The sequence below is a fragment of the Bhargavaea cecembensis genome (assembly GCF_000826125.2).
Lineage (GTDB): Bacteria > Bacillota > Bacilli > Bacillales_A > Planococcaceae > Bhargavaea > Bhargavaea cecembensis_B.
On the sequence record NZ_LN651371.1, the window covers coordinates 1 to 114,608 of the forward strand.

Sequence of the window (114,608 nt, forward strand, 5' to 3'; positions counted from 1 at the left end):
CTCGACTTGCATGTATTAGGCACGCCGCCAGCGTTCGTCCTGAGCCAGGATCAAACTCTCCATAAGATCAGCGCGCGATCTGCTTCGCATGCCGTCGTCAGCTTCGCTCGTTCACATCCTCATGTACGTGATGTACACTCCGGTGTTCACTCGCTCGCTTCCTCGGCCTGTTCGCATCTCACACACTGACGAAGAGTATGAGTAAGCTCATACTTTGTTGCTGGCATATCTGCTTGATATGTCCGAATCATGTGTTCCGTTCACCCGACGGGGTCGGGATCCGGGAACGAAATTATCAGCGTTTTGCTGTTCAGTTTTCAAGGTTCATCGCGCCGTTGCGTTTCTCGTTTTGGCGACTTTATTATCTTAACACCCTCAGTCCGGTGTGTCAACACTTTTTTTCAACCGGTTTTAGCCGGCGTCCTGAGGACAAGAACTACTATACCCCATGGCGGGGAAGGAAATCAACCCCTCTTTGCAAAAAAGAGTTTTCTGATTTTCCTTCCATCCACTACAAAGAGTACAATCCCCGCAAGGACGACCAGTCCCCCGGCGATCTGTGTCCCGATGAGCTTCTCTCCGAACACGTAATAAGCGAGTATGGCAGCACCGACCGGTTCAAACAAGATGGCGATCGAGATGACATTCGTGCTCACCCACCGGAGAGCCCAATTGAACAGAGAATGCCCGAACAGGTTCGGCAGCAGGGCAAGCAGCGCAAACCACATCCAGTCCGACGGCGGATAAGGGCCAAAGCTTTCCCCTTTCAGCAACACATAGAAAAACAGGGCGACTGTGCTGATCCCGTAAACGATGAATGTATAGGTCACAAGAGTGATGCGCTGCCTCACATCCTGGCCGAACAGGAGGTAGCCGGTGATGAGCGCGCACGCGATCAGCGCAAGCATATCCCCATAGAACGCCTCCCCGCTGACGCGGAGATCCCCCCAGCTGATCAGGACGCTCCCCGCGATGGCGATCGCTCCGGAAAGAAGCGTCTTGACGGTGAGTCTCTCCTTGAAGAAGAAGTAAGTTCCGGCGAATGCGAACAGCGGCTGGAGTGTTACAAGCACTGTCGAACTTGCGACGGATGTGTAATTCAGCGATTCGAACCATAGAATGAAATGAAAAGCCAGAAAGACACCGGCGACGGCCGAAAAGATCCAATCCCGCTTCCGCAGGATCCGGAGTTCATGGAGATGACGGGAGAAAAACGCGGGAGCCAGTATGAGTACGGAGAAAAGCATCCTATAAAAGGCGATCGCTCCTGCTTCCGCGGTCGTCAGCTTGACAAAGATTGCGGACATCGAAACGGTGATGACCCCGATGATGATGGGGATTGATGGGTGAATCGGCGGCTTTTCCAATTTTGTTGCACTTCCTTACTGATGAGTCTTCATGCTGCCTGGTTTGGGGTATCTGAAAAAAGAGGACACAAAAGATAGCCTACCACGAAAAGGGCCCGGTTGCCCANGCGCCGTTGCGTTTCTCGTTTTGGCGACTTTATTATCTTAACACCCTCAGTCCGGTGTGTCAACACTTTTTTTCAACCGGTTTTAGCCGGCGTCCTGAGGACAAGAACTACTATACCCCATGGCGGGGAAGGAAATCAACCCCTCTTTGCAAAAAAGAGTTTTCTGATTTTCCTTCCATCCACTACAAAGAGTACAATCCCCGCAAGGACGACCAGTCCCCCGGCGATCTGTGTCCCGATGAGCTTCTCTCCGAACACGTAATAAGCGAGTATGGCAGCACCGACCGGTTCAAACAAGATGGCGATCGAGATGACATTCGTGCTCACCCACCGGAGAGCCCAATTGAACAGAGAATGCCCGAACAGGTTCGGCAGCAGGGCAAGCAGCGCAAACCACATCCAGTCCGACGGCGGATAAGGGCCAAAGCTTTCCCCTTTCAGCAACACATAGAAAAACAGGGCGACTGTGCTGATCCCGTAAACGATGAATGTATAGGTCACAAGAGTGATGCGCTGCCTCACATCCTGGCCGAACAGGAGGTAGCCGGTGATGAGCGCGCACGCGATCAGCGCAAGCATATCCCCATAGAACGCCTCCCCGCTGACGCGGAGATCCCCCCAGCTGATCAGGACGCTCCCCGCGATGGCGATCGCTCCGGAAAGAAGCGTCTTGACGGTGAGTCTCTCCTTGAAGAAGAAGTAAGTTCCGGCGAATGCGAACAGCGGCTGGAGTGTTACAAGCACTGTCGAACTTGCGACGGATGTGTAATTCAGCGATTCGAACCATAGAATGAAATGAAAAGCCAGAAAGACACCGGCGACGGCCGAAAAGATCCAATCCCGCTTCCGCAGGATCCGGAGTTCATGGAGATGACGGGAGAAAAACGCGGGAGCCAGTATGAGTACGGAGAAAAGCATCCTATAAAAGGCGATCGCTCCTGCTTCCGCGGTCGTCAGCTTGACAAAGATTGCGGACATCGAAACGGTGATGACCCCGATGATGATGGGGATTGATGGGTGAATCGGCGGCTTTTCCAATTTTGTTGCACTTCCTTACTGATGAGTCTTCATGCTGCCTGGTTTGGGGTATCTGAAAAAAGAGGACACAAAAGATAGCCTACCACGAAAAGGGCCCGGTTGCCCATCACCAAAAGAAGGGGGGATTTCTGTGGAGTTTTGGATGATGTCACCTTCTCTGCTGACCGATACTTTCATGAAGCTGGGCCTGTCGGCACTCCTCAGCCTGGTGATCGGGATTGAGCGGGAACTGAAACGCAAGCCGGTCGGCCTGAAAACAAGCGTCGTCATCGCCACTTTCAGCTGTCTGCTGACAATCATCTCAATCGAGACCGCCTATTCCACCCCCGCGAGAGACGACATCAATATTACGATGGATCCGTTGCGACTGGCAGCGCAGATCGTTTCAGGGATCGGCTTTCTGGGTGCCGGCGTCATCCTCAAGCGCGGCAACGATAACATCACCGGACTGACTACCGCCGCCATGATCTGGGGCGCGGCCGGTATCGGAATTGCCGTCGGGGCCGGATTTTATATCGAGGCCGCCGTCGCCGTCGGCATTGTCATGTTCGCCATCGAGTTCCTGCCGCCGCTGATGAACATCATGGGACCGAAACGGCTCAGGATGCGGGAGCTTTTGCTCATCGTCACCCTCACCGATGAAGGAGATATCAAACGGGTGGTCGATCTTCTGTCCGCGCCCGGATACTCCGTTGAGAAGGTCCGGATGACCACTCTCCACACGGATGGCCGATTCTCCGGACATGAGCTCTCCGCCAGACTGGCGATCCCGCCGAAAATCGACCCGGGGACCGTCTATGCAGAACTCCAAGCACTCGATTACATCAAATCAGTCGAACTCGACATACTCTCATAAACGGAGGTTCATTTATGAAAGAACTTTGGAAGCTGTTGAAAAACGGGAACAAGCCTTCCCTGCTGGCCGCGGTCGTCAATACGATCATTGCCTTTTTGAAGGGGGCAGGCTTTCTGTTCACCGGAAACGTGGCCCTATTCGCTGAAACGATGCACTCCTTCGGGGATGCGGCAAACCAGTACTTCGTCTATGTCGGTTCGGCTTTATCCAAAAAGGCGCCGACCCCCAGATTTCCGAACGGGTTCGGCCGGATCGTCAACCTGGTCTGCCTGTTTGCGGTCGTCATCGTCGGGATCATGGCGTATGAGACGATCATCGAAGGCTGGCACCATATCGTCCATCCGGCCGTCTCCGGCGGTTTCTGGATCACCTTCTCGATTCTTCTCGCGGCGACGTTGCTGGAGTTCACCGTGCTCTACAAAGCCGGAAAAGAGATTCTCCATGATGCAGGCGTCGAGGGAGGTCCCCTCGCCCCCGTGACGAAGGGGTTCAAGAATCTGAAATACGCCAGGCCGGCAACGAAGCTTGTCTTCATGGAAGATACGGTTGCAACGGCCGGCGGTCTGCTTGCACTTGTTGCCGTCGTGCTGGCGAAGTTCTTCGGACTCGGTTGGACGGAAGGAGTGGCCTCCATCCTGATCGGCGGGATGATGTTCTACGTGGTCGGGATCATCTTCCTTGAAAACGCGCGGGGGGCGATCGGCGAGACCGACGAGGAGATGCTCGCCCATATCGCCAACCTGCTTTCGGATGATGAGGATGTCCGCGATCTGCAGAAAGTGGAAGTCATCAAGGAAGGCGAGGTTCTCCATGTGGAGATTATCGTTGAGGTGGATCCGACGCTCTCATTCGCCGAGGTCGACGATATCCGGGACCGTCTCCTGGACGTTGTCTGCAGCCAGAAGAACGTGGCGGACGTCACCATCTCTTTCGACGAGGACGACGGGATCCGGACCTTCACGCGGCCGGGAAAAAGCACCCAGCCCGGAAAGCCGCAAATTTAAAAACAACCGGACAGAAGAAACCGGAGAAGGCATCGGCCCTCCCCGGTTTCTTTTTTATAAGCTGTTTCTCAGGATCGTCTCGATTTCGTCCGTGTTCAGCCGGGCAAAGTTGCCGAGCGGCCCGTGGACCGATGCCTTTTCTGCCATGAGCCGGATGCTCTCATCGCCGATGCCGTAATCTGAAAGTTTCTCCGGCGCACCGATCGAAGTCCAGAAGTCACGCAGCCTTCCGATTCCCTCAAGTGCGGTTTCTTCAGGCGCCTTCCCTTCCGGGTCAACGCCGAAGACGTTCACCGCGAGTTGGGCAAAGCGCTCCGGCTTGGTCCCTTTTTCGACATTGAATTTCATCCATTCCGGGAAAAGAATCGCCAGGCCGCCAGCATGGGGGATATCGTAGATCGCCGAAACCGCATGCTCGATGTCATGGGAACCCCAGTCCCCCTGGTAGCCCATCTCCAGGAACTTGTTTAGCGCAATGGTTCCGGCGTACATGATCGTTTCCCTGAGGTCGACATTGCCGGGATCCTTCATCAGATCCGGTGCCGTCCGCAAGACTGCCCGGAGCACGCCCTCGCACATCTCGTCCTGGACCGGCGTGTTGTCGGCATTGTTGAAATACTGCTCGAAAATATGGGACATCATGTCCACGATGCCATAGACCGTCTGGTTTTCCGGAACGCTGACCGTGTAGGATGGATCGAGGATGGAGAATTTCGGGAAGTTGAGCGGACCGCCCCAGCCATATTTCTCCTGTGTTTCATCGTTCGTGATGACCGATCCGGCGTTCATTTCTGATCCGGTCGCGGCAATCGTGAGGACCGTGCCGAAAGGAAGCGCCTCTTTCGCCGAAGCCTTTCCTGTTACCAGGTCCCAGGGATCGCCGTCATATTTGGCAGCGCTCGCGATCAGCTTTGTGCAGTCGATGACCGAACCCCCGCCGACGGCAAGAAGGACGTCGATTCCTTTTTCCCTGCAGATTTCCGCCCCTTTTGCGGCTGTCGTGACCCGCGGATTCGGCTCGACACCCGGCAGTTCGTGTACTTCCATCCCCGCTTCACCGAGGACCTGCATGACATCGTCATACACACCATTTCGCTTGATGCTGCCGCCGCCGTAGACGAGCAGCACTTTGTTGCCGTACGGCTGCAGTTCTTTTTTGAGCTTGCCGATCTGTCCCTTGCCGAAAATCAGCTTCACCGGGTTCTGGAAAGTAAATGGTTTCATCGGTTCTCCTCCTTCTTCTTCCCATGCATTTTCTCATTTCCGCGGACTCTATGCCAACCGGCACGCCCTGCTGCATAAAACACCCCTCTTCGGTTCATGATGAACGGAGGAGGTGATCCGATGGAAACATTCAGGAAGATTGCACTCGCCGTCGCCATCATCGGCGCATTGAACTGGGGGCTGGAGGCGCTCCTTGGATTTGACATCGTCGCAGACCTCTCAGGAGGCCGGGACAGCGGGTTCGCCAGATTCCTTTACGGGCTGATTGCCCTTGCGGGTGTCGCCAGTCTCGGCTATCTCTTCCCTGGCGGCAGGGGGAAAGGCGCTCGCGGCGGTTCCGACGAACATGAGTGGCAGTACCGTCCGCCGGCGGGATTGATGGAAGACAAAGACAGGACCGCTCCCGATTAACGGGAACGGCCCTGTCTTCTTTTCTGATCCTTACGCCCAACCGCGGAAGCGTGCAGCTTCTGCAGTTCTGCGGATGCCGACCATGTATGCGGCAAGACGCATGTCGATATTGCGGTTCTGCGCAGTCGTATAGACGTTTTCGAACGCCTCCGTCATCTTCTTGTACAGACGGTCATGGACTTCTTCTTCGGTCCAGTAGTAGCCCTGGTTGTTCTGTACCCATTCGAAGTAGGAAACGGTGACGCCGCCGGCACTTGCCAGGACGTCCGGAACGATGAAGATTCCGCGCTCAGTGAGAATCTTCGTCGCTTCTGCCGTCGTGGCACCATTTGCCGCCTCAACAACGATCTTCGCCTTGATGTCATGCGCATTGTCCGCGTTGAGCTGGTTTTCGAGAGCTGCAGGAACGAGGAAGTCGCAGTCGAGCTTGAACATCTCTTCGTTCGTAATCGTCTCGTCGAACAGCGTCGTCACGGTGCCGAAGCTGTCGCGACGGTCGAGCAGATAATCGATATCCAGGCCGTTCGGATCATGAAGCGCGCCGTAGGCATCGGAGATTGCAATGACTTTCGCCCCTGCATCGTGAAGGAACTTCGACAGATAGCTGCCGGCATTCCCGAACCCTTGGATGACGACCCGTGCGCCTTCCACTTCCAGGCCGCGGACTTTTGCCGCTTCCCGGAGGGCGATGATGACGCCTTCCGCAGTTGCACGGTCGCGTCCCTGCGAGCCGCCGAGTGCAATCGGCTTGCCCGTGATGAAGCCCGGGGAGTTGAATTCGTCAATGCGGCTGTATTCGTCCATCATCCATGCCATGATCTGTGCGTTCGTCATGACGTCTGGAGCCGGGATGTCCTTGGCAGGCCCCATGACCTGGCTGAGCGCACGGACATAGCCGCGGCTGAGCCGTTCCAGTTCGTCCATCGACATCTCGCGCGGATCGCAGATGATGCCGCCTTTACCGCCGCCGTACGGCAGGTCTACGATGCCGGCTTTCATCGTCATCCACATTGAAAGGGCACGGACTTCATCGGCCGTTACGCCCGGGTGGAAACGCACGCCGCCTTTTGTCGGTCCGACCGCGTCATTGTGCTGGGCCCGGTATCCGGTGAAGACTTTCACTTTTCCGTCGTCCATCTTGATCGGAATGCGGACTTCGGTCATGCGGATCGGCGCTTTGAGAAGGTCGTACATGCCTTCATCATAGCCCAGTCGGCTCAAAGCCTCGTGGATGACTTCCTGCGTCGAAGTTACTAGGTTCACGTTATCGCTCATAGTCTTGATTCGCCTCTTTAAATCATAATGGGATGCTCGGCATTATTGTAACATATAACGCCGGCAAGATTCACATATCCTTCACAAAATCCTTAAGCCGAGAAGACTTCACGGATTTTGCCGAGCGCCCAGTCGAGATCCTCTTTCGTGATGACGAGCGGAGGGGCAAAGCGGATGACCGTGTCATGCGTTTCCTTGCAGAGCAGGCCGAGTTCTTTCAGCTTTTCGCAATAAGGACGGGCCTCGCCGTGCAGTTCCACGCCGATGAACAATCCGCGGCCGCGGACTTCTTTGATCTCTTTGTTGTCGATTTTCTTCAGTTCGCCTTTGAAGTATTCGCCGAGTTCCTGCGCCCTGTCTGCAAGGTGCTCATCCTCGAGAACTTCGAGCGCTGCGATGGAGACTGCGCATGCCATCGGGTTGCCCCCGAACGTCGAACCGTGGGATCCGGGATTGAATACGCCGAGGATGTCTTCGTCCGCAGCCACGCAGGAGATCGGCAGGACGCCGCCGCCGAGCGCTTTCCCCATAATGTACATATCAGGCTTTACGCCTTCCCAGTCGCACGCGAACATTTTGCCGGTCCGGCCGAGGCCCGCCTGGATTTCATCGGCGATGAAGAGGACGTTTTTCTCGCTGCATACTTCGCGCACCCCTTTGAGGAAGCCCTCAGGAGGAATGATGATGCCGGCTTCGCCTTGGATCGGTTCCAGGATGATGGCCGCTGTGTTTTCATTGATGGCCGCCTTGAGGGCATCGATATCCCCGTAAGGAATGTGGACGATCCCCGGAAGCAGCGGACCGAAGCCGCGCTTGTATTCAGGGTCGGATGTCATGGAGACAGCCGTCATCGTGCGGCCGTGGAAGTTGCCGTTGCAGACGATGACTTCAGCTTTTCCTTCTTCAACGCCTTTGACGTCGTAAGCCCAGCGGCGTGCTGCCTTGAATGCTGTTTCTACGGCTTCTGCGCCTGTATTCATCGGCAGGACCATGTTCTTGCCCGTGAGCTTGCTTACTTTTTCATACCATGGGCCGAGCTGGTCGTTATGGAAAGCACGGCTCGTGAGCGTGGCTCTGTCAGCCTGGTCTTTGAGCGCTTTGATGATATGCGGATGGCGGTGTCCCTGGTTGACTGCCGAGTAAGCCGACAGCATGTCCATGTACTTGTTGCCTTCCGGGTCTTGCACCCATACGCCTTCCGCTTCGGAAATGACGATCGGCAGCGGAACGTAGTTCTTCGCACCGTATTTCTCTGTTTGCTCAATGATCTGTTGTGTGACTGTCATCGTGTTATCCTCCTTTGAAAAAGACGGGCACAATCAGGTGCGCCCGTCTTCTTTTGTGTGTTGCGGCTTTTCGGTTGATCCGGGATCAGAATACTTCCGATACGGATTTTGCTTGCATGTGGAGCTGCAGGTAGTCAGGACCGCCCGCTTTCGAGTCCGTGCCCGACATGTTGAATCCGCCGAACGGCTGGTATCCGACGACTGCAGCCGTGCAGCCGCGGTTGAGGTACAGGTTGCCGACGTGGAAGTCCTCGCGCGCTTTTTCGAGGTGGAAGCGGTTGTTCGAGAGGACTGCGCCTGTCAGGCCGTAATCCGTGTTGTTCGCAATGTCGATCGCTTCGTCGAAGTCCTTGGCTTTTGTGAAGCCGACGACAGGTCCGAAGATCTCTTCCTGCATGACGCGGGCTTTCGGATCGAGGTCTGCGATGATCGTCGGGTTCACGAAGTAGCCTTTCGAGTCGTCGCCGGTGCCGCCGAGGACGAGACGGCCCTCTTCCTTGCCGATTTCAACGTATTCGAGGATTTTGTCGTAAGACGCCTTGTCGATGACAGGTCCCATGAAGTTCGAGTAGTCGACAGGATCGCCGACTGTCAGTTCTTTCGTCAGTTCCGCTACGCGCTCAAGCACTTCGTCGTAGACGTCTTCGACGATGACCGCACGCGAGCATGCAGAGCACTTCTGGCCGCTGAAGCCGAATGCCGACTTGACGATCGACTGGGCTGCGAGTTCAAGATCCGCGTCGCTGTCCACGACGATCGTGTCTTTCCCGCCCATTTCAGCGATGACGCGCTTGAGCCAGATCTGGCCTTCCTGTACTTTCGCCGCACGTTCGAAGATCCGTGTTCCGACTTTGCGGGAGCCCGTGAAGGAGACGAAGCGGGTGCGCGGGTGGTCGACGAGGTAGTCGCCGATTTCGGAGCTGGAGCCCGGTACGAAGTTGATGACGCCGGCAGGCAGGCCTGCTTCTTCCATCAGCTCAACGAACTTGTATGCGACGACGGCTGTTGCCGAAGCCGGCTTGAGGAGCACGGTGTTGCCTGTTACGGCAGCTGCGACCGCTGTTCCCGCCATGATGGCGAATGCGAAGTTCCAAGGGGAGATGACGATCCCCACGCCGAGCGGGATGTAGCCGAATCGGTTCGACTCGCCGGGACGCTGGTTGACCGGAACGCCATCTTTCATGGCGACCATCTGGCGTGCGTAGTACTCGAGGAAGTCGATGCCTTCCGCAACGTCTGCGTCCGCTTCCGGCCAAGGCTTGCCTGCCTCTTTGGAAAGGAGAGCCGAGAATTCGAACTTGCGGCGGCGGACCATGGCCGCTGCGCGGAGGAGGATGTCAGCGCGGACTTCCGGCTTGACCTTTTTCCATGTGCTGAACGTTTCATCCGCAGCCGTCATTGCCTTTTCAGCGAGCTCGCGGGAGCACTTGGATACGTTGCCGATGATTTCCTCGCGGTTGGACGGGTTGAAGGAAACCATCTTGTCGTCCGTCATGATGCGCTCTCCGTTGATGATGAGCGGAACATCCATGCCGAGGTATTCTTTCACGACTTCAAAGCCTTGTTCGTAGGCTTTGCGGTTCTCCTCGATCTTGAAATCCGTGAGTGGTTCGTGCTTGTATGGAATCATGGTGATCCTCCTTTGTTATGTTCATGGGAGCGCTAAATATATTTGCACTCTTTTCTTTTCACACTTATAATAATGCAAAAGATCGTTGCGAATTTCAAGTCTTATTATTTGATTGACGCAAAAAAACAGTCAGAGGTGGACCATGACACCCGGAAAAGAAGCATTATGGCCTTTCTATGAGTTCGCCGTCGAACACGCGGCCGTCGGCATCCATGCCGTCGATCTGAGCGGAAAGACCGTCATTTATAATGAAAAGATGAAGCAAATTGAAGGACTGGAGCTTGCCGAGCTGACAGACCGGACCGTCCTGGACCTTTTCCGGTTCGGGAAAGACGAGAGCACGCTCATGAAAGTGCTGAAGAGCGGAATTCCGGTCCAAAATGCCAAACAGACCTACTGGAACCGGAACGGGCAGGAGATCACGACAGTCAATGATACGTATCCCGTGAATGGCCCGTCCGGCCTGATCGGCGCCGTCGAACTGGCCCGCGATGTGACGGCTCTCGAGAAGTTCGTCCATCAGCCGCTCCGGACCTATGATGAAAAAATTTCGTTCTCCTCCATCACGGCCGAAAGTGCGGCGATGGAAGCGGTGGTGGCCACGGCGAAAAAAGCGGCCGCCGCCAAGCTGCCTGTTCTTCTCACCGGAGAGACCGGCACGGGCAAGGACTTGATTGCGGGCGCCCTGCACAACGGATCTGCGTACGCAGGCAAACCATACTTCACGCTGTTTTGCCCGGCGCTGGACACCCAGGACCTACGGCAGACGATGGAACGGATCCAGGAAGTGCCCGAATGCACGGTCTTCTGCGACCGGATCGATCTGGCAGGAATGAGGATGCAGGAGGAATTGCTCCGGGAACTCGGCCGGCTGGAAGACGGATCCCGGCAATTCATCGCCAGCATCGGCGGAGACGCCATCGACCTGATCGCCGAAGGGGGCTTGCTGAAGGAGCTGTATTACTTTTTCTCCTCCATCACCATTTATATCCCTCCCCTGCGCAAGCGGATGGCGGATCTCTGGCCGTTCATCGACGACTATCTGGACCGGCACCGGCGGAGATTCGGGTCGGCCGTACATGGTCTTTCTCCGGAGGTCCGTCAGACATTTGAATCATACAGATGGCCGGGCAATCTCAAGGAAGTCGAGCTGCTGCTTGATGAAATCACGTCCGTGCTCACGACCGAAACCGAGATCACCTATGACCTCCTGCCCCATCACTTCAAGCTGAAAGTCCAGGAAGGTTTCTCTCCCGCCAAGCGGCCGCAAGACTTCGTCATCCAGGAAGGGAATGATTTCCTGCCGCTCGACCAGTATTTGCGGGAGGCTGAAGAGTATTATCTGTCCAAGGTGATGAATGTATTCGAGGGCAATGTGACGAAGGCGGCGCAGGCGCTCGGGATGAGCCGGCAAAACTTGCAATACCACTTGAAAAAGCTGAAAAACGGCATATGAAAAAGCGGAGCTGATCTGATCAGCCCCGCTTTTTCATCTTGTCTTATTGTCCGGATTGCCGGATCCAGTCCTGCAATTTGTCACGGAGTGTGTTGAAGCCGTCGGCATCGCGCTCGTCGATCCGGTCTTGGAGAGAGCGTCTCGGCCGTTCCTCGCGCCGGGACGCCGGCGGCTGTTCCTGGAGCGCGCGGATCGAGAGGCTGATCTTGCCCGCCTGCTCATCGACGTCGAGCACCTTCACGGTCACTTCCTGCCCGACGGACAGATAGTTATTCACGTCTTTCACGAATCCGTACGTGATTTCTGAAATATGGACGAGTCCCTGTGTGTTTTTGTCGAGCGCGATGAAGGCGCCGTACGGCTGGATGCCGGCGACTTTTCCCGTCACCACGTCTCCTTTTTTATACGTTCCTGCCATGTTACCGCTCCCAATCATTTTGGTTTATCCGATCTGCCTGTTCGGCCATTGCAAATTATACCATAGGCCTCTCCCACCGGCAAAGATGACCGGACGGCGGTCAGTCGGGAGACGTCGGATCGACGGTCCAGACGCCGGACGCGGAATAATCAAGCCAAAGCTTATACACCCCTCCGTCGTGATCATTCATGACCGTGACGGACGCATGGATTCCCGTATCCGAAGTTTCGACTTCCTGCGGCGAGAAGGTGACAGTCACGTCTCCCCCGCCAATTCCTCCGGCGATCAATTGCGCCGCTTTTTCACCGGCCTCCGAAGGGACGCGGCCGCCGGTGAGCTTCTGCATCATGTTTTCATCCTGCTGATGGACGGCCATTCCGTAGAGGACGGCGATCATGACCGGCGATTCGTCCGCCAAGATCGTTTGGTCGTCGGCCGACTGTATTTCTTCGTACAGCATTTCCGCACGCGCCTCGAAAGGATTTTCCGGCAGATAGACGGACTGCGGCTGGAATCCGCCCGTGTCTTCATAATTTCCTTCCCTTACACCGGCCAGCAGGTCGAGGTATCCCGTGTTGCCGAGCCGGTTGTAGGCGGCTGATTTCCGCCAGCCGGACGCCTCCATCTCAGAAACGACTGGGCCGATGAGCCGTGCGGCAGGGGATTCATCCCCAAGAGCGACAAGCGTTCGCCAGGCCTCCCGCCTGGCGGGTTCCACTGTTCCATCCGGCCCGAACACCTGGTTTCCCCCGCTGCCGAAAATAAGCTCGCTGAAAAGGTGGACGGCAAGCGACCTCGTCTCATAGCCGCCCGGGGAAGACTCGTTCTCCAAAGCGGAAAGCCTTTCCAGCTCGCCGAGATCAGCGGCCATTTCCTGGAGCGGGTAATCTGCAGTTCCCAGTTCCGCAGCGGTCATCTTCTCCATCATGCGGACGTAGCCGGCGACCGACGGATGAAGCTGACCGGATTCTTCAAGCAGGGAAGGAAAGCGGATAATGGTCAGGATCTCCTGTCCATCCGCTTTCATCACTCCAAGTTCGTACCCCTCCGACTTCATCATGGCAGCCGTGTTCCGCAAGCGCTCCGGATAATCCGCCGAGCTTGCATAAAACCGTTTTTCATCAAACTCGCCTTCCCGGACGGCTTTCTGGAAATACTCCGGATACTCGTCGATGCGGTCCATGACCGACCCGCCGAGCTCCCACCTTCTCATGTTGAATAACTCATACAGCTCCCAGCTTTTATTGAAATCCTCCGTCAGGCTGTTCCGTTTCAGACGACTAGCCAGCTCCGACGGAAAATCCAGGTAATGGACGATTTCCTGGTAATCTTTCTCCACTTTCCGCCTGTCGGCCGGCTCGCCCTTGAGGAGATCGTGCTCCTCCTTCAGCCGGAGATCCGAAAACCGGCGATTGGCCTCTTCCAGCGTGAACAGGCCGGTGAGCCCCTCTTTCTTCACTCCGGCCTTCACCCGGAAAGCCTCCACTTCCCCGTCATAACGTTCCTTGAGCTGTTCGAGGTAGGCCTCATCCACCGGACCGGTCCGAGACGACAGATAAAACGTGGCGGCGATCAAGAGAAGTGCAACGGCCCCGGCGGCGAAGACCGGCCATGTACGCCTGGAACGGGACCGGGCGGGCTCGGCCACCGGAGGATCTTCCGGTGTTTCCGCAGCTTCCGGAGCGGGAAATGAAATGCGTTCATACGCTTTTTTCAAGAGTGATTCCCTGCTCCGGAGATGATCGATTCCATCACTTTCCGCCAACATTCCGGCGGCCTTTTCCCTTTTTTGAAGTGCCTCTTCCGGGCTGCATCCGAGAATCTCTCCTGCCTCTTCGGCGCCGAACCCGTGGAAGTCCAGCAGGAGCAAAGCGCGGCGCTCGTCTGCCGGAAGCCCGGTGATCGACCAGTGAAGGAATTCATCTTCGGGAAAGCGGAAAACTTCGGATTCGTCCACGGCCGCCCGCTCGCCCGTCCGGATGCAGAAGATTTGATAAAGGACTGCCCGGCCGGCTTCATCTTTTTCCGCTGCTTCCCGCAAGATGCTTTCGGCGGTTTCCCGTACTTTGCCTGCCGGCTCCCCGTCCTGATGGATGAACCGTTCAAGTCCGGTACGATGCGGTTCCAACGCCTGCCGTCTTTCCATCCGTACTTTATGAAGGTCGTTCTCTATCTTTTTTCGTTTCCTGAACATACAAGTTCCCCCATCCTGTCTATGGCTATTATATCAGCGCAAGGAGCCGAACAGACACCCCCGGGGAAAATCGGCCATTAGCCCCTTTCTTTCCGTTTGCCTTCATGTACAATGGGAGAATCAATTTCATTGAAGAGGTGGAGCGATGGAAAAACGAGACCAATGGACGTCCAAGATCGGATTCATCCTGGCCGCGGCCGGGAGCGCCATCGGCCTGGGCGCCATCTGGAAATTCCCATACATGGCCGGGATGAACGGCGGCAGCGTATTCATTTTCATGTTCATCTTGAGCACCGTCCTGATCGGCCTGCCGATCTTGATCGCGGAATTCATCATCGGCCGGAGAGGCCAGGCGGATGCCGTCACTGCTTTTCGCAAGCTCGCTCCCGGGACCGTCTGGCCGCTGGTCGGGAAAATGGGTTCATCCTGTCGATCGTCATCCTGTCTTTCTACAGTGTCGTCGGCGGATGGATCCTTTCGTATCTGTTCCGTTCTGCGGCATTTCTCGCCGGGGGCGGCCGGCCGGATGACTTCGGGGCGCTTTTTGATCAGGTGATCGCCAATCCCCTTGAAGCGGTGGCCGCGCAGGCCGTATTCATGCTGCTGACGATTCTGATTGTCTCGGGCGGGATCAAGGCGGGGATCGAGCGGGCCAGCCGGTGGATGATGCCGCTCCTTTTCTTGTCGTTCATCGTCCTCGCGGCAAGATCCCTCACCCTCCCCGGCGCCATGGAAGGAATCCGGTTCATGTTCGTCCCGGATCTTCAGTACCTAAACGGGCATACCGCACTGCTGGCTCTCGGCCAGGCATTCTTCTCGCTCAGTGTCGGGATCGGCGGGATGATCACCTACGCCTCCTATCTGCCGAAGGAAGAGAACCTCATGAGGTCGGCATGGAGTGTCACCGGACTCAATATCCTCATTTCCATCCTGGCCGGCCTTGTCATCTTTCCCGCCGTGTTCGCGCTCGGCGGCTCGCCGGCGGACGGCCCGGGACTCATCTTCGTCGTCCTGCCCGGAATATTTGCGAACATTCCGTTTGGCGGCTGGTTCATGCTGTTATTCTTTGTCCTCATGCTGTTCGCGACGCTGACTTCATCGATTTCAATGCTGGAGATCACAGTATCGATCGGCATCCGGAACCGGTACGACCGGCGCCGGCGTGCGGCCTGGGTGTATGGCCTGATCATTTTCATCATCGGACTGCCGAGCGCACTTTCCTTTGGTCTCATGGCGGATGTCCGGCTGTTCGGCCTTCCCGCGTTTGACCTGGCCGATACGATCGTCAGCAAATTCGGCATGCCGATCGGCGCCTTTCTCATCTCGCTCTTCGCCGGCCATGTTCTCACAAAAGCCGCGACCGACGAAGAGCTGGGCGGATCATCTTCCTCCGCCTCTGTGTGGAGGGCGGTAACCGGCTGGGTCTGCCCGGTCGCGATTCTCGTCATTTTCATTTCGACGATCGCCGGCTGAATGGCTGTCACAAGGTCATAACGGACCGAACGACCGGGCCGGAACATCACCCGGCCGGGAACTTCATCATTTCCGGAGCAATGAAAAAAACCGCCAACCGGCGGTTTTTTCATGCAGGACAGACGACGCCATACTTGAGCGCGATCAGCTTGTATGCGATGTCCATGCAGGATTCAAGCGGAATCCAAAATTCGTGGGAATGTTCGTAAATGAGCCGGATCCGGTTCGCCAATTCTGAAGGATGACCGGTTTCATGAAGTGCGGCAATGACATCCGCAATCTCCTCATCATAAGCATCCTCCCCTTGTCCGAGCGGGTCCCACTGCTTTAAAAAGTCCGCTGCGAAGCGGTTCATTTCGACTGTATCCACTGTCTCACCTGAATTTTCATTTTTTTATTCGATAGAATGCTGTTATCATAACAATAGTCGCATGAAAAAGAAAGAGAGGGAAATGATTTGGGGAATTTCGCTGAAACGATCGAACGCAAGGGAACCCGGTCGGTGAAATGGGACCGGTTGAAGGAAGTTTATGGAGTCGCGGACGCCACGGACATTCTGCCGATGTGGGTCGCGGATATGGACTTTGCCGCGCCGGAACCGGTGATCCGCGCGATGCAGGAACGCCTGGACCACCCGGTGTTCGGCTACTCCTACATATGTGATGGATGCAAGAAAGCTGTGGCCGACTGGCTGCTGAACCGGCACGATTGGAAAGTGGAATATGAGTGGATGCAATTTGAGCACGGCGTCGTACCGGCAATCGCCTCGGCTGTCGAGACATTCACGGAAAAAGGGGATCACGTTCTGATCACGACCCCCGTCTATCCACCGTTCTTCACAATCCCGGCACTCCAGGACCGGGTGGTCGTCCAGAATCCGCTCCGGGAAAAAGACGGTATTTACTCGGTCGATTTCGAGTCGTTTGAACAGGCGATTGAAGATAATGAAGTAAAGCTGTTCATCCTGTGCAACCCCCATAATCCGGGCGGATTCGCCTGGAGCCGGGAGGATCTGAAGAAAATGGCCGGGATCTGTGCAGAAAAAGGGGTCCTCATTTTCTCCGATGAGATCCATGCAGATCTCATGCTCGGCGGCAACAAGCACATTCCGATGGCCCTCGCAGCGGACGGGACCGGTGCCAAGATCGTCACATCCGTCGCCCCGACGAAGACGTTCAACTTGGCCGGTGTGCAGGCGGCGCTCATGATCACCGAAGACACTGAGCTCAGACAGCAGCTGGAGCATAACGCCATGGCCCACGGGCACTCCAACCTGAACGCCTTCGCTGCAGCCGCGCTCACCGCAGCCTACGAGGAAGGCGGCCCTTGGCTTGAAGAACTGATCAAAGTGATCGAGGAAAACATGGATCTCGTCATCCGTGAAATTCCGGCAGCCGTTCCCGGCGTGAAAATCAACAAGCCGGACTCCACCTACCTCCTCTGGATCGATTACCGGGGCACCGGCCTTTCCGAAGAAGAAGTGATGGACCGGCTCCTGAACAAAGGCAAACTCGCTCTCGAGCCGGGCACGAAATACAGCGAAGCGGGCCGGGGCTTCCTCCGGATGAACGTCGCCGCGCCAAAATCAACCGTCGAGGACGGGATCGCCCGCTTTATCAAAGCATTCACCGACTGACCTGAACGCAAAACAGCCGCCTCATGGACGAGGCGGCTGTTTTGCGTTGCGTTCTGAAAGAACTTGCTTTTCAAGTTCCCGGGCCTTTTCTTCTTCCTGGCGGGATTTCTTGCGAATCCACTGGAAGAATACGTAACCGAGTGCCATGAACAGGAACAGCGTCAGGAATGCCGGAATATAAAGCGACTTATCTTCGGGAAAATAAAGAAACGGCATCAACAGAACCATTTCCATCTTCATTCACTTCCTTGTAGGTCCCTGCCCCGGGAGGCAGGACCGGTCTCACTTTTTTAGGATCTCGATCGATTCAATGACCACGTCATCTGCGGGCTTGTCCTGGGCGCCCACTTTCACATCGGCGATTTTGTCCACGACGTCCATGCCTTCGACCACTTGTCCGAAGACGGTATGACGGTGGTCGAGCCAAGGGGTTCCGCCTTTCTCCTTGTACGCTTCGATGATTTCCGCCGGATAGCCGGCTCCCTCGAGCTGAGCGATCATTTCTGCCGGAGTATTTTTCATCTGCACGATGAAGAACTGGCTGCCGTTTGTTCCAGGACCGGCGTTCGCCATGGAAAGCGCGCCGCGCAGGTTGAACAGCTCATGCGAGAACTCATCTTCGAATGTCGATCCGTAGATGCTTTCCCCGCCCATGCCTGTACCTGTCGGGTCGCCGCCCTGGATCATGAAATCTTTGATGACCCGGTGGAAAATGATGCCGTCATAATAGCCATTCCTGGCGTGGGTCAGGAAGTTCTCGACCGTTTTCGGCGCCTGTTCGCGGAACAGCTTCACCTTGACCGGGCCGTGGTTCGTATGGATGACCGCGAGCGCCTCCTGCTCTGCGGCTTCATTCGTCAATTGAGGGAACATGAAGATCTCTCCTTTTCGTTTCTGCCCGTCCCGATGACGGCCAGCGTCTGTTTATCCCTCCAAGTGTATCACAGCAGACCTTTGAAAACGATGGATAAGCCGTGACACTTTGTTCGGGTTACGAAATGCTCTATAATGGGCATAACAAGTGAAAAAAGGACGTTCGGTACATGACCCTTCAAAAGCGGAACTTCATCATCATCCTTGTTTCGAACTTCCTCGTTTCCGGCACGATTACGATGATCATGCCTTTCCTGTCGCTCTACATCGAGACATTCGGGGACTTTTCGGATGCCTATGTCCAGCGGTGGGCCGGCCTCATTTTCGGGGCCACCTTCGTGAGCGCGTTCATCATGTCGCCGATTTGGGGACGGATCGCGGACAAGTACGGATTCAAGCCGATCCTTCTCATTAACGCACTCGGCATCTCCACGTTCATTTTTCTGATGGGATTTGTGGATAACGTCGTCTCGTTCTTCTTTCTCCGGCTGGCGATGGGCGTAGTGACGGGCTTCATCCCGACTTCGCTTGCCTTCATCAGTTCCCAGACAGCGAAGCATGAAGCCGGCAAGACGCTCGGCACGCTCCAGATGGGCAGCGTGTCCGGCACGCTGTTCGGTCCGGTGTTCGGCGGACTCCTCGCCGATTCATTCGGCTTTTCGTACGCGTTCATCATCTCATCGGTCGCGATTTTCATCGCCGCGTTCATCGTGCTGTTCGGCATCAAAGAGAAAAAACGGGAAAAGAAAGACCTCGATCACGTGTACACCCGGTCGACGATCATCCGGTCCATCCTCAGCCACCGTCTGATGCTCAATGTCATGATCATCACGGCGCTGATCCAGATCGGAAACTTCAGCATCCAGCCGCTGCTGTCCTTGTATGTGGCGGAACTCACCGGCGCAAAAGAAGTCGCTTTCCTGGCCGGCCTGACATTCAGCGCCGCCGGAGTCGGCAACCTCCTGTTCGCCCGGAAGTGGGGCCAGCTCGGAGATGATCTGGGCTACGAAAAAGTGCTCACCGCCCTTCTCATCATGACGTTCATCTTCATCATCCCCCAGGCGCTCGTCACTTCCCTCTGGCAACTCGTCATCCTCCGGCTCCTGTTCGGGATTGCCGTCGGCGGACTGATTCCGATCACCACCGCTATTATCCGGCGGGAAGCCCCTGTCGATATCCAGGGAGAAGTGCTCGGCTACAACACGAGCTTCCGGTTCTTCGGCAATATTCTCGGACCGACATTCGGAGGCATCGTCAGCGGGTTCATCGGCATCTCGTCCGTGTTTTACGTGACCGCCTTCCTGTTCCTGGTCGCCGTCGTGTCGCTTTACTTCACGAGAAAAAAGCCGGTGCAGGACTTCGAGGATGTGCTGCAGGAAGAGGAACTGCTCCACCCGCATAGCTAACAATATCCAGCTAGACAGGCTGCTGACAAAGGGAGGTCCTCCCCGATCAGCAGCTTTTTTTCATTTTAGGGTTGATGCGTATACTCCGATTTCTCACCCCATACTCCGATTTTCCTCGCCATACTCCAAATTTCATGCACATACTCCGATTTCCCCCGCCATGCTCCGAATTTAATGCCCATACTCCGATTTTTCCCGCCATACTCCGATTTTCGTATCCATACTCCGATTTTCCACGCCATGCTCCGAATTTGGTGTCCATACTCCGATTTTCCTCGCCATGCTTCGAATCTCTTCTTCCCGCTGTTGCTTCCAAGAATGATGTCCTAGTCTCCATGGAAACTTAACCAGGCCCGTTCACCGCCATCTGTTCGTCCATGCCGGACGGCGACTCTGCAGCAAAAAGCGCTGCATCGGCCTGCAACGCAAATCAACGATGCTAACCCTACTCTTTTGAATGAAGAGGATTCTTCCCACCTTATATATAGGAAGGAGGCCGGGGCATTTCCTGAACTTTCCGTACGGTGCCAGTCTCTTCAATGCAACCGCTCCCCACTTGCGTTATAATTAGTCCTGTTACTTATCAACGGAACAGGTTTGAAAGGAGGATCCCTCTTGGTATCCGTGCTGCTGTTATTTGCGCCGGTCGCGGCCGCCCTGTTCGTGCCGTTCCTTGCACGACGGGTCAGTTCCGTCCATACCGGCTGGTTCGTGTTGGCGGTGCCGCTGCTGTTGTTTATCTATTATCTGGGCTATCTGCCCGAAGTGAGCGGCGGCAATGTCCATATTGCAGAATTGCCGTGGATTCCGTCATACGGCATTTCATTTGTCTCATACATAGACGGCCTGAGCCTGCTGTTCACGCTGCTCATCACCGGCATCGGCTCGCTTGTCGTCCTCTACTCGGTCTTTTACTTGGACAAGACGAAAGAGCGGCTCGGCAACTTCTACGTGTATCTCCTCATGTTCATGACGGCCATGCTCGGAGTTGTCCAGTCCGATAATGTCATTTCCCTTTATCTGTTTTGGGAACTGACGTCGATTTCTTCTTTCCTCCTCATCGGTTACTGGTACACCCGGGACCGGTCGAGATACGGTGCACTGAAGTCGATGATGATCACCGTGTTCGGCGGACTGATGATGCTCGGCGGCTTCATCCTCCTGTACTTGATGGGCGGGACTTTCTCGATCCGCGAACTGATCGGCATGACACCGGAACTCGTGCAGAGTCCGCTGTTCACTTGGTCGCTCATCCTCGTCCTGCTCGGCGCGTTCACGAAGTCCGCTCAGTTCCCGTTCTACATCTGGCTTCCGGACGCAATGGAAGCGCCTACTCCGGTCAGTGCCTACCTCCACTCCGCCACGATGGTCAAGGCGGGCCTCTATCTCGTCGCGCGCTTCACGCCGATTTTCGCGGCTTCTGATCTGTGGGTATGGCTGGTCACTTCAATCGGGGTTCTCACGCTGTTCTGGGGCTCGTTCTTTGCGGTGAAGCAGACGGACCTGAAAGGGATTCTCGCGTTCTCGACCGTGAGCCAGCTCGGGCTGATCATGTCCCTCCTCGGTGCGGCGGGTGCCGCCTACCACGTCGAGGGAACGGCGGAGACGATGTTCAAGATTGCCGGGTTTGCGGCGATCTTCCATCTGTTCAACCACGCGGCGTTCAAGGGGAGCCTCTTCATGGTCGCCGGCATCGTCGACCACGAGGCGGGCACCCGGGACATCCGGAAGCTCGGCGGGCTCATGGCGCTCATGCCGGTCTCGTTTACGATCGCGCTCATCGGTTCCCTTTCGATGGCGGGCCTTCCGCCGTTCGGAGGGTTCCTCAGCAAGGAACTGTTCCTCACCGGAATGCTCAGTCTTCGCAATTTCGATCTGTTCGCCCCTGCTTCATGGGGAACGGTTCTTCTCGTCGTTGCCTGGATTGCGAGCCTGTTCACATTCATCTACTCCCTGTATTTCGTTTTCGGGACGTTCACAGGCAAGCATAAGCCGGAAGAGCTTCCGAAAAACGCACATGAAGCACCGGCCGGCATGCTCGTCTCGCCCGCCATCCTGGCATTCATCGTTGTTGCGGTCTTCTTCATCCCGAACGTCATCGGCAAATGGATCGTCAAGCCGGCGGTTGCCGCAGTCCAGCCGTTCTTGTTCGACTCTCCTGCGGATGTGGACGTCCATGTGGCGGCCTGGCACGGCGGCCTCACGCCCGAACTGTCGATGACCATCGGAATTGTGGCGGTCGGGCTCATCCTGTTCTGGCTCCTGCCGAAATGGCAGCCATTCTACGGTGTTGTACCCGAGGCTTTGAGCCTCAACAAGCTCTATGATGCCTCCATGGTGCTTGCGGAAGGCGGGGCCAACCGGCTCTCCCGCTCCTACATGGGCGGTCTCATCCGGAACTACCTGATCTACATGTTCACGGGCATCGTCGTCATCGTCCTCGGTTCGCTCGTGGCGAAGGACGCCTTTGCCATCAAGCTGGACGGACTGACTCCGGTCGGGCCGGCTGAAATCGGGCTCATCCTCGTCCTCCTTGCCGCGGCGACGACCACGCTGATCGCCAGAAGGCGGCTGACGGCGATCATCTCCCTCGGTGCGGTCGGCTACACCGTCGCCCTGCTGTTCGTCGTATTCAAGGCGCCGGACCTGGCGCTCACCCAGCTCGTCATCGAGACCGTGTCGGTCGCCCTGTTCCTGCTCGCGTTCTACCATCTGCCGAAAATGAGCCGGCATGATGAAAAGCGGCGGTTCCGGGTCGGAAATGCGATCGTGGCGGGTGCGGTGGGGCTCATGATGGCCCTCCTCGCCATGTCTTCCGTCTCGCAGCGCGCCCTTCCGTCCATCTCGGAATTCTACAAGGAGACGGTTCATTCGGAGGCCGGCGGCGGCAACATCGTCAACGTCATCCTCGTGGACTACCGGGGCTTTGATACGCTGTTTGAAATCGCGGTCCTGTCGATCGCGGCGATCGGCATCATCGGCATGATCCGTCTCCGCCTCACCAGAAAGGGGGATGGCCATGAAAAGCAGTGATGTGATTATCCAGACGACGACAAAAGTCGTGTTCTTCATGATCTTCCTGTTTTCCATCCACATTTTCTTTGCGGGACATTATTCACCCGGAGGCGGATTCGTCGGCGGGCTGCTAACGGCTTCGGCCATCGTCCTGCTTCTGCTCGCATTCGATATCCAGACTGTGCGCAAGGCTTTGCCGTTCAACTTCACGGTCATCATCGCGATCGGCCTCCTGCTTGCACTCGGGACGGCCAGCGCCTCCATCTTCTTTGATGTCCCGTTCTTCACGCACGCCTTTGACGACTTCCGGCTGCCGCTGTTCGGCGAAACTTCGCTTCACTCGGCGATGCTGTTTGACCTCGGCGTCTATCTCGTCGTCGTCGGAGCGACGATGACCATCATCTTATCGATTGGAAGTGATGACTAAATGGAAATCATCATGTCGGTCATCATCGGCTTCCTGTTCATGGCGGCCGTCTATCTGATGCTCTCCCGCAGCCTGCTGCGTGTCATCATCGGTACGGGGCTGCTGAGCCACGGCGCGCACCTGCTCATCCTGACGATGGGCGGATTCGGAGGGGCGGCGCCGCCGGTCCTGACAGACGGCGTCACCGATTTCGTCGACCCGCTCCCCCAGGCGCTCATCCTCACGGCGATCGTCATCAGCTTCGGCGTGACGGCCTTCTTCCTCGTGATGGCGTACCGTGCCTATCAGGAACTGGAGACGGACAATATGACTTTGCTGAAAGGAAATGACGAATATGATTAACCTGCTGTTATTTCCGGTCCTGATCCCGTTCCTCACGGCCATGATCCTGATGTTCTTCCCGAAGAAGGTGAAGGCACAGCGCACGGTGACCCTGGCCGGCCTCGCAGCTTCAGTGGCCGTCTCGGTCTGGCTTCTCTTGACGGTCATGAGGGACGGCATCCAGGCGGTGACGCTCGGCAGCTGGCCGGCGCCGTTCGGGATCACGATGGTCTCCGATCCGCTGTCCGCGGTGCTTGTGCTCACTTCGAACCTCATCACCCTGTTCATCGCCTGGTACAGCATCCGCTCGATCGGCGAGGGACGGGAAAAGCATTTCTACTACCCGGCCATGATGTTCATGCTCACCGGCATCAACGGTGCCTTCACAACAGGCGATATTTTCAACATGTTCGTCTTCTTTGAAGTGCTCCTGATGGCTTCCTATGTACTGATTGTCCTTGGCGGCGAAAAGCGCCAGCTCCGCGAATCGATCAAATACATACTCGTGAACGTCATTTCCTCCGCCTTTTTCGTAACGACCGTGGCGATGCTTTACTCGGTTGTCGGGACGTTGAACATGGCGGATATTTCGGCCAAGACGGCGGACATCGGCCAGAGCGGGATCCTGACGGTCATTGCCGTCATGCTTATCCTCGTGTTCGGCCTGAAAGGCGCCATCTTCCCGCTTTACTTCTGGCTCCCGGGCTCCTACGCGGCGCCGCCAGTGCCGGTGCTCGCGCTGTTCGGCGCCCTGCTGACGAAAGTCGGCGTCTACGCGATCATGAGGACGGTCACGCTCCTCTTTCCGAACGATCCCGGCTTCACCCATGAAATGCTCATGGTGCTCGCCATCCTGACGGTCATCGCCGGGTGCATCGGAGCGCTCGCTTACTTTGACCTGAAGCAGATCGTCATCTACAACATCATCATCGCGGTCGGGGTCATCCTGTTCGGCGTTGCCCAGATGAATACGGCGGGTCTTGAAGGCGCCGTATTCTACCTGATCCACGACATGCTCATCAAGGCGGCGCTCTTCATGCTCATCGGCGTGATCATCGCGGTGACCGGGACCTCCAATCTCAGGGAGATGGGCGGCCTCCTGAAAACTTATCCGGGCCTCGCCTGGACTTGGCTCATTGCCGCGTTCGGGCTTGCCGGCATTCCGCCGCTGAGCGGGTTCTTCGGCAAGTTGCTCATCGTCCAGGGAGCCTTCGAGGCGGATAATCTGTGGGGCGGGGTCATTATCCTCGTGTCCAGCCTGGTCGTCCTCCTGTCGGTCATCCGGATTTTCATCCACGCATTCTGGGGTGAGCCGAGACCGGTCGCCGGCGTGTCTTCCCGGATCTACCGGGGGCTGTTCATCCCGGCTGCCCTGCTCACCGCCATCACGGTCTTCTACGGAGTCGGAACGGAATGGATCCGACCGGTCATGACCGACGCGGCGAATATCCTGCATGAGCCGTCGATCTATATCGACGCCGTGCTGAAGGAGTGACGGACATGGCATTCCAAATTTTGCTGAACTTCATCATCGCCTTTCTCTGGATGTTCATCAGCGGATCGTTCTCCGCCTCTACGTTCATCATCGGATGGCTGATCGGCATGCTGCTCATCTTTATGACCCGGCGCTTCTTTCCGGGCAGCCTGTACATCCGGAGAATCTGGGCGATCATCAAACTGACTCTTCTGTTCTTCAAGGAATTGATGATGGCGAACATCCAAGTGTTCATGCTCGTCATCAAACCGAAACTTGCGATCCGCCCGGCCATCTTCGCCTATCCGACGAAACTGACATCCGACTGGGAAATCACCCTGCTGTCGAGCCTCATCACGCTGACGCCAGGGACGATCGTCATGAACGTGTCCGAGGACAAGAAGACATTGTATGTCCATGCACTTGATATCGATGACGTGGACGAAGCCGTCATCGATATCCGGGACTCATTTGAAAAAGCGATCATGGAGGTGAGCCGGCCATGAAGATTCTGTTTTGGATCGCACTGATCTTCGTCGTGATTTCAATGGCGCTGTTCGTCTACCGGCTGATCAAAGGGCCGACCGCCCCGGACCGGGTCATCGCCCTCGATGCGGTCGGCGTCGCGCTGATCTCGATGATCGGGCTGCTGTCCGTTCTCGTCGAGACGAACTTCTATCTGGAAATCATCTTGCTGCTCGCCATCCTTTCGTTCATCGGCACGGTGGCCTTCTCCAAGTTCATCGAGAAAGGGGAGATTTTCGACCGTGGAGATTCTGATTAACATTCTGATCGCCGTCCCGCTCATCATTGGAGTCGTCTTCACCCTTGTCACCGCCATCGGTCTGCTGCGCTTTCCGGATCCTTACACAAGGGCCCATGCAGCATCCAAGAGCGCAACGGTCGGGGTTCTCGGCATCCTCATCGCTGTCTTTCTCCATTTCTGGCTTGTCGAGGGGCACTTCAATCCGAGGATTCTCCTCGGGATCGCCTTTCTGTTCATCACCGCGCCCGTCGGCGGCCATATGATGGCACGGGCCGCTTACTTTGCAGGCGTCAAGCCGACCCCCCTCACCGTCAAAGACGAACTCGGGGAAGAAATCGAACGGCACCGTTCAGAGAACTAAAAAAACGCTTCTGCGCAAATGCAGAAGCGTTTTTTCTTTCACCAGTAATATGGATAGTAAGGATAGCCGCGGTACGGATAGCTGTACGGATATGGATAATATCCCGGGTAGCCGCCGCGCCCGTATGGGAACAGGGTCGTCCCGAGCAGGCCGCCGACGAATCCTCCAAGGAAAGGTCCCCCGAAGAGGCCTCCGCCGAACCCTCCCCCGTATCCTCCGCCGTATGAATATCGAGGCATTTCCATCCCCCTTTCCACGCTATCCTATGCGGAAGCCCGGAAAGGGGCTGGGCGCTTCAGTCTTCCAGCTGCCCTTCTTCTGCCATGAAATCAACGAGCGTGGCCAGTGTGCGGACCATGACGCCCGTGCCGCCTTTCGGTCCGAGATCATGGGCAGATGAGGCATCGGAAGTCCCGGCGATATCCAGATGGATCCAAGGCGTCTCCCCGGCAAACTCACCGACGAAGCCCCCGCCGAAGATCATGTGGCCATCGCCCCCCGGAGAATTGTTCAGATCCGCGACTTCGCTTTTGCGGATCCGCTTTTTATCCCGGTCCGTGAGCGGCAGCCGCCAGACGAACTCGCCGGTCTCTGATGCCGCCTCCAGGAATGTCTCGAAGAACGCTTCATTGTTCGTCAGTGCGCCCGTCTTGTCATACCCGAGCGCGGTGATGACCCCGCCCGTCAAGGTCGCGACGTCGACAAGATAATCGGCGCCTGATTGTTTGGCGTAGGTGACGGCATCGGCCAGCACGAGGCGGCCCTCCGCGTCGGTGTTCAGGATTTCGATCGTTTTGCCGCTCAGTGATGTGATCACGTCATCCGGCTTGAAGGCGCTGCCCGAAATCATATTGTCGGTCGATGCGATGACCGCCACAACGTTTTTTTCCGGACGAAGATTTCCGATGATGCGCATCGCGCCGAGCACCGCAGCGGCTCCGCCCATATCGCCCTTCATCCCGACAATTCCGGTTTTCGTCTTCAGGGAATAACCGCCGGTATCGAAGGTGATCCCCTTCCCGACAAGACCGACAACATCTTCCCACTTGTCCGTTCCCTGGTATTTCAGGACGATGAGCCGGGGCTCCTCGACAGAACCTTGGTTGACGGCAAGCAGCGCACCCATCCCGAGTTCTTCCATCTCCGCCTTGCCGAGCACTTCGATCTCAAAGCCGTATTGCTCGGCCAGCTCCTTGGCGTAGTCCGCCATCGCGGTGGCCGTCAGCATGTTGCCCGGCGTGTTCACGAGATCCCGCGCTTCGTTCACGGCATCGGCATAGATCCGGCCGCTGCGGAATGCGGTCATGAGCGATTCCCCGTCCGACTCGGACAAAAGAAGAACGTTCCGGATTTCGGCCTGGCGCTCGTTGGATCCTGTTTTATAGCCTTCAAATTCATAGGAACCGAGTCCCATTCCTTCAGCGGCCGCCCACGCGATGTCCGCGTCCCCGAAATCACCGGTCGCAAAAGACTCCGTCCAGACTGCCGCCGATTCGGCCTTCATCTTCCGGAGCTCCTTGCCGACTGCCGAGAAGACGTTCCGGAGATCGTCCGCGTCCAGCTTCTTGTCATTGCCGAGTCCCGCGAACAGGACCCGCTTGAACCCCTTCCCGGAGCCTGCCGGGACACGCGCCATCTCTTTCAGGCCGTTCGGCACATCGCCGCTGCGGATCCAGTCTGCGAGCGCGCCGCCGAACACCTCTTCGATCTGCTTCCAGTTTTGCACGTGCTCGGTATGTTTCGGCACCCCGACGACGAGCACATCGGCTTCAAAGCCGGACAACCTGTTCTCTCTTACTTCCACTTCCATTTCTGATCCCCTCCATCCGATTTCCTTCTCCATTATAACGGATTCCGGAGCAACGGTCAGTCCAAGGCCCGTTATGTTATAATCGGTTCAATCGCCGATGCCTGAAAGGTTGTGCCGCATCATGGAGATCTTCCACAATATCCCCCTCTGGGTCGCGCTGTTCAGCATCTTCTTCGCCCAGTTCGTCAAAATCCCGATTCATTATCTCATGACCCGGAAGCTGGACTGGTCCCTCTTCACTTCGACCGGCGGCATGCCGAGCTCCCATTCCGCCGCTGTCACTTCACTGACGACGGCCATCGGATTCGAGCACGGAACCGGCTCCTCCATTTTCGCCCTGTCCGTCATCTTCTCTGTCATCGTCATGTTCGATGCTTCCGGCATCCGGTTCCAGGCCGGCCAGCAGGCGGTCGTCATCAACCAGATGCGCGAGGACTTCCGCTCCTTCATCCAAACGACGATCGATTGGCAGAAAAAAGACGGCCAGCAGAAGATCGAAGAACTGAAGACCCTCCTCGGCCACAAGCCGAGTGAAGTGTACGCCGGCGCCTTGACCGGCATCCTCATCTCGATTGTCCTCTATACGCTCATCCTCGGATGAAGCCCATGAAAAAAGCGTTCCGCACCTGAGTGCAGAACGCTTTTTTTCAAAACATCCGGTACCCCTGCCGCCGCAGGATGATCATCACGATTCCCGCGAGAATGGCCCCGACCATCCCGCCGGACAGGATGATGACGTCCGCTGCATGGAGTGCCATCAGTCTGTCCCCGAGGCGGCTGAAGGCCTCTCCGGGGCTCGTGAAGTACTTCGTGAAGCCGACGTCATCCACGATCAGGACGACGACGATCGGATAGACGATGGCCATAAGCCAGGTCATCCTCAACAGCATATTGACCAGAAAGCCGATCCCGAAGAACATGACGATGAACAACAGGACCGACAAAGTGACTTCTATAATGGATAATGATCCGTTCAATGCGATAACCTCCGATTTCCCTCCACCAGTTTACCCGAACGGGAAATGTCTTTCAACAGGCCGGTGCCGGTTCACCGGATTGTCGGAAATTCGCCTGAATCATTTCCGGAAATAAAACTTGTAGCTTGTATAGCCGAATATATCCCCCGGCCAGGCGCCCTCCACTTCCGGCAGGCCTTCTTCCACGGCCACACCGGCAATTTCATGGATGAGCAACGATGAGTCCTCGGATTCAGCCAGCTCAAACGGCGTCATCCAGCAGGCTTCCTCAATCTCCCGTTCCTGCGGAATCACGGGCTGCTGGCCGCTGACCGGCCTCAGGAGGAAAATCGCCATGTTGTCGCTCACTTCCCCTTTCAGCACACCCGTGCGGAACCCGACCATCCCGGCCGCCACCGTCCGGATTCCGGTCTCTTCCCCGACTTCCCGGACGGCCGCTTCATCCGCCCGTTCCCCGGGCTCGACAAAACCGGCCGGAAAAGACCATTTCCCTTTTAGTCCGCCGTACTTCTTTTTCACGACAAGCCATTTCCCGTCACCGTCCATGACCAGTCCGGCCGCCCCGAGCCAGACGTTCCCCCGTTCTTTCTTCACCGAGAACTCCCCCTTATTGATCGACTGCGCGGGCCTTGCACATGCTCCGCAATCGGTGAAATAGAAAAACCGGCCGGGTCTGCCCGGCCGGCTGGATCATTTCATCAGAAGAAATCAAACTTCCCTTTTTTGAAGACGAGCGGAAGGCCGCCGATCATGTACAGTGCCCGGTTGTCGATCATCTTCTTCATGAAGCTGGCGGAAGCACCCGTCACTTTCTTGCCTCCAAAGATGTCACCGATCGCATCGTCATCACCGAGCGAGCAGACGGTCCCTTTCAGGTCCGGAACAAACTTGTGCGTCGGCTTTCCTTGCGTCAGGGCGATGATGTTCTCCGCGACCTGAACGCCCTGCTGCATGGCGATCTGAGCAGTCGGCGGGTAAGGACGGCCGGCATCCTCGTTCATCATGAATGCGCAGTCGCCGACGATGAATACATCATCATAGCCGGGCGCACGCATATCTTCGCGGACGGCCACGCGGGCGCGCTTGCTTTCGATCGACGTAGACTCGATCAGGCTGCTGCCGCGGACACCCGCAGCCCAGACGACCGTGCCGGCTTTGATAAATTCGAATTCATCATCGCCTTTTTTAATTTTGACGCCCTCTGGTGTCGCTTCGACGACCGGCGTGCCGATCGAGAACTCAATCCCTTTGGACTCAAGGCGGGAAACTGCATATTTCACCAGTTCCGGATCAAAGCCAGGGAGGACCATCGGAGCCGCCTCCACGCAGATTACCCGGACTTTTTCCTTCGGCACGTCGAACTCCTTGCACAGTTCCGGAACCCGGTTGCCGAGCTCGCCAAGGAACTCGATGCCCGTGAAGCCGGCGCCGCCGACGACGATCGTCAGGCGGCTGTCGTCTTTCTCTTCTTCCAGCGACCAGGTCGCGAACTGATACTCGATGTGTTCACGGATCTGACGTGCGGCATTGACGTTGGCGATGCTGAGCGCATATTGGTCCAGCCCCGTGATGCCGAATGTTTCGCCTTCAAAGCCGAGGCCGATGACGAGGTAGTCGTAGGTGAACTCCCCTGCATCCGTCGAGACTTTCTTGCCGTCGACGTCGATCGCTTCGACAGTCGCCTGCACGAACTTCACTTTGTTTTCGTTGATGACCCGCTTGATATCATAACGGACATCCTCAGGCTTGAGCGTCCCCGCCGAAGCCTCGTGGAGCCAGGTTGATTCATAGTGGTAGTCGTTCTTGTTGATCAGGATCACGTCCATGTCGTCTGTCCCGATCTTTTTTTGGAGGTTGACGACGGTGGACAAGCCTCCATAGCCGGCGCCGAGCACCAAAACAGTAGGTCTCTTCACTTTAATCCAAACCACCTTTGAGGAAATTATATATTCAGGACGGCGTCATGCCGCGATTGTCACGGCACTCGCCGTTTTCGACAAAAACCATCATCCTTAGTTTAGTCCTTTATAAATATGAATTCAAGGGGACACGCCAAATAAAAAAGACCGGAATTCCGGTCTCAGCAATCGCCGGGCGAACCGGCCTTCGTTTTGGTCCTGAATGAGGTGCCACATCCGCAGGAAGCGATTGCGTTCGGATTTGTAATCGTGAATCCGCCGCCCATGAGCGACTGTTTATAGTCGACTTTCGTACCGGTCAAGATTCCGCCGTCTTCCTTCGAAACGAGGATCTGCAGTCCGTGCTGTTCCAGCAGTTCGTCGTCCTCGTGGCGTTCCCTCGTGAAGTTGAGTCCATATGTCAGTCCGCTGCAGCCGCCGCCATTGACGCCCACGCGAAGGTAAGAACCTTCCTCTTCATTGTGGCGCATCATTTCCTTGACTTGGAAAGCTGCCGCTTCTGTCAGTTCGACCGTCTGTGTCATCTTCCTCACTCCTTTCACTCATCATATCAAAGGCGGAGCCGGGCATTCAACCGGCCGGCTCCGAATCGGCTCTATAAAAGGGGATATCCGAAAAGCGGGAAAAGGGGATATCCGAAAAGCGGGCGCCCTTGCAGAAAAAAGCAAAAAGCAAGGACTCCGGCCGGCTGCTCCGCAGAATTCTCCAGACGTCCTTGCTTTTTTGATTCCACCGAGCATTTTAGCACTTCCCGGAAAGCCCCGGACGGTCAGAAGACTTGTTCTACTTCGACGACACCGGGCACTTCTTCAAGGAGTGCACGCTCAATGCCGGCTTTCAATGTAATCGTCGAACTTGGGCATGTTCCGCACGCACCGAGAAGCCGGAGCTTCACAATGCCTTCCTCGACATCGACGAGTTCGCAGTCGCCGCCGTCTCGGAGAAGAAACGGGCGCAGTTTATCCAGGACTTCCTGTACTCCATCCAACATCGCTGTATCTGTCACTTCGATTCGACTCCTTTCACTGCTATCATTATAATAGGTATAGAGCGGAAAATCCATTAAGCAATCCGGAGGGGGATGCAGAATGAACGATCAGAAGGTGAAAATCGAAGTTTATGGCGCAGATGTCATCTGTGCAAGCTGCGTGAATGCACCGTCCTCAAAAGATACGTATGAGTGGCTGGATGCGGCGATTTCACGGAAATATCCGGATCAGCCGTTCACGATCGACTACATCGACATCGAGGGGCCGGTCGAGGACCCGGAACAGGCAGAAATTGCCGAACAGGTAAGGAACGATGAGTTCTTCTATCCGCTTGTCCGGATCGGCAACGAAGTGGTCGGCGAAGGCTACATCCGGCTGAAGCCCGTTTTCCTTGAGCTTGAAAAGCATGGCTTTTCGGCGGCTGCCGAGTGAGATCCTCTTCAGTCTGTGACAAAAGCGGCCCTGCCACACATGGCGGGCCGCTTTCTTATGATGCGGAAAAAGGACAGGACTTATTCACCGCGCGACCGGCCGGTATCAGCCGTTATGCCATTTGTACATCCACAGAATGCCGGACTTCAAAAGACGCGCAATCCGTCCGGTGACGGTCCGGTCTGCCAGGAAGGCGAAGCCCTTCTTCTTGCCGAGCGAGCCGACGAAGCCCTGAAGCTTGATTTCCGGCATTTTCTCGGGCAGCTCTTCCCCGTTCCAGCGCATCTTCAGGACTTTGACGATCTGCTCTCCCTGTTCCTCCGCCAAATAGGCGCTCGGCGCATGCGGCAGTGCGGCGCAGTCCCCGACCACGTAAACGTTTTCGTTTCCGGGAACATGATGATGGGGAGTCAGGACAACCCGGCCGCCCCGATCCGATTCCAGTCCGAGATTGCGGACGGCTTCAACCGGCCGGATTCCGGCGGTCCAGACGACGGCGTCCACTTCAATCGAGTTTTCATGGTTATAGAGCGTGTTCGGCTCCACCTTCGTAATGTTCGAGTTGCTGACGACGTCCACATTGTGCTCGTCGAACCAGCTTTGCACATAATTGCTGAGCCGCTCGGGGAAATCCCTCAAGACGCGCGGCCCCCGGTCGAACAGCTTGATGCGCAGATCCGGCCGGCTTTCCCTCAGCTCGCTCGCCAGTTCAATGCCGCTCAGGCCGGCCCCGACGATTCCGACGGACGCGCCTTCTCCGAGGTTCAGGAGATGACGGTACGTGTCGCGGGACTTTCCGATCGTCTGGATGCTGTGGGTGTGTTCGGCTGCACCCGGGACATTGTGATAGTTATCATCGCACCCGAGACCGATGACGAGATCGTCATAATCGATCTGTTCTCCGTTGTCGAGGAAAACCCGCTTTTCCTCCAGGTTGACGTCGATGATTTCACCTGTCACGACCTTCAGGCGCTCATGCTCCGGAAGGGCGACCCGGACCTCGGCGTCCGGGACCGTTCCCGCGGCAAGCGCATAGAATTCCGTCTTCAGACTGTGGAACGGCGTCCGGTCGACGAGGATGATTTCCCGGTCTTCGGGAAGATTATTCGGCAGCAGGCGCAGCAGGATGCGCATATTCCCGTAGCCTGCGCCGAGCAGGACTAGTTTTTTCATAAAGAAATTCTCCTTTTGGCACATTGCGGACTATTCGTTTCTACTCTCCATCGCCATTATATCTGAATGTGAGAGGTTTCACAATAAGCCGTTCAATTGACGGGAAGGAGAAAAAAGAGTACGATTTCCCGGTGAGAGAGGTGATTTTTGTGAATCCGATTGTCGAGTTCTGCATGAGCAACATGGCTTGCGGTTCACAGAAGACGTTTGAGGAACTGGAGCAGGACCCGAACCTCGATGTTCTGGAATACGGCTGCCTCAGCTTCTGCTCCCAGTGCGCGGAATCGCTCTATGCGGTCGTGAACGGGGAGATCGTCGAAGGCGAAACGCCCGAAGAGCTGAAAGAAAACATTTACCGGTTTATAGAGGAAAATCCGCTATTTTAATAGATGAAAGGGAGCAGCGCCCGAGGGCGTTGCTCCCTTTTTATTTTTGTTCATTTCCCCAGATAAGTGAGGGTGACTTTCAGGTTGGCATTTCTCTCGCGGATGCGGTCCAGCAGATCCCGGTCCAGCGTATCCGGCTTGCCCTGGATGGCGTACGTATAAAGGATCATCGTGCCGAGATCGGTCGTTTCCACTTGGCGGAGCTCATGGCTCAGCGTGAATTCATTGAGAATCCCGTCAAACAGCCCTTCATGGTTCATTGTCTCCGGCACGGTCACTTTCAGGATCTGCATATGCTTGCCTTTTGCATAGCCGGTCCGGTGCAGCAGGTAAAACGCCAGGCTGGCGAAGACCGTCAGCACGATTGCCAAGTCGAACCGGTAGAGTCCCGCCGTCATGCCGACGCAGAGGCCGAAGAAGATATAGGAGATATCCTTGGCGTCCGTCACTTCGCTCCGGAACCGGATGAGCGAGAACACGGCAAACAGTCCGAACGCCACGCCGGCATTGTCACTGACCACATTCATGACGACCGAGACGATGACGCTCATCATGATGATCGTGTGCGCGAATGCCTGGGAGTACCGCTGCCCGGTGAACGTCCGTCTATAGACGACGGTGATGATCAGGCTCAGTACGAACGATATGACCATCGCGACGATGCTCAGTGCCACCGTCCCCCCTGCCTGCAATTCCTGATGAAAAATTGATTCGAACATATCCATTTCAATATCCTCCTATCAGCATCTGTTCATAAGCGTGTTCATGGGGCTGCGGCCGGCGCTCCGCCAGAAGTTCATGAGCCGTGCAGAATTTCGATTCGCTCTTCTGCAGGCATCCGGTCTCCTGCAGGACGCGCGCAAGCCAGAGCGGCACGCTGTTGTCCACTTTCACTTCCAGGATGACGAGGCCCGGATCGACGAAGTGGTGCCCGTACGGCCCCTTTTCGACGCCAAGATCTTCTTCTCTGCACCTCAGATTAAAGTCGAATGTCACCCGGACCGACGGATCATCCGTCTGGTGAAGCGCATGCCGGTCATAGCTTACGACCATTTCGGGGTGCAGGCGATAATGACGCCGGAACCGGTCGATCTCTTTCAGGACCTGGACATTTGTCGTGTCGAAATCTTCCAGCGGGACCGCTCCGCCTTCTCTGAGGTACCGGTAGGCTTCCTTCAGCGGGAGCACCGTCCGTCTCTTATGGGTGATTTTCCGGTTTTTCTGTTTTGTCTCGAAGAAGGCTTTCCCGTCCGGTCCCGGCGTGTCGTACACCCGCAGACGCAGTTTCTGCCGGAACTTGAGCCGGTTCTTCACTTCAAAATAGATGGTGCTCTCGTCGTTGTCGAAGTAAAGCGTCGTGACGGTATAGCGCCCGTCCTTCCCGTTTTTGTCCGGCCTCAGCCTTGATCCCGCCCGGAGGAGCAGCTGACGGTACTGATCCACGGTGATCAGGTACTTCTGCTCCCGCCTTGTGAATATTTCAATGGCCATGCTCCCGTCCTCCTCATCAATCTTTGTAAATACAGCATACCGGGCCCCCATGAGGAACCGGTGAGAGCCAGATGAGAAGTTGATGAGTAAATTATGGTAAGTAAGCCGGGGTGCAGGGAGCGGGTGATGGCGGAGGATGTCCGGGCGGAGTGGAATCGGAGTATGGGCTGATAAATCGGAGTATGGATGCCATTTTCGGAGTATGGACAGGAAAATCGGAGTATGGATGCCAATTTCGGAGTATGGACAGGAAAATCGGAGTATGGGTCCCATTTTCGGAGTATGGACAGGAAAATCAGAGTATGGATGCTAATTTCGGAGTATGGACAGGAAAATCGGAGTATGGACGTCATTTTCGGAGTATGGGCGGGAAGATCGGAGTATGGACGTCATTTTCGGAGTATGGGCGGGAAAATCGGAGTATGGGTGCCATTTTCGGGATGGTGTCCCGTTCTCTGTGTAATTTCATTTCAGAAGAGAAACTCCTGAGACACCTGCGGAAAATACTAATGAGCTTGCTCCCGGGCTCGCTCCGATTGCACTCAGCCCCGTTCCGATTGCACTCGGCGATCCTCCGATTGCACTCGGCGGTCCTCCGATGACACTCGCCTCATTCCGCGCCTGATTATCACCTTCCCGAGCATGACAAAAGCCGCCCCGAAACGGGCGGCTTTCCTTGTCCAAAAAAGTATTACTCATATAATTCCCCGAGCGTCCGAACGCTGACGGTGGGCTGCTCGGGATAACGGACGAGGTCTTCGGTCCGCGTCACGCCGGTGTCCACGTGGATTGTATCAATGCCGAAGCGGAGGCCGGCAGCGATGTCGGTTTCATAATTGTCCCCGACCAGGACCATCTCTTTCTTCTTGACGCCATGGATCTTCGCAATCTCGGACAGCATATGGCCGGCCGGTTTTCCGATGATGGTCGGCTTCACGCCTGTCGTCAGCTCGATGAGCCCGGCGAAAGCTCCGTTCCCGGGTACGAGTCCCCGCTCATTCGGGAACGCCCGGTCTCCGTTCGTCGCAATGAACCGGGCCCCTCCAGAAACGGCCAGGCAGGCGGAGGCAAGCTTGGCGTAGCTGATGTCCCGGTCGATTCCGATTACAACCGTTTCACCGCCTGCCGTTACAATCCGGTGGCCCGCCAGCTCCAATGCCTGACGCAGGCCGTCTTCGCCGATCATGAACACGTCCTGTTTTCCGAATTCGTTCAAGAGATAGCCGGCAGTGGTGATCGAAGAGGTCATGATCTCTTCCGGCCCGGCGGCGATCCCCATCCGGCCGAGCTTTTCCGCCTGCTGGTCCGGAGTCAGGGCGGAGTTGTTCGTCATGTAGAAAACCTGCCGTCCCTCTTTCCGGAGAAGCTCGATCAGACCGACCGCCTCGGGGATCGCCGACTCACCCCGGTAGACTGTCCCATCCAGGTCAAAGCACCAAGCCCTGTAATCTCTCATTCTTTATCTTCTGGAAGAAAAGCGGATACCGGGCCGAGCTCCTCGGCGAGGTACCGCCGGACATCCCCCGGAAATCTTTTCAGGGAAGGCAATGCCTGGGCTATGGTCCGCTCTGTTTCCGCACCGTCCACGTTCATGAATTCACGTACGACCATTTTGCGGAGGCCGACGAGCTTTTTCAGCGGGGCTTCCACGTCTTGGCCGATCACTTTTTCATCAAGGAGAATATCAAGGATATCTTCGTAGCTGCCCGGGTCTCGCATGATGAACCCGTCAATCATCGTATTGCCGATATCGATGACAGACTCGATCAGATTATGGGCAATACGCTCCAGAGCCAGTTCCGTCACCGGATCACCGCTCCAGTTTTGGCGCTGTTCGAATATATTCAGCAGATGTTCCATATGGGACGCCGTTTCTTCCACTTTGTTGCGGTCGATGAAATACATACTACTCCTCCTGTTCGTTCAAGGCGAAAACCCGCAACGGTTCATTCGCCGTCCTGCGGGTCCTCATCTTCCTGTGCCGCATCCGGTTCTGCCGGACGGCGGGTGTTCCCTTTTTGGCGCCCTGTCTTTTTCAGGACAAAGTAGGCGCATCCGAAATTGCAGTGTTCGAACAGATAATCCTGAAGGGTGCTGATTTTCGTGCCGACCGTCGCCTTCGGGTTCCGGTCATCGAAAAATCCGCGAAGCCGGAGCTGGCCGTATCCCCAGTCCCCGACAATATAATCGTACTTCGACAAGATTTCACTGTACCGGTCATTCACGGCCTCCTCCTGGAAGCCGTCCCGGTAATCCTCCAGGATCTCATATTCATTCTGTTCAAGTCGGATCATATCCGGTCACCTTCCTCATGCCTGGGGAGCCGGAGCGAGCTCCTCCCCGCGTCTCTGCCGCTCCTTGGCTGCGGCATTGACCTGTTCGTCCGCATGATAGCTGCTTCGGACGAGAGGGCCTGCCTCGCAGTGTGAGAAACCCTTGGTCATGGCGATCTTCCGCAGCTCGCCGAACTCCTGCGGCGTGTAGTATTTCTGGACTTTCAAGTGTTTTTTCGTCGGCTGCAAGTACTGGCCGATCGTCATGATGTCGACATGGTTGGCACGCAGGTCGTCCATCGTTTCGATGATCTCGTCCCACGTTTCCCCGAGGCCGAGCATGAGCGAGGACTTCGTCGGGATATCCGGCTGCATCTCCTTTGCACGGCGGAGAAACTCAAGCGACCGGTCATACGTGGCGCGTGCCCGGACACGCTTCGTCAGGCTGCGGACCGTCTCGATGTTGTGGTTCAGGATGTCCGGTCGGGCGTCCATGAGGATCTTCAGACTGTCATATTCCCCCGCAAGGTCCGAAGGGAGAACCTCAACCGTCGTGAACGGGCTTTTGCGCCGGATCGCCCGGATCGTCTCTGCCAGCACCCCAGCACCGCCGTCCCGCTGATCGTCCCGTGCCACCATCGTGATGACCGCGTGCTTCAGGTTCATAAGGGCCACCGAATCCGCCACCCGCTCCGGCTCGGCAAGATCCAGCTCGTTCGGAAGGCCCGTCTTCACCGCACAGAAACGGCAGGCCCGCGTGCATACCGCACCGAGAATCATGAACGTCGCCGTCCGGCGTTCTCCCCAGCACTCATGGATATTCGGGCAGCGCGCCTCTTCACAAACAGTATGAAGTCCCTTTTCACGCATCATCTTTTTCAGGTCCATGTAGTTTTCGTTCGTATTCAGCTTGATCTTCAGCCAGTCCGGCTTTCGGAGGTAGTCGTTTCCCGGCTTGCAAGAAGTCATCCCCATCGGCTCCATTCTCTCTGTTTTGTTAACGCTCAGTGTTTTCAATGTACCATAAGGCAACCGGGACGACAACAGCAGGGGCCGCTCGGGAGAAATCCGTCATGCATTTTTCTGAAATGAAAGAAGCGCCCCTCGGCCGGGACGCTCCTGAAGTTTACTTGTTTCGTGATTTGGCCACTGCATTGGCGATGCTCGCCGCAAGGCCGCCCCAGATGATCAAGATGCCGAGGATCATCATGAAGATTGCCGATCCGCTCATGGCAGTTCCCCCTTTTCTCAGTCTCTGTCGTACGGCTGCATGGCCCGGCTGTTCCACTTGAACAGAGAGAACACGATGCCGAGGACGAGCACCCCGATTGCAACCGACCATCCGGCGCCCATGATGAAGGCATCCGAGTATCCTTCATAGTTCCCGGTCGGATTGTCGAACCGCTTGCCGAGGTTTTCCCGGAGCAGGTCGATCATCATGATGCTGAGGACGACCGGCGTGATGACCATCAGCGACAGCTTCCACCAGCCGCCGATGCGGATATCCGACATCGAATCGGCGTGCGTCTTGAACAGATCGAGTTTGCGGAACACCCAGGCCACCGCGATGACTTCCACCAGGCCGAGGGCTGCGACACCGAACTGGTTGATGAAGTAGTCGACCGCATCCAGGAAGTACAGGCCGCCGCGTGTGGCGAACAGCGTAGAGACGAGGAATGCAATCCCTGCCCCGAAGAGAACCGCCTTGTTCCGGGAGATGCCGAACTTATCTGCCAGGCCCGACACATACGTCTCACAGATCGAGATGAGGGATGTGAGACCCGCCAGGACGAGCGACAGGAAGAACAGGACCCCGAACAGGCTGTTCAGCCCCGGGAATTCATTGATGATCTGCGGGAAGACCGCAAATGCGAGCCCGACCCCGGCGGTCGCCACTTCCGATACCGGCACGTTCGCCTGAGCAGCCATGAAGCCGAGTGCGGCGAATACCCCGATCCCCGCAAGCAGCTCGAAGCCGGAGTTGGCAAATCCGGTGATGAACGCGTTGTTCGTGATGTCCGACTTGCGCGGCAGATAACTCGAGTAAGTGATCATGATGGCGAAGGCGATCGAAAGGCTGAAGAAAATATGCCCGTATGCCGCCACCCAGACCGTTCCGTTTGCAAGCTGGCTCAGATCCGGCTTGAAGAAGGCGTCAAGCCCGGAGAGCGCGCCGGGCAGTGTGACCGCCCGGATGACAATGGCCAGAAACACAACGACGAGCGTCGGGATGAAGATGCGGTTCGCCATTTCGATCCCTTTCTTGACGCCGGCGAACAGAATGGCGAAGACGATGACCCACACGAGGATGAGCGGGATGAGGACGCCCGGCACATAGCCGCCCGCCTGCCCCGGCGTATCGCCGAGATGGAGGACCGAGTTGTACAGGAAGCCCTCCGTGTCGCTTCCCCATTTCTGACCGAACGAGTAGATCGTATACTTCATCGCCCATGCAATAATGACTGCGTAGTACGTGGAAATGGCGAAGGCGACGAAAATCCCCCACCAGCCGAGCCACTCCGCTTTTTTCCCTTCCATCCTGAAGAAGGACAGCGGTGCCGAACCTCGATATTTCTGTCCGATCGTAAACTCCATGATCAAAATCGGGATTCCGGCGGTCAAAAGAGCAAATAAGTACGGAATGAAAAATGCACCGCCGCCATTTTCATAGGCAACATACGGAAACCGCCAGATGTTCCCGAGTCCGACGGCAGAACCGACAGCCGCCATGATAAAGCCGGCCCTCGTCCCCCACTGCGAACGCTGTTCCATGGTTTTCCCCCTTTTCCCCCGCCCGTTCATTTACCGGACGGGAATTTTATACTTTTCAGATAACTCTATCTTATTGTAAGTATAACGTCCTCAAAATATGAAGTCAAAGCATTTTTTAATTTTCGACAACTTTCGGAGACATGACAAAAGGCAGGGGCATGGCCCCTGCCGAAAGTCTTAGTTTCCAGTTTGGTGACGGACGGCGGAAGGTGCAGCCGACCGTCCCTTGAATGTCCAGATGACGATCACTGCCGCAAGGAGGATCGACAAAGTGAGGATCCCCGCCCAGACCGAGTCGGTCACGCCGAGGACGATGTAGCCGACGGCAGCAATGGCGGCGCTCGCCAGCGCGTAAGGCAGCTGGGTCGCCACATGGTCAATATGGTTGGAACCGGCGCCCGTCGAGGACATGATCGTCGAGTCCGAGATCGGTGAACAGTGATCCCCGAACACCGAGCCGCCGAGGACGGCTGCCAGTGAGGCTAGCAGCATTTCCGGAGCCGCGTCCAGCATGACCTGTCCGGCGATCGGAAGCAAGATCCCGAACGATCCCCATGAAGTGCCGGTGGCAAATGACATGACGCCCGCCAGGATAAACATGATTGCCGGAAGCAGGACGACCGGCACATTCGCCTTCTGGACGACCTCGGAAAGGAATGCACCCGTCTCGAGCTCGCCGATCAGGTAAGTGAGCGCCCAGGCGAAGACGAGGATGGAGACAGCCGGCATCATCGCCTTGAGGCCGCTGATGAACGCGGAACCGATATAGGAAATCTTTGCGGTCTCATTATGCTTCAGCTGGGTCATGTAAAGCAGGGCGGCGACGAGTACGCCCGCGATGCCTCCGGACAGCAGTGCAACCGGCACATCGGTCAGTTCAAAGATGGTCCAAATGTCCGCATATCCCATTTCCGCTATGCTCGCCCGGTAGCCGGTGAAGAACATTCCGCCGAATGTGACGGCGACGAGCGTGACGATCGGCAGGACGAGATCGATGACGCGGCCGTGGCTGTGCACCGGGAATTCTTCTTTCAGCTCGCCGGGAATCGCTTTTTCCGAGTCGTACAGTTCGCCTGTTTCCATCGCACGGCGCTCGTGCTTGCGCATTTCGCCGAAGTCAAAGTCGCTGAACGCCGCGAAGAACACGAAGACGAGCGTGGCCAGCACATAGAAGTTCATCGGGATCATGAGCAGGAACGCTTCGAGCGGCGTATAGCTGACAACAGCCGCTCCGGCTAGGATCGTGCCGATGACGCCGATCAGGTACGCCCCCCAGCTGGATACCGGCGCGATGGCGCAGATCGGTGCGGAAGTGGAGTCGATGAAGTAGGCGAGCTTTGCGCGGGACACTTTGTGCGTGTCGGTGATCGGCCGCGCAATCTGGCCGACCGCGAGCGCATTGAAGTAATCATCCACAAAAATCAGGATCCCGAGAAACGCCGCGAGCAGCTTGGCGCCCCGGCGGGTCCGGATCCGCTTTGTCGCCCACTCCGCGAATGCACGGCTGCCTCCCGAGAGGCTGACAAAGGCGGTCAAGACACCGAGAAAGAGGACGAACAGCATGATGAAGATATTGTACGTGTTGAGCCCGCCGTCCCAGAAACTGACCGTGAACGCCTTCCAGAGCGTCGCCGCCGAATCGGCCGGTTTGAAGGCGGCGGTGATGAGCGCACCGGCGACGATGCCCGAGCCGAGCGACAGGAGCACCCGTTTCGTGAGGAGCACCATGACGATGGCGATCAGCGGGGGCAGAATTGAAAAGATGGTACCTGACATGTTCCATTCCTCCATTCCGAGGGAGAGGCTCCATTCAAGCAAAAAACGGCCGGCATCCTGCGCGTGTGCGCAAAAGGAAACCGGCCGCCTACTGTTCGTCAGTTGAAATAGATATCATAACAACGTACGATCTGTAGCTCTCCATACGGACATTAGTTCCGTATGACAGTGCCATCCCTGTTCGGAATGGCCCCAGCAGACCTTCATTGACAATCCGGTCCACTTCGGCAATGCTTCCTTTTACGCACGGTCATAGCTGTCAAACTCGCGTGTGTGACTCATAAGCAATTGCGGCCTCTACCCAATCGATATTCTGATTAATTGACTTATAGGATAACAGGATTCCGGCCGGATTGCAAGCGTCTTTTTCACTCTTCCGGAAGCGGGACCGGAACTTCGATCGACGGCGGGTCGACGGCTCCCTTGTTGAAGATGTACGGCACCTGCCCCTGCACGAGTCCGATGGCAACCGGAATCCTCTGCTCGATCCTCGACTGCTTGGAGGCGAACGGAACGATGATCTGGACATTCACCTGGATGATCGCCGTGACTTCGACGAGCGCATTGTTGATGCCGAACTCGCGGATTTCCGTCTTCGGATTGGCGTGGACATCCCCGATCACATGGAACCGGACGGGGATCTTCGGTCCGAGATTGCCGAGCATCGGCATGCCGATCGCCTGGGCAAGCGGGACGAAAAAGACGATGCCGTCCCTGTCTCTCATCGTCTCCACGTCGTATTCGATGCTTTCAAGCTTCGGAAGTGCGCTCAGTTCCCCCGCCTCCGCCTTCTCGAGGTAATCCGAGACGAGCCCGTGCGTTTCCGCGATGAACCGGTTGATGATCTCGGTGTTCAGCTTGGCGGTGACGACTTCCGATTGGTCGGACGGGACATATTCGATGATTTCATTGATATCGATCGCCGTCTTCGTATCAAGCGCTTTCGCGATGACTTCGGAGGCGATTTTATTCGTCTGGACTTCCGCATACCGGGTGAGCGCGGGAGAGAGCCGTTCATTGAAATAGAAAAAGAGAAGGAAGATCAGCAAAACGCCGATCGGAAGCAGGAGCGGCAGCAGCCGCCTCTTTCCCGTCCGGGTCCGGACTTTTCGCCTGCGCGCATACGGAAATCTCAATAAAAATCCCCCTTCCCCATCGTATGGGCAGGAGGATCTGATTATGAACCGGCCGCGCCGAACATCCGGACGGCGTGCTCCGCAAGCACGTCACGGATGAACTCGGGCATAAAGTACTTTTTCGGGAGCAGCTTGAAGGACGGGAAAAAGAACCCGTATGTGAACAGGTCGAGTGTGGCCAGCCGGTAAGTCCGTCCGCGGTCGAGGGGATGTCCGGCGACAAGCAGGCGCCCGTCCTCCGACTTCGTGAGCCGGTGGTGGATCATTGCGCCCATCACCTCACCGCGGAAGCCGAGCCCTTTTAGCCGGATGTCGGGCCATTCCGGATCGAAGCTGAGGTCATACGCCTCTTCGAGTTCCTCCCCGGTCAGCTCGATCACGCACGGATTGATCGGGTGGGGCATGAGCCGGTGAAGGTCCATGCGCGAGACACCGCCGGCGCGGAGGCCGCCGAGGAAGATGCCGGAGTTATACATGGCGCAGTCCGCATCCGTATGTATGCGGAGGGCATCGGAAAAGAACTTGGAGAGCGGAGAGGGGCCGGTCCAGCTTTCCGGCATGGCGGCCGGATTAAAGAAGACCGGATCTGCCATGAGCCGCTCCGCCTCTTTGCGGAGACCCGCATCAAACGACAGGTCATCACCGGGCGCAGGCAGCGTCTCCGAATCATGGACGGTCGCAGATGAATCCACAAGCGTTCCTTTCACCGTGTCGAAGGACAGCGTGATTTCCCCCACATACTGGCCCCACTTCCCCGCCGCCCCGATCAGGGTCTCCCCGATCCGGCGGCCCTCCGCATATACATGGTGGGTGTGGGCACCGAGGATCACGTCGACCGACCCTTCCGCCTCTTCCGCGAGCCTGTCATCTGCCGTCGAGCCCATATGGGACAGGCAGATGACGAGGTCGCAGTGCGCCTTCACGCCCGGTGCGGCCGCAGCCAGCCAGGCGCCCGGCTTCCCGATCCGCCAGCCTAGGCTTTCATAGGAAGAAGTGAAATCGGCCGTCGCCCCGATCAGGCCGATGCGGATGCCGGAGGGCGTCGTCAGGATCGCTTCTTCCGATGCCCAGTCCGGCAGCGACCCGTCTGGCCGGGTCAGGTTGCCGAGCACGACCGGGAACGGGACGCCCCGGTAAAGGCCGTCCAGGTCGTCCGGCGCAAGCGTGATCCCCTCGTTGTTGCCGATCGTGACGGCGTCATAGCCGAGGTCTTCAAGCATCGCCATGTTCCCCTTGCCGAGCGTTGCCTCCGTATACGGATGGGACCGGTCGATATGATCCCCGATATCAAACAGGAAACAAGGCTCGCCGGCAGCCTCATGTTCGGCCAGGCGCTCCTTGAGGAAGCTGCGGATCCGCGGCCACTTCTCAAAATGGCTGTGCAGATCGTTCGTATGGTAAATGTGAATGGTTTCTATCATATTGTCTATCCACCCCAAATCCCTTCATAGATCGACCGGATCCCCATCAGGAGAAGGATGAACCGGAGTGCCAAGACGAGCCGCTCCGAATTCAGCCGCTTGTTGAGCGCGGCCCCGATCTTTGCACCGATGAACGCCGCAGGCACGACCGGCAAGGTATAGAGCCACGGAACGTTCCCGAGCGTGATATGGCTCATCGAATTGACGACCGCCGACAGAAACACCATGAACATGGAAGTCCCGACCGCCATATGCGGCGGAAAAAGAAACAGCAGGATCATCGCCGGCACGATGATCGATCCGCCGCCGATGCCGAACAGTCCCGACGCGAACCCGACGCCGAACGTCAAAATGAGCGCGAACCAGACCGGATAGCCATAAGTATATTCCGCCCCGGCCGGGTCTATGTATGTCCGCTTCCTTCCCCTTTCCACGAACCAGCCGACCGGCTTCAAGTATTTCCTCACGAGCAGCAGTGTGGAGAGGAAGATGAGCAGAATTCCGAAATAAAGATTGAACGAAGGCAGATCCAGGCCTTTGTTCACATAGGCGCCGAGGATCGTCCCCGGCACGCTTCCCGCAAAGAAGATCAGCCCGCTCCGGTAGTCGACGGTCTTTGACTTCATATAGGAGAGCGTCGAGGAAAGGCCCGTGAAAATCATCATGATGACGGACAGGCCGACGACCTTTTGCGGAGTGAGGCCCGGGACGAGCCCGAGCGTGATGCCGAAATAAAGGGAAGCGGGAACGAGGATGATCCCTCCGCCGAGCCCGACGAGTGCCCCGACGATGCCGGCAAGCAGCGCTGCGGCTCCGAGGATCACAAACTCCATCTACCACTCCCCCTTGTCGAACAGATCCAGCTGCCTGCCGCCGGGCCCTCCCGGCTCGATGCCGGCGATCTCCATGAACCGCTTGGCATTCTCGGCGGCATGCCCCCCGGAATTATTGTTGAAGATGACATAGACGTCCCGGCACTGGTCCGCGATCGCCCGGACCCCTTCCGCAATCCCTTCCAGCTCTTTGTCATTGTAGTCATAGAGATAGCGGACTTCCCGCCACTTCTTGCCGTCCCGGCCCTCCGCTTTCCAACCGGCGGTGTTGCGCCCGTGCAGGCGGACGAGCGTCTTGTCGTCCCGTGTCGCGACCGGGACGAACGGAACGCTCCCTTCACCTGCCTGGGGCTCATCGCAGACCGTATGGATGAATCCCTGCTGCCGGAGGAAGTCGAGCGTTCCCTGGCGGTATTTCTCGGAATACCAGGACTGATGGCGGAACTCGACAGCCACGTCAAACCCCTCCAGCTGTGCCTTCAGCCGGCGCAGGATGCCGACATGTTCCTTCGTGCAGTCAAACCACGGCGGATACTGGGCGAGCACCATCGGCAGCTTCCCGGCCTCTTTGAGCGGACCGACGGACAGCTGGTAGAGGCCGAACATCTCTTCTTCGGATTCGTATGGAAGCGGACCCCGGTGATGCCCGGTCATGCCCTGGTAGGCTTTCGTGATGAAGCCGAAGCCGTCCGGCGTTTCACTGATCCATTTCCGGATATTCCGTTCGGGCTGGATTGCATAGAACGTCGAATCCAGTTCCACGATCGGAAAGTGTCCGCTGTAATCCTGCAGCTTCTCCGTCTTTTTAGAAGACGGGCTATAAACGTCCGGATGGTCTCCCCAGCCGGTCAGCCCCACTTTGATCATCGCCGAATCCTCTCCTTCCCCGGTCATTATCATCATCTTATCATATTCCTCGTGTTGTCCCCTCGCCCGTCGGCATCCGGGCAACGGCAGGGGTGAACTCCGGTAAACGGGACAAGACCGGACGGCCGTTCGAATGAAATCCTATCAGACCTCTCTCTGAGGGATTCATTAAAAATCGTCCGGCTGTCGTGCAGGCAGTCCGGACGTCCATCAGTATCCATGCATTTAACCGGATCGATGTTCCGCAGCCTTGGATCATCTGATTTTGCCGATTCCGGCAGACTTCCGGGCAACCGGCATCCCGTTCTCCCGCTGCCCGTCAGAATTCCTGGTAGACGGCGGGGTCCTGATCATCGATCCTGCCGTCTGGACGGCTGAGCCCGTCGATTTTCTTCATATCATCCCCGCTTAACTCAAAGCCGAAAATCGAGAGGTTCTCCCGCTGGCGTTCCGGTGATGACGACCGGGGAATCGTCACGGCGCCGTGCTGATGATGCCACCGCAGGACGATCTGTGCAGGCGTCTTGCCGTACGCGTCTGCCAGGGCCATGATCGTTTCGTCGCCCAGCAAGCCCCGGCCGCGGAAAAGCGGGCTCCAGGCTTCGGTGACGATGCCGCGCTCCTCCTGCCATCGCCTCTGTGAAGACTGGTTGAAGAATGGGTGCATCTCGATCTGATTAATGACAGGCAGCTCGCCGGTCTCCTTGTCCAGCCTCTCCAAGTGCTCCGGCAGGAAGTTGCTGACACCGATGGAACGGACGAGCCCCCGTTTCTTCGCATCGATCAACGCTTTCCACGCTTCCACATATTTTCCCTCTTTCGGGTTCGGCCAGTGGATCAGATACAGATCGAAATAATCGAGCTGTGCCCGAAACAGGGATTCCTCAATCGCTTTGATCGCTTCGTCATAACCATGGTACCGGCCCGGAAGCTTGGAGGTGACGGGCAGTTCGTTGCGGCTCGCCGGGCCTTGCCGGATCGCTTCTCCGAGCGTGCCTTCATTTTCGTAATTATATGCCGAGTCGATGAGCCGGTATCCGTCTTCGATTGCCGACCGGATCGCCAGCACACCCTCGCTCCCTTTCAGAAATACGGTCCCAAAACCGATCACCGGGATTTCGAGCCCGTCTCTGAGTCTGATTTTCGGAATCTCCAACACCATCACTCCTTCTCCTTGTAAGCTACCACCAAATTATGAGGACTACACTCATGCGGCGGAATCCATCATAAAAAACCCGTCACAACGTTAGCTGTGACGGGCAGGGAGGCAGATCAGCCGATTGAGCCTTCCATTTCAAATTTAATCAAACGGTTCATTTCAACTGCGTACTCCATCGGCAGTTCTTTCGTGAACGGCTCGATGAAGCCCATGACGATCATTTCTGTCGCTTCCTGCTCGGAAATCCCGCGGCTCATGAGGTAGAAGAGCTGCTCCTCGGAGACTTTCGACACTTTCGCCTCGTGTTCGAGGGAGATGTTGTCGTTGAGGATTTCGTTGTACGGAATCGTGTCGGACGTCGACTGGTTGTCCATGATCAGCGTATCGCACTCGATGTTCGACCGGGCGCCGGACGCCTTGCGGCCGAAGTGGACAATCCCGCGGTACGAGACTTTCCCGCCGTGTTTCGAGATCGACTTCGAGACGATCGAGGACGATGTGTTCGGTGCGAGGTGCATCATCTTCGCGCCTGCGTCCTGGTGCTGGCCCTTGCCCGCGATGGCGATCGAGAGCGTCATGCCGCGTGCGCCTTCGCCTTTGAGCAGGACGGACGGGTACTTCATCGTCAGCTTGGAGCCGATGTTGCCGTCGATCCATTCCATTGTGGCATTTTCCTCTGCAACCGCACGCTTCGTGACGAGGTTGTAGACGTTGTTCGCCCAGTTCTGGATCGTCGTATAGCGGCAGTAGGCATCTTTCTTGATGATGATTTCAACGACCGCGGAGTGAAGCGAGTTCGTCGTATAGACAGGTGCCGTGCAGCCCTCGACATAGTGGACGCTTGCGCCCTCGTCGACGATGATGAGCGTCCGTTCGAACTGGCCCATGTTCTCGGAGTTGATCCGGAAGTAGGCCTGGAGCGGCGTATCGACCTTTACGCCAGGCGGCACGTAGATGAAGGAACCGCCCGACCAGACGGCGGAGTTCAGGGCAGAGAACTTGTTGTCCGCCGCCGGAATGACCGTCGCCCAGTATTTCCGGAAGAGCTCTTCGTTTTCACGGAGCGCCGAGTCGGTGTCCTTGAAGACGATGCCCATTTCCTCCAGGTCTTCCTTCATGTTGTGGTAGACCACCTCGGACTCATACTGCGCCGAGACGCCCGCCAGGTATTTTTGTTCCGCTTCAGGAATGCCGAGCTTGTCGAACGTGCGCTTGATTTCCTCAGGCACTTCGTCCCACGAGCGTTCTGTTGCTTCGGACGGTTTCACGTAGTAGGTGATTTCATCGAAGTTCAGTTCGCTCAGATCTCCGCCCCAGAGAGGCATCGGTTTCTTGTAGAAGATCTCGAGGGATTTCAGTCGGAAGTCGAGCATCCATTGCGGCTCTTCCTTCATGCGGGAGATCTCTTCGACGATTTCGCGGGTCAAGCCGCGCTTCGAACGGAAAACCGAGACATCTTTGTCGTGGAAGCCGTATTTATAATCGCCGATTTCCGGCATATTCTTTGCCATGCTTCTTCCTCCGTTCTTAGTTTGGATTGGCGTCGTTGCCGACACCTTTCTCCATTGCCTTCCAGGCAAGTGTTGCACATTTGATCCGGGCCGGGAATTGCGTGACGCCCGAAAGCGCCTCAATGTCCCCCATGTCCATGCTGTCGTCAAGTTCCTTGCCGAGCATCATATCCGAAAAGCTCTGGGACATCTTGAGTGCGTCCCCCACTTTTTTCCCCTTGATCGCCTGTGTCATCATTGAAGCGGAAGCCATCGAAATCGAGCAGCCTTCGCCGTCGAACTTCGCATCGGAGACCGTGCCGTCCTCAACTTTCAGGGTGAGGTGGATCCGGTCGCCGCATGTCGGGTTGTTCATATCGACGGTTAGGCTTCCGTCTTCGATTTCCCCTTTGTTCCGGGGGTTTTTGTAGTGGTCCATGATGACCCGCCGGTACAGCTGGTCGAGATTATTAAAAGACATCGCTGAAATACTCCTTTGCAGTGCGGAGTCCGTCCACGAGGCGGTCGACATCTTCTTCCGTGTTGTACAGATAGAAGCTGGCCCGCGCCGTGGCGGTGACGTTCAGCCACTTCATGAGCGGCTGTGCACAGTGGTGGCCGGCCCGGACGGCGATTCCGTTCATGTCCAGGACAGTCGCCACGTCATGCGGATGAACCTCATCCAGATTGAATGTCACGAGGCCTGCGCGTTTTTCGGGATCGGCCGGCCCGTAGATCGTAATGCCGTCGAGTTCGTTCATTCGTTCCATCGCATAGCCGGCGAGCCGGTGCTCATGACGTTCGATCTCGTCGAGGCCGATCTCCTGCAGAAAATCGATCGCCGCGCCGAGGCCGATCGCTCCGGCGATGATCGGTGTACCGCCTTCAAACTTCCACGGAAGCTCTTTCCATGTCGAGTCGTAAAGGCCGACAAAGTCGATCATCTCCCCGCCGAACTCGACCGGCTCCATCTTCTCGAGCAGTTCCTTTTTCCCGTAAAGGACGCCGATGCCGGTCGGACCGCACATCTTGTGCCCGGAGAATGCGAGGAAGTCACAGTCGAGATCCTGCACATCCACCTTCATGTGAGGGGCCGCCTGCGCAGCGTCCACGAGCATGACCGCTCCGTGGGCGTGGGCGATGGCCGCGATTTCCTTCACCGGGTTCATCGTGCCGAGGACGTTCGAGACGTACATGATCGAGACGATTTTCGTCCGGTCCGTCACTGTCTCGCGGACTTTGTCGAGCGACAGGGTCCCGTCTTCCTCCAGGTCGACGTATTTCAGGACGGCGCCGGTTTCCTTCGCCAGCTGCTGCCACGGGATGATGTTCGAATGGTGCTCCATGTACGTGATGACGATTTCATCGCCTTCGGACACATTGGCACGGCCGTAGCTCTGGGCGACCATGTTGATCGAAGTCGTCGTGCCCCGGGTGAAGATCACTTCCTGCACGGACGCCGCGTTGATGAAGTCGGCGACTTTCTGGCGGGCGCCTTCGTATTCGTCGGTCGCCCGGTTGCCGAGCGTGTGGACTCCACGGTGGACGTTTGAGTTGTTGCGTTCGTAATAACGGGTGATCGTTTCAATGACCGAATCCGGCTTCTGTGAAGTGGCGGCGCTGTCGAGATAGACGAGCGGATGTCCGTTCACTTCCTGGTTCAAGATCGGAAAACGGGATTTGATGTCAGATGTGAGCATTAGCGCACTTTCCTTTCGATGACCTCCGACAGCTGTTTCTTGACGCCTTCGATCGCGAGCTGATTCACGACCGGAGCCAGGAATCCGCGGACGATCAGGCGCTCCGCCTCCGTCTTCGGAATGCCGCGGCTCATGAGATAGTAAAGCTGCAGCTCATCGACACGGCCGACCGAAGCTGCGTGGCCTGCGGTGACATCATCTTCGTCGATCAGAAGAATCGGGTTCGCATCGCCGCGCGCCTTTTCGCTCAGCATCAGGACGCGTGATTTCTGTTCGGCATTTGCGCGCGTCGCTCCGTGCTCGATTTTGCCGATGGCATTGAAAATTGTGGATGCTTCGTCTTTCATCACGCCGTGCTGGAGGATATGCCCTTCGGAATCAAGGCCCCAGTGGACGGTCTTCGTCGTGATGTTCTGCTTTTGCTTGCCGCGGCCGACGAGCACCGATTTTGCTTCGGAGCGCGAGCCGTCGCCGACAAGGTGGGTCACGTTTTCATAGATCGTGTCGGAGTCGTTCATCATGCCGAGCGACCATTCGAGCGTCGTATCCCGGCCGGCAATCCCGCGGCGGTTGATGTAGGTTGTAAATCCTTCGGCGAGCACGTCGACTGCGCCGTAATCCACCTTGGCACCGTCTTTGGCGATCACTTCGGAAATGATGTTCGCAAGGCCTTTGGCATGCGGCGTGAGCGACAGATAGTTCTCCACGTATGTGAGGGAACTGTTGTCATCGACCACGACGAGCACGTGGTTGAACAGGGATGCTTCTTCCGAGTCGTGGAGGAACAGCACCTGAACCGGCTCTTTTACTTCAACGCCTTTTGGCACATAGACGAAAACGCCGCCGTTCATGAGTGCCGCATGGAGTGCCGTAAGCTTGTGCTCGTCCACTTTGACCGCTTCCGTCATGTAGTACTTCTCGACGAGTTCGGGATAATCGCGGGCTGCCGAGAAGATGTCAGTCACGATGACGCCCTGTTCTTTTAGTTCATCGGAAACTTTGAGGTATGCCGGCGTGTTGTTGCGTTGGACGTAGATGGTCTGCTGATTTTCGATATCCACGAGCGCACGGGCTTCCTGCGGCAGTTCCGCAAGGCCGGTGAGCGGCTCGTCTTTCACTGCATGAACCGGGAATTCGGTGAAATTCCAGTTCTGGATCTTCGTTTTATCCGGTTTCGGCAACTGGAGAGTTTCAGCCAGCTTGCAGGCTTCCTGCCGCTTATCCGCCAGCCAGCCCGGCTCGCGGTTCGATTCCGAATAGGAACGCACGTCCTCGCCGGTGAATGTCAATTTTGTTTCAACCGTCATTTCGTTCGTCCCCTTCCGTTAAGCTTCTTGTCCGACAGTTTCGTCTTCGATGCCAAGTTCTTCTTTGATCCAGTCATAGCCCTGCGCTTCGAGCTTCTGGGCGAGTTCCGGGCCGCCGGATTTGACGACGCGGCCCTGCATCATGACGTGGACCTTGTCCGGCGTGATGTAGTTGAGGAGGCGCTGATAGTGCGTGATGATCAGGCAGCCGAATCCTTCTCCGCGCATTTCATTGATGCCTTTGGAGACGACTTTGAGTGCGTCGATGTCGAGGCCGGAGTCGATCTCGTCGAGGATGGCGAACTTCGGCTTCAGCATCATAAGCTGGAGGATTTCGTTGCGTTTTTTCTCCCCGCCGGAGAAGCCTTCGTTCAGGTAGCGCTGGGCCATGTCCTGATCCATTTCGAGGAGTTCCATCTTGCCGTCGAGCTCACGGATGAACTTCATGAGGGAGATTTCCTGGCCTTCTTCGCGTTTCGCGTTGATCGCGGAGCGGAGGAAGTCGGCGTTCGTGACCCCGGCGATTTCGCTCGGATACTGCATGCCGAGGAACAGGCCAGCCTGGGCACGCTCGTCCACTTCCATCGCCAATACGTCTTCTCCGTCAAGAGTGACCGTGCCGGCCGTCACTTCATATTTGGGATGCCCCATGATCGCCGAAGCGAGAGTGGATTTACCGGTCCCGTTCGGTCCCATGACAGCATGGATTTCATTTGTATTGATCGTCAAATCGACGCCTTTCAGGATCTCTTTGCCTTCGATTTCGACGTGCAGGCCTTTGATTTCAAGAGTAGACATCCAAATACCTCCAGTATGGTGTAATGAACGGCGGATACCGTCCTTATTTATCATCATTCTAATCTTAACCGAAACGGGTGGGGCTTGCAAATCATTTAGACGATGCGACCCGATTCATCTGATATTCTTGAAAAGCGGATGTTCAGGCGTCTGGCCGCCCCCCTCCGCCCCAATTGATGCCTTTTTTCAATTATGCTCCATCCAGTGAGAATAAACACCGGGAATTTCATCCGGATCATCCGCTTTTATCATGCGGGAAGGCCCGCTCCGTATGCCGAATCCGGCAGCCGTGCGGGCCCTCCCATCCATGACCGATTCATTTGTCCCTTTGCTTCAGCGGCGGTTCCTGATTTTCGGCCGGGTGCCGAATTCAAGGCTGCGGGCGTAGTCCTGCTCCCGCCGCTTCTCCACTTGGAGGCGCAGTCCCGGATTCATCCGATACTCCTCGTATCCAAATCCGTGCGCGCTGCGGAAACTCTGCGCCATCCTGTCCGTGTAATCAAGCCTCATGGGGTCGATAATGAACCAGTCCTTTCACTGATTTCCGGGAAGCCCGGAATTTTATTTACGTTTTGTTTATACCCGCCTGAACCATCTCTAAACATCTGATGCAAATCAAACCGCTTTTGTTCCGGATTCCACCGGGACGGCGGCCTTTCCTGTTGCAAACCGGTCCGTGATGATGGCGAGCGCCCCGTCGCCGGTGACGTTCGTCGCCGTGCCGAAGCTGTCCTGCGCCATGTAGAGGGCGATCATGAGTGCGAGCATCGGCTCGGTGAATCCGAGCATCGACGACAGCAGGCCGATCGCCGCCATGACGGCGCCGCCCGGTACGCCCGGCGCGGCGATCATCGTCACGCCGAGCATGAGGATGAAGCCGATCATGCCGCCGAATGTCACGGACATGCCGTTCATGAGCATCACGCCGATCGCGCAAGATGTGAGCGTGATCGTGCTGCCCGACAAGTGGATGGTCGCGAAAAGCGGAACCGTAAAGTCGACGATCTTTTCCGAGGCGCCGGTTTTGCGCGCCTGGCGGAGTGTGACCGGGATGGTCGCAGCGGACGACTGTGTGCCGAGTGCCGTGAAGTAGGCCGGTGCCATCGTCTTCAGCAGGCGGAACGGATTGCGGTGCGTCAGTGCGCCCGCCGCCGTGTACTGCAGCATGAGCATGAACAGGTGCAGGATGATGATCAGGACGAACACGACCGCGAACACCGACAGCACCCTCGCCACCTGACCGGCATAAGTCATGTTCAGGAATATGCCGAAAATGTGGAATGGCAGAAGCGGGATGATAACCGCACTGATCGTTTTTTCGATCAGGACATTCAGTTCGTCAAACATCGAAAGGAGCGACTTGCTTTCGATGGCCGCCATTCCGATCCCAAACAGGAATGCAAGCAGAAGGGCCGTCATGACACCCATGAGCGGAGTCATTTCCAGTTCAAAAAACGGGCCGACGAGCGATTCCGTCGGGTCTTTGATGCCNGGAAACTCTGCGCCATCCTGTCCGTGTAATCAAGCCTCATGGGGTCGATAATGAACCAGTCCTTTCACTGATTTCCGGGAAGCCCGGAATTTTATTTACGTTTTGTTTATACCCGCCTGAACCATCTCTAAACATCTGATGCAAATCAAACCGCTTTTGTTCCGGATTCCACCGGGACGGCGGCCTTTCCTGTTGCAAACCGGTCCGTGATGATGGCGAGCGCCCCGTCGCCGGTGACGTTCGTCGCCGTGCCGAAGCTGTCCTGCGCCATGTAGAGGGCGATCATGAGTGCGAGCATCGGCTCGGTGAATCCGAGCATCGACGACAGCAGGCCGATCGCCGCCATGACGGCGCCGCCCGGTACGCCCGGCGCGGCGATCATCGTCACGCCGAGCATGAGGATGAAGCCGATCATGCCGCCGAATGTCACGGACATGCCGTTCATGAGCATCACGCCGATCGCGCAAGATGTGAGCGTGATCGTGCTGCCCGACAAGTGGATGGTCGCGAAAAGCGGAACCGTAAAGTCGACGATCTTTTCCGAGGCGCCGGTTTTGCGCGCCTGGCGGAGTGTGACCGGGATGGTCGCAGCGGACGACTGTGTGCCGAGTGCCGTGAAGTAGGCCGGTGCCATCGTCTTCAGCAGGCGGAACGGATTGCGGTGCGTCAGTGCGCCCGCCGCCGTGTACTGCAGCATGAGCATGAACAGGTGCAGGATGATGATCAGGACGAACACGACCGCGAACACCGACAGCACCCTCGCCACCTGACCGGCATAAGTCATGTTCAGGAATATGCCGAAAATGTGGAATGGCAGAAGCGGGATGATAACCGCACTGATCGTTTTTTCGATCAGGACATTCAGTTCGTCAAACATCGAAAGGAGCGACTTGCTTTCGATGGCCGCCATTCCGATCCCAAACAGGAATGCAAGCAGAAGGGCCGTCATGACACCCATGAGCGGAGTCATTTCCAGTTCAAAAAACGGGCCGACGAGCGATTCCGTCGGGTCTTTGATGCCGTCATGGGAAGGCTGCCCGATGAGGCCCGGCAAGATGTTCGAAGCTGCGAAGAAGGCGATGATCCCCGCGATCACCGTCGACATGTACGCAACGGCAGTCGCCAGGCCGAGCGTCTTGCCCGACCCTTTGCCGAGCTTTGCGATCCCCGGTGCGATGAAGGCGATGATGATGAGCGGGACGACGAAGTTGAGGAATCCGCCGAACAGCATGTTGAACGTCGATGCTGTTTCCACGAACCAGTGGACGAATTTCTCCGGCACGATCCGGAACAGCGATCCAAGGCCGACCGCGAGCACAATGGCGATTATGATCCGGCCGAGCAGTCCGATTTTTTTCATGGTGTGTACCCCCTGAGTGGACATTTGTATTTATTTAGAAACAACTATACCACAGCAGTCCCCTGCGCAGAAGCCATTCTTAAAAGATCAGAATACAATAAATTGTAAGCGCGTGCAAGCCTGTTTTCAGGTATCCGAAACGAAAAAGATCCATCCCTCCGCATGGAAGGGATGGATCTTTCGTTTGCGTCCGGATTCGTTCAGGTCAGTCAACCGGGACAACCGAGCCGCCCCATTCATCAAGGATAAAGTCCTTGATCTCTTGTGAATGGAGGACTTCAACGAGCGCCTTGATGTCCTCACGGTCCTTGTCCCCCTTGCGGACGGCGATGATGTTCACATAAGGAGAATCGGATTCCTCAAGCGCAATGGCATCTTCAAGCGGGTTGAGGCCGTTGTCGATTGCGTAGTTTGAGTTGATGAGAAGCGCGTCCCCTTCGTCCTGGTTGTAGAGCGTCGGCAGGAACGAGGCTTCATAGTTCGCATCAAACTGGAGATTCTTCGGATTGTCGGTGATGTCCTTCACTTCGGCCTCCGTCTTGTCGACCTTCTCGTCGAGCTTGATGAGTCCTTCTGTCTCAAGCATCGCGAGAACCCGTCCATGGTCCGCGACCGAGTTGGAGATCAGGATCGTCGCGCCTTCGGGCAGTTCATCGAGTGATTTGTATTTTTTGGAGTAGACGCCGATCGGCTCGATGTGAATCTCTCCGCCGATTTCAAAATCATAGTCGTGGTCTTTCATCTGGGTCTCCAAGTACGGGATGTGCTGGAAGTAGTTTGCATCGATTTCCCCGGAATCCAGGTCTTCGTTCGGCAGCACGTAGTCCTGGTACGTTTCGATCTTCAGGTCGATGCCCTTCTCTTCAAGAAGCGGCTTCGCCTCTTCCAGGATGATGGCGTGCGGCGTGTTCGACGCACCGACGACGAGTTCCTTGTTTTCCTTGTCGCTTCCGGAGGCATTGTCGCTGCCCCCCGTGCCGCATGCGGACATGGCGAGTGTGCCTGCCGCGAGAATGAGGCCTGCAGTGAATTTTTTCATGATTGATTTCCCCCTATTTTATAGTTCAATAATAACGGCTTCTTTCAAGATGAATGCTCGTCCGGCTCAAGCCCGTCCTCAGAACAGGTCAGCGCTTGTCCGTCCGTTTCACGAGAAGGTCCCCGATCCACTGGATGGCAAAAACGATGAGGAGGATGAGGATCGTCGCGACGAGCGTCACATCACTCCGGCTGCGCTGGAACCCGTCGAGATAAGCCAGGTTTCCAAGTCCGCCCGCCCCGATGATGCCCGCCATCGCCGTGTAGCCGACGAGTGCGATCGAGGTTACGGTGATGCCGGAGATGAGCGCCGGCATGGATTCCGGCAAGAGCACTTTGCGGATGATCGTCCACGTCCTCGCGCCCATCGAACGCGCGGCTTCGATGACGCCCTTGTCGATTTCGGCGAGCGCGATCTGGACCATCCTTCCGTAGAACGGAGCCGCTCCGATGATCAGCGCAGGCAGCGCCGCATTCGGTCCGCGGATCGAGCCGAGCAGGAATTTCGTGAACGGGATGAGCAGGATGATCAGGATGATGAACGGGATCGACCGGAAAATGTTGACGAGTGCGGCCGACACGCCGTTGATCAACCGGTTTTGCCAGATGCCCCTCGGACTCGTCAGGAACAGCAGGATGCCGAGCAGCAGGCCGATCAGGAAGGTGAAGAAAGTGGAGACCGCCGTCATGTAAAGTGTTTCAACCGTCGCATCCCACATCTTCGCCCAGTCCACGTTCGGGAACCATTGTTCAATCACGGCCGATCACCTCCGTTTTGACGCCTTCCGCCTGCAGGAAGGCGATCGCCTCCCGGACGGCCGCATCGTTCCCCAAGAGCTGGAGGGTGAGCGAACCGAATGCCCCGCCGTGGGTCTGTGCGATGTTGCCTTGAAGGATGTTCACGTCGATGTCGTGTGCCCGGATTAATTTGGCAAGTACAGGATGCTCTGCCCGGTCCCCGACAAATCCGAGCCGGACGAGCGTTCCCTCAGGATACTCGTCGGCGAGCTGGCCGACCGCCTGTTTGGCGTCTCCCGGTTCGGTCACCTGCGAGACGAACCGTCTCGTGATCGGCTGGACCGGGGATTTGAACACATCCAGCACATCCCCCTGCTCCACCACCCGGCCGCCTTCCATCACGGCGACGCGGTGGCAGATTTTCCGGATGACGTGCATCTCGTGGGTGATGAGCACGATCGTGAGGCCGAGCCGCCGGTTGATGTCCGTCAACAGGTCCAGGATCGAATCGGTCGTCTCCGGGTCAAGGGCCGACGTCGCTTCGTCGCACAGAAGCACCCGGGGCTCATTCGCCAGCGCACGCGCAATGCCGACGCGCTGTTTCTGCCCGCCGGACAACTCGGACGGATAGGCCTTTTCCCTTCCTTCCAGACCGACGAGCCCGATCAGTTCCCGGACGCGGCCGGCACGGTCTTTCTTGTCCATGCCGGCGATTTCAAGCGGCAGGGAGATGTTTTCTTCCACCGTCCGCGACCAGAGCAGGTTGAAGTGCTGGAAGATCATGCTCACCTTTTGGCGGGCTTTCCGAAGTTCGGCGCCGGAGATCGTTGACATTTCCAGTCCGTTCACGATCACCTTGCCGGCAGTGGGCTTCTCCAGGCCGTTCAGCATCCGGATGAGCGTGCTCTTTCCGGCACCGCTGTATCCGATGATGCCGAAAATCTCTCCCTCTTGTATGTCGAGGTCCACTCCGTCGACGGCCGTCACATCCATGCCGGAACGGGAGAACCGTTTGGTCAATTGCTGCAGTTTGATCATGCTGTCCACTCCTAAACTCGATACCGGGCGATAAACACAACGTTTCGCCTTAGATAATTAACGTCTCGCTCTGGATCATGCTCATGTCATAGATATTGTGTGAATCTATCAGTCGAAGAAATCCGCTCGCTTACCGCGGGCGTCGCCTCAGCCTCCTCAAGCTCCGCTCTGCGGGGTCTTCGGCTGACGCTGTTCCCGCAGGTGTCTCGCGAATTTCTTCTCCTTCTAAGTAATATTTACACAGAGAACTTGGCATTGCTCCAAATCTTTATTATCCCACCGCAGCCCTGAATAGAAAAAGACCTTTCCGCAGGCATGCAGAAAGGTCCGGCCGAAAGCGACGGGCGCTGCGGCTCCACCTCTCATCTGCCAAAGCATCCGCTTTGAGTGATTTGGCACCATTTCACGTTGCCGTGATGGTTGCCGGGCTTCATCGGGCACTTCCCTCCGCCGCTCTCGATAAGAGTAATCGTATTCGTTTGTTTTCCAGCCGGCGAGACCGGATGGTTGATGGATGAACTATATCATACTGCCGCCGGCACCGTCAACCGAGTTTTTCATACAGATAGGGGACCGAGCGGAAGGCATAGACCTTCTCCACCGGTTCGCCTTCCCGTGCGATCAGGAGGCACGGAACGCTTTCAACTCCGTACTTCACCGCGATTTCCTCGTGGTAGTTCAAATCGGCTTTCCCGATGCTCAGGTCCGGCAGAAGCTGTTCCGTGACGCCGAGCATCCGCGAAGCGACCTGGCACGTCCCGCACAAGGGCGTGTACAGGTAGAAGGCGGCCGTACCGTCCTCTGCCGCCCGTTCAAAGTCTGCGAGATTCCAAGATTCCATGTCCATCATCCCTTACAGCAAAAATTCCGTCTTGATCTCAATGTTCGCCGAGAGCAGTTCCTCCGCAAGCACACGGAGCGGCGTTGTCGCCACTTCCCTGTATACCCGGTCCGTGTACAGATGACGCGCTTCCGGATATTCCCGCCTGAGCACCGCCCTCATATGCTCTCCGGACCGGTCCGCGTCAAAGAACGCGAAGATGTCCGCCCCCTCATATGGCTCGAGCAGCTCTTCGATCCTGGTCGGGCTTGCCGTCCCGTTCGTGCAGATGATCTCCACCGGTTCATCCAAGAGCGGCGCAAGCCGGTTCCTGTCCGAACTCCCCTCAACAACAATCACTTTATCGACCATGCCGATCCCTCCGGGCGACTGGCTTTTCGTATTACGATTATAAGATGAAAAAGAACGCCGAAAAATGCCGGCGTTCCCCCTTTTTGCAGGATCAGGCCTGCGTCATTTCATCGTATTGTTCGGCAGTCATGAGGGCATCGATCTCCGATTTATCGGAAGGCTCGACAACGATCATCCATGCCTTTTCGTAAGGCGACTCGTTGACGAATTCAGGGTTGTCCTCGAGCTCCCCGTTCACTTCGACCACCTTGCCGCTGATCGGTGCATACAGTTCGGAAACCGTCTTGACCGACTCGACGCTGCCGAATGGCTCGTCGGACTTGATATCGTCGCCGACTTCAGGCAGTTCGACGAAAACGATGTCTCCGAGCTCGGACTGTGCGAAGTGAGTGATGCCGATCCGGACTTTATCGTCCTCTGTTTTGACCCATTCGTGTTCTTCGGAATAGCGAAGTTCATTTGGTGTGCTCATTCTGACCCCTCCAGCTTAGGATATACATTCTCATTCAGTTTGCCACAGACGGGCGGGAAACTCAATATGCCCCGCTCAATCCCAGGCGTTTTCAAATTCCGGTTCCCTGAAGCCGACCGTCACTTTCCGGCCGTCCGTCACGATCGGCCGCTTCAGGAGCATGCCGTCTGACGCAAGCAGCGCGATCTTCTCGTCGTCCGTCATGTCCGGCAGCCTGTCTTTCAGGCCGAGCTCCCGGTAGGACATGCCGCTCGTATTGAAGAACTTTTTCAGTTCCAGTCCGCTCGTCCGGATGAGGTCCCGCAGTTCACCTTCCGCAGGGGGCGTTTCCTTGATGTTCCGCTCCTCATAATCGACGCCGTGCTCATCCAGCCATTTTTTCGCCTTCCGGCATGTCGTGCATTTCGGATATCCGTAATAAACGATCGCCATCTTCTCCGCCTCCTTCACCGCGCATTATATCAAACGGAAAGCCCGGAATGCACTCGGCATCCGGGCAGTCCGTCAAACTGTGTATTTCTGGGCGTCGTTCAGCTTTTCGGCTGCTTCGCGCTTTTTCAAGATGAGGTTCTTCGGCGTATAGCGTGTGAGCTTGCGGAGTGCGGACAGCATCATGCGCTGGTCGTCGCCGCCGACGGATGCGATGAGGACTTCCTTCGCTTCCTTCTCGATGCGCTCCATCGCTTCCTGGCAGTAGATTTCCGTGTAGAGGATCTTCTGCTGGGCCTTTTCCTCGCCGTCGCGGGCAATCGCCTTTTCGGAGCGGAGAAGCGCGGACTCCATCGCGAAGACGTCATTTGCGATATTCGCGATGTTGATAAGCACTTCCTGCTCTTCTTCGAGCTTCGTGCCGAACCGCTGAGCCGCCATGCCGGCAGCGAGCAGGCCGACCTTCTTCGCGTTGCGGACGAGCATCTTCTCCTGGGCAAGCGCTTCGTCGCCCGGCTCTTCCGGCATCATCATGAGCAGCTCTTCCTGAAGGCTCTGTGCTTTCTGAAGAAGCGGCAGTTCGCCTTTGAGCGCCTTTTTCATGAATGTGCCCGGTACGAGGAGACGGTTGATCTCGTTTGTGCCTTCGAAGATCCGGTTGATGCGGGAGTCGCGGTACGCGCGCTCCACTTCGTATTCCTGCATGTAGCCGTAGCCGCCGTGCAGCTGGACCGCTTCGTCAACGACGTGGTCAAGCGTTTCGGATCCGACGACTTTGTTGATGGAGCATTCGATTGCGTATTCCGCGATTGCCTGGGCGATTTTGCGGCCGTCTTTCTGGTCTTCATCGCTCATGCGGCCCATCCGGTCGTCGAAGTAGCCGACCGTGCGGTAGATCAGGCTTTCCGTCGCGTACAGTTTGGATGCGAGCGTGGCGATCTTTTCCTTCGTCAAGTTGAACGAGGCGATCGTGCGCTTGAACTGCTGGCGCTCGTTCGTGTACTTGATCGCGAGCTCAAGCGCACGCTTGGAGCCGCCGATGCCGCCGACGCCGAGCTTGTAGCGGCCGATGTTCAAGATATTGAATGCGATCACATGTCCGCGGCCTTCTTCGCCGAGCAGGTTTTCGACAGGCACTTCCGCGTCTTCGAGGATGAGTGTCCGTGTCGAGGAAGACTTGATGCCCATCTTCTTTTCTTCCGCGCCGACCGACACGCCCGGGAATTCTTTTTCCACGATGAACGCGGAGAACTTTTCGCCGTCGATCTTCGCATAGACGACGAAGACGTCCGCAAAGCCGGCGTTCGTGATCCACTGCTTTTCGCCGTTCAGGATATAGTGCGTGCCTGCTTCGTTCAGCTTGGCGGTCGTCTTGGCGCCGAGTGCGTCGGAGCCGGATCCCGGCTCAGTCAGTGCGTAGGCGAAGATCTTCTCTGCCGTCACAGACGACGGAAGGTATTTTTTCTTCTGGTCTTCGTTGCCGAACAGGACGATCGGCAGCGTGCCGATGCCGACGTGGGCGCCGTGCGTGATCGAGAAGCCGCCCGCGACCGCCATCTTTTCTGTAATGAGCGCGGAAGAGATTTTATCGAGTGCGAATCCGTCGTATGCTTCCGGGATGTCGGCGCCGAGAAGGCCGAGCTCGCCGGCTTTCTTCAGGAGGCGGACCGAGTGCTCGAATTCGTGGTTCTCCAGGTTTTCGATGACCGGGGCCACTTCGTTCTTCACGTAGTCTTCCGTCGTCTTCGCGATCATCTTATGTTCATCGGTGAAGTCTTCCGGAGTGAACACCGCTTGCGGGTCGATGTCCTCGATGAGGAACGCGCCGCCTTTCACCAGATCATGCGTTTTCGTTTCAGTCATTGGAATTCCTCCTTGGGTTGGGTATGGAATATCATACCGGGCGGTCGGGACATCGGTCTGCGCCCTCCGCCGGCAGGATGATTTTGAATCAGATCATTTCAAAGACGCCGGCTGCGCCCATGCCGCCGCCGATGCACATCGTGACGACGCCGTACTGCTGGCTGCGGCGCTTGAGCTCGCTCATGAGCTTGAGCGTCAGGATCGTGCCGGTCGCCCCGAGCGGGTGGCCGAGCGCGATGGCGCCGCCGTTGACGTTCACTTTGTCCATGTCAAGGCCGAGATGGCGGATGACCTGGAGCGACTGGGAGGCGAATGCCTCGTTGAGTTCCCACAGATCGATATCGTCAATCGAGAGGCCTGCAAGCTTCAGCGCCTTCGGAACCGCCTCGATCGGGCCGATCCCCATCTCTTCGGGCGGCACGCCGCCGACTGCGAACGAACGGAATTTGGCGATCGGCTTGAGCCCTTCGGCTTCCGCCTTCTCGCGGTCCATGATGAGGACCGTCCCCGCCCCGTCAGACGTCTGGGAGGCGTTCCCCGCGGTGACCGAGCCTCTTACATTGAATGCCGGACGCAGCTTCGCGAGCGTCTCCACGCTCGTTCCGGGACGAACGCCTTCATCCGTATCGAACATGAACGTCTCTTCCTTCAGCTTCCCGTCAGCGCCGACCGTCCTGCGCGTCACTTCGACCGGGACGATGTCATCCTTGAATTTCCCTTCACGGATCGCCGCTTCCGCGAGCTCGTGGGACCGGACGGCGAATGCATCCTGGTCTTCCCGGCTCACGCCGTATTTGTTGGCGACCTGCTCCGCCGTATGGCCCATGCCCATATAGTACTCAGGCATCGACTCGGCGAGTGCCGGGTTCGGGCGAATCGTGTTGCCCATCATCGGCACCATGCTCATCGATTCGGCTCCGCCGGCGAGAATCGTCTCCGCCTGGCCGGTCATGATCTGCTGTGCACCGTAGGCGATGGACTGCAGGCCGGACGAGCAGAACCGGTTCACCGTCACGGCCGGAACCGTGTTCGGCAGGCCTGCGAGACCGCCGATCAGCCGGGCGAAGTTCATGCCCTGTTCCGCTTCCGGCATCGCGCAGCCGACGATGAAGTCATCGATCGGCCCGTTATAACCGCCTGCGCGCTTCAATGTTTCCTTGACCGTCAGTGCCGCGAAATCATCCGGGCGGACGGTTGCCAGAGATCCTTTTTTTGCTTTGCCGACCGGCGTCCGTGCACCGGCCACAATCACTGCTTCACGCATGTTTCATCCTCCTCCGTCTGCCGCCCGCTCAGTTGCGGAGCGGCTTGCCTTTCACGAGCATATGCTGCATCCGCTGCTGGGACTTCGGTTCCGCCACGAGGGACAGGAACGCCTCCCGCTCCAGATTGAGCATGTACTGTTCATCGACTTCCGTTCCGTACGGCACTTTGCCGCCGGCCAGGACATAAGCGAGTTTCTTTGCGATTTTCAAGTCATGGTCGCTGATGAATCCGGACAGGTGCATGCCTTCCGCACCGATGAGCATCGCCGCATAGCCCGGCTCCCCGCTCACGCGTACCGTTCGCTTTGCCGGCGGCTTGTAGCCCGCTTCCGAAAGCGCGAGTGCCGCCTGCTTCGCGTCATAGATCTGGTGATCCGGATTGACGCTCACCGAGTCGCACAGGCCGAGGAAGTTGTTTTCCCTTGCCTCTTCCCCCGACATTGAGACTTTCGCCATCGCGATCGTCTCAAACACTTTGGCGGCCACATCCACGTAATCCGGCTCGATCCCGTTCGGCATGCCTTCGAGCGTCTTCCGGTACAGGCTGACGTTCCCGCCGCCTCCCGGGATGAGGCCGACGCCTGTTTCGACGAGGCCCATATACGTTTCCATCGAAGCCTGGATATGCGCTGCCGGAAGCGTCATTTCCGCTCCTCCGCCGACTGTCATTCCGTGAGGGGCAACGACGACCGGCTTGCGGGAATAGCGGATCTTCATCATCGTATCCTGGAACATGCGGATCATGAACTCCAGCTCGAAGATGTTGTCATCCTGCGCTTCCAGGAGGATCATCCCGAGGTTCGCACCGACCGAGAAGTTTTTGCCCTGGTTCGCGATGACGAGGCCTTTGTAGTTCTTTTCGACTTCATCAAGCGATTTGTCGAGCATCTGGATGACGTCCGGCCCGAGGGAGTTCCCTTTGGAGTGGAACTCCAGGAGCGCGATGCCATCGCCGAGATCGATCAGGCTGGCCCCGGAGTTTTTCATGATGACGCCGTTCCGCTCTTTCCATTTTTTCAGATTGATCTCTTTTTCATTGACCGGCACCGGCTTGTAGCCTTCGCCGTCGAAGTATAGCTCCTGCCCGTCCTCTTCCTTGTAGAAGGACTCGCCGCCTGCATCAAGCAGGCTGTTCACGAATGCCGGAATGTCGCGGCCTTCCTCTTTCATGCGCTCGACCGATTTTTTGACGCCGATTGCATCCCATACTTCAAACGGGCCCTGATTCCAGCCGAAGCCCCACTTCATCCCGTTGTCGATCGAGACGATGTCGTCCGCGATTTCGCCGACCTTCTCCGCAGAGTAGATGAGCGTCGGGGCGAGGATATTCCAGAGCAGTTCACCCGCCCGGTCATCCGCATAGACGAGCGTCTTCAGCTTGCCCGATGTGCCTTTCTGCTGCTTCGCCATCTCCACGGAAGGGGCCTTCAACTTCTTCTGAGGGGAGTACTCGAGCGTTTCCGGATCGATTTCACTGATTTCCTTGCCTTCTTTGAGATAGAAGCCCTGCTTCGACTTCGCGCCGAGCCATCCGTTCTCCACCATTTTTAAAAGGAAATCCGGCGTGCGGAACACTTCTTTTTCCTCGCCTTCCGTCTTGTCGAAGACGTTCCGCGCCACGTGGACGAATGTGTCCAGGCCGACCACATCGAGCGTCCGGAACGTTGCCGACTTCGGACGGCCGATGAGTGTGCCGGTCACGGAGTCCACTTCGCCGACCGAGTAGCCCCGGTTCATCATTTCGCGCAGCGTCACGAGGAGGCCGTACGTCCCGATCCGGTTGCCGATGAAGTTCGGTGTGTCCTTGGCGACGACGACGCCTTTTCCGAGCTTGTCTTCACCGAAGCGGATCATGAAGTCGAGCACTTCCTTGGAAGTCTCCTTCGTCGGAATGACTTCGAGCAGCTTCAGGTAGCGCGGCGGATTGAAGAAGTGAGTGCCGAGGAAATGCTTCTTGAACCCTTCCGAGCGGCCCTCCGCCATCGCCTCGATGCTGATCCCCGAAGTGTTGGACGAAACGATCGCATGCTCTTTGCGGACATGATCGATTTTTTCGTAAAGCGCTTTCTTGATATCCAGGTTTTCAACGATGACCTCGATGATCCAGTCAACGTCTTTCAATTTATCAAGGTCGTCTTCCAGGTTGCCGGGAGTGATGAGCGCCAGGTTCTCCTTGGACGCGAGCGGAGCGGGCTTCTGCTTCAGCATCCCTTTCAGCGCCCCTTCGGCCAGGCGGTTCCGGACTTTCCGGTCTTCGGGGTTCAGCCCCTTCGCCTTTTCTTCAGCCGAAAGTTCCGGCACGATGTCGAGCAGCATCACCGGGATTCCGATATTCGCGAGATGGGCCGCAATTCCCGAACCCATGACGCCTGAACCGATGACAGCAGCATTCTTGATTTGGTGAGCCACGTGGCATTGCCTCCTTCAGGTTTTGAATGAATGCTCATTCATTTTACAGCAAAAAAAATAACAACTGCCTTGCTTCATAGTTTAGAATATTTCATTCCGTTGTGCAAGGGCCCAGCAGAAAAAAGTGAATTGCCGTTCATGAATTCCGGATTTTTGCACATCCTAACCGAAATTCATGATCAAGGAGTGACGACGCATGGGCATCTTTTCAAAAGGCGCCATTAAAGACGGGAATCAATCAAACCCGAAGCCGGAGCTGCTCCCTCCCGACATTCTGACGACGGCCAACCTGACGGACCTCGAGAAGGTACTGGCGCATAACGTGCTGATCACCAAGCTGTGCACGGCGGCCCTCTCTTCAACAAAACTGCCTGATCTGAAAAAGGCGATTGAAACAGTGCGCGCCAGCCACCTCAAGCAAACCTCCGATCTGTTGGGCTTTTTAAAGAGAGAAAAGGAGAATGCGGAATGACCGAAGCAGACGGCACCGAAGAGGAAAAGAAAAAAGAGGAAACGGGCGAACAGCAGGACGAGGGACAAAAAGACGAAAAGACCGCCGGTGAAACAGCCGGCGGCGGCGACAGCGAATTCAACGACCGGGAACTGGCACGGCTTCTGCTCGTCATGGAAGAATCCCTGTCCGGACTGCTGAATCAAGCGGTGATGGAATCATTCAGCGGCCCGCTGCAGTCCATGCTCGACGGATTCACGAAGGAATCCGTCAATAACCGGCGGGAAATCCGGGATCTGATGGTCCGCCACGGCTGGTTCAAACCGGAGCCCGCAAAGAAAAGCGAATTCGAGAAGCTGCTCCAGGAATATAAAAACTCGGCCCCTCCCGTCTTATAATACTCCTCGCTATCCGGCATCGGTGTGCTCGGTGTACACTGTCGGTATAGGAGGGATCATTCATGGAGAAAATCACAACCGCCGAACAGTTTTATGAGATCATCAACGGCCCCGGGGAAACGCTCGTCAAGTTCCAGGCAGGCTGGTGCCCGGACTGCCGGAGAATGGAAATGTTCATCGATCCGATCGAAGAAAAGTACAACCGGTTCAAATGGTATGACGTCAACCGGGACGCCCTGCCGGAGATCGCGGAAAAATATGAAGTCATGGGCATCCCGAGCCTGCTGATCTTCAAGGACGGGGAGAAGAAAGCACATCTGCACAGCGCAAATGCAAAATCTCCCGGACAAGTCACCGACTTCCTCGACCAATATAACGGATGAGCAAAAGAGGCCCCGCGCCTCTTTTTTGCATGATCCTAAATTGACACCCGCCCGGCAGAAGTGACCATTTAGAATCAACTTCTAAGAGGAGAAATTCGGAGTATGGATGGGACATTTTCGGAGTATGGATGGGAAAATCGGAGTATGGACGCCAATTTCGGAGTATGGATGGGAAAATCAGAGTGTAATTGGAATGCCTCATATCGAGGCGATTACACCCGCCCCCACTTCGCTCTGTATTCGGCTGCCCTACGCATACTTGCCTGTCTTCCGATTACACTCGATCATCCTCCCTTTTACACTCACCTGCCTTCCGATGACACTCGACTGTCCTCCGATGACACTCAGCCTCGCTCCGCTCACACTCACCCATTGCAATCGGTTGCGCTTTTCCGTACTGTGAAGATCAAATGACTCTCTCTCAAGGCGGTGAAAGATGTTGAAGCTGATCAGCGGATTCCAGGGCAAGTCGCAGTTCGACCCGGATATCGAAGAAGCCCATCGCCGCTCCGCCTGTGGTCCGGTCACCGCCTTCCTGATGATCGGCCACCTGGCGGGCACCTGTCCCCTTCCCGTCTCGGATTTGTACCGCCGGATCGGCGGCACGCGGATCGGCCTCCCGGTGCGCCGGTTCATCAAGGGCATCCAGGCTGTTCTCGGAAACCGCTGGAAGGCGGAACGCTGCTCTCTCGGCGTGCTGAAGGAAGAGATTGATGCGGACAGGCCCGTGGCGGCGAAATTCGATAAGTGGTTCTCGTTCAGGTGGTTCGGCAAATTTGCGTTTGATTATCACTGGGTTCCGGTCGTCGGCTACGAGGACGTTCCGGGAGATACGATCCTCGCGGTCCACGACAACGGCGGACCGAACCGGCCGAGCCGAATCCGCCATATTTCCTACCATGAAAACCGGTCCGTCCTCACGTTCGTCAGAGTGTCGCCGGCAAAAAAGAGAAACTAAAAAACAGGCAAGCCGCATCGATCACCGTGCGGCTTGCCTGTTTTCAACCGAATGGCCATTCTTCGGCAGCTTCTTCGACCGGGAACAAGTTGAGCAGCTGGCGGGCGGCGGTGCCGTAGCCTTCCGCCTCGAGCGCCTGCATCGTATCTTGGCTGTATGAAGGGACCGCCATGTCATCAAGCTCTCCCGGAATCGGGATATGACAGTCGATTTCCGCAAGTTCCCTCGAAAGCTTCAGCATGACAAGCTCTTCGTCGATCTTCTTCCGGACTGACGGCTTCAGCCTGTCGATCGCGGCAAGCACCCCGTCAACGGTGCCGTGCTCCAGAATGAGCGCCGACGCTGTTTTCGGCCCGATTCCCCGGACTCCCGGATACCCGTCGCTCGAATCTCCGGTGAACGCCTTCAGATCGACGAACTGGCCCGGCTCGAAGCCGTATTCTTCTTTGAACCGGTCATATGTATACAGATCATACACGGTGTGCCCTTTCTTCATGAAGGCGATCCGGACTCCCGGAGAGAGCAGCTGAAGCAAGTCTTTGTCCCCCGAAACGATCGTGATGTCCGCTTCGTCCCTCCATCTGTAGACGAGCGAGCCGATCACGTCATCGGCCTCGACTCCGTCCATGCCGAAGCTCTTCCAGCCAAGGAGCCAGGCGGACTCCCGCCCCATCTCAAACTGCGGACCCATTTCCTCGGGCGGCGCAGGCCGGTTCGCCTTGTATCCTTCATACAGGTCGTTCCTGAACGTGTAGGCGCCCATATCCCAGCAGACCGCCATGTGGGTCGGCCGGAAAATCGACTGCGCAGACAAGGCATGACCGATAAATCCCTGGACCGCATTCGTGGGAACGCCATCCGGGGTCCGCATGAACCGTCCATGCACCGCTGTGGCGTAAAACGCACGGAACAGGAGCGCCATCCCGTCAATCAACAGGAGATGGGGCCGTTCCATGCCGGACTGCGGCTGCTTGATATTTTCCATCGCCGGTCACTCTCCTTCCCGTCCATCATACCCCATATCAGCTCCTGAACGGGAGACCTGCTTCTTCCAGGAGCCAATGTTCGATTTTTCCGATATCCGTGCTGAAGATCCGGTCCTCGAGAAGCGGCGGCGTGATGCCGGCAAGCTCATCGAACTTCGCACGAAGTCTCGGGGCCATCCGTTCCTCGCCGCGGACCGCACATGCGTGTCGGGCGCAGAAAGCTTCGACGGCCAGCACCCGCCGGACATTCGTGATGATGTCCCGGGCATGCCGCGCGGCCGTCGTGCCCATGGATACATGATCTTCCTGATTCGCCGAAGAAGGAATCGAATCGACGGACGCGGGATGGGCCAATGTCTTGTTTTCGGAGACGAGGCTGGCTGCCGCATACTGGAGGATCATCGCCCCCGACTGGAGGCCGGGTTCCGGGCTCAGGAACGGGGGCAGCCCTTCGTTCAGTTGCGGATTGACGAGCCGCTCGATTCTCCGTTCGGAAATGTTGGCAAGCTCCGCCATGCCGATTTTCAGGAAGTCCATCGCAAATGCGATCGGCTGTCCGTGGAAATTGCCTCCGGATACGATTGTCCGCCCGTCTTCAAAGATGAGCGGATTGTCGGTCGCCGCATTCATTTCGATCTCCAGTTTTTCCTTCACATATCCGAGCACCTGCCAAGACGCCCCGTGAACTTGCGGGATGCACCGGATGGAATACGCATCCTGGACGCGCTCTTCTCCCTGGCGTGTCGTCAGGCGGCTTCCTTCCAGCCAGCCGAGCATGCGGGCGGCGACATCCGACTGCTCCCGGTAGCCTCGTGCTTCGTGGATGGCCGGGTGGAATGCGTCCGTGATGGCCCGGAGCCCTTCCATCGTCATCCCGGCGATCCACTCCGACTGCACGGCGAGCGCTTCGGCTTCCATATAATTGAGCGCGCCGAGCGTGCACATCGCCTGGGTGCCGTTGATGAGGGCCAGCCCTTCCTTCGCCTCGAGCTCGATCGGCCTGACGCCGAGGCGCTGCCATTCGGCCGATGCCGGCACCGCCTCCCCGTCCTTCCAGACCGTCCCTTCCCCGATCAGCACGAGCGCCAGGTGGGCCAGCGGTGCGAGGTCTCCGGAGGCGCCGAGCGACCCCTGGCTCGGAATGACGGCGTCCAGCTTCAGGTTCACCATATCCGCCAGACGGTCAAGGACAACCTGCCGGACTCCCGAGTACCCTTTCAGAAGCGCATTGAGCCGGAGAACCGCCATTGCCCGCGACACGGGGCGCGGGAACGGATCGCCGAGCCCGCACGCGTGCGAGCGGATCAGATGGCGCTGGAGAGCCTTCGTGTCCTCACGGTCGATCTTGACGTCGCTGAACTTCCCGAAACCGGTATTGATGCCGTAGACCGTCCGGGACTCCTCCACCACTTTTTCGACGGCCGCCCGGCTCTTCGCCGCCCGCCCGGCCGCTTCCGGGCAGATGCTCACTCTTTCCTCCCCGAAGACGATCCGTTTCAGCCCTTCGATGGTCAGATTGCTGCCGTTAAGACTAATCATCGATTTCCCCCCTCATTTCCTCCATCTTACCTGACGAAAACAGCGCTTTCATTGAAATGGAGAAAGTTGCCGCCTCGCTAATAGGGCACCGCTTCATCATGTTAAAGGCCGGCCGTTTATCCGGAGCCGAAGACGGGAATTGATGAAAGGCACGGAGAGGGGGCAGTTGATGAATAACCGGCACCGAAAGAAGAAGTACGAAGAAATCGATCTTCCGGCCGGCAAGTATGCGATATTTTTCAATAAAAATTACAAGTTTATTTCAATCGCGAATGATTTGATTCTCGGCCTGGAGTTCACAATAGGAAGTATCCTGTTCTTTTTCGAATCCACCATGACAGCCGGGACTTGGCTATTTTTAATCGGAAGCGTGCAGCTGCTCAGCCGCCCGGTCCTCAAGATTCTCCACGCGTTTTCATTCGGCAAGACAACCGGCGGAAATGAGCAGGAAAGGCGGTCCAAATAGGGCCGCCTCTTGACAATGTGCAACTTTTTACGTTAAGGTCAGACACTGTGCAGGAATTGAGCGGAAAATTGAATATTACAGGAGGGATTCTTTGAAGAAAATATCAAGTGTCTTTTGGATTGCCGTTGCCCTCATCATCCTGTCCGTCGGATATGGAACGATTGCACCGGTCAGTTTTGAACAGGTCACCAGCCGGATGACGGCGTTCATCACTTCATCTTTCGGGTGGTACTACCTGCTCATCGTCACGGGAATCGTTTTGTTCTGCCTGGTTCTGATCATCAGTCCGATGGGCAGGATCCGGCTTGGAAAGTCGGATGAACGTCCCGAGTACTCCACGATCAGCTGGTTCGCCATGCTGTTCTCCGCAGGAATGGGAATCGGACTCGTCTTCTGGGGGGCTGCCGAACCGCTCTCCCACTTTGCGATCGACACTGCGACGGAAGAGCCGGGTACCCGCGAGGCCTTCCTCGAAGCGATGCGTTTTACATTCTTCCACTGGGGAATCCATGCGTGGGCCATCTACGGGGTCGTGGCGCTGGCGCTCGCCTATTTCCAGTTCCGAAAAGGCTATCCGGGGCTGATCTCGTCAACGCTCCGCCCGATATTCGGAAAAGAACGGATGGATGGGCCGCTCGGTACGGTCATTGACGTTCTTGCCGTCTTCGCCACCGTATTCGGTGTTGCGACAACACTCGGATTCGGGGCAATCCAGATCAACGGAGGCCTTTCTTATCTGTTCGGCATTCCGATCAGCCTCCCCGTACAGACGACCATCATCGCCATCGTCACGGTCCTCTTTATGATTTCCGCCTGGTCGGGCCTCAACAAGGGGATCAAATATCTGTCCAATGCCAATATGGTTCTCGCAGTGATCTTGCTCATCCTCGTTCTCGCCGTAGGTCCGACACTGCTGATCATGAACATGTTCACGGATTCAATCGGATCTTATATCCAGAACCTGCCGAGAATGAGCTTCCGCTCCGCCCCGCTCAACTCGGATCAGCGGAAGTGGATCAACGGATGGACGATCTTCTACTGGGCTTGGTGGATCTCCTGGTCGCCGTTCGTCGGCATTTTCATCGCCCGGGTATCCCGCGGCCGGACCGTCCGGGAATTCCTCGTCGGCGTGCTCGTACTCCCGGCGCTCCTCAGCTTCTTCTGGTTCTCCGTCTTCGGTGCGACTGCGATCGACGTCCAGCGGAGCGGAGCAACGGACCTCACCGGCCTGCTGACCGAAGAAACCTTGTTTGCGGTATTCCATAATCTCCCGCTTACCTGGGTCACCTCAATTGTGGCGCTGATCCTGATTGCCACCTTCTTCATCACTTCAGCAGACTCAGCGACATTCGTACTCGGCATGCAGACGACCTACGGGTCACTCACGCCGCCGGCCGCTGTCAAGCTGACATGGGGTGTGCTGCAGGCGATCATTTCCGTCATCTTGCTTTATGCGAACGGACTGACCGCCCTTCAGAACTCGCTCATCATCGCCGCCCTGCCCTTCTCATTCATCATCTTGCTGATGATGATCTCGCTGTACAAAGCGTTAAGCGAGGAACAGAGGCAGATGTTCGCCTCTGTCTATAAAAAGCAAAGATAACGGGCAAAAAGGGACTATCCGAAAATTCAGCTCCATCACAGAAATAGAAAAGCAGAGACTCTGGTCGCTTCCGCGAGCCGGAATCTCTGCTTTTTGCGTTCCCCTGCGGTGCTGGAAAATCCATGGCATCTTCGCGCAATCGTGTCCAGAATGTCGTGTAAAGGTCGTCAGTCGCTTGCGGATTCTGAACTCTTCCACTTCAAGGGCGAACTCTTCCACTTCGAAGCCCAACTCTTCCACTTCACAGCCGAACTCTTCCACTTCGAGGCCCAACTCTTCCATCTCAGGGGAAAACCCGTTCATCTCCGCCCGGCCCTTGTTCTGTTCGGTTGCATAGGATACTGAGGAATTGGGGAGGAGTGCTAAAAAGATGGTAAACAGAATGCCCGGCAACATGCCGTGGGAATCGCCGGATGACTGGTACAGGCAGGACCGCATGCCATGGGAATCTCCCGACGACTGGGATTGGGACCGGAACCGCCGGAGACCCGGCGGCGGGCCACACAGCCCGGGAGGTTCGATAGGACCAAGAGCAGTCGACCCGGGAGCGCTCAGAGGATGCCTGTACCGGGTGACGGACGTCCGGCTGGAAGGCGGCAGAAGGTTCTGGTTCTACCCGACCTACATCGGCCGCGAATCCGCCGCCGGCTACAGATGGAGAGCACGCCGGGGCAGATGGGAATACTTCGGCATCGACCTCGACAGAATCCGCTCCTTCAGCTGCAGGTAAACACAAAAGCGGAGCGGGCCGCCTAGACCCGACAGGCATAAGACGGTCTGCGGCGCGAGGCCCGCCTCGCAGAGCAGAACGGCTTATGACCCCGAGGGTCTGGCCCGCGCAGCTAGACGACACAAAAGCGGAGGGCGGCTGGTCTGGGGCGACAGGCATAAGGCAGGATGCAGAGCGAAGCCTGCTTCGCGGCGCATCATGCTTATGACCCCGAGCCCCAGCCGCCCGCAGCTAGACGACAAAAGCGGAGCGGGCCGTAATAAGTGAAGTCAGCCTAAGAACACCGCTTAGGGCGGTAAAGGCTGACTGACCCGCTTTCAGCGGGCCTCCGACAGGCATGGACCGGACCATGCTGCCTGCTAACAATACACGGACAAAGCCCCCGTACCGGTCCGGTACGGGGGCTTGCTATGTGATGAGCCACCATTAATATGTATGGTGGAGACGGCGGGATTTGAACCCGCGTCCAGAGACTCCAATACCCTGGCTTCTACGCGTGTAGCTGATCTACTGGATTCGCGCGGCATTCTGCCGATCAGCAGGCGTCCTGCGCGCTATCCTGATGTTCTCTTACGCCCGCCTCAGGCGGCGGACAGGCGTCGTATCCCACTGATTAGTGAGTCCTGCGATGCCACATGGGCGATGGAACCGGAGGACCGTTTCGGCAGCTTACGCTGCGAAAGCGAGGTTGTTGTTAGTTTTGCCAGTTGTTATACGATGTCGTTGATGCGGAGCCGACCCTCCGACGCGCCACCAGGGCTCAGACCATCCCTGTCGAATCCAAAACGTCCCCATATGGGAAGAGTGGAACCCGGCCAAGGCCGGGCGGTACTGCCAGACTGGCAATCTGTATACACAGTATAAGACAAAACAGGAGAAAACTCAAGAGGGGCGCTCAGTACTGCTGCTTCGCCTTGAACGCCCGTTCCATTTCCCGCTTGGCTTCTTTCTTCTTGAGATCTTCCCGCTTGTCGTACTTTTTCTTCCCTTTGGCGATGCCGATCAGGACTTTTGCATAGCCGTTTTTCACATACATCTTCAGCGGGATGATGGCAGATCCCTGTTCCTTCGTCTTGCCGATGAGTTCATTGATCTGTTTTTTATGAAGCAGCAGCTTTCTTGACCGGAGCGGATCGTGATTGAACCGGTTGCCCTGTTCATATGGACTGATATGCATATTGGAGATCCACGCCTCGTTGTTGCGGATCCGCACAAATGCATCCCGCAGCTGGACTTTGCCGTTTCGCACCGACTTGATCTCGGTGCCCTGCAGGACAATCCCCGCCTCGATCGTCTCTTCAATGAAGTAATCATGACCCGCTTTTTTGTTCTGGGCAAGCACGCGGCTTTCTTGTTTGGCCATCTTCTTTCCCCCCTTAACAGCAACGGGACGGCACAGATGCCGTCCGTCACGTCAGTTATTTGAACCTTATGTCACTTCTGCCGTTTGCCGCGGGGCGTATTGCTGCTGCCGCCGCGGGGACCCTGGCCGCCTTTCCCGCGGTTGCCGCCGCCTTGTCTTCCCTGAGGCCGGCCGGAGGAACCCGAACCGCCGCGACCGCCTTTTCCGCCGCCCCGGTTGTTGCTTCCGCCGCTGCGTCCGCGCCCGCCTTCTTCTTTGCCCGGACGTCCGCCGCGCGTATCGCCCTTCGTCCGGATGACTTTCGGCGACTCTTTGCGGGTGCGCTTGAACGTTTCCTGCATGCCGACGATCTCGAAGTCGATTGCGGACTCTTCCGGCTTCACGGACACGACACGGACCGTCAGCTGGTCGCCGATCCGAAATTGCTTGGCCGTATGTTCCCCGATCATGACCATCTGGCGGTCATCGAACCAGTAATAGTCGTCCGTCATATAGCTGACGTGGACAAGGCCCTCGATCGTGTTTTCAAGCTCCACAAACAGACCGAAGTTCGTGACGGAAGAAATGATCCCTTCGAACTCTTCTCCGATCTTGTCGACCATGAACTGGGCCTTCTTCAAGGCTTCGGTATCCCGCTCCGCGTCGACGGCCCGGCGTTCCATTTCGGACGAGTGCTGGGCGATTTCCGGAATTTCCCCGTCCCATTTCGCCTTGGTCGCCGGAGAAGTATCCCCTTCGACCAGGTAGGTCCGGATCAGCCGGTGGACGATCAAATCCGGATACCGCCGGATCGGCGAAGTGAAGTGGGTGTAGAAATCCGTCGACAGCCCGAAGTGGCCGAGGCTGTCTTCTGAGTATCTCGCCTGCTGCATCGACCGGAGGAGCATCGTCGAGACGACCGGCTCTTCCGGCTGACCTTCGATGGTATCGATGATCTCCTGGAGCGCCCGCGGATGGACTTTGTTCGCCGTGCCCCGCACGAGCAAACCGAAATTCGTGATGAATTCGAAGAAGCGCTCCAGCTTTTCCGCCTTCGGATCTTCGTGGACACGGTAGATGAACGGAACACGCAGCCAGTGGAAGTGCTCTGCCACCGTTTCGTTCGCCACGAGCATGAACTCTTCGATGAGCTTCTCGGCGACCGTGCGCTCGCGCACGACCACGTCGACCGGCCATCCTTCTTCATTGACGATGATCTTCGATTCTTTGAAATCAAAGTCGATGGCGCCCCTGTCCATCCTGCGCTGACGGAGTATGGCCGCCAGCTCTGCCANGACTCTTTGCGGGTGCGCTTGAACGTTTCCTGCATGCCGACGATCTCGAAGTCGATTGCGGACTCTTCCGGCTTCACGGACACGACACGGACCGTCAGCTGGTCGCCGATCCGAAATTGCTTGGCCGTATGTTCCCCGATCATGACCATCTGGCGGTCATCGAACCAGTAATAGTCGTCCGTCATATAGCTGACGTGGACAAGGCCCTCGATCGTGTTTTCAAGCTCCACAAACAGACCGAAGTTCGTGACGGAAGAAATGATCCCTTCGAACTCTTCTCCGATCTTGTCGACCATGAACTGGGCCTTCTTCAAGGCTTCGGTATCCCGCTCCGCGTCGACGGCCCGGCGTTCCATTTCGGACGAGTGCTGGGCGATTTCCGGAATTTCCCCGTCCCATTTCGCCTTGGTCGCCGGAGAAGTATCCCCTTCGACCAGGTAGGTCCGGATCAGCCGGTGGACGATCAAATCCGGATACCGCCGGATCGGCGAAGTGAAGTGGGTGTAGAAATCCGTCGACAGCCCGAAGTGGCCGAGGCTGTCTTCTGAGTATCTCGCCTGCTGCATCGACCGGAGGAGCATCGTCGAGACGACCGGCTCTTCCGGCTGACCTTCGATGGTATCGATGATCTCCTGGAGCGCCCGCGGATGGACTTTGTTCGCCGTGCCCCGCACGAGCAAACCGAAATTCGTGATGAATTCGAAGAAGCGCTCCAGCTTTTCCGCCTTCGGATCTTCGTGGACACGGTAGATGAACGGAACACGCAGCCAGTGGAAGTGCTCTGCCACCGTTTCGTTCGCCACGAGCATGAACTCTTCGATGAGCTTCTCGGCGACCGTGCGCTCGCGCACGACCACGTCGACCGGCCATCCTTCTTCATTGACGATGATCTTCGATTCTTTGAAATCAAAGTCGATGGCGCCCCTGTCCATCCTGCGCTGACGGAGTATGGCCGCCAGCTCTGCCATGTTTTCGAACATCGGGACGAGCGGTTCGTACTGCTGACGGAGCTCCTCGTCTTTTTCTTCGATGATTTTATAGACATCCGTGTATGTCATGCGTGCCGTCGTGTTGATGACACTCTGGAAGATCTCGTGGGACGTCACCTTGCCGTTGCCGTCGATGATCATTTCACAGCTGAGCGTCAGGCGGTCGACGTTCGGGTTCAACGAACAGATCCCGTTTGACAGACGGTGCGGAATCATCGGGATGACCCGGTCGGTCAGATAAACGCTCGTCCCGCGCTCGTAGGCTTCCTGGTCGAGTGGGGAGTTTTCCGTGACGTAATAGCTGACGTCCGCGATATGGACACCGAGCTTGTACGTGCCGTCCGCATTCTTTGTGACGGTGACGGCATCATCGAGGTCTTTTGCATCGGCCCCGTCGATCGTCACGATCGTCTGCTCGCGAAGGTCACGGCGCTTGAACAAATCCCGCTCGCTGATCTCGTCGGGAACCCGATTCGCCTGCTGGATGACTTCTTCAGGGAATTCCATTTCAATGCCGTACTTGTAGATGATCGACAGGATGTCGACGCCCGGGTCGTTTTTGTGCCCAAGCACCTGGACGATGATCCCTTCCGCGGATTTCCGGTCGCTCGGCCACTCGGTCACTTCAACGACGACCTTATGACCGTCGACCGCTCCCAGCGAGTTTCCGCCGGATACGAAAATATCCATCGGCAATTTCTTGTCGTCGGCGATGACAAACCCGAACCCCTTGTGGGCCTGATAAGTGCCGACAATCTTCGTGTTCTTCCGTTCGGCGATCCGGATGACGGAGCCTTCCTGGCGGTCGCCGCCGGATTCCTTCAGAAGCCGGATGAGGACCGTATCCCCGTTCATCGCCGTGTTCGTTTCGTTCGGCGGGATGAAGACGTCATCCATCCCTTCCTCTTCAGGAACGACAAACCCGAACCCTTTTGCATGGCCGATAAAACGGCCGCGGATGATGTCCATCCGCTCCGGCGTCCCGTACCGGTCCGAGCGCGAACGGATCACGTCGCCTTTTTCCTCGAGGACGACAAGCACCTTCACCAGGTCCTTGAAATCTCCCGCACCGGTCAGCTCCAGCGCTTCCTGGATCTCTTGGACCGTCATCGGTTTGTACGACTCTTCTTTCATGAACGAGAGCAGCCGCTCCCTTAACTCCATCAATTGATCTTCCACTTGATCCCCTCCATCCGTTGGCCTTCGATCAGTTGTTCCAATCGAGCGATTCCAGAAACTCCAGTATATCCTGATGCAATTGTTCTTTTTCAGGTCCGAGTGTAATGACGTGGCCGGACTCGGCATATTTATTCAGCTTTTTCTGCGGGGACTGTACTTCATGATAGATGACATCTGCGGAAGCCGGGTCGATCACCTCGTCCTTCTCGCCCTGCACGACGAGAATCGGCGCATAGACCTCGTCCACATGCTCCCGGACGTCCAGGACGAATTCGCGGAGATCGGGCAGCGAGGCCATGCCGGCCTCCCGGATCCGGGCCACTTCCTCCCCGATTTCTTCCGGCTCTTTGCCTTCATACCGCTTGTATTCCTCGGCATATTGAAGCACGCCCTGGAACATGATGTCCGTCGTCTGCATCGACATCGGGGCGCACATCGGGATAAGCCCTTTTACAGGATAGCTATACCCTAATTTAAGCGTGAACACACCGCCCAGCGAAAGTCCGATGACGGCAACCTCCTCATAACCTTCCTCTTTCAGCCGGTTATATGCGGAAACCGCATCATTCCACCAGTCGGCGGGCCCGGTCTGAATCAACTGTTCCGGGTCCGTGCCGTGTCCGGAATAGTGGGGCGCATAGCAGGTGTAATCATGCTTTTCCAGGAACCGGCCGAGCATCCGGACGTCCGCCGAATTCCCCCGGAACCCGTGGAGCAGCAGGACCGCCCGCGGTCCGTGCTTGAAAAAGAACGGTTTCGGAGGAGCCACTTTCACTTTTTTCAAACCCATCATCTCCTATGTAACAGCTTCCCCACTTGAGCGTGGAGCCAAACGGGAACGGTTCAGGAAATGGCCGGCCGGAACAGGCCTCCGGTCCCGATTCAAAAAACGCCCGGCCACTCAGGCGGCCAGGCGATCCGATGTATTCAGATCTTTGTCACGGCGATGGCCAGGACAAAGAAGAGGATTGACAGAACGATCGTCACACGCTGGAAGACCAGGTCGAGTCCGCGTGCTTTCTGCTTGCCGAAAAGTTGTTCGGCTCCGCCGGAGATGGCTCCTGAAAGGCCCGCGCTTTTCCCGGATTGCAGGAGGACGACCACGATCAGCGCGACCGACACGATCAGCAGCAGCGTCATGAGTAAAGTATGCAATTTTTTCCACCTCCTGAAACGGATGTTTCCTACTATTTATATAGTTTAGCAAAGCAAAGCCGGGGCGACAACACCCCCGGCCAACTTTATTATTCCGGAGCCATCCCGGCCGGAATCATTTTTTCAGGTTGTAGAAAGCGCTGAGACCCGGATACTGGGCCGTATCGCCGAGCTGGTCCTCGATGCGGAGAAGCTGGTTGTACTTGGCGACCCGGTCTGTGCGCGACGGCGCCCCCGTCTTGATCTGGCCGGCATTGACGGCGACGGCGATGTCGGCGATCGTGACATCTTCCGATTCGCCGGAGCGGTGGGAGATGACGGCCGTGTAGCCGGCACGCTTCGCCATTTCGATCGCATCGAACGTCTCGGTGAGCGTCCCGATCTGGTTCACTTTCACGAGGATCGAGTTGCCGACGCCTTCGGAGATGCCCCGCTCAAGCTTCTTCGTGTTCGTGACGAACAGGTCGTCGCCGACGAGCTGGACTTTGCTGCCGAGCCGCTCAGTGAGAAGCCGGTGGCCCTCCCAGTCGTTTTCATCCAGTCCGTCTTCGATTGAGATGATCGGATACTTGCCGCAGAGTTCTTCGTACCAGGAGACCATCTCTTCGGACGTGCGGGAGACGCCTTCGCCGGACAGATTGTATTTGCCGGATTCCTTGTCGTAGAACTCGGAAGACGCAACGTCCATCGCCAGCACGAGATCTTCGCCCGGTTTGTAGCCGGCCTTTTCGATCGCTTCCATGATTGTCGAAAGCGCTTCTTCGTTCGAACCGAGGTTCGGGGCGAATCCGCCTTCATCGCCGACGGCAGTCGCGAGGCCTTTTTCCTTCAGGACCGATTTCAGCGAGTGGAACACTTCCGCGCCCATCCGGAGTGCCTGGCGGAAAGTCTCCGCGCCGACCGGCATGACCATGAACTCCTGGATGTCGACGTTGTTGTCCGCGTGCTCGCCCCCGTTGAGGATGTTCATCATCGGGACCGGGAGCTGCTTGGCGTTGACGCCGCCGAGGTACTGGTAGAGCGGCATGTCGAGATAGTCCGCGCCCGCGTGCGCCACGGCCATCGATACGCCGAGGACGGCATTGGCGCCGAGCTTGCCTTTGTTGTCCGTACCGTCAAGTTCGATGAGCGCCTTGTCGATCGACACTTGGTCGAGGACCGAATAATTATCGACGAGCTCGTCTGCGATCAGTTCATTCACGTGATCGACGGCCTTCAGGACGCCTTTCCCGTTGTAGCGGGAAGAATCCCCGTCACGGAGTTCCACCGCTTCATATTCGCCTGTGGAGGCGCCGGAAGGCACGATGGCGTGTCCGTACGCACCGCTTTCCGTGAAGACTTCCACTTCGACTGTCGGGTTGCCGCGGGAATCGAGCACTTCGCGGGCCTGGATATGGGTGATGATCGGCATGACAACACACTCCCTGTTTTTAATGGCTAAAACTGTTTTCTAATTTAAAATAACGGCTTGCCCGTCATGTCGGGCGGCTGGGCCACGCCGAGCAGCTTGAGCAAGGTCGGCGCAAGATCGGCAAGAATGCCGTCTTCTCTCATTGTCACGCCTTCCTCGGTCACGATCACCGGCACGGGGTTTACCGTATGGGCGGTCATCGGCTTGCCTTCTGGCGTGAGGACTTCGTCGGCATTGCCGTGGTCGGCCGTGATGATGGCCGCTCCGCCCTTGGCCAGGAGCGCCTCCACGATCCGGCCGAGACATTCGTCGACCGCTTCGACAGCCTGGATCGTCGGTTCGAGACGGCCGCTGTGTCCGACCATATCCGGGTTGGCGAGGTTCAGGATGATGGCATCCGTCCCGTCATGCTCGATGACTTCGACGAGGGCATCCGCCACTTCGTACGCGCTCATTTCCGGCTTCAGGTCGTACGTCGCCACTTTCGGCGAATCAATGAGGATCCGGTCTTCGCCCTCGAATACCCCTTCCCTGCCGCCGCTCATGAAGAACGTGACGTGCGGATACTTCTCGGTTTCGGCGATTCTAAGCTGGCGGAGGCCGGAAGCGGAGATCACTTCCCCGACCGTATTGACCAGATTCACATTCGGGAAAACAACTTCCGCGAGTCCGTCGAATTCATCGCTGTACTGGGTGAACGTGACGTAAGTCAGATCGAGCGGCCGGCGGTAGGTCGTGCCGAAACCGCTGAAATGATCGGAAACGAATGCCGACGTCAGCTGGATCGCCCGGTCCGGACGGAAGTTGAAGAAGATGACCGAGTCCCCGTCCTCTACGGATGCGGCCGGTTCACCGTCTTCCGCTACGACGAACGGGATGACGAACTCGTCCGTCTCGCCCCGCCCGTACGCTTCCTTGACACCTTCCGACGCAGAGGCGGCCTTCGCCCCGGTGCCGTCGGTGATGGCGTCATACGCGAGCTTCACCCGGTCCCATCTGCGGTCCCGGTCCATCGCGTAGTAGCGGCCGCTCACCGACGCGATCCGCCCGGTCCCGGCATCCGCCATATGCTGCTCGAGCTCCTCGATATAGCCGAGTGCCGTTTTCGGACCGACATCGCGGCCGTCGAGGAAAGCATGGACGTTGACGTCCTTCAGGCCATGGCGGGCAGCCAGGTCGATAAGAGCGAACAGATGCGAGATGTGGCTGTGGACGCCGCCATCCGAGAGCAGCCCCATGATATGAAGGGACTTCCCTTCTTTTTTCGCGTTCTCCACCGCGTCGAGCAGCGCCGGCTTTTCAAAGAAGTCGCCTTCGCGGATCGACTTGTTGATGCGCGTCAGGCTCTGATAGACGATCCGGCCGGCGCCGATGTTCAAATGGCCGACCTCGGAGTTGCCCATCTGGCCTTCCGGCAGGCCGACCGCCTCGCCGCTCGCCCGCAGCGTGGCATTTGGGTAATGGGCAAAATACCGGTCGAAATTCGGCTTCCTCGCCTGTGCCACTGCGTTGCCGTACGTTTCATCCCTCAGTCCGAAGCCGTCCAGAATGATAAGAGCTGCGGGGCGCTTATTCATGGACAGCCGCCTCCGCAAGCCTGAGGAACGATTCCGGATCAAGGCTCGCCCCCCCGACAAGCGCGCCGTCGATGTCCGGCTGGGCAAGAAGTTCCGCAATGTTGTCCGGCTTCACGCTGCCGCCGTACTGGATCCGGATCCGTCCTGCCGCTTCGGTTCCGTAGAGCTCTTCCAGGGTCTTCCGGATGGACCGGCAGACTTCGCCGGCTTCCTCGGAAGTCGCCGTTTTGCCCGTTCCGATCGCCCAGATCGGTTCGTACGCCACTACCGTCCGCTCCGCCTCTTTTGCCGGGATGCCGGAATAGGCGGCCTTCACCTGGCCGGATACTTTCGCTTCCGTCCGGCTGTCCTCGCGTTCTTCCAGCGTCTCGCCGACACAGACGATCGGGGTCAGCCCGTGTCCGAGCGCCGACTTGATCTTCCGGTTGACGGATTCGTCGGTTTCATTGAAGTATTCCCGCCGTTCGGAATGCCCGATGATGACGTAGCCGACACCGAGATCCTTCAGCTGGGTCGGGCTCACTTCTCCGGTGAACGCGCCCGATTCTTCCTCATGCATGTTTTGTGCGCCGACCGAAGGCGCCTTGCCTTCGGAAAGCTGAACGAGCCTGAAGAGGAACGGGAACGGCGCGCAGATGACCGTTTCAACTTGGGCAGGATCCGGAATCCGGCCCTGCACGTCCGCGTAGAACAACTCTGCTTCGCCCAGAGTTTTATGCATTTTCCAGTTGCCTGCAATGATCGGTTTTCGCACTGTGAATCCCTCCATTACTTGTCGTCGAGCGCCGAGACTCCCGGAAGTTCCTTCCCTTCCATGAACTCCAAGGAAGCTCCGCCGCCGGTCGAAATGTGGTTCATCCGCTCCGCAAGGCCGAATTTCTCGACCGCAGCGGCCGAATCTCCGCCGCCGATGATCGTGTAGCCGTCCGTCTCAGCCGCGGCTTCCGCAACCCGGCGCGTGCCTCCGGCAAATGCGTCCATTTCAAACACGCCCATCGGACCGTTCCAGAGAATCGTCTTCGATTTTTTTATGACGTCTGCGTACTCCTCTGCGGTTTCCGGCCCGATATCGAGGCCCATCCAACCGCCCGGGATCGAATCGATCGGCACGACTTTCGTCTCGGCATCCGCCTTGAACTCCGGCGCCACGACGGCATCTTTCGGGAGATGCAGCCGGACGCCTTTCTTTTCCGCTTTCTCGATGAAGGACTTCGCCAGTTCGACTTTGTCTTCTTCCACAAGCGAGTTGCCGACGTCATGGCCTTGCGCCTTCGAGAATGTGTACGACAGGCCGCCGCCGAGCAGCAGGTCATCCACTTTCTCGAGCAGGTAATCAATGACGCCGATCTTGTCCTTCACTTTTGCGCCGCCGATGATGGCGGTGAACGGGCGTTCCGGATCGGCGAGAGCCTTGCCGAGGACGTCCAGCTCTTTTTCCATGAGCAGGCCGGAAACAGCCGGAAGGTGATCCGCGATCCCCGCCGTCGAGGCATGCGCACGGTGCGCGGCGCCGAACGCGTCATTCACGTAGAGGTCGGCAAGCCCGGCGAATTCCTTCGCCAGCTCTGGATCGTTTTTCTCTTCGCCTTCATGGAACCGGACGTTCTCAAGAAGGATGACTTCCCCGTCTTTCATCGAGGCGACCGTTTCCTCCACTTCCGTTCCGATGGATTCCGTGAGCGTTTTCACTTCATGGCCGAGCAGTTCGGACAGCCGTTCGCCGACGGCCGTCATCCGCATCTCCTCGTTCACTTTGCCTTTCGGACGTCCGAGGTGGCTGGCCAGGATGACCTTCGCCCCGTCTCCCGACAGCTTTTCGATCGTCGGCAAAGCCGCCCGGATGCGTGTGTCGTCGGTAATCGTTCCGTCTTCCTGCGGGACGTTGAAGTCCACCCGGCAGAACACCCGCTTGCCGAGGACGTCAACGTCTCTGATGGATTTTTTCCGGATCATGAAAACCCTCCTGTGTGTGGGCCGGAGTGAACGGCAGCCGGAGCCGGATGGAGCTGTCCCGCGGTCCGCCGCACTTCTGCCCGTAAACTAATAAAAGGAACGGGACGGCCCGTTCCTTGTCCCATTCCATTATAGTGGTTTCCGGATGGGAAGGCTATCAGATTCCTGCCCGGTACATATGAAGGAGAAGATCGATGCAGCGCGCGGAGTAGCCGCTCTCGTTGTCATACCAGCTGATCACCTTCACCAGGTTGTCCCCGATCGACATCGTCGACAGGGCATCGACCGTGGAAGAGGCCGTGCTTCCGTTGTAGTCCCTGGAGACGAGCGGAAGGTCGGAGACGAAGAGAAGATCCTTCAGATCCCCTTCCGCCGCTTCCTTCAGCGCGGCATTCACCTGCTCGGCGGTCGCCGGTTTTTCAAGCTCGGCGGTCAGGTCGACGAGCGAGACGTTCGGCGTCGGCACGCGCACGGCCATCCCGTCGAGCTTGCCTTTCAATGCCGGGAGCACTTTCGTGACGGCCGTGGCGGCACCGGTCGTCGTCGGAATCATCGACTGGGCGGCAGCGCGTGCACGGCGGTAGTCATCATGCGGCAGATCGAGGATCCGCTGGTCATTCGTGTAGGAATGGACTGTCGTCATGAGGCCTTTGCGGATGCCGAACTGTTCCTGGAGGACTTTGGCGATCGGCGCAAGGCAGTTCGTCGTGCACGATGCGTTCGATACGACGTCATCCGTTTTTGGATCGTAGTCATTTTCGTTGATGCCCATGACGAGCGTTTTGATGTCGCCTTTGCCCGGCGCGGACAGAAGGACTTTCTTCGCGCCCGCCTCAAGGTGCTTCCCGGCTTTTTCCTTCGTGCGGAACACTCCGGTGGATTCCAAGACCGCGTCGATTCCGAGGTCTCCCCACGGGAGGTCGGCCGGATCTTTTTCGGCGAACACACGGATCTTCTTCCCGTCGACGATGATGTTCTCTTCGTCGTGGGAGACGTCCGGACCAAATGTTCCGTGGACAGAGTCATACTTCAGCAGATGGGCGAGCATCGCCGCGTCCGACAAGTCGTTTACGGCCACGACGTCGATGTCCGGATTATCCCATGCCTGACGGAAGACAACCCGTCCAATGCGTCCAAAACCGTTGATTGCCACTTTCATTGCCATCATTTATTCCTCCCGGATTTTCGTTTTATGCGTTTCATGATTCCCAATTTGCTTATCATTACTGCCGAAGACGAAGCATTTCTTTCGCGGCTTCCTCGTCGGTGACGAGGACGGTTGCCGGCGGTGCCTGCTTCATGTAGGCAAGAATTGCGGATGCTTTTTCCCGCCCTCCCGTCACCGCGACGGGCAGCGGCACGCGTGCGAGCTGTTCCCGCCGGATTCCGATGGTGCGGATACTGCCGACTTCCCTGCCGGCCGCGTCCAGGTAGAACCCGAACGCTTCCGCAACGGCCCCGTTCTCCCGCAGAGAACGGATTTCCGCCTCGGGGGCGCCCCGTCTTTCGGCGATGTCCAGCGCATTGCCGATGCCATGGATCACGCAGCCGGCCCGGTCGTACAGTTCGATTGCGTCCCGGACGTACGGTTCTTCAAGCATTGTTCTGTACGAAGCCTCTCCGAGCGATTCAGGAAGATGGAACGGCGTCCACATTCCGTCCGAGCCGGCGGCGAGCACGGCCGCAATCATATTCGCCTGTGTCCTCGCTTCGCCTCCGGTCCCGCCGCGGGCCGCGATGAACCGGGTGTTCTTGCCTTGGAAGAGATCCGCGTAATCGGCTATCGCCGCAACCGTGCTGCCGCCGGTGACCGCGACGACCGCATCGGCCGGAAGCCGGTCTCCGAGAAGTTCGGCCGCTTCTCTCGCCATCCGGTCCTTGACCCGGCTGCCGTCGGTCAAGTCGCCTGAAGGCACGACCCTTACCTCTTGTATACCCAGGATTTCGGCCAGTTCAATCCCGAGATCGCCGAGCCCCGTCCATTCCTTCAGCATCGGCCTCAGGAGGAGAAGCACGTCCTCCCCGTCTTTCGTCACGAGCATGCCGGATGATTCAGCGCGGATCAGCCCCTGGTTGCGGAGCACATCACATTCCGCCCGGACTTCCCGTTCCGTCATGCCGAGCTGCCCGACGAGCGCCCTTCTTCCGACCGGACCCTCGCGCCGGATGCTGTTCAGAACCCGGTAACGGGATTCGAGCATGGCGGTGATTTCAGGCAGCAGCCGTTGCTGGGCCGCCGTCAATTCATCCATCGTCGCCTCTCCTCCTTGCTGACGGGACACTTTTTATCCCAGTTATTTTAATTATGTCCCACTCATTGCTATTGTATTCCACCTCGCCAGGAAAATCAAACATCAGCAGGCCATCCGGGAAAATGAAAAGGACGCGCTACATGAGCGCGTCCATCAAGTCTGCATAGCCGATATTCCCATAGAGAAGAACGTCTCCGTCCTTCTCGAGCACAGGAATCATCAGCATATACTTTTCATGGAGCCGGTCATCCGACTCAATGTCGATAATTTCGGCCTCCAGGGGAAGATCTTCCGAAACGAGCTTCAAATTCAGGAAGGCCTCATCGCAGAGCGGGCAATCCTCCCGGACATAGAGCTTTACGTTCATGACTTCAGTCCTTTCTGACAGGGCGGGTTGACGGCACGATCACCAGCCACGGCCGGCACCGCCGCCGCCTGCTGAGCCACCTCCTCCGCCGGTGAACCCGCCGCCTCCGCCTCCACCGAAACCGCCAAAGCCACCGCCGCCGAAACCGCCACCCCCTCCACCGAACGAACCCGGGAAGAAGATGACAGGACCGCGACGACGTCCGCGAGGACCACCGCCTCCTCCGCCACCTCCTCCTCCAAAGAAAATCTTAAAGAGGATGTAGAGGATGATGATGGTGACGAACGGACTGAACGGCCAGCCACCGCCGTCTTCTCCGCTTTCCGGGATCACTGGCTGATCAACTGTTCCATCCCAGTTATACTCTTCTGCGATTTCGTTGTAGACAACTTTATAGACCGAGAGGATGGCTTGATCTGGCTGCTCTTCAGCCGGTTTTTTATTTTTAATATACGGCAATCCGTATTCGTCAATAATCCGGCCCACTTTGCCGTCAGGAAGCACGCCTTCCAACCCGTATCCAACCGACAATTCGAACGCGCGGTCACCGTTGCTATTCCTCACAGTAGACATCAACATCAGGACGCCATTGTCCTCACCTTCCTGGCCCAGTTTATACTTCCTATGGGCCTGAAGCGCGTACATCTCCGGATCTTCAATCGCAAACGGGACGGTCAGAACGGACAATTGCGCTCCTGTTCCGCCTTGCAGGCGTCTGCTGAGCCTTTCGATTTCCGATTTTTGTTCCGGGCTCAGGATGCCGGCATGATCCTGAACGTAAATGCTGTTGCCGATAGGATCCGGAATCTCCGGCTCGGCCGCCGAGACGGCTGCCGGGATGAACAGCAGCAGGACGAGCAAGAGGGCCCTACATAACCGCTTCATCAGTCGCCGAACTCCCCGAAGTCGACTTTCGGCGCTTCCTCTGCACCTGCGGCCGCCTTGAAGTATTCTTTTTTATCAAATCCAAAGATGCCGGCGACAAGACTGCCCGGGAAGCGTCGGACGTTCCGGTTGTACTCCGATGCCGTTTCGTTATAGTCCATCCGGGCGACCGCGATCCGGTTTTCCGTCCCGGCAAGCTCATCCATCAGCTGGCGGAAGTTGGCGTCCGCCTTCAGCTCCGGATAGTTTTCCACGACGACGAGCAGCCGGCTGAGCGCGCCGCTCAGTTCATCGTTGGCCNCCGCCTCCTCCGCCACCTCCTCCTCCAAAGAAAATCTTAAAGAGGATGTAGAGGATGATGATGGTGACGAACGGACTGAACGGCCAGCCACCGCCGTCTTCTCCGCTTTCCGGGATCACTGGCTGATCAACTGTTCCATCCCAGTTATACTCTTCTGCGATTTCGTTGTAGACAACTTTATAGACCGAGAGGATGGCTTGATCTGGCTGCTCTTCAGCCGGTTTTTTATTTTTAATATACGGCAATCCGTATTCGTCAATAATCCGGCCCACTTTGCCGTCAGGAAGCACGCCTTCCAACCCGTATCCAACCGACAATTCGAACGCGCGGTCACCGTTGCTATTCCTCACAGTAGACATCAACATCAGGACGCCATTGTCCTCACCTTCCTGGCCCAGTTTATACTTCCTATGGGCCTGAAGCGCGTACATCTCCGGATCTTCAATCGCAAACGGGACGGTCAGAACGGACAATTGCGCTCCTGTTCCGCCTTGCAGGCGTCTGCTGAGCCTTTCGATTTCCGATTTTTGTTCCGGGCTCAGGATGCCGGCATGATCCTGAACGTAAATGCTGTTGCCGATAGGATCCGGAATCTCCGGCTCGGCCGCCGAGACGGCTGCCGGGATGAACAGCAGCAGGACGAGCAAGAGGGCCCTACATAACCGCTTCATCAGTCGCCGAACTCCCCGAAGTCGACTTTCGGCGCTTCCTCTGCACCTGCGGCCGCCTTGAAGTATTCTTTTTTATCAAATCCAAAGATGCCGGCGACAAGACTGCCCGGGAAGCGTCGGACGTTCCGGTTGTACTCCGATGCCGTTTCGTTATAGTCCATCCGGGCGACCGCGATCCGGTTTTCCGTCCCGGCAAGCTCATCCATCAGCTGGCGGAAGTTGGCGTCCGCCTTCAGCTCCGGATAGTTTTCCACGACGACGAGCAGCCGGCTGAGCGCGCCGCTCAGTTCATCGTTGGCCGTTGCCTGCTCCTCAGGCGTGTCGGCACCGGCGAGCCGAGAGCGGGCATCGGCGATGTCACCAAGCACCTTTTCCTCGTGCTTGGCGTAGCCCTTCACCGACTCGACCAAATTCGGAATCAGGTCCATTCGGCGCTGCAGCTGGTTTTCAATCTGGCTGTAAGACTGATCCACGTCTTCTTCCAGTCCGACAAACGTATTGTATTTCGGCACAAGCATGATGGCAAGAATCACCAGAATCCCGATGATGACCGCAATCGGTCCGAACATTCTCTTCATAGTACCCTTCCCCTCTCGTTCAGCATTCATTTTCAGCATACTCCCCAATACCCTGAATAAACTTCCCGTGAAACAACCGATGGCTTTTATACGGGCGAATGCAGGAAAAGTTCCCGCTTGAAGAGAAATGAAACAAAAGCCGGAACCTTTACCGATCAGCAGGAGGCCTCACCGCAAAAATAAAAAACCGCCACCGAGCGAAATGAATCGCTCAATGACGGTATGGTCAGCGCCCTCGGCAGGAATCGAACCCACATCTTAAGAACCGGAATCTTACGTGCTATCCGTTGCACCACGAGGGCATGTCTTATGTGGCCTTCCCGGACGACATTTTTTATTATACACACGTTCCCGGAAGAGCGCAACCCCATTTTCATATTTTCCTGCGAGCATCCCATTTGACCTTCATTGACCAAATTGTGTATGATAAACTCACAGCTGATGGGGTATAGTGTTCCAGTGCAGCGTTTATAGCCAATCCACCCTGAAGGAGGAAGAACAATGAATCTCATTCCTACAGTAATTGAACAGACGAACCGCGGAGAGCGTGCGTATGACATCTATTCGCGCCTTCTGAAAGACCGCATCATCATGCTTGGCTCGGGGATCGACGACAACGTCTCGAACTCGATCGTCGCCCAGCTCCTCTTCCTCGAAGCGGAAGATCCTGATAAGGATATCTCCATTTACATCAACAGCCCGGGCGGCAGCATCTCCGCCGGCATGGCCATCTTCGACACGATGCAGTTCATCAAGCCGGACGTGCAGACCATCTGCATCGGCATGGCCGCATCGATGGGCGCCTTCCTGCTTGCAGCCGGGACGAAGGGCAAGCGCTACGCCCTTCCGAACGCAGAAGTGATGATCCACCAGCCGCTCGGCGGCGCCCAGGGCCAGGCGACCGAAATCGAGATCGCCGCGAAACATATCCTCTTCATCCGTGAAAAGCTCAACCGGATCCTGGCGGAACGTACCGGCCAGCCGATCGAAGTCATCGCGAAAGACACGGACCGCGACAACTTCATGACCGCTGAGCGTGCGAAAGAATACGGCCTCATCGACCATATCATCGAGCGCAATGACATCACGAACAATAAAGAAGAAAAGTGATCATGGACAACGGAAAGACCCGGCCAGAGCGGCCGGGTCTTTTTTGTGTGTCAGTTTTCATTTTCAACGATGGCGGAAAGGGCTTCGACCGCCTCTTCCTCGTCATGGCCGTCGGCGCTGAGCGTCACTTCTACCCCTCTGCCGATGGCCAGGCTCATGATGCCCATGATGCTCTTGGCATTGACTTTCCTTGTGCCCTTCTCCAGATAAATATCCGAAGAGAACCGGTTCGCCTCTTGGACGAACAAGGCCGCCTGCCTCGCCTGCAGCCCGGATTTCAGTTTCACTTCTAATGTCCGATCGGTCATGGCCGACATCCTCCTTCATCACCCGTTGCTTGTCTATTCTTTTATCGTATCGGAGACGGGCAAAAAGGACAAGATTTTCTTCACTTCAGTGAAATTCCGCCTTTTCGCAGTTTCTCCGCAATCTCGTCGATTTTCCGGAGCCGGTGGTTGACGCCGGATTTGCTGATCGGCGGCCCCGACACCATCTCGCCGAGCTCTTTGAGCGTGATGTCCTGGTATTCCACGCGGAGCCGTGCGATTTCCCGGAGCCGCTCGGGCAGCCCTTCGATCCCGATCATCTCATCGATGTATTTGATGTTTTCCACCTGACGCTGCGCGGCGCCGATCGTTTTGTTAAGATTAGCGGTCTCGCAGTTCACGAGCCGGTTGACGCTGTTGCGCATGTCCCGGACGATCCGGACATCCTCGAACTTCAGAAGCGCCACGTGAGCGCCGATGATGCTCAGGAAGTCCGAAATCTTCTCGGCTTCCTTCAGGTAGGCGATGAAGCCCTTCTTCCGCTCGATCGACTTGGCGTTGAGGGAATACCCGTTCATCAGTTCGACGAGCGCCTCGCTGTGCTCCTGGTAAAGCGTGAAGATCTCCAGATGGTAGGAGGACGTCTCCGGGTTGTTGACGGATCCTCCGGCCAGGAATGCGCCCCTCAAATAGCTTCTGCGGCAGCAGTCATCCTGAACCAGCTTTTCGGGGATGGCGCCGGTGCCTCCCACTCCGGCCGAGATGCCGAGATCTTCGAGTATATGCCCGGCACCTTCCCGGATGCGGCAAATATAGACGTTGTTCTTTTTCAGCCGCATCTTCTTTCTGACGAGCAGCTCGATCTTATAAGGGTACAGCCGTTTGATATTTGTATACATGCGGCGTGCGATGGCCGCATTTTCCGTCTGGATGTCCAGGCTCATCTGGCGGTTCGAGAGAGACAGCACGCCGTTCATCTGGATGAACGCGGCGAGCTCCGCCTTCGTGCAGCACTCGTCCATTTCCACCTGGGTCAGCTCTTTTTTTGTATCCGATGCAAATGACATCGGCTCCCCCTCCTTTCACGCGGCGGCCGGTGTCAGACCGGAATACTGCCGGGACGGTCCTGGCTGCCGGGGTAGGCAAGCAGCCGCTCCGCCACTTTTCCTGCGTCATGTCTCACATGGTTGTCGACGATTGTCGCAATGTCGTCGATCATGACATGCTTGACCACGGTCTGCAGGGCGATCGGATTGGCGATGACCGGCACCGACTGCTGTTTTTCGTACTCCTCGATGATCCCCGACAGATGCCTGCCGTCATGGACTAAGATGCCGTCGAGGAACGGAGTGCCGAGATGGTCATACAGGGCCTGGACATGGTCTTCCGCCGTGAAGGCATATGTCTCGCCGGGCTGTGTCATGATGTTGCATATGTACACTTTCTCGGCCTTCGCCCGGAGAACCGCATCCCGGATTCCCGGCACGAGAAGGTTCGGCAGGATGCTCGTGTACAGGCTGCCCGGGGCGATGATGATCTGGTCGGCGTTCTGGATCGCCCGCACGGTCTCTTCAAGCGGCTCGGCATCCTCGGGGATGAGGAACACGCGCCGGATTCTCCGTCCGTATGCGGGGATCTTCGACTCGCCGTTGATGATCGAGCCGTCGTCCAGCTCGGCACCGAGCGTGATGACCTGGTTTGCGGCCGGCAGGACCCGTCCCTTGATATTCAGGATGCGGCTCATCTCGGCGACCGCACGGGCGAAGTCGCCGGTGATGTTGGTCATCGCCGCGAGCATCAGGTTTCCGAGCGAATGGCCGTTGAGCGGCTCTTCCTTGCCGAACCGGTACTGGAACATCATTTCAACGAGCGGTTCCACGTCCGACAGCGCTGCCATGACGTTCCGCACATCGCCCGGAGGCGGGATGAGATAGTCTTTGCGGATCCGGCCGGAACTTCCGCCGTCGTCCGCGACCGTCACGATCGCCGTCAGATCGGCATCATATTTCTTTAATCCCCGGAGAATCGTGGACAGACCGGTGCCTCCCCCGATCGCCACGATCCGTTTTCCCCCTTGTTTTTTGGGCATGGGATCAGCCCTTTCTATGATTGATATCCCGGTGCGATACGGCCGTCTTGTATTCGGCGCTCAACTTTTCGGCAAAATATTCGGCGAGCGTGACCGAGCGGTGCTGGCCGCCCGTGCAGCCGAATGCAATGACGAGCTGCGCCTTGCCCTCTTCCCTGTAGCGCGGGATGAGGAACCGGAACAGGTCCTCGAGCTTTGAGATCAGTTCCCGGGTGTCGTTCCATTTCAGCACATAATCCGACACTTCCGACTGGAGGCCGGTGAGCGGCTTCAGTTCTTCGATGTAGTAGGGATTCGGCAGAAAACGGACGTCCAGGACGATATCGGCATCGATCGGGATGCCGTGCTTGTAGCCGAACGACATGACATTGACCGTGAATGTCCCCTTGGATGTCTTGGAGAAATTATCGACGATCTTTTCACGGAGCTGGCGGGGCAGCATATGGGTCGTATTGAAAATATACCGGGCCCGGCCCTTCAGTTCCGACAGCATCTCGCGTTCCCGGCGGATCCCGTCGCTGACGAGCCCGTTGCCGGACAGCGGATGCTTCCGCCGGGTCTCCTTGTACCGTTTCACGAGCGTCCCGTCGTCCGCATCGAGGAAAAGGATCCGCGTATCCAGATTATCCTGGACGGCGATCTTGTCCAGCGTCCCGATGAGCGAGTCGAAATACTCCCGCCCCCGCATGTCCATGACGACCGCGACACGTCGCAGCCGGCGGTCCGAGTCCCCCATCAGATTCAGGAAAGTCGGCAGGAGTTCTGGCGGGAGGTTGTCGATGCAGTAGAACCCGAGGTCCTCGAAGCTCTGCACCGCCACCGTCTTCCCTGCTCCCGACATGCCGGTGATAATGACCAGCTCCATCTTTTCCTGTGCTGTTTCGGTCTGTATGTCCGTCATGGTTCCACCCTTTCCTCTGAACGCTGGATTTCTTCCCTGATCAGCCTGAAGTCCTCCGTGTAGGTGAACGTCCCGTACTGCATGCCTTCCTCCAGGGCGGCGAACTCGAGGTTGGTCCGGTCCCCTTCCGCCATCGGGAGGGATGCGAGCTCCGGCAGGTCATGCCAATCGAGCGTCCCTTCCCTGTTTTCCTTGACCGGCACGCCGTCCAGATCCCGGGCGATGAATGTGAACAACATCCATTCATCAATTGTTTTTGTATCATTTTCGTCGCGGATGACCATCGTGTAGACGCCCTTCAGATGGACGTCCTTCGGGAGGGCGCCCGTCTCTTCCGTGAATTCGCGGCAGGCCGCCGTATACACGGATTCGCCCGGCTCCATCTTCCCTCCGGGCGCCACATACCATCCGCGGCGCGGTTTTTTCATGAGCAGCACCCTGCCGTCCTTCACGACGAGCAGGTTGGCAATCCGTTGCATCGACATCCCACCATTTCAGACATTCTATTCTCCATTATACTATGCAACGGAAACCCGGTACAATCCGGAGACAACCCGTCGGCGGCGAAACACCGCTTCGACGAGAGGAAACCGCCGTCCGGCCCCGTTCCTCCTTGGTTTGTCCGCATCCAAGACGCAAACCGTCAAAAAAAGAGCGGCGCCGGTGGTTGCCGGAGCCGCTTCAAAGGTGTTGCTATCATAAAGGGGGGTCAATTTACAATCCCCACTATACAGGGTTCATGTTGCAAAGCTGTTACAGCCGCATTAAGAAACGGTTAAATCAGGCTTTTGCGCCGATTTTCTCTTTCAGTTCCTCGACGTACTTCTGGGCGGTTTCAGCGGCGATGCTGCCGTCGCCGGTGGCCGTGACGACCTGGCGGAGCGTCTTCTCGCGGACGTCGCCGGCCGCGAAGATGCCCGGGATCGACGTCTGCATTTCCGTATCGGTCGGGATGTAGCCGTTTTCGTCGGTGATGCCGAGCGATTTGAACGGAGCGGTGAGCGGCACCATCCCGATATAGATGAAGACGCCGTCAGTCTTGAATTCCTGCTCGCTGCCGTCTTTCGTCGATACCATCGTCACGCTTCCGACCTTGCCGTCCTTGTCGTTGATCGACTTGAGCGTATGGCTCCAGATGAAATCGATTTTCGGGTTCGAGAATGCGCGTTCCTGGAGGATCTTCTGGGCGCGCAGTTCGTCGCGGCGGTGGACGATCGTCACCTTGTCCGCAAAGCGCGTCAGATAGGCGCCTTCCTCGACTGCGGAGTCCCCGCCGCCGACGACGACGAGTTCCTTGCCGCGGAAGAATGCGCCGTCACAGACCGCGCAGTAGCTGACGCCGCGGCCGCCGAGTTCGGTTTCTCCCGGGATGCCCATCTTCTTATACTGTGCACCGGTGGTGATGATGATCGCGCGGGCTTTGTACTCTTTGCCGCCTGCGACGATCGTCTTGTACTCTTCGCCGTCGCGGACTTCCTGGACATCGCCGTATGCGTATTCCGCACCGAATTTTTTTGCGTGCTCAAACATCTTGTTGGACAGATCCGGGCCCAGGATGCTGTCGAAGCCCGGATAGTTTTCAATGTCTTCCGTGTTCGCCATCTGCCCGCCCGGGATTCCCCGTTCCAGCATCAAGGTATCCATATCGGCACGGCTCGCATAAACCGCCGCCGTCAAGCCCGCCGGTCCGGCACCGATGATGATCACGTCATAAATTTTCTCTTCAGCCATGGGTGGTTCCTCCTTAAGCCTTGCTTCCTTATCGCTTCCTGAATCCATGCTATTCGATTCGCCGGAGGTCATCAACTTTTCTGCTTATTCACTCCGGGAACGGCAAATAAGGGAACAGGTCACCGACATATTTGGTCAGTGTTTTCGCGGAAATTCCGTAGGACTCCGCGGCCGCCTTTTTGGTCGCCTTCGGATCTTTGGACGAACGGTACATGTATTCCGCCGCCGCCGCGATCGCCTGCGGATTGCGGAACAGGTAGCCGTCGGCGATCGCCCGGCTGCAGATCAGGAACCACATCTCAAGCAGGGGCGCATCCTCTTCCTTCAGGGGCACGAGGCGCTCGGCAAGAAGGCCGGTCGCTTCGAAGACCCGGTTGTACATCGCTTCCGCTTCCGAATTGCCCGACAGGCGGTGTCCGAGCCCGTTCGCGAGAAAGAGCTTCTCCGCCGTCGTCAGCGACTCGACGTCCGGCCAGTCGGGGCTCGTGAGGATCTCGTCCCTCAGGCCGGATATCCCTGTCAGGAACAGGGCGAGCAGCCGGATCCCCTCCTCGGGATCGGACAGCTTCGGCAGGATGAAGGACAGGTCATTCTCGAGCGTGTCGGTGATCTCCGGCTGCTTCCACGGTTCTTTCCCTTCCTTGGTCGGATCAAGCGCGACGAGCCGCGCCCATGCCTCTTCCGCCACCTTCAGATCTCCGCTCATCGAGGCCGAGTGGGCGAGCCAGAAGAAGAACCCCGGATCCCCCTCGAAGCCGATCCGCTGCAGGCCGCGCAGCCAGCCGTATGCCTCTTCATGACGGCCGATGAGGGCGAGCGTCGCGCCGAGTTTGTACCGGTGGTCGATGAGGAACGGACGGATCTTTAGGAGGACCGATGTGATATATTCAAGCGCTTCCGCGTCCTGCTTGTAGTAGTAAAACACCGCGTAGTTGCAGAGTGCATGCAAGTTGCCGTTGTCGCCGCGGAGCACTTCATTGAGAAGGGCCTCGGCCTGTTCGGTCTCGCCGATGTAAAAGTAGGCAAGCGCCAGATTGTTGTAGGCGGCCCAAAAGTCCGGGTTCTCACCGATCGCTTCCTCGAGCAGGCTGATCGCCTCCTGGAACTCGCCTTCCTCCATGAGCCGGCGTCCCCGGTCCAGGATATAGTCGAGGCGGCCGTCGCCTTCCTCGTCTTCAGGCATGCCGTACAGCTCGGCCTCCGCAAACTCGATGATGTCCATTGCGTCTTCCCGGTACATGCCTTCAGGAGCCGAGTCGGCGTACCGCTCGGCGTACGTGATCGCGTCCCGGAGATAGCCGAGATGGGCGTGCACCTCCGCCAGGAAAAACACCGTTTCCGGTTCATCGGGACCGGTTTCGCTCGACAGCATGAGCAGATCGCGCGCATGCTCAAAGCGGCCGAGGTCCAGCTCGAGGATCGCATACTGGAGGAGGATGTCCGGATCTTTCGGACTGAGGTCGGCCGCGCGCCGGAGGAACTTGTGGGCCCTTTCCGTGTCGTCGCGCTTCAGCGCCCTCAGCGCCTTCTGGTAATAAAACTCGCCGTTCGGTATGAAGTTGACGATTTTTTTGTTGTTTCCGTGCTGCGGTTGTTGTTTCAAAAATGATTCCTCCGGATTATGAGAGCGGCCTGTGCGCCGCGCAATAGTCGTTCGTCTCAACTACCCATTATATCATAAGGCCTGCTTCCGGGTGCCTGAAAGGCCCGGGGCCCCTCCGGAAGACATGAAAAACCCCGGACCCTTGCTTTTCTCAAGCGTCCCGAGTCCGGGGTCATTCCAATGCTGTTTCCTGTTTTCTCCGTTCCGCCATCTCTTCGGCGGTGTAGATGACTTTCACCGGATTCCCTCCGGCGAAGCAGCCGGACGGGATGTCACGGTTGACGAGCGAGGCGGCGGAGATGACCGCCCCGTCGCCGATCTCTACTCCGGGAAGGATTGTCGTGTTGGCGCCGATCAGGACGTCTTCGCCGATCACGACATCGCCGACCCGGTATTCCTCGATCAGATATTCATGGGCGAGGATCGTCGTGTTGTAGCCGATCACCGAGTTGCGGCCGACCCGGATCCGCTCCGGGAACATGAGGTCCGGCATCGCCATGAGGGCGAATGACACTTGCTCGCCGAGGTCCATGCCGAGGAACGTCTTGTACAGCCGGCGCTTCAGCGACACCGACGGCGTGTAGCGCCCGATCTGGATAAAGACGAAATTCTTGGCGACCTTGAAGAACGATACGGTCCGGTAAAGATGCCAGAGCGAATTGGCCCCGCCTTTTGCGGCATGCCGCTCGGTCCGTCTCATCTCACGGCTTCCTGGCGGTCGACGATCTCAAGCAAGTCTTCCATGCCCTGCAGCATGAAGTCCGGCTCGAAATTCGAAAGGTACGCTTCCCCTTTCGCGCTCCAGGCGACGCCGGCCGTCTGCACGCCGGCATTCTTCCCGCCTTCGATGTCGTGGGAATTGTCCCCGACCATGAGCGTGTGCGCCGGATCGGCACCGAGCAGGTCCATCGCCTTGAGCAGCGGCTCGGGATCCGGCTTCGGCCGGGTCACGTCATCGAGGCCGATCACACAGTCGAATATATCATCGACGCCCATGAGCCCGATGCCGCGCGCCAGCACGTCGCGCCGCTTTGTCGAAACGATCGCGAGCTTCAGCCCTTTCGCCTTCAGAAGGCGGAGCGTCTCCGTCACGGCCGGGAACTCAGCGGCAAGCTCGTCGTGCATCTGGGCGTTCCACTCCCGGTATTCCTTCACCAGCTCGCCGGTCATCGCCGGGTCGATCTCGTCGAACGTCTCTTTCAGCGACGGCCCGATGAACATGAGGCAGTCTTCCCGCGTAAAGCGGCCGGGATAATGCTTGCCGAGGACGGCCATGAAGGTCTGGATGATCAGTTCATTCGTATCGAGCAGCGTCCCGTCAAAATCAAATAAAATGGTGTCGATCTTACCTGCCATGTGGAATCACGGCCCCTTTCCGTTTTGGTTGTTCCGCTCGCTTCCAAATCCAGGCGACGAACATGGTGAGCGCAAAAGCCGTCACGAGCCGGATGAGGAGCAGTGGCCAGACCGGTATGCCGAGCGGCACGAAGATGAGCGTGTCCTCGACGACCGCGTGGCAGGCGACGAGGAAAATGAAGGCGAGCGTCGCGTCCTTCCGGCTGACGCCGTCTTCCTCGACGGCCTGAATCATGACCCCCGCCCCGTAGGCGAGACCGATCGTGAGGCCGGCGACGAGCGTCATGCCCGCATTCGGCTTCACGCCGATCAGCTTCGTGAACGGCCCCATCCGGTCCGACAGCTTCTGCATCCATCCGCTGTCTTTCAGGAACTGGACCGCCACCATGAGCGGGATGACGATGAGCGCGAGCTGGAGCACGCCGAAGCCGGCCTTCTCCAGTCCGAGGAGCAAGATGCCTCCCCACGAACCCGGCGCTTCCGCCGCAGCCGGCGCGAAGCCGTACTGCGCCATTTCAGAACCGCCTTTCCAGAACTGGTTGATCAGGATGGCGGATCCCCCGGCAAGGCCGAAGCGCACGAGCAGGATGACCCACAGCTTCACCCCGACTTTCATCGCGACGCCGGATTCGATGAACAAGTTATGCGAAAACGACAGCATGACGGCGAGGATGAACACTTCCTTCACCGGCAGGTCGAGCGACAGGATGCCGGCGATGCCGGCATACAGATTGAGCGCATTCCCGAGCACGAGCGGAATCGCCGCCTCCCCGCTCAGGCCGAACAGGCTCATGAACGGTTCGATCTGGCCGATCACCCAAGGGAGGACCGGCGTGTGCTGGAGGATGACGACGAGCAGCGTGATCGGGAAGATGATCTTGCCGAGCGTCCATGTGGTGCCGAGCCCGGCGGACAAGCCTTTGCGTACGGTTGACATGATGCGGTTCAACTTCCTTTTCCGGAGCCTGTTGTGTCCGTTGATGGATTCATTTCCGTGAATGAACCGGCGGATCGCCGGCCGTGCGTCAGTCCTTGTAGTGCGTCTCATCCCGCAGGACAAACCGCCGCACCATGTAAAGCGCGGCCGCGGCGAGGATGGAAGCGATCGAGACGAGCTGCGCCGCCTTCAGCCCGAAGTACATGAGGCTGTCCGTGCGCATGCCTTCAATGAAAAACCGCCCGAACGAGTACCAGGCGAGATAAAACAGGAAGATGCTGCCCCGCCTCGGGTTCAGCCGCCTGAGCACGAGCAGGATGAGGAGGAGCCCGACGACGTTCCAAAGCGATTCATAGAGGAACGTCGGGTGGTAAGTGACCCCGTTGATCGTCATCTGGTTCATGATCCAGTCGGGGATGATGTTGTTTTCGAGGAACTTGTCCGACACCGGGCCGCCGTGCGCTTCCTGGTTGACGAAGTTGCCCCATCGGCCGAGGATTTGTCCGATCAGAAGGCCCGGCGCCGTGATATCCGCCACTTTCCAGAACGAGACGCCCCGTTTCCTCGTGAAGACCACGGCCGTGATGATCGCAGCGATGAGCGCCCCATGGATGGCGAGCCCGCCTTCCCAGATCTTGAAGATCTTCGCCGGATGTTCTTTATACAGTTCCCATTCGAACACGACATAATAAATCCGGGCCCCGATGATCGAGATCGGGACCGCCCAGATGAGCATGTCCGTCATGAAGTCGGGGTGCAGCCCCCGCTTCACCGCCTCGCGCTGGACGACGAGAAATGCGAGAATGATGCCCGTGGCAATGAGGATGCCGTACCAGCGCACATGGATCGGGCCGAGAGAAAAGGCGACCGGATCGATCGCCGCTAACGAAAATGGCATTTCAGATTTCCCTTCTTCCTGTCTTTTCGGCAGTCTGCCGCTCAGGCAAGCGGATCCTGCTCCCTGCCGATCATATCATTGAGCCGCTCCGAGAACTCCTCGGCGGCGTTCAGGCCCATCGCCTTCATCCGGTGGTTCATCGCCGCCACTTCGACGATCGACGACATATTCCTCCCCGGCCGTACCGGCACGGTCAGCCGGGTCAATTCCGTCTCGAGGATTTTCATCTTTTCTTCTTCAAGGCCAAGCCGGTCGTAGGACCGCTTGGCATCCCAGTTTTCCAGGTCGATCACGAGCGTGATCCGCTTGTAGTTCCGGATGGCGCTCGCCCCGAACAGCATCCGCACGTCGATGATCCCGAGTCCGCGGATCTCCAGAAGATGCTGGAGCAGGTCGGGTGCATTGCCGACGAGCGTGTCTTCCGAAACTTGCCGGATCTCCACGCAGTCATCCGCGACGAGCCGGTGCCCCCGCTTCACAAGGTCGAGCGCCACCTCGCTTTTGCCGATGCCGCTTTTCCCGGTGATGAGGACGCCGAGCCCGTAGATGTCGAGCAGCACGCCGTGGACTGCCGTCATCGGCGCCAGGCGGTTTTCAAGAAAATCCGTCAGCTTGCTCGACAGCTTGGTCGTCGTGAGCGCGGAAGAGAACAGCGGCACTTGCGCTTCTTCCGCCGCATTGATCAGCTCGGGCGGGATCCGCATGCCGTGGCAGACGGCGATCATCGGCGTATCCGGAGAACACAGCTTGCGTGCTCGCTCCATCTTGTCGAGCCGGGGCAGCATCGAGAAAAACGAAATCTCGCTCCGCCCGAGCAGCTGGACCCGGTTCGCCGGATAATGATCGAAGAAACCGGCCACTTCCAGACCGGGCCTGGAAATATCGCCCGTCGCGATATGCCGCCCGATCCCTTCCCCGCCGGCCGCCAGCTCCAGGCCGAACCGCTCCATGACATCTTTCGCTGTGACATGATCCATCGGCATTTCCCCCTTTCAAACCGGACTGTCTCCATGCCCTCTATTCTAACAAAGATTCGGGCAATGGAAAGCGGTTTTTGCATCGGCGGAGCCGCGCTTCGTATCCGTCCCGCCGGGTATGCCCTATGTAGCGGACGGAGGTGTTGTGAAATGAAGAAGATCATGCTGGATGCGGGGCACGGCCCGGCAACCCCAGGAAAACGCACGCCGGACGGCTCGATGCGGGAATTCGAATTCAATTCGGCGGTCGCCGATCTCGCCGCCGCCATGCTTGGGGCTGAAGGCATCACGGTCCGCCTTGCCCACGAGGCGGGCCGCGACGTCCCGCTTTCGGAACGGGCGAGAAAAGCGAACACGTGGGGAGCCGATGCATTCATCTCGATCCACGCCAACGCATACGGCAGCGGCTGGAACGACGCGAACGGAATCGAAACGTACATCTATCCCCAGGCCCAGAAGCAGTCGGAAATCCTGGCCGGCCACCTGCAGCAGGCCCTCGTCGCGGCGGGCGGCCGGAAAAACCGCGGCGTCAAGCGACAGAACTTCGCCGTCGTCCGCGAAACCCGGATGCCGGCGGCGCTGCTCGAATGCGGCTTCATGACGAACAAAACCGAAGCCGCCCTCTTAAAGAACACCCGCTACCGTCGCCAATGCGCCCGGGCAATCACCTTCGCCGTGGTCAACTGGTACTACGGAAGGGGACTATAGGCGGCCGGGGGTGGTGGAAAAATAAACCTGGACGACTCGAGCCCGGATGCGGACGACTCACCGGTGGAAAAATAAACCTGGACGACTCAGGCCCGGATGCGGACGACTCGGGGCGAAATGCGGACGACTCAAGGGCGAATCCGGACGACTCACCGGTGGAAAAATAAACCTGGACGACTCGGGGCCGGATGCGGACGACTCACCGGTGGAAAAATAAACCTGGACGACTCAGAGGCGAATGCGGACGACTCGGGGCCATGGTCTGGTCCCTGTCAAGTTTACAGTTGATTCTGTCCGATAAAGATTCAGGCAGCCAACACACTTCCGACCTCGGCAGGAGGCACGCCGTGCTTGAGCTGGAGGCGTTCGTGGTTATAAAAGTAGATATATTCCTCGATGGCAATCCGAAGCTCCTCAAGAGACCGAGGGTCGCCAAAGCAGGCAATCTCAGTTTTGAAGTGACTGAAAAAGCTCTCGATGCATGCATTATCCCAACAGTTGCCGCGCCGTGACATGGACGGTGTCAGGTTCATCGACTGAAGGCGTTTCTGGTATCTCAGGCTCATAAACTGGCTGCCCTGGTCGCTGTGGATAATGGCCTTCTTCCGGTTCCCTTTCACCTTCTCCAGCATCTCGAGCGCTTCCAGGACCAGGCCGGTGTCCTGGTTCGGCCCGTAGGCGAATGCTACGATCGAGTCGTCGTACAGGTCCTTAATGGCGCACAGATAGGTCCAGTGTTCCGTAGGAACGAAAGCGCGCACGTATGTGATATCCACCGAGAATTTCTTCATCGGCTTCGTGGCTTTAAAGTTACGCTTCAAGAGGTTCTGCGCCACCTTCCCCTCTGTACCGCCGTGACGGTACCCTTTGCGGCGAATCCGACATTTGAGCCCATATCGGCGCATGATTCTGGAGATTCGCTTGATATTGACGGTGAGCCCGAACTCTCTCTGGAGCGCCAGCTTGATCCGGCGTCGCCCATAGGTTCCCCGGGACTTGGCGAACACCTTGGAGATATAGTGAAACATCTGCTCATCCTTGAGATCCTGGGCAGAGTGATCCTGCCGCTTCTTCCACTTGGCATAACCCTGCCGGGAGACATCCGACGCCTCCGCGAGGAGGGAGACCGAAAAGGTGTCCTTATTCAGGTCGATGAACAGGAAACTATCTTGTTTGCTTAACACCCCCTTTTCAGATCCAAGAGCTTTTTTAAGAGGAGGATCTCCGCCTTCTGCAGTTCAATCAGAGCATCCTTCTCATCCGACGGTTTCCGGCCATTCTTGCCCCTGGCGTCATGCAAAGCCTCGAAGCCATCCATCTCCACTTTTTCGACCCAGCGTCGGATCGTCCGATCCGAGACATTGTACGAAAGAGCCAACTCCTCAGTGGAAGAGCCTTCAAAAAATTCCTCCACTGCTTTCACTTTTATATCGTAATCCCGCTTCTGGTTCATTTTTCGGCACCCCTTTTCGTTACTCCTAGTGTGACAGAATCAAGGTGTAAACTCTAAGGGGACCATATCACGAAATGCGGACAACTCAAGGGCGAATCCGGACGACTCGCCATCATGCGTTGACCTCAACATTTATACACGCACAAAAAGACCGGCCGGGAGGGGATTCCCCTCTCCGGCCGGTCTTTTCGCGTTCATCAGTTTCCGATATACCCGACAATCACGGTTCCGGTCTTTGCTTCGCCTTTGATGGAGAGCGGCGGCAGGTCCGGATTTCCGCCTTCTTTCGTGAAGCGGATTGATTTTTGCAGGAACTGCTCGGATTCTTGCGTGCGGCTGATGTCCTGGAGGCGGATGTCCATCTTGCCGAGGTTCGATGAGACTTCCCCGTTCAGTCCGGCATCCTGCGGCACGTAGATTTCCACCGAACCCGATACGGCGCCCGCGTCGATCTTGTGGGCTTCCGCATCCCGGGTCGTGACGACGACGTGGCCGTTGACGGACTGGGCTTCGATGTCCTTCAGCATGCCGTCGATGTCGATTTTGCCGTTCAGCGTCTCGGCTTCGATTTTCTCGCCGTGAGCGTCCCGCACCCGGATGCCGCCGTTCGCCGTTTCGAACTCCGCATCCTTGAAGTGCAGGCCGTCGGCATCGATTTTGCCGTTCGCTGCGCGCACGCGGATCTTTTCCGCCGTGAGTTCGCCTTCCGTGCGGAACTGGCCGCTCAGGAGGCGGACGGACAGTCTTTTATAATGGGTTTCGGGCACGTAGAGGACGGTGTTCACCTGGACCGATTTGCGGTCGCTGGAGATGCGGAGCTTGTCCCCGTCCGTGACGAACAGGAACCGCTCGGTGAATTCCCGCTTGGCTTCCTCGGCGTCCTCGACCCGGTAGGCCTTGACTTCGCACTCGGCCTTGAATGCTTCGTCTCCGGAAACACGGATTTCGAAATTGCCGAATGCGAGGTCGGCTACGATTTCATTGACGCCTTCTCCGCTTTTCGTGAATGTCTCGTTGAAAGTAACCGGTTCGCCGAACGGCTTTTCGATGTCGAAGGTTTTCACTTTCTCGACCGCCGTCTGCATGAATTCCATGAACCGGCTTCCGAACACGGAGAAGTCGCGGCGGACGTCTTCCAGGAAATCATCCATCGATGTCTGCCGGCCTGCACGGCCCTCTTCTTCCTGCTGGCCACCCGGCTCGGAACCTCCACCGAAGTCCCCCCGCACGTTGTCCGGCTCTTCCGCTCCGCCGGCCGGCTCGTCGCCGCCCAGCTGCGGATGGCTCTCCTTCACAGCTTCCCGGTTTTCCTCGAACTTCTCCAAAAGACGCAGCGCCTCATCGGCACTGATTGTTCCTTGTTCCAGCATATCCAGAATCCGGCTTTTTTCGTCTTTCATCTGTTCGTCCTCCTTCGGCAGCGGCTCGGCCGCCTTCCGTTGATAGTTGTTAATACGCCCGGGAACGGAAAAAGTTTCATCCATGAGGCAAAAGACACTCGGATCACCGTCCGCTTTCGGCCTCCGCGATCAGCGCGTCGGTCCGTTCCCGGTCCCGCTCGAGGATCGGCTTCAGGTAGCGGCCGGTATAGGAGACGGTGCTTTCGGCCACCTGTTCCGGCGTGCCGGTCGCGATGATCTGGCCGCCCCGCTCCCCGCCTTCGGGTCCGAGATCGATGATATGGTCGACCGTCTTGATGACATCGAGATTGTGTTCAATCACGAGCACGGTGTTGCCGCCTTCGACGAGCCGCTGGAGCACGACGAGCAGCTTTGAAATGTCGTGCGCGTGCAGCCCGGTCGTCGGTTCATCCAGAATATAGAACGTCTTGCCGTTCGACCGGCGGTGCAGTTCGGAGGCGAGCTTGACGCGCTGCGCCTCCCCGCCCGACAAGGTCGTCGCCGGCTGGCCGAGCTTCACATACCCGAGCCCGACGTCGGCGATCGTCTGTAGCTTGCGGCGGATTTTCGGGATGTTCTCAAAGAAATCAAGCCCGTCATCGACCGTCATGTCGAGCACGTCGGCGATGTTCTTTCCTTTATAGCGAACCTCGAGCGTCTCGCGGTTATAGCGGCGGCCGTGGCAGACCTCGCACGGCACATACACATCCGGCAGGAAATGCATTTCGATTTTGATGATGCCGTCTCCGCGGCATGCCTCGCAGCGGCCGCCCTTCACGTTGAAGCTGAACCGGCCTTTTTTGTAGCCGCGGATCTTCGCTTCGTTCGTCGAGGCGAACACGTCGCGGACGTCATCGAACACTCCGGTATAGGTCGCCGGGTTGGATCGCGGCGTGCGTCCGATCGGCGACTGGTCGATGTCGATGACTTTCTCGAGTTCCTCGATGCCCGTGATCGTGCCGAATGCCCCCGGCTTGACCTTCGCGCGGTTCAGTTTCTGGGCGAGCGCCTTGTAGAGCACTTCATTCACGAGTGTCGATTTGCCGGAGCCCGAGACGCCCGTGACGGCAATAAATTCGCCGAGCGGGAATTCGGCGTCGACGTTCTTCAGGTTATTTTCCGCAGCCCCCTCGATCCGGACGGCGCGTCCGTCCGGCTGGCGCCGTTCGGTCGGCACCGGGATGAACTTCCGGCCGCTCAAGTAATCGCCGGTGAGGGAATCCGGATCGTTCATCACTTCCTCCGGTGTGCCCTGCGCAACGATCTGGCCGCCGTCCAGGCCGGCGCCGGGACCGATGTCGATGAGGTGGTCGGCCGCAAGCATCGTGTCTTCATCATGCTCGACGACGATGAGCGTATTCCCGAGGTCCCGCATGTCTTTAAGCGTGCCGATCAGCCGGTCGTTGTCCCGCTGATGAAGCCCGATCGACGGCTCGTCGAGGATGTACAGGACACCGGACAGCCGGGACCCGATCTGGGTGGCCAGCCGGATGCGCTGCGCCTCCCCGCCCGACAGCGTGCCCGCCGCGCGGGAGAGCGTCAGGTAATCAAGCCCGACATTCACGAGGAAGCCGAGCCGTTCGTTGATCTCCCGGAGGATGAGCCGTGCGATCTGCTCATCTTTTTCGGACAGCTGGAGCGATCGGAAGAACTCCATCGAATCCGTGATCGAAAACGACGTCACCTGGGCGATATGGAGGCCCGCCACCTTCACGGCGAGCGACTCCTCCTTCAGCCGGTAGCCGCTGCAGACCGGGCAAGGACGCTCGGCCATGTACTTCTCCATCTGCTCGCGGATATAGTCCGATGTCGTCTCGCGGTAACGCCGCTCGACGTTCCGGAGCACGCCTTCGAAATGGATATGGTTATCCCGGGTCACGCCCCATTCATTCGTATACCGGAAGCGGATCTTGTCATTGCCGGAGCCGTAGAGGATCTTGTCCATCTGGGCTTTCGGGATCTCGCTCACCGGCACGTCCATCGGGATGCCGTAATGTTTGGCGACCGTCTTCAGAAGTTCCGGATAGTACTGCGAGCTCGTCGGCTCCCACGGCGCGATTGCATGGTCGTCGAGCGACCGCGACTTGTCCGGAATGACCAGGTCCGGGTCGACTTCGAGCTTCACGCCGAGACCGTCGCATTCCGGGCAGGCGCCGAACGGACTGTTGAATGAAAACATCCGCGGCTCCAGCTCGCCGATCGAGAATCCGCACACCGGGCAGGAGTGATGCTCGCTGTAGAGCATCTCCTCCCCGCCGATCACATCGATGAGCGCACGGCCGCCGGCAAGCGAAGCCGCCGTCTCGAGCGAATCCGCCAGGCGCGCGCCGACGTCATCCTTCACGACGATCCGGTCGATGACGACCTCGATGTCGTGTTTTTTGTTTTTATTCAGATCGATGTTGTCGTCCAGGTCGTAGATCTCGCCGTCGACCCGGACGCGGACGTACCCCTGTTTCTTGATGTCTTCGAACAGCTTGGCGTGCGTCCCTTTCCGTCCGGAGATGACCGGCGCCAAAATCTGCAGCCGGGTCCGTTCCGGCAGTTCCATGATCCGGTCGACCATCTGCTCGACCGTCTGGGAAGAGATCTCGATCCCGTGGTTCGGGCAGACCGGCTTCCCGACACGGGCATAAAGGAGACGAAGGTAGTCGTATACCTCCGTCACCGTCCCGACCGTCGACCGCGGGTTCCGGCTCGTCGTCTTCTGGTCGATCGAAATGGCCGGCGAGAGCCCCTCGATCGCATCGACGTCCGGCTTGTCCATCTGGCCGAGAAACTGGCGCGCATAGGCGGACAGCGACTCGACGTACCTCCGCTGGCCTTCCGCGTAGATCGTGTCAAATGCGAGCGAGGACTTCCCGGACCCCGACAGCCCCGTCATGACGACGAGCTGGTCGCGAGGAATCGTCACATTGATGTCCTTCAGGTTGTGCGCACGCGCCCCCTGAACGACGATTTCCTGGTTTTTCATCCGTTTGTCACCCCTCTGCTTTCAGTTCCAGTATCGTATCGCGGAGTTCGGCGGCCNACAGCGTGCCCGCCGCGCGGGAGAGCGTCAGGTAATCAAGCCCGACATTCACGAGGAAGCCGAGCCGTTCGTTGATCTCCCGGAGGATGAGCCGTGCGATCTGCTCATCTTTTTCGGACAGCTGGAGCGATCGGAAGAACTCCATCGAATCCGTGATCGAAAACGACGTCACCTGGGCGATATGGAGGCCCGCCACCTTCACGGCGAGCGACTCCTCCTTCAGCCGGTAGCCGCTGCAGACCGGGCAAGGACGCTCGGCCATGTACTTCTCCATCTGCTCGCGGATATAGTCCGATGTCGTCTCGCGGTAACGCCGCTCGACGTTCCGGAGCACGCCTTCGAAATGGATATGGTTATCCCGGGTCACGCCCCATTCATTCGTATACCGGAAGCGGATCTTGTCATTGCCGGAGCCGTAGAGGATCTTGTCCATCTGGGCTTTCGGGATCTCGCTCACCGGCACGTCCATCGGGATGCCGTAATGTTTGGCGACCGTCTTCAGAAGTTCCGGATAGTACTGCGAGCTCGTCGGCTCCCACGGCGCGATTGCATGGTCGTCGAGCGACCGCGACTTGTCCGGAATGACCAGGTCCGGGTCGACTTCGAGCTTCACGCCGAGACCGTCGCATTCCGGGCAGGCGCCGAACGGACTGTTGAATGAAAACATCCGCGGCTCCAGCTCGCCGATCGAGAATCCGCACACCGGGCAGGAGTGATGCTCGCTGTAGAGCATCTCCTCCCCGCCGATCACATCGATGAGCGCACGGCCGCCGGCAAGCGAAGCCGCCGTCTCGAGCGAATCCGCCAGGCGCGCGCCGACGTCATCCTTCACGACGATCCGGTCGATGACGACCTCGATGTCGTGTTTTTTGTTTTTATTCAGATCGATGTTGTCGTCCAGGTCGTAGATCTCGCCGTCGACCCGGACGCGGACGTACCCCTGTTTCTTGATGTCTTCGAACAGCTTGGCGTGCGTCCCTTTCCGTCCGGAGATGACCGGCGCCAAAATCTGCAGCCGGGTCCGTTCCGGCAGTTCCATGATCCGGTCGACCATCTGCTCGACCGTCTGGGAAGAGATCTCGATCCCGTGGTTCGGGCAGACCGGCTTCCCGACACGGGCATAAAGGAGACGAAGGTAGTCGTATACCTCCGTCACCGTCCCGACCGTCGACCGCGGGTTCCGGCTCGTCGTCTTCTGGTCGATCGAAATGGCCGGCGAGAGCCCCTCGATCGCATCGACGTCCGGCTTGTCCATCTGGCCGAGAAACTGGCGCGCATAGGCGGACAGCGACTCGACGTACCTCCGCTGGCCTTCCGCGTAGATCGTGTCAAATGCGAGCGAGGACTTCCCGGACCCCGACAGCCCCGTCATGACGACGAGCTGGTCGCGAGGAATCGTCACATTGATGTCCTTCAGGTTGTGCGCACGCGCCCCCTGAACGACGATTTCCTGGTTTTTCATCCGTTTGTCACCCCTCTGCTTTCAGTTCCAGTATCGTATCGCGGAGTTCGGCGGCCCGTTCGAAATCGAGCGCCTTCGCCGCGTCTTTCATTTCCTTCTCGAGCGAAGCAAGGAGGCTGCCCTTCTCTTCTTTCGTCAGCTTCTTGCCTTTCGTCACTTTCTCCACGTAGGTGACCGTTTCCTCGGATTCGTGCGTCGCGCGGATCGAGTCGCGGATCTGCTTCTGGATCGTTTGCGGCGTGATGCCGTGCTGTTTGTTGTATTCCATCTGGATCGAGCGACGGCGCTTCGTCTCGTCGATCGCCGCCCGCATCGAATCGGTCATCCGGTCCGCGTACATGATGACCTTGCCGTTCGCGTTCCGCGCGGCGCGGCCGATCGTCTGGATGAGCGAGCGCTCGGAGCGGAGGAACCCTTCCTTGTCCGCATCGAGGATCGTCACGAGCGACACTTCGGGAATGTCGAGCCCTTCCCGCAGAAGGTTGATCCCGACGAGGACATCATACGTGCCGAGCCGGAGCTCGCGGATGATCTCGGTCCGCTCAAGCGTCTTGATCTCCGAGTGGAGGTAGTTGACCTTGATGCCGGCCTCTTTCAGGTAATCGGTGAGGTCTTCGGACATTTTCTTCGTGAGCGTCGTGACGAGCACGCGCTCATTTTTCGCCACCCGCTCCTGGATTTCGTCGATCAGNCCTTCACGACGATCCGGTCGATGACGACCTCGATGTCGTGTTTTTTGTTTTTATTCAGATCGATGTTGTCGTCCAGGTCGTAGATCTCGCCGTCGACCCGGACGCGGACGTACCCCTGTTTCTTGATGTCTTCGAACAGCTTGGCGTGCGTCCCTTTCCGTCCGGAGATGACCGGCGCCAAAATCTGCAGCCGGGTCCGTTCCGGCAGTTCCATGATCCGGTCGACCATCTGCTCGACCGTCTGGGAAGAGATCTCGATCCCGTGGTTCGGGCAGACCGGCTTCCCGACACGGGCATAAAGGAGACGAAGGTAGTCGTATACCTCCGTCACCGTCCCGACCGTCGACCGCGGGTTCCGGCTCGTCGTCTTCTGGTCGATCGAAATGGCCGGCGAGAGCCCCTCGATCGCATCGACGTCCGGCTTGTCCATCTGGCCGAGAAACTGGCGCGCATAGGCGGACAGCGACTCGACGTACCTCCGCTGGCCTTCCGCGTAGATCGTGTCAAATGCGAGCGAGGACTTCCCGGACCCCGACAGCCCCGTCATGACGACGAGCTGGTCGCGAGGAATCGTCACATTGATGTCCTTCAGGTTGTGCGCACGCGCCCCCTGAACGACGATTTCCTGGTTTTTCATCCGTTTGTCACCCCTCTGCTTTCAGTTCCAGTATCGTATCGCGGAGTTCGGCGGCCCGTTCGAAATCGAGCGCCTTCGCCGCGTCTTTCATTTCCTTCTCGAGCGAAGCAAGGAGGCTGCCCTTCTCTTCTTTCGTCAGCTTCTTGCCTTTCGTCACTTTCTCCACGTAGGTGACCGTTTCCTCGGATTCGTGCGTCGCGCGGATCGAGTCGCGGATCTGCTTCTGGATCGTTTGCGGCGTGATGCCGTGCTGTTTGTTGTATTCCATCTGGATCGAGCGACGGCGCTTCGTCTCGTCGATCGCCGCCCGCATCGAATCGGTCATCCGGTCCGCGTACATGATGACCTTGCCGTTCGCGTTCCGCGCGGCGCGGCCGATCGTCTGGATGAGCGAGCGCTCGGAGCGGAGGAACCCTTCCTTGTCCGCATCGAGGATCGTCACGAGCGACACTTCGGGAATGTCGAGCCCTTCCCGCAGAAGGTTGATCCCGACGAGGACATCATACGTGCCGAGCCGGAGCTCGCGGATGATCTCGGTCCGCTCAAGCGTCTTGATCTCCGAGTGGAGGTAGTTGACCTTGATGCCGGCCTCTTTCAGGTAATCGGTGAGGTCTTCGGACATTTTCTTCGTGAGCGTCGTGACGAGCACGCGCTCATTTTTCGCCACCCGCTCCTGGATTTCGTCGATCAGGTCATCGATCTGTCCTTCGATCGGGCGGACGTCGATCTCCGGATCGAGGAGACCGGTCGGCCGGATGATCTGCTCGATCATTTCCGGCGTATGCTCGATCTCGTAGGGCCCCGGCGTCGCCGAGACGTAGATCGCCTCGTGGACGCGGTTCTCGAATTCCTCGAACCGGAGCGGACGGTTATCGAGCGCGGACGGCAGGCGGAACCCGTGGTCGACGAGCACCTGCTTGCGTGCCTGGTCCCCGTTGAACATCCCGCGGATCTGCGGGAGCGTCACGTGGCTTTCATCGATGACGAGAAGGAAATCGTCCGGAAAATAGTCGAACAGCGTATACGGCGTCGCACCCGGCGGCTTCAGGTTCAGATGGCGGGAATAGTTCTCGATCCCCGAGCAGAACCCCATCTCCTTCATCATCTCGATGTCATAGCGGGTCCGCTGCTCCAGCCGCTGGGCTTCGAGCAGCTTGTCCTGGGAGCGGAGGACCTTCAGCTGTTCCTCAAGCTCCACCTCGATGTTGGCGATCGCCTTCACCATCCGCTCTTCCCGCGCGACGAAGTGGGACGCCGGGAAGATGGCGACGTGGTCCCGGTCGCCGTAGATCTCGCCCGTCAGCGCATCGACTTCGCGCAGCCGGTCGATCTCGTCGCCGAAAAACTCGATCCGGATGCAACGCTCATCGCGCGAAGCCGGGATGATCTCGACGACATCCCCGCGCACGCGGAACGTCCCGCGCGTGAAGTTCATATCATTTCTCGTGTACTGGATGTCGACGAACCTGCGGAGCAGCTCGTTGCGGCTGATCTCCATGCCGGTCCGCAGCGACACGAGCATGTCCCCGTACTCGGACGGATTCCCGAGGCCGTAGATGCACGACACCGACGCCACGATGAGCACGTCATTGCGCTCAAATAAAGCAGACGTGGCCGCGTGGCGGAGCTTGTCGATCTCGTCGTTGATGCTCGCATCCTTCTCGATGAACGTATCCGTCTGCGGCACATACGCCTCCGGCTGATAATAATCGTAGAAACTGACGAAATACTCGACTGCATTATTAGGAAAGAACTCTTTGAACTCGCTGTACAGCTGCCCGGCGAGCGTCTTGTTGTGCGCCATGACGAGCGTCGGCTTGTTCACTTCGGTGAGCACGTTCGAAACGGTGAACGTCTTCCCCGTTCCGGTCGCCCCGAGCAGCGTCTGATGCTTCCGTCCCGCCTTCAGCCCGCCGACAAGCTGCTCGATCGCCTTCGGCTGGTCACCCTGAGGCGTGTAAGGTGCCTGTAAATCAAATGATCGGACCATGGTCTGTCCCCTTCCGGTTTTCACGTTCATTGTGTCACTATCCTACCATATTCCCCTTCGTTTCACGAACAAAAAGCGAACAGGTGTTTTAATGAGGGGAACAGCAGGAAATGCAAGGGGAAATTTGAGGGAGGTTCGGGGTGGGAGGAGCATGAGTGACGCGAGTTCGGCTGCGAGTGACGCAAGTTGGGGCTCGAGTGACGCAAGTTTGGTCGCGAGTGACGCGAGTTGGCCTCCAATCGCATCTTCTGTTTCGGTTGCCCCCCCTGCACTGGGCGTTTCCGCAGGTTGGATATGCGCCCGGAAAATCCGCTTAAAAACAGCGAACGCAAAACCGCCCGCTCCCAGGGCATCATTCCCTGACATGCGGACGGTTCCGGATCTTCATTTGGCTTCAACGGTCGTTCCTCCAATGGGTTGCGGCGTGTCAGTTCCCCGTGACGAGGTCGTCATCGAGGGTCTTCAATTGAGCGGTGTAGTCGAGGAAACCGGCTTTATCTCTCCGGTCGAGCGCCTCGTCGATCAAGCCGAGGAGACGGTTCCTCATCTGGTCGCGGTGCACATGCTTGAGGAACAGATCCATGTAAATGTCATTAAGCAGCTGCTCCCCCTGGCTCGCCCTGCCCTTGCCGACGGCCTTCAAAAACTCTGCGTACGAATAATACTGTTCCATTCCCTTCACCACCTGGCTCTTTTTCCTATTATATATGCAGGGAGGCGGTGGATGCAACTCCTTTTTTAGAAATTTCAACATTCGCGCTTTATTGCAAAGAGTAAGAAATAAGTCTTGTCTTAATCCCAGTTTCAGCTACAATAGGATATACAATGAACGTTTGAGGGGGCGCGGGCATGGAAATCAAAAAACTGTCATCTCCGTACTTTATCACCTTCGATACACTTTCTCTGGAGCCGACCAAAGTGGATGGAAAGCCGTACACGATCGTTACCGAAAAAAAAGAACAATTTCTGCTGGAAAGAAGGCCGCTCTATAATCTCAAGAAATCGTGTGAACTGTACGGCACCACACTGCGCCAGGCCGTCCAAACTTCAAGCCGGCTCATCGGAAACCATCATAAAGTGCCGGTGCTCATCGTTCAGGACCTCGGGATGCCCTGCATTCTGATGCCCACGCTCTCGCCGCAGTCGGAGGCGAACATCTGGATCGCCCTCCACGGCGTCGATGATTATTGGGGAGACTCCGCCGGCTGTGAAATCCGGCTCGAAAATGGAAACATCATCGAAACGGATGTGTCTGTCCAGACGATGAACAGACAATACGCGCTCGCCTGCCGCCTCGACAAGAAGTTCTCGCGCATGCAGTATTTCTTGCGGCATCCCGGATTCAACCGGGAGTTCACCTGATCCTCCTCAAAGACAAATCGCCCGGTCCCCCATCGTCAGGTAAACTCCTAGCAGCTCCTCCGACCGGTTTCTCAGACGGACGTTGAGATAGCGGCGGCGGTCTTCATATCCTTCGTGAATGAATACATATTCCGTGAACATGTCGTCATGATCGCCCTTGATGAGCTTCATCGAGCGCCGGCGCATGTACAGGCGGGATTCTTTCAGGTCCTTCTGCACGAGCTTTTCGGCCTCCGCCACCATGGCGAGGTACGGACGCTTGAGCTTGAACGGGCCTGTTTCGAATGCCTTCTTGTCGCGCTCCAGGATGATGAGCAGCATCGGCAGGTAGATCAGGTTTTCAAAATGGGGCAGCGCCTCCGACGGAATGAGCGGCATGATCCCTTCCTCCTTTTCTTCAGAAAGAAAAGAACGTCTGTTCGTATTTATATCTTACCCCAACTCCGGGCATGTATGCAATGGCCATTTTCTCCCGCCTGGTGGCGAATTTTGGCGCGTCATGGTATGTTTTAC

At 57.5% G+C, this 114,608-nt stretch carries 110 protein-coding genes, 1 tRNA gene, 1 rRNA gene, 1 other RNA gene, 8 pseudogenes and 2 riboswitches; of the genes and pseudogenes, 27 read left to right on the forward strand and 94 right to left on the reverse strand.

The features are described 5' to 3' along the window. The 3 genes from BN1189_RS00435 to BN1189_RS00445 all read right to left on the reverse strand — a co-directional run. Positions 1-66 (reverse strand): 16S ribosomal RNA (locus tag BN1189_RS00435); the annotation flags it as partial. Positions 67-464: 398 nt separating this feature from the next. Beyond that, positions 465-1,367 (reverse strand): DMT family transporter, encoded by a 903-nt coding sequence (locus BN1189_RS00440; RefSeq protein ID WP_040224562.1) that lies wholly within the window; start codon positions 1,365-1,367, stop codon positions 465-467. 242 nt (positions 1,368-1,609) lie between these two features. After that, positions 1,610-2,512 (reverse strand): DMT family transporter, encoded by a 903-nt coding sequence (locus BN1189_RS00445; protein WP_040224562.1) that lies wholly within the window; start codon positions 2,510-2,512, stop codon positions 1,610-1,612. A 142-nt stretch (positions 2,513-2,654) separates the two neighbouring features. Between BN1189_RS00445 and BN1189_RS00450 the strand changes: the two genes are divergently transcribed. Both BN1189_RS00450 and BN1189_RS00455 read left to right on the forward strand, forming a co-directional pair. Next, the gene (locus BN1189_RS00450; RefSeq protein ID WP_040224848.1) at positions 2,655-3,368 is read left to right on the forward strand and encodes an MgtC/SapB family protein; all 714 of its coding nucleotides are present in this window, start codon (positions 2,655-2,657) and stop codon (positions 3,366-3,368) included. Between the two features lie 14 nt (positions 3,369-3,382). After that, complete coding sequence (locus tag BN1189_RS00455; RefSeq protein ID WP_040224564.1) at positions 3,383-4,372, forward strand: cation diffusion facilitator family transporter; 990 nt, start codon at positions 3,383-3,385, stop codon at positions 4,370-4,372. A gap of 54 nt (positions 4,373-4,426) precedes the next feature. Here BN1189_RS00455 and BN1189_RS00460 read toward each other — a convergent pair whose 3' ends face one another. Then, positions 4,427-5,596 (reverse strand): iron-containing alcohol dehydrogenase, encoded by a 1,170-nt coding sequence (locus tag BN1189_RS00460; protein WP_040224566.1) that lies wholly within the window; start codon positions 5,594-5,596, stop codon positions 4,427-4,429. Positions 5,597-5,716: 120 nt separating this feature from the next. Here BN1189_RS00460 and BN1189_RS00465 point away from each other — a divergent pair, with 120 nt between their 5' ends. Next, positions 5,717-6,007: a DUF378 domain-containing protein gene (locus BN1189_RS00465; protein ID WP_069201927.1), complete on the forward strand. Its 291-nt coding sequence runs from the start codon at positions 5,717-5,719 to the stop codon at positions 6,005-6,007. A gap of 30 nt (positions 6,008-6,037) precedes the next feature. Here the strand turns inward: BN1189_RS00465 and BN1189_RS00470 are convergent, their stop codons facing one another. The 3 genes from BN1189_RS00470 to pruA form a co-directional block, all read right to left on the reverse strand. Continuing rightward, positions 6,038-7,282 carry a Glu/Leu/Phe/Val family dehydrogenase gene (locus tag BN1189_RS00470; protein WP_040224568.1) on the reverse strand — a complete coding sequence of 415 codons (1,245 nt, stop codon included), beginning with the start codon at positions 7,280-7,282 and terminating at the stop codon, positions 6,038-6,040. 92 nt (positions 7,283-7,374) lie between these two features. Next, complete coding sequence (locus BN1189_RS00475; RefSeq protein ID WP_040224570.1) at positions 7,375-8,568, reverse strand: ornithine--oxo-acid transaminase; 1,194 nt, start codon at positions 8,566-8,568, stop codon at positions 7,375-7,377. A gap of 85 nt (positions 8,569-8,653) precedes the next feature. After that, complete coding sequence (gene pruA / locus BN1189_RS00480) at positions 8,654-10,198, reverse strand: L-glutamate gamma-semialdehyde dehydrogenase (RefSeq protein ID WP_040224572.1); 1,545 nt, start codon at positions 10,196-10,198, stop codon at positions 8,654-8,656. Positions 10,199-10,340: 142 nt separating this feature from the next. Here pruA and BN1189_RS00485 point away from each other — a divergent pair, with 142 nt between their 5' ends. Then, positions 10,341-11,654: a sigma-54-dependent Fis family transcriptional regulator gene (locus BN1189_RS00485; RefSeq protein WP_040224575.1), complete on the forward strand. Its 1,314-nt coding sequence runs from the start codon at positions 10,341-10,343 to the stop codon at positions 11,652-11,654. 43 nt (positions 11,655-11,697) lie between these two features. Here the strand turns inward: BN1189_RS00485 and yugI are convergent, their stop codons facing one another. Together yugI and BN1189_RS00495 are read right to left on the reverse strand one after the other, a co-directional pair. After that, a complete protein-coding gene (gene yugI / locus BN1189_RS00490; protein WP_040224576.1) occupies positions 11,698-12,072 on the reverse strand; it encodes a S1 domain-containing post-transcriptional regulator GSP13 in 375 nt (124 codons plus the stop codon). Positions 12,073-12,172: 100 nt separating this feature from the next. Beyond that, positions 12,173-14,266, reverse strand: a complete 2,094-nt coding sequence (locus BN1189_RS00495; RefSeq protein WP_040224579.1) for a hypothetical protein — start codon at positions 14,264-14,266, stop codon at positions 12,173-12,175. Positions 14,267-14,411: 145 nt separating this feature from the next. On the opposite strand from BN1189_RS00495, the pseudogene BN1189_RS00500 reads away from it, so the two are divergent. Continuing rightward, positions 14,412-15,739, forward strand: a pseudogene (locus BN1189_RS00500) (sodium-dependent transporter). A 109-nt stretch (positions 15,740-15,848) separates the two neighbouring features. On the opposite strand, the gene BN1189_RS00505 reads toward BN1189_RS00500, so the two are convergent. After that, complete coding sequence (locus tag BN1189_RS00505) at positions 15,849-16,094, reverse strand: YugE family protein (RefSeq protein ID WP_257125348.1); 246 nt, start codon at positions 16,092-16,094, stop codon at positions 15,849-15,851. 102 nt (positions 16,095-16,196) lie between these two features. Between BN1189_RS00505 and BN1189_RS00510 the strand changes: the two genes are divergently transcribed. Then, the gene (locus BN1189_RS00510; RefSeq protein WP_040224583.1) at positions 16,197-17,375 is read left to right on the forward strand and encodes a MalY/PatB family protein; all 1,179 of its coding nucleotides are present in this window, start codon (positions 16,197-16,199) and stop codon (positions 17,373-17,375) included. 21 nt (positions 17,376-17,396) lie between these two features. On the opposite strand, the gene BN1189_RS00515 is transcribed toward BN1189_RS00510, so the two are convergent. Beyond that, the gene (locus tag BN1189_RS00515; RefSeq protein WP_040224586.1) at positions 17,397-17,609 is read right to left on the reverse strand and encodes a hypothetical protein; all 213 of its coding nucleotides are present in this window, start codon (positions 17,607-17,609) and stop codon (positions 17,397-17,399) included. Positions 17,610-17,657: 48 nt separating this feature from the next. Then, the gene (locus tag BN1189_RS00520) at positions 17,658-18,248 is read right to left on the reverse strand and encodes a peptidylprolyl isomerase (protein ID WP_040224588.1); all 591 of its coding nucleotides are present in this window, start codon (positions 18,246-18,248) and stop codon (positions 17,658-17,660) included. Positions 18,249-18,418: 170 nt separating this feature from the next. On the opposite strand from BN1189_RS00520, the gene BN1189_RS00525 reads away from it, so the two are divergent. The 8 genes from BN1189_RS00525 (at position 18,419) to mnhG (ending at position 26,018) form a co-directional block, all read left to right on the forward strand. Continuing rightward, positions 18,419-19,654 (forward strand): MFS transporter, encoded by a 1,236-nt coding sequence (locus BN1189_RS00525; protein ID WP_040224591.1) that lies wholly within the window; start codon positions 18,419-18,421, stop codon positions 19,652-19,654. Positions 19,655-20,269: 615 nt separating this feature from the next. Then, entirely contained in the window at positions 20,270-22,687 is a 2,418-nt protein-coding gene (locus tag BN1189_RS00530) for a Na+/H+ antiporter subunit A (protein ID WP_040224593.1), read from the forward strand. Then, positions 22,674-23,096, forward strand: coding sequence for a Na(+)/H(+) antiporter subunit B (locus tag BN1189_RS00535; RefSeq protein WP_040224595.1), 423 nt, complete (start codon positions 22,674-22,676; stop codon positions 23,094-23,096). The genes BN1189_RS00530 and BN1189_RS00535 overlap by 14 nt, the downstream gene beginning before the upstream one ends. After that, positions 23,097-23,438, forward strand: coding sequence for a Na(+)/H(+) antiporter subunit C (locus BN1189_RS00540; RefSeq protein WP_040224596.1), 342 nt, complete (start codon positions 23,097-23,099; stop codon positions 23,436-23,438). It abuts the gene before it with no gap. After that, complete coding sequence (locus BN1189_RS00545) at positions 23,431-24,912, forward strand: Na+/H+ antiporter subunit D (RefSeq protein WP_040224598.1); 1,482 nt, start codon at positions 23,431-23,433, stop codon at positions 24,910-24,912. Before BN1189_RS00540 ends, BN1189_RS00545 begins: the two co-directional genes overlap by 8 nt. A 5-nt stretch (positions 24,913-24,917) precedes the next feature. Then, positions 24,918-25,397: a Na+/H+ antiporter subunit E gene (locus BN1189_RS00550; RefSeq protein WP_040224599.1), complete on the forward strand. Its 480-nt coding sequence runs from the start codon at positions 24,918-24,920 to the stop codon at positions 25,395-25,397. Continuing rightward, complete coding sequence (locus BN1189_RS00555) at positions 25,394-25,675, forward strand: Na(+)/H(+) antiporter subunit F1 (RefSeq protein ID WP_040224600.1); 282 nt, start codon at positions 25,394-25,396, stop codon at positions 25,673-25,675. The genes BN1189_RS00550 and BN1189_RS00555 overlap by 4 nt, the downstream gene beginning before the upstream one ends. Further along, the gene (gene mnhG, locus BN1189_RS00560) at positions 25,659-26,018 is read left to right on the forward strand and encodes a monovalent cation/H(+) antiporter subunit G (protein ID WP_040224852.1); all 360 of its coding nucleotides are present in this window, start codon (positions 25,659-25,661) and stop codon (positions 26,016-26,018) included. Before BN1189_RS00555 ends, mnhG begins: the two co-directional genes overlap by 17 nt. Positions 26,019-26,056: 38 nt before the next feature. On the opposite strand, the gene BN1189_RS00565 is transcribed toward mnhG, so the two are convergent. Continuing rightward, positions 26,057-26,257: a hypothetical protein gene (locus BN1189_RS00565; protein WP_040224602.1), complete on the reverse strand. Its 201-nt coding sequence runs from the start codon at positions 26,255-26,257 to the stop codon at positions 26,057-26,059. Positions 26,258-26,313: 56 nt separating this feature from the next. Continuing rightward, a complete protein-coding gene (locus BN1189_RS00570) occupies positions 26,314-27,828 on the reverse strand; it encodes a leucyl aminopeptidase (RefSeq protein WP_040224604.1) in 1,515 nt (504 codons plus the stop codon). Between the two features lie 121 nt (positions 27,829-27,949). Here BN1189_RS00570 and BN1189_RS00575 point away from each other — a divergent pair, with 121 nt between their 5' ends. After that, entirely contained in the window at positions 27,950-28,429 is a 480-nt protein-coding gene (locus BN1189_RS00575; RefSeq protein ID WP_040224605.1) for a divergent PAP2 family protein, read from the forward strand. A gap of 46 nt (positions 28,430-28,475) precedes the next feature. Here BN1189_RS00575 and BN1189_RS00580 read toward each other — a convergent pair whose 3' ends face one another. The 5 genes from BN1189_RS00580 to BN1189_RS00600 form a co-directional block, all read right to left on the reverse strand. Beyond that, entirely contained in the window at positions 28,476-28,748 is a 273-nt protein-coding gene (locus BN1189_RS00580; RefSeq protein ID WP_373604607.1) for a YuiB family protein, read from the reverse strand. A gap of 156 nt (positions 28,749-28,904) precedes the next feature. Beyond that, positions 28,905-29,399 (reverse strand): NUDIX domain-containing protein, encoded by a 495-nt coding sequence (locus BN1189_RS00585; RefSeq protein WP_040224607.1) that lies wholly within the window; start codon positions 29,397-29,399, stop codon positions 28,905-28,907. Positions 29,400-29,503: 104 nt separating this feature from the next. Next, entirely contained in the window at positions 29,504-30,721 is a 1,218-nt protein-coding gene (locus BN1189_RS00590; protein WP_040224612.1) for an NAD(P)/FAD-dependent oxidoreductase, read from the reverse strand. A gap of 164 nt (positions 30,722-30,885) precedes the next feature. Next, positions 30,886-31,248 (reverse strand): HesB/IscA family protein, encoded by a 363-nt coding sequence (locus tag BN1189_RS00595; RefSeq protein ID WP_040224614.1) that lies wholly within the window; start codon positions 31,246-31,248, stop codon positions 30,886-30,888. Positions 31,249-31,493: 245 nt separating this feature from the next. Continuing rightward, positions 31,494-31,787, reverse strand: a complete 294-nt coding sequence (locus tag BN1189_RS00600) for a NifU family protein (RefSeq protein ID WP_373604604.1) — start codon at positions 31,785-31,787, stop codon at positions 31,494-31,496. A 25-nt stretch (positions 31,788-31,812) separates the two neighbouring features. Between BN1189_RS00600 and BN1189_RS00605 the strand changes: the two genes are divergently transcribed. Beyond that, positions 31,813-32,145 carry a YuzD family protein gene (locus BN1189_RS00605; protein ID WP_040224618.1) on the forward strand — a complete coding sequence of 111 codons (333 nt, stop codon included), beginning with the start codon at positions 31,813-31,815 and terminating at the stop codon, positions 32,143-32,145. 105 nt (positions 32,146-32,250) lie between these two features. On the opposite strand, the gene BN1189_RS00610 is transcribed toward BN1189_RS00605, so the two are convergent. Continuing rightward, complete coding sequence (locus BN1189_RS00610; RefSeq protein ID WP_040224620.1) at positions 32,251-33,318, reverse strand: NAD(P)/FAD-dependent oxidoreductase; 1,068 nt, start codon at positions 33,316-33,318, stop codon at positions 32,251-32,253. A gap of 149 nt (positions 33,319-33,467) precedes the next feature. On the opposite strand from BN1189_RS00610, the gene BN1189_RS00615 reads away from it, so the two are divergent. Continuing rightward, the gene (locus tag BN1189_RS00615) at positions 33,468-33,704 is read left to right on the forward strand and encodes a YuzB family protein (protein ID WP_040224622.1); all 237 of its coding nucleotides are present in this window, start codon (positions 33,468-33,470) and stop codon (positions 33,702-33,704) included. Between the two features lie 50 nt (positions 33,705-33,754). Here the strand turns inward: BN1189_RS00615 and BN1189_RS00620 are convergent, their stop codons facing one another. The 31 genes and pseudogenes from BN1189_RS00620 to BN1189_RS00765 form a co-directional block, all read right to left on the reverse strand. Continuing rightward, complete coding sequence (locus BN1189_RS00620; protein WP_040224624.1) at positions 33,755-34,429, reverse strand: DUF4956 domain-containing protein; 675 nt, start codon at positions 34,427-34,429, stop codon at positions 33,755-33,757. A gap of 1 nt (position 34,430) precedes the next feature. Continuing rightward, the gene (locus tag BN1189_RS00625; protein WP_040224626.1) at positions 34,431-35,195 is read right to left on the reverse strand and encodes a polyphosphate polymerase domain-containing protein; all 765 of its coding nucleotides are present in this window, start codon (positions 35,193-35,195) and stop codon (positions 34,431-34,433) included. A gap of 691 nt (positions 35,196-35,886) precedes the next feature. After that, positions 35,887-36,651: a TIGR01457 family HAD-type hydrolase gene (locus BN1189_RS00630; protein WP_040224627.1), complete on the reverse strand. Its 765-nt coding sequence runs from the start codon at positions 36,649-36,651 to the stop codon at positions 35,887-35,889. Continuing rightward, on the reverse strand, positions 36,648-37,100 hold the full coding sequence (locus tag BN1189_RS00635; RefSeq protein ID WP_040224628.1) for a DUF86 domain-containing protein: 453 nt from the start codon (positions 37,098-37,100) through the stop codon (positions 36,648-36,650). The genes BN1189_RS00630 and BN1189_RS00635 overlap by 4 nt, the downstream gene beginning before the upstream one ends. Positions 37,101-37,141: 41 nt before the next feature. Continuing rightward, on the reverse strand, positions 37,142-37,489 hold the full coding sequence (locus BN1189_RS00640) for a YutD family protein (protein WP_040224629.1): 348 nt from the start codon (positions 37,487-37,489) through the stop codon (positions 37,142-37,144). 15 nt (positions 37,490-37,504) lie between these two features. Continuing rightward, positions 37,505-38,437, reverse strand: coding sequence for a lipoyl synthase (gene lipA, locus BN1189_RS00645; protein ID WP_040224853.1), 933 nt, complete (start codon positions 38,435-38,437; stop codon positions 37,505-37,507). 157 nt (positions 38,438-38,594) lie between these two features. Next, positions 38,595-38,699, reverse strand: coding sequence for a methionine/alanine import family NSS transporter small subunit (locus BN1189_RS15755; protein WP_143242221.1), 105 nt, complete (start codon positions 38,697-38,699; stop codon positions 38,595-38,597). Positions 38,700-38,716: 17 nt separating this feature from the next. Next, the gene (locus tag BN1189_RS00650; RefSeq protein WP_040224630.1) at positions 38,717-40,240 is read right to left on the reverse strand and encodes a sodium-dependent transporter; all 1,524 of its coding nucleotides are present in this window, start codon (positions 40,238-40,240) and stop codon (positions 38,717-38,719) included. Positions 40,241-40,417: 177 nt separating this feature from the next. Then, positions 40,418-42,016, reverse strand: a complete 1,599-nt coding sequence (locus BN1189_RS00655; RefSeq protein WP_040224856.1) for a Na+/H+ antiporter NhaC family protein — start codon at positions 42,014-42,016, stop codon at positions 40,418-40,420. Between the two features lie 126 nt (positions 42,017-42,142). After that, a riboswitch (Lysine riboswitch) is annotated at positions 42,143-42,324 on the reverse strand. 60 nt (positions 42,325-42,384) lie between these two features. Then, positions 42,385-43,152 carry a sporulation protein YunB gene (yunB, locus tag BN1189_RS00660; protein ID WP_040224631.1) on the reverse strand — a complete coding sequence of 256 codons (768 nt, stop codon included), beginning with the start codon at positions 43,150-43,152 and terminating at the stop codon, positions 42,385-42,387. 41 nt (positions 43,153-43,193) lie between these two features. Beyond that, positions 43,194-44,573, reverse strand: a complete 1,380-nt coding sequence (locus BN1189_RS00665) for a bifunctional metallophosphatase/5'-nucleotidase (RefSeq protein WP_040224632.1) — start codon at positions 44,571-44,573, stop codon at positions 43,194-43,196. A 5-nt stretch (positions 44,574-44,578) separates the two neighbouring features. After that, entirely contained in the window at positions 44,579-45,406 is an 828-nt protein-coding gene (locus BN1189_RS00670; protein WP_040224633.1) for a sulfite exporter TauE/SafE family protein, read from the reverse strand. Continuing rightward, the gene (locus BN1189_RS00675) at positions 45,407-46,273 is read right to left on the reverse strand and encodes a DUF72 domain-containing protein (protein WP_040224858.1); all 867 of its coding nucleotides are present in this window, start codon (positions 46,271-46,273) and stop codon (positions 45,407-45,409) included. Between the two features lie 319 nt (positions 46,274-46,592). After that, a complete protein-coding gene (locus BN1189_RS00680) occupies positions 46,593-47,438 on the reverse strand; it encodes an aldo/keto reductase (protein ID WP_069201928.1) in 846 nt (281 codons plus the stop codon). Positions 47,439-47,545: 107 nt separating this feature from the next. Beyond that, the gene (sufB, locus tag BN1189_RS00685; protein ID WP_040224635.1) at positions 47,546-48,943 is read right to left on the reverse strand and encodes a Fe-S cluster assembly protein SufB; all 1,398 of its coding nucleotides are present in this window, start codon (positions 48,941-48,943) and stop codon (positions 47,546-47,548) included. A 16-nt stretch (positions 48,944-48,959) separates the two neighbouring features. Continuing rightward, positions 48,960-49,403 (reverse strand): Fe-S cluster assembly sulfur transfer protein SufU, encoded by a 444-nt coding sequence (gene sufU, locus BN1189_RS00690; RefSeq protein ID WP_040224636.1) that lies wholly within the window; start codon positions 49,401-49,403, stop codon positions 48,960-48,962. After that, on the reverse strand, positions 49,393-50,622 hold the full coding sequence (locus BN1189_RS00695) for a cysteine desulfurase (RefSeq protein WP_040224637.1): 1,230 nt from the start codon (positions 50,620-50,622) through the stop codon (positions 49,393-49,395). The genes sufU and BN1189_RS00695 overlap by 11 nt, the downstream gene beginning before the upstream one ends. Further along, positions 50,622-51,929: a Fe-S cluster assembly protein SufD gene (sufD, locus tag BN1189_RS00700; RefSeq protein WP_040224639.1), complete on the reverse strand. Its 1,308-nt coding sequence runs from the start codon at positions 51,927-51,929 to the stop codon at positions 50,622-50,624. Before sufD ends, BN1189_RS00695 begins: the two co-directional genes overlap by 1 nt. A gap of 18 nt (positions 51,930-51,947) precedes the next feature. Next, a complete protein-coding gene (gene sufC / locus BN1189_RS00705; RefSeq protein WP_040224641.1) occupies positions 51,948-52,727 on the reverse strand; it encodes a Fe-S cluster assembly ATPase SufC in 780 nt (259 codons plus the stop codon). 615 nt (positions 52,728-53,342) lie between these two features. Beyond that, a pseudogene (locus BN1189_RS00710) lies at positions 53,343-54,215 on the reverse strand (dicarboxylate/amino acid:cation symporter); the annotation flags it as partial. 149 nt (positions 54,216-54,364) lie between these two features. Next, a complete protein-coding gene (locus BN1189_RS00715; protein WP_040224643.1) occupies positions 54,365-55,579 on the reverse strand; it encodes a dicarboxylate/amino acid:cation symporter in 1,215 nt (404 codons plus the stop codon). Positions 55,580-55,784: 205 nt separating this feature from the next. Continuing rightward, positions 55,785-56,618: a MetQ/NlpA family ABC transporter substrate-binding protein gene (locus BN1189_RS00720; RefSeq protein ID WP_040224645.1), complete on the reverse strand. Its 834-nt coding sequence runs from the start codon at positions 56,616-56,618 to the stop codon at positions 55,785-55,787. 88 nt (positions 56,619-56,706) lie between these two features. Next, positions 56,707-57,375 (reverse strand): methionine ABC transporter permease, encoded by a 669-nt coding sequence (locus BN1189_RS00725; protein WP_040224648.1) that lies wholly within the window; start codon positions 57,373-57,375, stop codon positions 56,707-56,709. After that, positions 57,368-58,393 (reverse strand): methionine ABC transporter ATP-binding protein, encoded by a 1,026-nt coding sequence (locus BN1189_RS00730; protein ID WP_040224649.1) that lies wholly within the window; start codon positions 58,391-58,393, stop codon positions 57,368-57,370. The genes BN1189_RS00725 and BN1189_RS00730 overlap by 8 nt, the downstream gene beginning before the upstream one ends. Before the next feature lie 359 nt (positions 58,394-58,752). Beyond that, positions 58,753-58,859: riboswitch (SAM riboswitch) on the reverse strand. A 78-nt stretch (positions 58,860-58,937) separates the two neighbouring features. After that, a complete protein-coding gene (locus BN1189_RS00735; protein WP_040224652.1) occupies positions 58,938-59,234 on the reverse strand; it encodes a thioredoxin family protein in 297 nt (98 codons plus the stop codon). A 12-nt stretch (positions 59,235-59,246) separates the two neighbouring features. Continuing rightward, positions 59,247-59,585, reverse strand: a complete 339-nt coding sequence (locus BN1189_RS00740; RefSeq protein WP_040224654.1) for a toprim domain-containing protein — start codon at positions 59,583-59,585, stop codon at positions 59,247-59,249. Positions 59,586-59,676: 91 nt separating this feature from the next. Next, on the reverse strand, positions 59,677-60,057 hold the full coding sequence (gene gcvH / locus BN1189_RS00745) for a glycine cleavage system protein GcvH (RefSeq protein ID WP_040224656.1): 381 nt from the start codon (positions 60,055-60,057) through the stop codon (positions 59,677-59,679). A 75-nt stretch (positions 60,058-60,132) separates the two neighbouring features. Next, positions 60,133-60,489, reverse strand: a complete 357-nt coding sequence (locus BN1189_RS00750) for an arsenate reductase family protein (RefSeq protein WP_040224657.1) — start codon at positions 60,487-60,489, stop codon at positions 60,133-60,135. A 72-nt stretch (positions 60,490-60,561) separates the two neighbouring features. Next, positions 60,562-62,349, reverse strand: coding sequence for an acyl-CoA dehydrogenase family protein (locus tag BN1189_RS00755; protein ID WP_040224659.1), 1,788 nt, complete (start codon positions 62,347-62,349; stop codon positions 60,562-60,564). An 88-nt stretch (positions 62,350-62,437) separates the two neighbouring features. Beyond that, a complete protein-coding gene (locus BN1189_RS00760) occupies positions 62,438-63,613 on the reverse strand; it encodes an acetyl-CoA C-acetyltransferase (RefSeq protein WP_040224661.1) in 1,176 nt (391 codons plus the stop codon). A 28-nt stretch (positions 63,614-63,641) separates the two neighbouring features. Then, complete coding sequence (locus BN1189_RS00765) at positions 63,642-66,023, reverse strand: 3-hydroxyacyl-CoA dehydrogenase/enoyl-CoA hydratase family protein (protein WP_040224662.1); 2,382 nt, start codon at positions 66,021-66,023, stop codon at positions 63,642-63,644. A gap of 196 nt (positions 66,024-66,219) precedes the next feature. Here BN1189_RS00765 and BN1189_RS00770 point away from each other — a divergent pair, with 196 nt between their 5' ends. From BN1189_RS00770 to BN1189_RS00785, 4 genes are all read left to right on the forward strand, one after another. Then, a complete protein-coding gene (locus BN1189_RS00770) occupies positions 66,220-66,495 on the forward strand; it encodes a hypothetical protein (protein ID WP_040224664.1) in 276 nt (91 codons plus the stop codon). Continuing rightward, positions 66,492-66,872, forward strand: coding sequence for a spore coat protein (locus BN1189_RS00775; RefSeq protein ID WP_040224665.1), 381 nt, complete (start codon positions 66,492-66,494; stop codon positions 66,870-66,872). Before BN1189_RS00770 ends, BN1189_RS00775 begins: the two co-directional genes overlap by 4 nt. 62 nt (positions 66,873-66,934) lie before the next feature. After that, entirely contained in the window at positions 66,935-67,255 is a 321-nt protein-coding gene (locus BN1189_RS00780) for a thioredoxin family protein (protein WP_040224667.1), read from the forward strand. A gap of 436 nt (positions 67,256-67,691) precedes the next feature. Beyond that, positions 67,692-68,213: a hypothetical protein gene (locus tag BN1189_RS00785; RefSeq protein WP_040224669.1), complete on the forward strand. Its 522-nt coding sequence runs from the start codon at positions 67,692-67,694 to the stop codon at positions 68,211-68,213. 43 nt (positions 68,214-68,256) lie between these two features. Here BN1189_RS00785 and BN1189_RS00790 read toward each other — a convergent pair whose 3' ends face one another. Together BN1189_RS00790 and hutH are read right to left on the reverse strand one after the other, a co-directional pair. Then, positions 68,257-69,198 carry a 5'-3' exonuclease gene (locus tag BN1189_RS00790; protein ID WP_179860869.1) on the reverse strand — a complete coding sequence of 314 codons (942 nt, stop codon included), beginning with the start codon at positions 69,196-69,198 and terminating at the stop codon, positions 68,257-68,259. Between the two features lie 37 nt (positions 69,199-69,235). Beyond that, complete coding sequence (gene hutH / locus BN1189_RS00795) at positions 69,236-70,738, reverse strand: histidine ammonia-lyase (RefSeq protein WP_040224671.1); 1,503 nt, start codon at positions 70,736-70,738, stop codon at positions 69,236-69,238. Between the two features lie 169 nt (positions 70,739-70,907). Here hutH and BN1189_RS00800 point away from each other — a divergent pair, with 169 nt between their 5' ends. Beyond that, entirely contained in the window at positions 70,908-71,204 is a 297-nt protein-coding gene (locus BN1189_RS00800) for a YrhK family protein (RefSeq protein WP_052455550.1), read from the forward strand. Positions 71,205-71,295: 91 nt separating this feature from the next. Further along, positions 71,296-72,807: a glycine betaine uptake BCCT transporter gene (locus BN1189_RS00805; RefSeq protein ID WP_040224673.1), complete on the forward strand. Its 1,512-nt coding sequence runs from the start codon at positions 71,296-71,298 to the stop codon at positions 72,805-72,807. Here BN1189_RS00805 and BN1189_RS15760 read toward each other — a convergent pair. Further along, the gene (locus BN1189_RS15760) at positions 72,754-73,110 is read right to left on the reverse strand and encodes a hypothetical protein (RefSeq protein WP_143242222.1); all 357 of its coding nucleotides are present in this window, start codon (positions 73,108-73,110) and stop codon (positions 72,754-72,756) included. The genes BN1189_RS00805 and BN1189_RS15760 overlap by 54 nt on opposite strands. 67 nt (positions 73,111-73,177) lie before the next feature. Between BN1189_RS15760 and BN1189_RS15910 the strand changes: the two genes are divergently transcribed. Continuing rightward, a complete protein-coding gene (locus BN1189_RS15910; RefSeq protein WP_179860871.1) occupies positions 73,178-73,537 on the forward strand; it encodes a transporter in 360 nt (119 codons plus the stop codon). Positions 73,538-73,973: 436 nt separating this feature from the next. On the opposite strand, the gene ssrA is transcribed toward BN1189_RS15910, so the two are convergent. The 18 genes and pseudogenes from ssrA to BN1189_RS00900 all read right to left on the reverse strand — a co-directional run bounded on the left by ssrA (position 73,974) and on the right by BN1189_RS00900 (position 89,794). After that, positions 73,974-74,330: a transfer-messenger RNA gene (ssrA, locus tag BN1189_RS00815) on the reverse strand. A 102-nt stretch (positions 74,331-74,432) separates the two neighbouring features. Further along, on the reverse strand, positions 74,433-74,900 hold the full coding sequence (gene smpB / locus BN1189_RS00820; RefSeq protein WP_040224675.1) for an SsrA-binding protein SmpB: 468 nt from the start codon (positions 74,898-74,900) through the stop codon (positions 74,433-74,435). Positions 74,901-74,971: 71 nt separating this feature from the next. After that, positions 74,972-76,171: pseudogene (locus BN1189_RS00825) on the reverse strand (ribonuclease R family protein); the annotation flags it as partial. Then, positions 76,129-78,342, reverse strand: a pseudogene (gene rnr, locus BN1189_RS00830) (ribonuclease R); the annotation flags it as partial. The pseudogenes rnr and BN1189_RS00825, both read right to left, overlap by 43 nt. 28 nt (positions 78,343-78,370) lie before the next feature. After that, on the reverse strand, positions 78,371-79,117 hold the full coding sequence (locus BN1189_RS00835) for an alpha/beta hydrolase (RefSeq protein ID WP_040224866.1): 747 nt from the start codon (positions 79,115-79,117) through the stop codon (positions 78,371-78,373). Positions 79,118-79,269: 152 nt separating this feature from the next. Further along, positions 79,270-79,497, reverse strand: a complete 228-nt coding sequence (gene secG, locus BN1189_RS00840) for a preprotein translocase subunit SecG (RefSeq protein WP_040224680.1) — start codon at positions 79,495-79,497, stop codon at positions 79,270-79,272. 115 nt (positions 79,498-79,612) lie between these two features. Continuing rightward, positions 79,613-80,908 carry a phosphopyruvate hydratase gene (gene eno, locus BN1189_RS00845; RefSeq protein WP_040224682.1) on the reverse strand — a complete coding sequence of 432 codons (1,296 nt, stop codon included), beginning with the start codon at positions 80,906-80,908 and terminating at the stop codon, positions 79,613-79,615. A 44-nt stretch (positions 80,909-80,952) separates the two neighbouring features. Further along, entirely contained in the window at positions 80,953-82,485 is a 1,533-nt protein-coding gene (gene gpmI, locus BN1189_RS00850; protein ID WP_040224684.1) for a 2,3-bisphosphoglycerate-independent phosphoglycerate mutase, read from the reverse strand. Then, complete coding sequence (gene tpiA / locus BN1189_RS00855; protein WP_040224867.1) at positions 82,478-83,239, reverse strand: triose-phosphate isomerase; 762 nt, start codon at positions 83,237-83,239, stop codon at positions 82,478-82,480. The genes gpmI and tpiA overlap by 8 nt, the downstream gene beginning before the upstream one ends. 14 nt (positions 83,240-83,253) lie before the next feature. Beyond that, positions 83,254-84,438, reverse strand: coding sequence for a phosphoglycerate kinase (locus BN1189_RS00860; protein WP_040224685.1), 1,185 nt, complete (start codon positions 84,436-84,438; stop codon positions 83,254-83,256). 157 nt (positions 84,439-84,595) lie between these two features. Further along, entirely contained in the window at positions 84,596-85,603 is a 1,008-nt protein-coding gene (gap, locus tag BN1189_RS00865; RefSeq protein ID WP_040224686.1) for a type I glyceraldehyde-3-phosphate dehydrogenase, read from the reverse strand. A gap of 58 nt (positions 85,604-85,661) precedes the next feature. Beyond that, positions 85,662-86,690, reverse strand: a complete 1,029-nt coding sequence (locus BN1189_RS00870) for a sugar-binding transcriptional regulator (protein ID WP_040224688.1) — start codon at positions 86,688-86,690, stop codon at positions 85,662-85,664. Positions 86,691-86,826: 136 nt separating this feature from the next. Next, positions 86,827-87,057 carry a glutaredoxin family protein gene (locus BN1189_RS00875; RefSeq protein WP_040224690.1) on the reverse strand — a complete coding sequence of 77 codons (231 nt, stop codon included), beginning with the start codon at positions 87,055-87,057 and terminating at the stop codon, positions 86,827-86,829. Between the two features lie 39 nt (positions 87,058-87,096). Beyond that, positions 87,097-87,942 carry a TPM domain-containing protein gene (locus BN1189_RS00880; protein WP_052455551.1) on the reverse strand — a complete coding sequence of 282 codons (846 nt, stop codon included), beginning with the start codon at positions 87,940-87,942 and terminating at the stop codon, positions 87,097-87,099. Further along, positions 87,942-88,253 (reverse strand): annotated as a pseudogene (locus tag BN1189_RS00885) (LemA family protein); the annotation flags it as partial. The gene BN1189_RS00880 and the pseudogene BN1189_RS00885, both read right to left, overlap by 1 nt. After that, a complete protein-coding gene (locus BN1189_RS00890; protein WP_069201929.1) occupies positions 88,231-88,914 on the reverse strand; it encodes a TPM domain-containing protein in 684 nt (227 codons plus the stop codon). The pseudogene BN1189_RS00885 and the gene BN1189_RS00890, both read right to left, overlap by 23 nt. After that, positions 88,914-89,492 (reverse strand): LemA family protein, encoded by a 579-nt coding sequence (locus tag BN1189_RS00895; RefSeq protein WP_040224695.1) that lies wholly within the window; start codon positions 89,490-89,492, stop codon positions 88,914-88,916. Before BN1189_RS00895 ends, BN1189_RS00890 begins: the two co-directional genes overlap by 1 nt. Before the next feature lie 230 nt (positions 89,493-89,722). Then, positions 89,723-89,794 (reverse strand) — tRNA-Arg (locus BN1189_RS00900). 199 nt (positions 89,795-89,993) lie between these two features. Here BN1189_RS00900 and clpP point away from each other — a divergent pair. Next, positions 89,994-90,602, forward strand: a complete 609-nt coding sequence (gene clpP / locus BN1189_RS00905; RefSeq protein ID WP_040224697.1) for an ATP-dependent Clp endopeptidase proteolytic subunit ClpP — start codon at positions 89,994-89,996, stop codon at positions 90,600-90,602. Between the two features lie 50 nt (positions 90,603-90,652). Here clpP and BN1189_RS00910 read toward each other — a convergent pair whose 3' ends face one another. The 12 genes from BN1189_RS00910 to hprK form a co-directional block, all read right to left on the reverse strand. Next, positions 90,653-90,910 carry an HPr family phosphocarrier protein gene (locus BN1189_RS00910; protein WP_040224698.1) on the reverse strand — a complete coding sequence of 86 codons (258 nt, stop codon included), beginning with the start codon at positions 90,908-90,910 and terminating at the stop codon, positions 90,653-90,655. Between the two features lie 80 nt (positions 90,911-90,990). Then, complete coding sequence (gene whiA / locus BN1189_RS00915; RefSeq protein ID WP_040224700.1) at positions 90,991-91,935, reverse strand: DNA-binding protein WhiA; 945 nt, start codon at positions 91,933-91,935, stop codon at positions 90,991-90,993. A 32-nt stretch (positions 91,936-91,967) separates the two neighbouring features. Next, positions 91,968-92,957 (reverse strand): gluconeogenesis factor YvcK family protein, encoded by a 990-nt coding sequence (locus tag BN1189_RS00920; protein WP_040224702.1) that lies wholly within the window; start codon positions 92,955-92,957, stop codon positions 91,968-91,970. Positions 92,958-92,961: 4 nt separating this feature from the next. Next, a complete protein-coding gene (gene rapZ, locus BN1189_RS00925; RefSeq protein WP_052455553.1) occupies positions 92,962-93,858 on the reverse strand; it encodes an RNase adapter RapZ in 897 nt (298 codons plus the stop codon). Next, the gene (locus BN1189_RS00930; RefSeq protein WP_040224870.1) at positions 93,855-94,337 is read right to left on the reverse strand and encodes an NUDIX hydrolase; all 483 of its coding nucleotides are present in this window, start codon (positions 94,335-94,337) and stop codon (positions 93,855-93,857) included. The genes rapZ and BN1189_RS00930 overlap by 4 nt, the downstream gene beginning before the upstream one ends. Before the next feature lie 301 nt (positions 94,338-94,638). Then, positions 94,639-95,589 (reverse strand): thioredoxin-disulfide reductase, encoded by a 951-nt coding sequence (gene trxB, locus BN1189_RS00935; RefSeq protein WP_040224704.1) that lies wholly within the window; start codon positions 95,587-95,589, stop codon positions 94,639-94,641. Between the two features lie 88 nt (positions 95,590-95,677). After that, complete coding sequence (locus BN1189_RS00940) at positions 95,678-97,192, reverse strand: tetratricopeptide repeat protein (protein WP_040224706.1); 1,515 nt, start codon at positions 97,190-97,192, stop codon at positions 95,678-95,680. Positions 97,193-97,364: 172 nt separating this feature from the next. Continuing rightward, positions 97,365-97,892, reverse strand: a complete 528-nt coding sequence (locus tag BN1189_RS00945) for an acyltransferase (protein WP_040224708.1) — start codon at positions 97,890-97,892, stop codon at positions 97,365-97,367. After that, entirely contained in the window at positions 97,889-98,548 is a 660-nt protein-coding gene (ppaX, locus tag BN1189_RS00950; RefSeq protein ID WP_040224711.1) for a pyrophosphatase PpaX, read from the reverse strand. The genes BN1189_RS00945 and ppaX overlap by 4 nt, the downstream gene beginning before the upstream one ends. Beyond that, positions 98,538-99,485 carry a nucleoside recognition domain-containing protein gene (locus BN1189_RS00955; RefSeq protein ID WP_040224871.1) on the reverse strand — a complete coding sequence of 316 codons (948 nt, stop codon included), beginning with the start codon at positions 99,483-99,485 and terminating at the stop codon, positions 98,538-98,540. The genes ppaX and BN1189_RS00955 overlap by 11 nt, the downstream gene beginning before the upstream one ends. A gap of 88 nt (positions 99,486-99,573) precedes the next feature. Further along, positions 99,574-100,383 carry a prolipoprotein diacylglyceryl transferase gene (lgt, locus tag BN1189_RS00960; RefSeq protein ID WP_040224714.1) on the reverse strand — a complete coding sequence of 270 codons (810 nt, stop codon included), beginning with the start codon at positions 100,381-100,383 and terminating at the stop codon, positions 99,574-99,576. 41 nt (positions 100,384-100,424) lie between these two features. After that, positions 100,425-101,360, reverse strand: coding sequence for an HPr(Ser) kinase/phosphatase (gene hprK / locus BN1189_RS00965; RefSeq protein WP_040224716.1), 936 nt, complete (start codon positions 101,358-101,360; stop codon positions 100,425-100,427). 150 nt (positions 101,361-101,510) lie between these two features. Here hprK and BN1189_RS00970 point away from each other — a divergent pair, with 150 nt between their 5' ends. Then, the gene (locus tag BN1189_RS00970; protein WP_040224719.1) at positions 101,511-102,068 is read left to right on the forward strand and encodes an N-acetylmuramoyl-L-alanine amidase family protein; all 558 of its coding nucleotides are present in this window, start codon (positions 101,511-101,513) and stop codon (positions 102,066-102,068) included. 305 nt (positions 102,069-102,373) lie between these two features. Here BN1189_RS00970 and BN1189_RS00975 read toward each other — a convergent pair whose 3' ends face one another. From BN1189_RS00975 to BN1189_RS01015, 9 genes and pseudogenes are all read right to left on the reverse strand, one after another. Next, positions 102,374-103,252 (reverse strand): IS3 family transposase, encoded by an 879-nt coding sequence (locus BN1189_RS00975; protein WP_052455554.1) that lies wholly within the window; start codon positions 103,250-103,252, stop codon positions 102,374-102,376. Continuing rightward, a complete protein-coding gene (locus BN1189_RS00980) occupies positions 103,246-103,521 on the reverse strand; it encodes a helix-turn-helix domain-containing protein (RefSeq protein ID WP_040224721.1) in 276 nt (91 codons plus the stop codon). The genes BN1189_RS00975 and BN1189_RS00980 overlap by 7 nt, the downstream gene beginning before the upstream one ends. Positions 103,522-103,718: 197 nt before the next feature. Then, entirely contained in the window at positions 103,719-104,921 is a 1,203-nt protein-coding gene (locus tag BN1189_RS00985) for a DUF4097 family beta strand repeat-containing protein (protein WP_040224873.1), read from the reverse strand. 103 nt (positions 104,922-105,024) lie between these two features. Next, positions 105,025-107,895: an excinuclease ABC subunit UvrA gene (gene uvrA / locus BN1189_RS00990; protein WP_040224723.1), complete on the reverse strand. Its 2,871-nt coding sequence runs from the start codon at positions 107,893-107,895 to the stop codon at positions 105,025-105,027. 46 nt (positions 107,896-107,941) lie between these two features. After that, positions 107,942-109,414 (reverse strand): annotated as a pseudogene (locus tag BN1189_RS00995) (excinuclease ABC subunit UvrA); the annotation flags it as partial. Positions 109,415-109,421: 7 nt separating this feature from the next. Continuing rightward, positions 109,422-110,111: pseudogene (locus BN1189_RS01000) on the reverse strand (helicase-related protein); the annotation flags it as partial. Next, positions 110,108-110,743: pseudogene (locus BN1189_RS01005) on the reverse strand (excinuclease ABC subunit UvrA); the annotation flags it as partial. The pseudogenes BN1189_RS01005 and BN1189_RS01000, both read right to left, overlap by 4 nt. 7 nt (positions 110,744-110,750) lie before the next feature. After that, positions 110,751-112,733 (reverse strand): excinuclease ABC subunit UvrB, encoded by a 1,983-nt coding sequence (gene uvrB / locus BN1189_RS01010; RefSeq protein WP_040224728.1) that lies wholly within the window; start codon positions 112,731-112,733, stop codon positions 110,751-110,753. 427 nt (positions 112,734-113,160) lie between these two features. Continuing rightward, positions 113,161-113,406, reverse strand: a complete 246-nt coding sequence (locus tag BN1189_RS01015) for an IDEAL domain-containing protein (RefSeq protein ID WP_040224730.1) — start codon at positions 113,404-113,406, stop codon at positions 113,161-113,163. A gap of 176 nt (positions 113,407-113,582) precedes the next feature. Between BN1189_RS01015 and BN1189_RS01020 the strand changes: the two genes are divergently transcribed. Further along, the gene (locus BN1189_RS01020; RefSeq protein WP_040224732.1) at positions 113,583-114,095 is read left to right on the forward strand and encodes a competence protein ComK; all 513 of its coding nucleotides are present in this window, start codon (positions 113,583-113,585) and stop codon (positions 114,093-114,095) included. Between the two features lie 6 nt (positions 114,096-114,101). Here the strand turns inward: BN1189_RS01020 and BN1189_RS01025 are convergent, their stop codons facing one another. Further along, positions 114,102-114,473: a hypothetical protein gene (locus tag BN1189_RS01025; protein ID WP_040224734.1), complete on the reverse strand. Its 372-nt coding sequence runs from the start codon at positions 114,471-114,473 to the stop codon at positions 114,102-114,104. Between the last annotated feature and the right edge of the window lie 135 nt (positions 114,474-114,608).

Coding starts and splice junctions, on each gene's coding strand:
- BN1189_RS00450 (WP_040224848.1), top strand. CDS start 2,655: ATGATGTCACCTTCTCTGCTGACCGATACTTTCATGAAGCTGGGCCTG.
- BN1189_RS00455 (WP_040224564.1), top strand. CDS start 3,383: ATGAAAGAACTTTGGAAGCTGTTGAAAAACGGGAACAAGCCTTCCCTG.
- BN1189_RS00460 (WP_040224566.1), bottom strand. CDS start 5,596: ATGAAACCATTTACTTTCCAGAACCCGGTGAAGCTGATTTTCGGCAAG.
- BN1189_RS00465 (WP_069201927.1), top strand. CDS start 5,717: ATGGAAACATTCAGGAAGATTGCACTCGCCGTCGCCATCATCGGCGCA.
- BN1189_RS00470 (WP_040224568.1), bottom strand. CDS start 7,282: ATGAGCGATAACGTGAACCTAGTAACTTCGACGCAGGAAGTCATCCAC.
- BN1189_RS00475 (WP_040224570.1), bottom strand. CDS start 8,568: ATGACAGTCACACAACAGATCATTGAGCAAACAGAGAAATACGGTGCG.
- pruA (WP_040224572.1), bottom strand. CDS start 10,198: ATGATTCCATACAAGCACGAACCACTCACGGATTTCAAGATCGAGGAG.
- BN1189_RS00485 (WP_040224575.1), top strand. CDS start 10,341: ATGACACCCGGAAAAGAAGCATTATGGCCTTTCTATGAGTTCGCCGTC.
- yugI (WP_040224576.1), bottom strand. CDS start 12,072: ATGGCAGGAACGTATAAAAAAGGAGACGTGGTGACGGGAAAAGTCGCC.
- BN1189_RS00495 (WP_040224579.1), bottom strand. CDS start 14,266: ATGTTCAGGAAACGAAAAAAGATAGAGAACGACCTTCATAAAGTACGG.
- BN1189_RS00505 (WP_257125348.1), bottom strand. CDS start 16,094: ATGAACCGCTTCGCAGCGGACTTTTTAAAGCAGTGGGACCCGCTCGGA.
- BN1189_RS00515 (WP_040224586.1), bottom strand. CDS start 17,609: ATGGAAATGGTTCTGTTGATGCCGTTTCTTTATTTTCCCGAAGATAAG.
- BN1189_RS00520 (WP_040224588.1), bottom strand. CDS start 18,248: ATGTTCCCTCAATTGACGAATGAAGCCGCAGAGCAGGAGGCGCTCGCG.
- BN1189_RS00525 (WP_040224591.1), top strand. CDS start 18,419: ATGACCCTTCAAAAGCGGAACTTCATCATCATCCTTGTTTCGAACTTC.
- BN1189_RS00535 (WP_040224595.1), top strand. CDS start 22,674: ATGAAAAGCAGTGATGTGATTATCCAGACGACGACAAAAGTCGTGTTC.
- BN1189_RS00540 (WP_040224596.1), top strand. CDS start 23,097: ATGGAAATCATCATGTCGGTCATCATCGGCTTCCTGTTCATGGCGGCC.
- BN1189_RS00545 (WP_040224598.1), top strand. CDS start 23,431: ATGATTAACCTGCTGTTATTTCCGGTCCTGATCCCGTTCCTCACGGCC.
- BN1189_RS00550 (WP_040224599.1), top strand. CDS start 24,918: ATGGCATTCCAAATTTTGCTGAACTTCATCATCGCCTTTCTCTGGATG.
- BN1189_RS00555 (WP_040224600.1), top strand. CDS start 25,394: ATGAAGATTCTGTTTTGGATCGCACTGATCTTCGTCGTGATTTCAATG.
- BN1189_RS00565 (WP_040224602.1), bottom strand. CDS start 26,257: ATGCCTCGATATTCATACGGCGGAGGATACGGGGGAGGGTTCGGCGGA.
- BN1189_RS00570 (WP_040224604.1), bottom strand. CDS start 27,828: ATGGAAGTGGAAGTAAGAGAGAACAGGTTGTCCGGCTTTGAAGCCGAT.
- BN1189_RS00575 (WP_040224605.1), top strand. CDS start 27,950: ATGGAGATCTTCCACAATATCCCCCTCTGGGTCGCGCTGTTCAGCATC.
- BN1189_RS00580 (WP_373604607.1), bottom strand. CDS start 28,748: ATGTTCTTCGGGATCGGCTTTCTGGTCAATATGCTGTTGAGGATGACC.
- BN1189_RS00595 (WP_040224614.1), bottom strand. CDS start 31,248: ATGACACAGACGGTCGAACTGACAGAAGCGGCAGCTTTCCAAGTCAAG.
- BN1189_RS00600 (WP_373604604.1), bottom strand. CDS start 31,787: ATGGATTTTCCGCTCTATACCTATTATAATGATAGCAGTGAAAGGAGT.
- BN1189_RS00605 (WP_040224618.1), top strand. CDS start 31,813: ATGAACGATCAGAAGGTGAAAATCGAAGTTTATGGCGCAGATGTCATC.
- BN1189_RS00610 (WP_040224620.1), bottom strand. CDS start 33,318: ATGAAAAAACTAGTCCTGCTCGGCGCAGGCTACGGGAATATGCGCATC.
- BN1189_RS00620 (WP_040224624.1), bottom strand. CDS start 34,429: ATGGATATGTTCGAATCAATTTTTCATCAGGAATTGCAGGCAGGGGGG.
- BN1189_RS00625 (WP_040224626.1), bottom strand. CDS start 35,195: ATGGCCATTGAAATATTCACAAGGCGGGAGCAGAAGTACCTGATCACC.
- BN1189_RS00630 (WP_040224627.1), bottom strand. CDS start 36,651: ATGAGAGATTACAGGGCTTGGTGCTTTGACCTGGATGGGACAGTCTAC.
- BN1189_RS00635 (WP_040224628.1), bottom strand. CDS start 37,100: ATGTATTTCATCGACCGCAACAAAGTGGAAGAAACGGCGTCCCATATG.
- BN1189_RS00640 (WP_040224629.1), bottom strand. CDS start 37,489: ATGATCCGACTTGAACAGAATGAATATGAGATCCTGGAGGATTACCGG.
- lipA (WP_040224853.1), bottom strand. CDS start 38,437: ATGACTTCTTGCAAGCCGGGAAACGACTACCTCCGAAAGCCGGACTGG.
- BN1189_RS15755 (WP_143242221.1), bottom strand. CDS start 38,699: ATGAGCGGATCGGCAATCTTCATGATGATCCTCGGCATCTTGATCATC.
- BN1189_RS00650 (WP_040224630.1), bottom strand. CDS start 40,240: ATGGAACAGCGTTCGCAGTGGGGGACGAGGGCCGGCTTTATCATGGCG.
- BN1189_RS00655 (WP_040224856.1), bottom strand. CDS start 42,016: ATGTCAGGTACCATCTTTTCAATTCTGCCCCCGCTGATCGCCATCGTC.
- BN1189_RS00665 (WP_040224632.1), bottom strand. CDS start 44,573: ATGATAGAAACCATTCACATTTACCATACGAACGATCTGCACAGCCAT.
- BN1189_RS00670 (WP_040224633.1), bottom strand. CDS start 45,406: ATGGAGTTTGTGATCCTCGGAGCCGCAGCGCTGCTTGCCGGCATCGTC.
- BN1189_RS00675 (WP_040224858.1), bottom strand. CDS start 46,273: ATGATCAAAGTGGGGCTGACCGGCTGGGGAGACCATCCGGACGTTTAT.
- sufB (WP_040224635.1), bottom strand. CDS start 48,943: ATGGCAAAGAATATGCCGGAAATCGGCGATTATAAATACGGCTTCCAC.
- sufU (WP_040224636.1), bottom strand. CDS start 49,403: ATGTCTTTTAATAATCTCGACCAGCTGTACCGGCGGGTCATCATGGAC.
- BN1189_RS00695 (WP_040224637.1), bottom strand. CDS start 50,622: ATGCTCACATCTGACATCAAATCCCGTTTTCCGATCTTGAACCAGGAA.
- sufD (WP_040224639.1), bottom strand. CDS start 51,929: ATGACGGTTGAAACAAAATTGACATTCACCGGCGAGGACGTGCGTTCC.
- sufC (WP_040224641.1), bottom strand. CDS start 52,727: ATGTCTACTCTTGAAATCAAAGGCCTGCACGTCGAAATCGAAGGCAAA.
- BN1189_RS00715 (WP_040224643.1), bottom strand. CDS start 55,579: ATGAAAAAAATCGGACTGCTCGGCCGGATCATAATCGCCATTGTGCTC.
- BN1189_RS00720 (WP_040224645.1), bottom strand. CDS start 56,618: ATGAAAAAATTCACTGCAGGCCTCATTCTCGCGGCAGGCACACTCGCC.
- BN1189_RS00730 (WP_040224649.1), bottom strand. CDS start 58,393: ATGATCAAACTGCAGCAATTGACCAAACGGTTCTCCCGTTCCGGCATG.
- BN1189_RS00735 (WP_040224652.1), bottom strand. CDS start 59,234: ATGGAATCTTGGAATCTCGCAGACTTTGAACGGGCGGCAGAGGACGGT.
- BN1189_RS00740 (WP_040224654.1), bottom strand. CDS start 59,585: ATGGTCGATAAAGTGATTGTTGTTGAGGGGAGTTCGGACAGGAACCGG.
- gcvH (WP_040224656.1), bottom strand. CDS start 60,057: ATGAGCACACCAAATGAACTTCGCTATTCCGAAGAACACGAATGGGTC.
- BN1189_RS00750 (WP_040224657.1), bottom strand. CDS start 60,489: ATGGCGATCGTTTATTACGGATATCCGAAATGCACGACATGCCGGAAG.
- BN1189_RS00755 (WP_040224659.1), bottom strand. CDS start 62,349: ATGACTGAAACGAAAACGCATGATCTGGTGAAAGGCGGCGCGTTCCTC.
- BN1189_RS00760 (WP_040224661.1), bottom strand. CDS start 63,613: ATGCGTGAAGCAGTGATTGTGGCCGGTGCACGGACGCCGGTCGGCAAA.
- BN1189_RS00770 (WP_040224664.1), top strand. CDS start 66,220: ATGGGCATCTTTTCAAAAGGCGCCATTAAAGACGGGAATCAATCAAAC.
- BN1189_RS00775 (WP_040224665.1), top strand. CDS start 66,492: ATGACCGAAGCAGACGGCACCGAAGAGGAAAAGAAAAAAGAGGAAACG.
- BN1189_RS00780 (WP_040224667.1), top strand. CDS start 66,935: ATGGAGAAAATCACAACCGCCGAACAGTTTTATGAGATCATCAACGGC.
- BN1189_RS00785 (WP_040224669.1), top strand. CDS start 67,692: ATGTTGAAGCTGATCAGCGGATTCCAGGGCAAGTCGCAGTTCGACCCG.
- BN1189_RS00790 (WP_179860869.1), bottom strand. CDS start 69,198: ATGGAAAATATCAAGCAGCCGCAGTCCGGCATGGAACGGCCCCATCTC.
- hutH (WP_040224671.1), bottom strand. CDS start 70,738: ATGATTAGTCTTAACGGCAGCAATCTGACCATCGAAGGGCTGAAACGG.
- BN1189_RS00800 (WP_052455550.1), top strand. CDS start 70,908: ATGAATAACCGGCACCGAAAGAAGAAGTACGAAGAAATCGATCTTCCG.
- BN1189_RS15760 (WP_143242222.1), bottom strand. CDS start 73,110: ATGAACGGGTTTTCCCCTGAGATGGAAGAGTTGGGCCTCGAAGTGGAA.
- BN1189_RS15910 (WP_179860871.1), top strand. CDS start 73,178: ATGGTAAACAGAATGCCCGGCAACATGCCGTGGGAATCGCCGGATGAC.
- smpB (WP_040224675.1), bottom strand. CDS start 74,900: ATGGCCAAACAAGAAAGCCGCGTGCTTGCCCAGAACAAAAAAGCGGGT.
- eno (WP_040224682.1), bottom strand. CDS start 80,908: ATGCCGATCATCACCCATATCCAGGCCCGCGAAGTGCTCGATTCCCGC.
- gpmI (WP_040224684.1), bottom strand. CDS start 82,485: ATGAATAAGCGCCCCGCAGCTCTTATCATTCTGGACGGCTTCGGACTG.
- BN1189_RS00860 (WP_040224685.1), bottom strand. CDS start 84,438: ATGATCCGGAAAAAATCCATCAGAGACGTTGACGTCCTCGGCAAGCGG.
- gap (WP_040224686.1), bottom strand. CDS start 85,603: ATGGCAATGAAAGTGGCAATCAACGGTTTTGGACGCATTGGACGGGTT.
- BN1189_RS00870 (WP_040224688.1), bottom strand. CDS start 86,690: ATGGATGAATTGACGGCGGCCCAGCAACGGCTGCTGCCTGAAATCACC.
- BN1189_RS00875 (WP_040224690.1), bottom strand. CDS start 87,057: ATGAACGTAAAGCTCTATGTCCGGGAGGATTGCCCGCTCTGCGATGAG.
- BN1189_RS00880 (WP_052455551.1), bottom strand. CDS start 87,942: ATGAAGCGGTTATGTAGGGCCCTCTTGCTCGTCCTGCTGCTGTTCATC.
- BN1189_RS00895 (WP_040224695.1), bottom strand. CDS start 89,492: ATGAAGAGAATGTTCGGACCGATTGCGGTCATCATCGGGATTCTGGTG.
- clpP (WP_040224697.1), top strand. CDS start 89,994: ATGAATCTCATTCCTACAGTAATTGAACAGACGAACCGCGGAGAGCGT.
- BN1189_RS00910 (WP_040224698.1), bottom strand. CDS start 90,910: ATGACCGATCGGACATTAGAAGTGAAACTGAAATCCGGGCTGCAGGCG.
- whiA (WP_040224700.1), bottom strand. CDS start 91,935: ATGTCATTTGCATCGGATACAAAAAAAGAGCTGACCCAGGTGGAAATG.
- BN1189_RS00920 (WP_040224702.1), bottom strand. CDS start 92,957: ATGCCCAAAAAACAAGGGGGAAAACGGATCGTGGCGATCGGGGGAGGC.
- rapZ (WP_052455553.1), bottom strand. CDS start 93,858: ATGACGGACATACAGACCGAAACAGCACAGGAAAAGATGGAGCTGGTC.
- BN1189_RS00930 (WP_040224870.1), bottom strand. CDS start 94,337: ATGCAACGGATTGCCAACCTGCTCGTCGTGAAGGACGGCAGGGTGCTG.
- trxB (WP_040224704.1), bottom strand. CDS start 95,589: ATGGCTGAAGAGAAAATTTATGACGTGATCATCATCGGTGCCGGACCG.
- BN1189_RS00945 (WP_040224708.1), bottom strand. CDS start 97,892: ATGAGACGGACCGAGCGGCATGCCGCAAAAGGCGGGGCCAATTCGCTC.
- ppaX (WP_040224711.1), bottom strand. CDS start 98,548: ATGGCAGGTAAGATCGACACCATTTTATTTGATTTTGACGGGACGCTG.
- BN1189_RS00955 (WP_040224871.1), bottom strand. CDS start 99,485: ATGTCAACCGTACGCAAAGGCTTGTCCGCCGGGCTCGGCACCACATGG.
- lgt (WP_040224714.1), bottom strand. CDS start 100,383: ATGCCATTTTCGTTAGCGGCGATCGATCCGGTCGCCTTTTCTCTCGGC.
- hprK (WP_040224716.1), bottom strand. CDS start 101,360: ATGGATCATGTCACAGCGAAAGATGTCATGGAGCGGTTCGGCCTGGAG.
- BN1189_RS00970 (WP_040224719.1), top strand. CDS start 101,511: ATGAAGAAGATCATGCTGGATGCGGGGCACGGCCCGGCAACCCCAGGA.
- BN1189_RS00980 (WP_040224721.1), bottom strand. CDS start 103,521: ATGAACCAGAAGCGGGATTACGATATAAAAGTGAAAGCAGTGGAGGAA.
- BN1189_RS00985 (WP_040224873.1), bottom strand. CDS start 104,921: ATGAAAGACGAAAAAAGCCGGATTCTGGATATGCTGGAACAAGGAACA.
- uvrA (WP_040224723.1), bottom strand. CDS start 107,895: ATGAAAAACCAGGAAATCGTCGTTCAGGGGGCGCGTGCGCACAACCTG.
- uvrB (WP_040224728.1), bottom strand. CDS start 112,733: ATGGTCCGATCATTTGATTTACAGGCACCTTACACGCCTCAGGGTGAC.
- BN1189_RS01015 (WP_040224730.1), bottom strand. CDS start 113,406: ATGGAACAGTATTATTCGTACGCAGAGTTTTTGAAGGCCGTCGGCAAG.
- BN1189_RS01020 (WP_040224732.1), top strand. CDS start 113,583: ATGGAAATCAAAAAACTGTCATCTCCGTACTTTATCACCTTCGATACA.
- BN1189_RS01025 (WP_040224734.1), bottom strand. CDS start 114,473: ATGCCGCTCATTCCGTCGGAGGCGCTGCCCCATTTTGAAAACCTGATC.